Source organism: Rhodospirillum rubrum ATCC 11170 (assembly GCF_000013085.1).
GTDB lineage: Bacteria > Pseudomonadota > Alphaproteobacteria > Rhodospirillales > Rhodospirillaceae > Rhodospirillum > Rhodospirillum rubrum.
In genome coordinates this window covers 2908250-3022247 of record NC_007643.1, presented here as the reverse complement: position 1 = coordinate 3022247, position 113998 = coordinate 2908250, and the positions used below count along the sequence as shown (strand labels likewise).

Genomic DNA, 113998 nt, shown 5'->3' with positions numbered 1-113998 from the left:
TGGCCTGCTGGGCGAAAGCGCCGTTGGCAAGAACGAGGGCCAGCGCCGTGGCGCCGAAAAGCCTGGGAAAACGCATTCTATCGGTCTCCTTGTCGGGGAAGGCTTGAGGGCGGCGTGCGGGAGATCTGCTTCCAGCGCGCCGCTCTCAAGCTTTTGATATCGAAGAAAATAGTTGTGGCGATCCGTTGCAGATCGCTCGGTGACCGCTCTTTACGGCGAAACGCCGCGCGCGGCGGCGACAAGCGTGCTGCCGACATAGTCGGAAGCCTCAATGATGCCGGGAAGGGTGTAGAAATACCCGCCACCGATCGGCTTGATGTATTCTTCAAGCGGTTCGTTGTTGAGCTTGTTCTGGACCGCGATAAATCCACGATCGAGATTGGCCTGATAGGCGATGAACAAAAGCCCCTGGTCGAGCTGTCCGGACTTGGTCACGCCGTTTGAGTAGTTGAACGGCCGCCGCAAAATAAGGTTTTCCTGGGCCGCGGCATCGCGGGCATTGGCAAGGCGGATGTGAGAGTCAAGGGGCGTCTTTCGGCCATCCCGATCGGCGGCGTAATCGGGACCGTCGGTCTCGTGGCCGTCGGGCTTGTCGAGCGGCGCGCCGGTGATCTTGGTCCGGCCGAAGATGCGTTCTTGTTCGCCAAAGGGCGTACGGTCCCAGCGTTCGACGAAATTGCGGATGAGGCGGACCGCCTGATAACTGCCGCCCACGGCCCAGGCCGGCTCGCCGTCTTGCCGCCCCACCCAGACGACACGGTCCATCGTCGGCGCGTCCGAGGAATCGGGATTGGCCGAACCGTCGCGGAAGCCCAGGAAGTTGCGCGCGCTTTCGGGCCGGTCGTCCGGCCGGGGGGCGATCACCGGCACGGTGCCCTCCTGCTTCCAGCGCAGTACTAACTGGCGCGAGGTCGCCTTGATCAGGTCGCGCAGGGCATGGATCGTCGTGTCCTGGGTATTGGCGCAGATCTGGATGGAAAGATCGCCGTGGCAGAGGTCGGCGTCGAGCGCGTCATTGGGAAAACGCGTCATCCGCGACAGATGCCTGGGTTTATGCGGGGCGAGCCACGGCCGCTCGTCAAACAGCGAGGCGCCCACCGAGAGGGTGATCGTCAGGGCGTCGGGCCGGATGACCGGTCCCAGCAATCCCGAGTCGGCGGGGGGCAGCTTGGGATCAAGTTGGGGCACCGCGCCGCCGACGGTGAGGAAGGCGATGCGCGCCGTCAGCGTTTTGAACAGGGTTTCCAGGGCGTCGGGGGTATCGGCGAGCACGGCGAAGCTCGCCACCATGCCATTGGCCGGTCGCGGAGTGACGATGCCGGCCTGATGGACACCGAGATAGGCCACGGTGTCGTTGGGCGAGGCGACGCCGTCGACCGGCGCGTCGGTGGCGTGAGGGGCGCTTTGGGTCTGCCGATCGTCGGCCCGGGCGCTGGCGGCGAGGCCGGCGAGCGATCCGCCGAGCGCGGTGAGGCCAAAACCGGTGAGGAGATGGCGACGGCCGAGGGGGAGGGCCGGGGCGGGGAACAGACCGGGATCGACAGGCTTAGACATCGTCTTACTCCAGGCCAAGGGTCGGATTGACCTTGGCGATCGCTTCGGCAAGGGCGGTGAAGGAGGCGGCCAACGCCTTGCGCTCCCCGGCCGCGACGGAAGGATAAGAGGGGGGCGCGCTGGGACCGGCGAGGCGGGCGATCGCCGCCCGGGTGTCGGCGAAGGCCCGGGTGATCGCTTCGGCCGTCTCGGGCGAGGCTTCCCCGACCAGGGGCATCAACAGGGAAACCGGCTTTTCCAGGCCGTCGACGGCGGCGGCGAATTCGACCAGATCATCGCCGGCATAAAGGCTGTCGCCAGAGGGCACGGGCCCTTCGGCCAGCCGTCGCGCCTCGCGGACCGCTCCGTCGGCAAGGTCGCTCGGTTCGAGCTTGAGGCCGCGAAGCCGGTCTTTGAGGGCCAGGACGGCGGTGGCGAGGGCGTCGGCGACCGGCTTCAACCCCTCGGTGGAGCGGGCGGTCCATAGGCCCTGTTCGATGCGGTGGAAGCCGATAAAGCCCGGATCGTTTTCCTGGCCGGCCAAATAGGCGGCCAGCGGATCGATGGCGTTTTCCAGATCGGCGATGCGGCCGCTTACCGTTTCGATATGCCGATAGGCCAGCCGCGCCTCGGCATAGGCGCCTTTGGCCGTATCCAGGTCGCCCGCGCCGATGGCCGCGGCCAGGGCTTCGGTCCGGGTGACCAGGGCGGCCGATTGAAGGCTGAGGTAAACCTTGTATTCGGAAAGCGGACCGATGAAAGCCTTGAGCGGCGGCTTCGCCTTCTCGGCCTCGGAATGGGCCGAGGCGGTCACCGTCAGGGTGCCGCGCGGGTTGGACAACAAACCGCAGGTTATGTCGTAGACGCCCGGTTTGAGGCGGGCGGCGAGCTGCGACTTGAAGCCGGGGGCGATGTTCTCGCGTTCCTCGACCACCATGACGCCGTCAAGGATCTCCCATTCGATCGGCCGGTTCGACGCGTTGGTGATCATGAAGACCGAGCGCCCCGCCGGGACCGTTATATCCATCGGCGTGCAGGCCTTGTCACCGACGCTGACGGCGATCGCTCCCGCCTCGGTCGGCCGCTTGGCGGTCTGCGAGGCGTAATAGAAGGCGACGCCACCGGCCACGGCGAGCGCTCCGGCGGCGATGACGGCATAGATCATCAGCCGGGGCGGCGGCCCGCCGTCGCCGTGCTGTTGGGGCGAGGACATCGTCATCCTTTCAACGAGTCGGGCGCGGCGCGGCGCAGGGGCGCCGGCCGAGGGGGCTTGAGGAACACGATCAGCGTGGTCAGGAGAAAGAGGCCATAGACGATCGCTTCGCCGATCGCCGGGGCGTCCTGGTAATTGAAGACGCCCGAAAGCACGGTGCCAAGCACGCTCGAGACCGGTAGCGTGTCGGATAGATCGTAAGCCCGCGCCTGGAGGTGGTTCCATAAACCGGCTTCGTGCAGGCTGCGCAGGCTGGCCGAGGCGAGGCCGGCGGCGACGATCAGGATGAACACGCCCGTCCAGCGGAAGAAGCGGCGCAGATCAAGGCGAATGCCGCCCCGATAAAGGGCCACGCCAAGCCCCACGGCGACCACCAGCCCAAGCAGCGCCCCGATCGGTGCCAGCGGGCCGGGGCTCTGCTGAAAAATCGCCAACAGGAAAAACACCGATTCCAGGCCTTCGCGACCGACGGCGAAAAAGGTCATGCCGATCAACGGCCACGCGGCGCTTACCGGCGCGGTTGTCCCGGGTTCGCCCGCCGGCTCCTTCAAGGCGGCGTCGATCGCGCCCCGCAGGTCGGTCTGGATCGAGCGCGCGGCCTTGCGCATCCAGAAGACCATCGAGACCAGAACGGTCACGGCGACAAGGCCGACGATCGCTTCGAACAGCTCCTGGGCCTTCTGGGGAAATTCGGCCGCCATCATCTGCAAGAGGGTTCCGGCGAACAGCGACAGGGCGACGGCGAGCAAGACGCCGACCCAGACCGCCGGTAACCACGCCCCCCGTCCGGTCTGCTTGAGATAGCCGGCGATGATGCTCGTCAGCAGGGCCGCTTCGATGCCCTCGCGCAACATGATAAGAAAAGGCGCCAGCACCACGGGTCCCCGGATTGTTATGAATGAGATTAATTATCAATATGAAATTGACGCCTGTCAATCCGGTAACCCGGTGTTTTCCCGTTCCCGCTCGGGCCGTGTTAAACAATTCTCATTTGGTGCGGTATGATCTAGCTTGGCCGCGACCCGCGGGCCGGGTTCCCCCCCCTTTTTTTTGATGGCAAGCTCCTTCCCCATGGCGTCCCCCCATCCCCCTGCCGCCGGGTCCCCGCGGGACCCCACCGTTCTTGCCCACCGCAGCCTTGAAAGCATCGGTCTGATCGCGCTTCGCGTCGGCGGGCTGTTGATGGAATGCGGCGCGCGCACGGCGATCGTCGATGTCAATGTCACCGCCCTGGCCCGGGCGCTGGGGGCGGAGGATACGGAAACCCGCGCCGGCTATGCCTCGCTGGAAATGACCGTTCGTCATGGGGTGAATTCGATTACCCGCATGGTCACGGTCGGCCCCCATGGCGTCAACCATCGCCTGGAGCACGCGCTGCGCCTGCTGGTCAAGCGGGTGACCATCGAGGGCGGCACCCCGGAGTCGGTGCGGCGCGAGGTCGACGGCCTGGTCGGGGCGATTGGCCGCCATCCGCGCTGGCTGGTTTCCCTGGCCGTCGGCGTGGCTTGCGCCGCCTTCGGTCGCCTGCTTGGCGCCGACTGGCTGGCCTGCGGCCCGATCCTGGTGGCGGCGGCCGTGGGTCAATTGCTGCGCGGTGCCCTCCATCACCGGGGAGTCAACCTGTTCATCCTTATCTCCTGCGTCGCCTTCCTTGCCGCCCTGCTGGGCGGTCTGGGGGCGCGGTTGATCGGCAGCGGCACCGTTGATACGGCGCTGATGGCCTCGACCCTGCTGCTGGTGCCGGGGGTTCCGGCGCTCAACGCCCAGAGCGACATCCTTGAAGGCCGTCCGACCCTGGGAGCGGCCCGTCTAGTGATCGTCATCACCGCCCTGGTCTTCATCGCCATGGGCATCTGGGGCGCGGCCGCCCTGCTGGGTATCGGAGTGGTCTGGTCATGATCGATGTGCTTTATCTGGCCCATCAAACCGTGTTCGGCGGGTTGGCGGCGGCCGGTTTCGGCGTTTTGTTCAATATCCGGCTCAAGGCGCTGCCCTGGTGCGCGTTGGCCGGCGGCTTGGCCTTATGCGTGCGCACCTTGGCCATGGAGCAGGGGCTCAGCCTGGAGGCCGGATCGTTCCTGGCGGCGGTGGCCGTCGGCCTTGGCGTTCAACTCGCCCATGTGCGCAGCGGTCTGGCGCGCAGCGCCCTGGCGGCGGCCGGTTGCATTCCGATGATTCCGGGCAGCATCGCCGCCAAGGCGATCCTTGGCCTGTTCGCCTTGACCGATCATCAGACCGATGCCGAGGCGATGGCCCAGACGATGCAGTATGTGCTGCGGGTGATCTTCACCTTCGCCGCCATCGGTGTCGGCGTGGCTTTTCCCATGCAGATCTTCCGTCGCCGCGGCCTTGACGTCTAAGCGAACGTTCCGCTGATGGCGGCTTACGCGCTTTGAAAGAAAGGGGTAGTCTCCCCACGACCGGAACGGTATTTCCGGTTAAGCGCTGGGGATGGCACCCCTCTGGCGCGTTTGACGGGGTCTGGTCTTACTAGGCGCCGTGTAAGCCCGTGATCTTGGTGTACTCCCCCGTTTTTGTCTTTGCGAGGCGGATCCCATGGACCGATCGTCCCGGTTTGGCGCGGCCACAGGCCGGCGCGCACCCTTATCCCACCGTCCCTTCTAAGCCGGGTCGCGATGCTCGCCTTGACGCGCCTACTGCTTTTGGTCCTCGTGGTGGCCTGCGCCACGCCCGCTTTCGCCGAGGAGAGGGGGGCAGATCACATCCTCGCCCGGGCTTTCCTCGAAGACCCGGCCGGTGTTCTGACGATCGACGAGGTCGCCCGGGGCGACTTCACCCCCTTCGGGCCGAACTTCTCGAAAGGCTATACCCAATCGGTTTATTGGGTGCGCCTGCTTGTCCGCGCCTCCGCCGCGCCCGAGAAGACGGTGCTGTTCATCCGCCCAAGTTTTCTCAACGAGGTCCGCTTGTTCTACCGGGATCGCGCGTCTCCCGATGGATGGGCGACGCGGGTGAGCGGAAACCGCTATCCCTTTTCCGAGCGTGATCGCAAGAGCGTCGCATTGGGCTTCGTCGTCGATGTGACGCATCCGCAAGAGGAATTCTATCTGCGGATAAAAACGAATACCCAAATGCAAATCGATGTTCAGGCGGTTTCTCCCGACGTTGCGGCGGATACGGATTCGCGGCGCGACATGGTGATGGTGTTTTTCGTCACATCGATGATTCTTATGATATTTTGGGGGGTCAACGAATATAGTTTTGATAGATATAGAATTTTTGCTCTTTTTTGCATTCATCAATTGGCGTTTACGCTGTTTGGAATATCGGCGGTCGGCTATTTTTCTCCGTTTTGGGTTATGATTTTCCCTGGAATAGTTGATCGTGCTTTCTATTTTCTATATATGTCAATATCTTTTACATTGATTTTATTCTGCCGAGAGCTTTTTAAGCCTTATCAACCCCACCCTGTGCTGGCAAAGGGGCTTGATTTGGCCCGCTGGGCCTTTCCGCTGCAAATCATAGCGCTGATCGCCGGCTATGATGCCCTGGCCGTGATCAGCAATGCGCTTCTGATCAAGGGAGCGCTGTTCTATTTCGTGTTTGTCGCCTTTTCTTTGAAGGTCGATCTCGATCCGACGCGGAGGACCTTGAGGATTTTCTTCATCGGGATCGCCCTGATCAATCTGATCTTCTGGATGACGCCACGGGTTGGCGGCGAGTTGAAATGGTTGGGGTTGAGCGCGGTTCAGGCCTTGGTGATCGACGGGTTCGTCATGGGGATTCTGTTCGCCTGGCTGGCCCATGGGCGGGGCCGGCAAGTCCGCGAGGACGCCCAGCGCAAGATCCGGCTTGTCAAGGAAAGCTATCTTGCGGAACGCGATCTGAAGGCCCGGGCCGAGCGGGAAGCCAGGGTCGATTATCTGACGGGCGTGTTAAACCGCCGCTCCTTTTTCGAGTTGGCCGAGGGGGAATTGGCGCGATCAATCCGCTTTGGGCGGCCTTTGGCTGTTTTGATGATCGATATCGACTATTTCAAAGCGGTCAATGACACCTGGGGGCACGGCGTCGGCGATGAGGTGTTGCAAAACGTCGCCGGGCTGATCGGCCAGACCCTGCGCGGCGCCGATATTTTCGGCCGCACCGGCGGCGAGGAATTCACCGCCGTGATCGTCGAGGCCAGCGGATCGGAGGCCCTGGAGGTCGCCCAACGGCTTTGCGCCGTGGTGGCCCAAGGCAAGATTGTTGGCCCCGGGGGGGAGGCGATCGGCGTCACCCTGTCGATCGGCGTCAGTCTGTTGCGCGGGCGCGACATGGCCTTCGAGATCCTCTCAAGGGAGGCCGACCAAGCCATGTATGGCGCCAAACGGGCGGGACGCAACCGGGTCGTGGTTCATCGGGACGCCTGGGGCGCGCTCGGCTAGGCCTTGATGGGGTGTTTGTCCTGTCCCGGCGATCGGGAATGGAATGGATCTAAGATCTGGGGTATCGTGGAGCGTGTGCGGGGAGGGATGTCTCCGAGGAGGGATGTCGGATCAACACGGGTCCGGGCTGCGAGGCGGAATCAATGGGACGATTTTTCTGGCTTGAAAAGGATCGCGGCGTGGTCGCCGCCCGTCCCGGCGTTCGATCCTGAGCCGCTTGCCCCTGGCTGTCCTGGCGGGCCTTTGGGGTCTGCTGGCGATGGTGTGTCTCGCCACCCCGGCCACCGCGCAGGGGCGGGGCGAGGATCTGGTCGTCTCGCGCGCTTATATCGAGGATCCCGGCGGTGTCCTGAGCATCGACGATGTCGTGTCGCGCGCGGCCGTTCCCTTTGACGCGGTCTTGTCGAAGGGCTTCAGCGCGTCGGTCTATTGGGTTCGCCTAAGGGTGCGGGCGCCTGAAGCGGGCGCTCGGACGGTCTTGCTGATCAGTCCGAGTTTTCTCAACGATGTGCGCCTTTTTCGGCGTGATCCCAAGGCCGCCCAGGGATGGGAAGTCCGGGTGACGGGAAACCTACATCCTTTCGCCGAGCGGGAGCGCAAGGCCGTCTCCCTCAGCTTTGTCGTTGGCGTCTCTCCGCCGCAAGAGGATTTTTATTTCCGTATAAAAACCAGAAGCCCAATGACTTTCGAGGTGCAGGCTCTCTCAGTGGAGGATGCCAATGAGCAAGATTATTGGCGGGACATTATCGAAGTTTTCTTTGTAACATCCATGGTCTTATTATTGATTTGGGGCGTTCATCAATATTTTATAGATAAGCAGAAAATTTTAATTTTATTTTGTATTTATCAGATAGTTTATACATTGTATGGTATCGCTTTGACGGGGTATTTCGCTTCCTTATCGACGCGGTTTTTTCCAGAGTTGATCGACCTGATTAACGCCATAATATATATATCTGCCGTGCTAACATCTGTTTTGTTTTGTCGTGAAATTTTCAGACCCTATAAGCCTCATCCGCTTCTTATGAAGGGATTTTTGGTTTTTATTTTGGCCTTTCCTTTTCAGATGATCGCCATGGTGGCGGGATATTCTGATTTGGCGATCATCAGTGCCGCTTTGTTGATGAAGCTGGCCGTTTTCTATTACGTCATCGTCGCTTTTTCCCTTAAGAAAGATCTGTTCCCGACGAGAAACATGCTGAGGCTGTTTTTCCTGTCGATGGCGGTGGCCAATGGGGCGTTCTGGGCCGGCGCGCGGTTGGTTGACGATGTGCGGGCGATGAGCCTGATCGGGGTTCAGTCGTTGATCGTCGACGGTTTTGTCGTCGGCGTCTTCTTCGCGTGGCTGGTGCATGGTCGGAGCCAGTACGGCCGCCGGGAAACCGAACGGCAATTGCACATGATCCGGCAAGCCTATGAGGTCGAGCAGGAGCGCAAGAGGCAGGCCGAGTGGGAGGCGCGAACCGATTTCCTGACCGGGCTTTTGAATCGGCGCTCTTTTGTCGATCTGGCCGAGAGGGAACTGGCCCGCTCGCTGCGCTATCAGCGACCGTTCACCTTGCTGATGATCGACGTCGATCATTTCAAGGCGGTCAACGACACCCGGGGTCATCTTGTCGGCGATGTGGTTTTGCAAAACGTCGCGCGGCGGATCAAGGAGACCTTGCGCCTGATCGATATCTTTGGCCGCACCGGGGGCGAGGAATTCGCCGCCGTGATCGTCGAGACGGGCGGGCCCGAGGCCCTGGAGATCGCGCGGCGGCTTTGCGCCGTGGTGGCCCGGGACGAGATCGTTCAGCCAGAGGGCGAGCCGATCGGCGTGACCATCTCGATCGGCCTTACCCGGTCGAATGGTCGATCCATCTCCTTTAGCGCCCTGATGAACGAGGCCGATCAGGCCCTGTATGCGGCCAAACGGGCCGGGCGCAATCAGGTGGTGATCAGTCAGCAGGCCTTGGGCGCGCCCTGAGGCGGGGCGACCAGGAGCGGCCCGAGGAAGGTTTGATCGTCGACCTCGCGGAGCGCCCGGGTCGGGCGGCCTTCGGGGCTTAGGAAGCCATGGGCGGCGAGGGCTTCGACGATCTTGAGGAAATGGGCGCGGTTGGCGGCCGTTGCGCCGCCGGCCAGCCAGTTCTGTTCCAGAAAGGCGAGGATCGCCGGTTGGCCGACCTCGGCCTCCCATAAAATTCCCAAAAGCGAGGCGAAGGCCTCTTCCAGATCGCCGGCGACGCCGCCCAGGCTGGCGACCGCTTCGGCCTCGCCGCGCAAGCCGGTTTCTGGTCCGGCGCCCAGGCCGAAGTCGATGACGTGGCGGCGCTCCGGGGCGCAGGCCTGGAAGTGGCCGATCTCGTGGATCAGCACGCTGGGTTCCATATCGGCGGCCACCGCCTGACCATCCCAGGTGAAGCCCTTGGCCGGCGGCCCGTCGATCACCCCCATGCCGAAGCTGCGGACCAGGGCGAGGGCGGCGGCGTGGTGGTCGCTATCGGTTGAAAGAGCGATGGTGTCGCCGCGCACGAACGCCGTGGTGGCGGCGATCCGGGCGAAAACCGCCAAGGCCAGGGGATGATCGGCCAGGGCTTGGGCGAAGGCGTCGCTCAGCCCGGGAAGCTCGGCGAGCGGGATCGGCGTGAGGATCATCGGCGGTCTTCTTTGGACGGAGGCCGGGAAAGGCCCCAGCCCCTACACCGGCGCGTCGCGGCTGGCAAGGGGCGCGGGGGCGGGCGGGCCGGGGGCGGAGAGATTTTTTCTTCGATGACGTAAGGGATGACGTAAGGTCATTGATTTCCTTGACTGCGGGGATACCCTGAGATAATGTCTTTTCATCATTAAATCTTCGTCGCGCGCTTCGGACGATGAACGTCCGGGCATCCTCCCTTGCGAAGGGCGCTATGGCCCAGTCCCCCAATGATGTCGATCCGCGCTTGCCCGCCCTGTCGCCCGCCGAGCGGCGCTTCGTCGCGTGTTATCTGGCCAATGGCCGCAAGGGCGCCAAGGCGTGGCGCGAGGCGGTCGAGGCCGGGGCCGCGCCGCGCGTCGCCTCGCGAAAAGCGGCGGCGTGGCTGGCCCGCGACCCGGTGCGGGCGGCCTTGGCCCGGGCCGAGCGGCGGGCGCGGGCGCGCACCGGGGCGGTGATCGAACGCTATGCCATCACCGAGGAACGGGTGCTGTCGGAACTGGCCTCGCTGGCCTTTTCGCGGCCGATGGATCTGATGCGGGTCACCGCCGACGGCGGGGCGGTGGTCGATCTTTCGGCCCTTGACGAGCGGCAGGCGGCGGCGATCGCCGAGCTGACGGTTGATGAATATGTGGCGGGCAAGGGCGAGGAGGCGCGGCCGGTCAAGCGCACGCGGGTGAAGCTGGCCGACAAACTGCGCGCCCTTACCTTGCTTGGTTTGCGTCTGGGGTTGTGGAAGCGCCCGGCCGAGGGCGCCCGCTCCCCGGGCTTGGGGGGCGGCTTTGCGGGGGGCGGCCTGTCGGCCCTGCTCGCCGAGGCGACCCGTCTCGCCCAGGAAGGGGCGGTGAACCAAGAAGCCCGGGAAGGGGCGCAAGAAACCCGGGAGGGGGCGGTGGAGAACCTGGGGGAGTGCGATGGCGACGCTTCGTGAGGATAGCCGCCTAGCGCCCGTCGATCTGGCCGCTTACGGCCGGTTGCGGGGCCTGTGGCGGGCCGATCCGGTGCTTTATGCCCGCCAGCGCCTGGGGATGGTGCCCACGGCCCAGCAAGCCGGCCTGCTGAGCGCCATCGCCCCCGCCGGGGCCAAGGTCACGGTGCGCGCTGGCCATGGGGTGGGCAAGACCACGGCAACGGCGGCGGCGATCTGGTGGCATTTGGAGTGCTTCGATTATTCGAAAACTCCCTGCACGGCGCCAACCGCCAGCCAGCTTGAACAAATCCTGTGGTCCGAACTGGCCAGGCTGCGCCGGCGCGCCGATGCGCGGGCGCAAGGCACCGGCCTGCCGGCGGCCCTGCGGCTGGAGGCCTTGTTCGCGGTGTCGGGCCGGGCGATCGCCGATCGCGGCACGCCCCGCGAATGGTTCGTCGTCGCCCGCACCGCCCGGCGCGATCAGCCCGACGCCCTGCAGGGCTTCCACGCCTCGGATATCGATCTGGAGGCCGGCGCCGGGCCGCGACTTTCGGCCAAAAGCGGCGGGGCGGCCTTGATGTTCGTTATCGAGGAGGCCTCGGGCGTGCCTGACGCCGTGTTCGAGGTCGCCGAGGGCGCCTTGTCGAGCCCGGGCGCCCGCTTGCTGATGGTCGGCAATCCAACCCGCAACACCGGCTTCTTCGCCCGCTCGCACAAGCGCGACCGCGCCTCGTTCACCGCCTTGCGCTTGCGCTGCGCCGACAGTCCGCTGGTCGATCCCGGCTACCGCGCCGGTTTGGTGCGCAAATACGGCGCCGAGTCGAACGTGGTGCGGGTGCGCGCCGATGGCGCCTTTCCCCGCCAGGATGACGACGTGCTGATCGCCCTGGAAACCGCCGAGGCGGCACTGGCCCGCCCCTTGCCCGCCCGCATGGCCACCGAGGACGAGCGCCGGCTGGGGGTGGATGTGGCGCGCTTTGGCGATGACCGCACGGTGTTTCTGCTGCGGATCGGGCCGGTTGTCGGCGCGATCGAGGTGACGGCGGGGCGCGACACCATGGCGGTTGCCGGGCGGGCGCGGCGGCTGGCCGAGATCTGGCGGGCCGGGCGCATCTATGTCGATGAGATCGGCGTCGGCGCCGGGGTTGTCGATCGGTTGCGCGAGGACGGCGCGCCGGTGGTGGCGGTCAATGTCGCCGCCAGCGCCCCGGAGCGGGCGGCGGGCGAGGAGCGCGGCCGGCTGCTGCGCGATCACCTGTGGCTGATGGTGCGCGGCTGGCTGCGCGACGAGGCCCCGGTCTTCGCCGGGCCCGGCGGCGGTCCCGCTTCCGGGTCAGCCGCCGGCCTTCTCTCCGGGATGGGCAGTTGTCTCGTCCCCGGCGTGGACGCCGATCTGGCCCAGGATCTCGCCGGCGAACTGGCCACCCCGCGCTACGCCTTCGATGGCTCGGGGCGGGTGGTGGTGGAAAGCAAGGATGCGATGAAGCGCCGGGGCTTGCGCAGTCCCGATCTGGCCGACGCCCTGGCCCTGACCTTTCACGAAGCCGCCGCCGCTGGGCGGGTGGCCAAGCTGAGGTGGTAGATCCGATGCCCGATCCCGTGCCCGACCTTGTGACCGCGCCGGCCGATCCGGCCCGCCCCACCGCCGATTATCTGGCCTGCGCCCCCCATTGGGCGATGGTGCGGGCCCTGATGGGCGGCACCCCGGCGATGCGGGCGGCGGGCGAGGGGTTCTTGCCGCGTTACGAGGCCGAGGACCGGGACGCCTATCGCACCCGTCTGGCCCGCGCCGTGCTGCTGCCGGCCTTCGCCGGCGCCGTGCGCGACATCGTCGGCCGGGTTTTCGCCCGGCCGCTGCTGCTGGGCGAGGATGTGCCGCCCCGCCTGCGCGGTTGGCTTGAGGACGCCGATCTGATGGGCAACGCCCTGCACCGGGTGGCCGAGCGCTGGTTTACCGAGGCGGTGACGACGGGCATCGGCTGGCTGCAGGTGGAAATGCCCGGCCGCGACCAACCCGAGGCCCTGCGCCGGCCCTATCTGATCGTGCTGTCGGCCGAGGAGGTGATCGCCGCCCATGCCGCCCGCCGCGCGGGCCGCTGGCGCCTGGACCATGCCCGGCTGCGCTTCACCGCCCGCGAACGCCAGGGCTTTACCGAGCGCGGCGTCGATCACGTGCAAGTGCTCGAACCGGGGTCTTTTGAAAGCTGGCGGCGCGGCGGCACCGGCTGGGTGCGGACCGACAAGGGGGAAACCGGCCTGGGCGAGCTGCCGCTGGTGCCGCTGCGCCTGGGGCCGGCCGAAGGCGCGCTGTTCGCCCGGCCGCCGCTGGAAGGGCTGGCCCATCTCAATGTCGCCCACTGGCAATCGGCCAGCGATCAGCGAAACATCCTGACCCTGGGGCGCTTCGCCATGCTCGCCCTGTCGGGACCGGCGCCCGAGGGCGGCAAGGAGGGCGGGCTGGCGGTTGGTCCCAAGACCTTTCTGCACAGCCCCGACGCGGCGGCGCGCTGGTATTACGTGGAGCCCGCCGGCACCGCCATCCAGGCCGGCGAGCGCGATCTGGCGCGGCTGGAAGCCCAGATGGAGCGCCTGGCCCTTGATCCGCTGGTCGAGCGCTCGGGCAGCCAGACCGCCACCGCCGCCGCCATCGCCGCCAGTCAGGCCCATTCGGTGGTCAAGGCCTGGGCCTTGGCCCTGAAAGACGCCCTGGAACAGGCCCTGGCCCTGATGGCCGCCTGGAGCGGCGAGGCGCCGCTGGCCGAGGGCGGCGGGCGGGTGGACGTGTCCACCGATTTCGCCGAGGTCCGCGACGGCGGCGACCTTGACGCCCTGTTCAAGGCGCGCGCCGCCGGCGATCTCAGCCGTGGCGCCTATCTGGCCGAATTGCAGCGCCGGGGCGTGCTGTCGCTGGCCTTCGATGCCCAGGCCGACGCCCTTGCGCCGTGACCTTTCCCGATCCACCACCCCGGAGAGTGAAGCGATGACCGATGGTCCCGCCGTCGATACCCCGCCGCCGCCCGATGAAACGCCCGACCTGCGCGCCGCCCTGGCCGAGCGCGAGGCCGAGGTGGCGGCCCTGAACGCCCGGCTGGCCGCCAGTCAGGCCCGCCTTGCCCAAGCCTCGGAGGCGCGGTTGCGCGCCGCCGTGCTGGAGGCCTGCGCCCGCGCCGGGGTGCGCGATCTGAGCCGCACCGATGTCTGCCGCGCCGCCCGCGAGGTCTTCACCCTATCGGACGGCCTGGAGGTCGTCGCCCTGCCGGGCGTCGAGGCGCCGGGCGGGCTGGACGGCTGGCTGGCCGGATTGCGGCGGACCGGAGCGGCGGCATGGTGGGAGGTGGCGGCGGGGGCGGGGGCGCCGCCGGCCCGCGTCCCGGCCGATCCGCCCAATCCCTTCGCCCGCGACACCCTGGATCTGACCGAACAGGGCCGGCTGTTGCGCAGCCAGCCCGACCTGGCCGCCCGCCTGCGCGAGCGCGCCCGCTGATCGGCTTTTTCAAGCCCCGTCCCCTCGCTAAGGAGAGCACCCATGCCGACGACCAGCACCCGTTTGTCCGATGTCATCGTCGCCGAGGTCTTTCAGCCCTATGTCATCGCCCGCGCCCTGGAGCTTGACGCCCTGATCCAGTCCGGGGTGGTGGTGCGCGATCCGCAGTTCGACGCCCTGGCCGGCGGTCCCGGGGCCAGCTTCAATTTGCCGTTCTTCAATGATCTCGATGGCGAGTCCAATGTGGGGTCGGACGATCCCGAAAGCTTCGCCGCCCCGGCCAAGCTGATCGCCGGGCGCGACGGCGCGGTCAAGCATGTGCGCAACAAATCGTGGTCGAGCATGGATCTGACCGCCGCCCTGCTGGCAAGCGATCCGGTGCGCGCCGTGGCCGATCTGGTGGCGCCGTTTTGGGTGCGCGATCGCCAGAAGGTGCTGGTCGCCAGTTTGGCCGGGGTGGTCGCCGACAATCTGGCCCATGATAACGGCGACATGGTCCATGACGTGTCGAGCGATGCCGCCGCCCCGGCGACCGCCGCCGAGTTGATCAGCGACGAGGCGGTGCTGGTCGCCGCCCAGACCCTGGGCGACATGAAAAGCCGCCTGAGCGCCATCGCCCTGCATTCGGTGGTTCACACCCGTTTGCAGCGGCTGGGCGCGCTGTTGCCCGTTCACGATCCGCAAACCGGCGATCTGCGCTACCACACCTATCTCGGCTACCGGGTGATCGTCGATGACGGCCTGCCGGTCAGCCGGGGGGCCAACCGGGTGGTCTATACCTCGTATCTGTTCGCCGATGGCGCCGTGGCCTATGGCGAGGGAACGCCCAAGCTGCCGGTGGAGACCGAGCGCGTTCCCGGGGCCGGCGATGGCGAGGGCATGGAGATCTTGCATACCCGCCGCCATTTCCTGCTCCATCCGCGCGGTATCCGCTGGATCGGCGCGGCGATGGCCAAAACCGCGCCCAGCAACGCCGAATTGGCCAATCCCGCCAATTGGGACCGGGTCTACGCCCGCAAGGCGATCCGCTTCGCCGCGCTGCGCACCAACGGTTAAGCGGCGATGACCGCCTCCTCCTCCCCCTGGCCCCGGCGGATGCTTGCCGGGGCCTCTCCCCGGGTGCGCTTCGCCGAGCTCGACCAGGATCTGGCCGATCTGGGGCCGCTGAGCGAGGCCCGCTTCGAGCGCGGACTGACGACGCTGACCCGGTGGCAGGCGCGGTCCGATGGCTCTTTGGCGCCAATCCGCGAGGATGTGCTGGGCGATCGCCTGGATCTGCTGTTCACCGCCCGGGCCTGGACCCCCTTGATCGTGCGTCTGGCCTCCCTCGGCCCTGTGCTGCGTGGCCGGGCCGAGGTGCGGGTGGCGCCCGGCGGCGGGCCGGAGCTGGTTTGGGCCGCCCAAGCCCTGCTCGCCCCCCGGGCCGGCCCTTGCGCTTTGGCAGCGGGGAGTTGGCTGGGGGTGGCCCTGCGCCTAACCCTGCTCGCCCCGCCGCTGTCCCTGGTCTTGTCCCCTGCGCCCGAGGAGACCGCGCCATGAGCCTGATCGTTGAAGACGGCGGCGGCCGGCCCGATGCCGATAGTTTCATCGCCCTGATCGAAGCGGACGCCTATTGGGCCGCCCGGCCCCATGCCGCTCTGGCGACCGCCTGGGCGGGGGCGGAAGCCGGCGACCGCGAAGGCGCCCTGCGCGAGGCCGCCGGCTATGTGGACAGGGTTTACGGGGCGCGCTTCGCCGGCCGGCGGCTTAAAGGCCGGACCCAGGGGCTGTGCTGGCCACGCCGGGAGGCTTTCGATCGCTCGGGCGCGCCGATCGAGAGCGACCGGGTGCCGCGCGAGGTGGCGATGGCCGCCTGCGAACTGGCCGCCCGCGCCCTGGCCGGACCGCTCGCCCCCGATCCGCCGACGGCGGGGCGCATCGCCGAGGAACTGGTGCGGGTCGATACCCTGACCACGCGCACCGCCTATGCCGTGAATAGCCCGGCGCCGACGACCCCGCCGGTGGTCGAGGCCCTGCTCGCGCCGCTGCTGCGCGACGGCACGGCCCGGGTGGCCCGGGGATGAGCACCATGCTTGCCGCCCAGGCCCGTTTCGCCGCGATGGTCGACAAGGTGCTGGTCAGCGCCGGATCGGCGGTGATCCCGGCGGTTCTGACCGCCAGCCCCGCCTTTCCCGATGACGAGGGCGACGGCGGCGCCCGGTGGTCGGTGCGCGTCGTGCTGCTGTCGATCGGCGGCGCGGCTTCGGCATCGGCTTCGGCCAACGATCCGCTGCGGTTGCCCGGCGATCGCCCGGCGCTGATCGCCCCCGGGCAGGCGCCGCCGCCGCGCGCCAATGATCACCTGGAGGTGGCCGGTGAACGCTATCGGCTGATCACCGCCGAGGATCGCTCGGTCGGGCTGGGGCTGGTGTTTCGCGCGGACCTGCGCCCCGAAGGGCCGGAGGAAAGCCCATGACCGTCCTTCGCGCCCTGCTGGAAGCGCGCCTGCGGGCGGTCTCGCCGCTGCCGGTGGTCTTTGAGAACCGCGAGGCCCGGCCGCCGCCGGGGCGGCCCTTCGTCCTGGCGCGCTTCGCCCCGATGACGGCGGCGGGGGACGCCACCACCCGCGAAGAGACGGGAACCCTGCGGCTTTGCCTGCATCTGCCGCTGGGCCAGGGGGCCACGGCGGCCGAGGCGGCGACCGAGGCGTTTGATGCCGGGCTGTCGGGGCGGCAGATGGGCGCCGCTACCGCCGTGGTGGCGACCGGCGTTCTGCTGCGCGGCGGCGGCCAGGGCGCGGGCGCCTTTTGGACGGTGAGCCTGGATCTGCCCTATCACGCTTTGGCCTGGAGGTGAGAATGCCCGCCGATGATGAGTCGAGCGCCGATCCGGTCGGCGCGCTTGTCCAAATGACTGTCCGCTCGGCTTCTGCCCCTGCGGCCGGGTCGGCGGTGGTTCGGCCGGGGGGCGCAAGCTGGAGCGCCAACTGGAGCGAAAACCTGGACGAGGCCGGGCGGTTCCTGCTGGCGCCGCCGCAAAGGGGGGTGCGATGACCCCTTCGCCCCCGCCGCCCGACAGCGGCCTGGAAATCGACGGTCCGGCGCTGTTGCAGAAATGGAGCGCGCGCGGCACCCATCATGTGCTGACGCCGCTGCCGCGCGGCGAATTCTGGCGCGATCAAGAGGGAACGGCCCGCTTCGCCGCCCTGCCCGGAACGAAATACGCGCTTGCCCTTTCGGCAAGCGACGTTCGCCCGCCCGCCTTCGCCAGCCTGTGGCCGGGGATCGAACTGAGGGTGACCTGCGCCGCCCGCCTGGGGGCGGTGCTGGCGCCGGGGATCGACGCCTGGACCGCCGAACGCCCCTTTGTCGCCGGCGATGTCGCCGCCTTTGACGGCGAGGGCGCCGATTACCGTGTGGTCGAAAGCGACGGGATGAGCCTGCGCCTCGCCCCCCATGCCGGCGCGGTCTGCGTGATGGTCCGCCCGATCCTGACGATGATGGTGCGCGACTGGTCGCTGGGCCTGCTGGAATGGGAGGGGCGCCACCCCTGGCGCCTGTTGCTCGAGGAGGTTTGAACGATGGCGCCGCGCCTGTATTTCGCCTGGGTCGCCGCCGACGAGGGCTTCGATCCCCTGGTCCATGCCCGCGCCGACGAGGCGATCTTGGCTTTGGAAATCCGCGCCGTTGAAGGCGAGGCGCCGCGCGCCCGGGTCAGCGTGGCGCGCGGTCGGCGGCGGCTGGGCGGACCGCAAGGCCAGCGCCATGCGGTGATGTCCGCCAGACTGGACGGCGGTGCCGTCGTCGGGCTGTTCCGCGGCGTTTTGGCCGAGGTGCCCGATGGTGCCGCCGGAGCGTTTTTGACCCTGTTGTTCGACGCGCGGACCGGCGACGCCACCGCCCGCATCGCCGCCGCCCTCGCCCCTTACAAACGCGCCCCGGGCTATGACGCCCTGTTCATCAATGAGGGCCGCGAGGACGAACCCGAGGAGATCCTCGATGGCTGGTTCGCCCGGCTGATCGTTGACCGCCTTGATGGCGCGGTCGGCGTTTCCCACGGCCTATGGGGCGGCAAAAGCCTGAGCTTCGGCCCGGGCGACATCGCCGAGGGCTCGCTTGACCTGCGCCGGCCCCAGCGGTCGCCGCCGGCCTGGGTGGAGGGGGTGGTCGATGCGCGCTGGCTGCAGCGCGGCGGCGGCACGGTCGATCTCGGCGCCCTGATCGCCCGCGAGGCCGGCGGTCCTTTGGTCACCTTGTCGCGGCCCGAGGATTTCGCCGATGGCTGGCCCAAGCCCGGCGCCGGCCTGGGCGGGGCCAGCGGCTATAAGGCGGTGACCTCGGCCCTGGTGGCCTGTGAGTTGCCGGCGATGGAAGACTCGCTCGGCGACGAGGAGCGCGTGCTGCTGTCCGATGAGGGCACCACCGTGGTGGTCGGGGCGGGGACCGGACTGGCCGGGGGGCAGGGCGTGGGCTTCGGCCCAACGGCGGCACGCTCGAGCCTGTTTCCGATGGGCGCGGGCGCGGGCTGGATCTGCTTTGCCAAGCGCGCCTATTGGCCGGTGCTGACGGCGCGCTGGGAGATCCGCCAAAGCCGTCGGCAAAGCCTGAGCTGTCGGCTGGAAAGCCATCTGGCGGTTGACTGGCCGGGCGCTGGCGAGGGCGAGCGCCTGAGCTTTGGCCTGCGCGATGTCGGCGCCGAAACGCAGGTGCCGGCCGCCGACCCCGCGCCTTGCGATTGCGCGAGCCTGCTCGCCCTGTCGCGGCCCAAGGGTGGCGGCCCAAGCGCCGAGATCCCGCCGACCGGCTTGTCGGCGGGCGGGGCGGAAACGGCCATCGGCGATCCGCTCCATGCCAGCTTTTTCCATACGCCGCGCGGCCGGCGGGCGGTCGCCCATATGCTGCGGGTGATGGCGGTGCGGCTGGCCTTCGCCCAACGCTGCGTCAGCTTGCGCGCCCGCTTGCCTGGCTGGTCGGCGCGCGCGCTGGCCATCGATCTCGATACGACGCTGAGCCTGGTCGCGGCGACGCTGCCCGGCGGCCGGGCGAGTGGCAAGGTGGTTGACTACCGGTTTGTTTGGCAGGGGCGCGGCTGCTGGGTCGAGGTCGAGATCGCCTGTTCGGTCGGTGGCGGCGGGTCGATGGCCCCCGCCGATCCGGGGCGGGCGACCTATGCCGAGGATTACGCCGAAGATTTCACGCTGACCACCGGAGGGGTGGTGCGCGGCGACGAGGGGGATGGCCTGGACGTGGCGATTTTCGATTACGCCGCCGACCAGCCGACCGACCGTCTGGCCGGGGCTTTCGCCTGGGGGGCGGCCGATCTGGTCAGCGGCCTGTGCCTGCGCAATCTGGCTGGCGAGCAGGACGCCTATCTGTGGACCCATCGCCAGGGGGCGATCAGCCCCAAGCGCCTGCTGTTTGACGTTCCCACCGATGTCTGTCTGGCCCTGCGGCCGCTGGCCGCCGACGATCAGATTCACCAGACGATCACCGTGCAGGCCGCCGGGCGCTTCGGCTTGCCGCCGACCATCGATCTGCGGGACGGCGGTCATGGGTAAGCCCCTGTGCCTTGATCCCTTTTCGATCCTGCGCGACATGTCCTTCGGCCGGCCACCCGGGCTGCTGGTCTTTCGCCACCGGGTTTTGGAAGGCGGGCGCGACCGGGTTCAGCTTCATCTGTTCGATCGCCGGGGGGCGCCGCTGGCCGTTCTGGAGGGTCTGGCCGATCTGACCGCCGACGGGGAGGGGGTGGTTGGTTTGCTTCTCGGCGAGGACGGGGGGAGCATGGCGCTGTTTGGCCAGCCCGCCGGTCTTGCCCAACTGTCGCCGGCGTGGCGCAGCGCCAATCTGCCCGTTCCGCTGATGGCCCGCCTGCATCGGCTTGGCGGCGACCTGTGGCTGATCACCGGTGCCCGGGGTGCCCTGCCTGAACAGTATCTGGTCGCCGCGCGCCAGGGCGCCCAGCCGGTCGCGCTGTCCGTGGTCGGGCAGGTCGATGATCCACAAAGCGCCATCGCCCTGGCGACGATGACCGCCCTGGCCGGCACCGCCGTTCTTGACGGACGCATCCTGGTCGGCTGCCAAAGCGCCGGCTTGCCCGATCACCTGGGGCGGGCGCCGCTGGCGGTGGAAACCGCCGATCTGTGGCAAAGCCGGCGGCTGGTCGAGGGCGGGGCGCCGGTTGGCGATGGCCCGGTCTTTTGGAGGACGACGGCGGTCTGCGCCTGGGGCGGCGCCTTCTGGATCGCCGCCAGCCGCGCCACGGCCCAGGGCGAGAGCCATCGGCTGTTCCGCATGGTCCCCGGCGAGGCCGCCGTCGAGGTGGCCGAGACCGGGTCGGTGGCGATGGTCGATGGCCTTGGGCAGCCGCGAGGGGTGATGATCCGCGCCGGCGGCGAGGCCGCGCCCACCGATCCGACCACCGGTTTGGGCGGCTTGTGGCCGGGCGACCGGCTGGTGATGACGGCGCGGCGCTGCCGGGGCGGCACGCCCCAGGCGCCGCTGCTCGCCCCAGGCGCCGACGGCGTGTTGGTTATCGGCGCGCAGACCGCGCCGGCGCCCGCCTTTTTCGCCGCCCCGGCCGGCCATGCCGTGCTTGCCGCCTATTGCCTGGGCGCCCCGGACCAGTCCGACACCCCGGCCGAGTGGCTGCTGACGCTGAGCGATGGCGCCGGCGGTCTGAAGGGGGCGATCAGCCGCGATTTCGTGGACTGGCGGTTTGATGGTCCAGCCGGCGCCGCCCCGCCGCCGGCCAGCGAGGCGACGCTTGCCCGCTTCGAGCCCTGCGCCCTTCGGGAGGCCTGATCGCCATGTCCGATACCCTGACCCGTCTGCTCCGCGCCCTTCAGGAGCCGCCGCGCCCGCCGGCGGCCGAGCCCGAACGCACCGCCGCCGTCAATGCCGATGCCGGCGGCTTTTGCGCCGGCGCCCTGGTGCCGGTGAAGCGGGTCTTGCGCGATCCATCGACGCCCGCCGCCAGCCCGGAAAAGATCTGGACCGAGGTGGCGCGGGAAACCCGCATGGAACGCGTCACCGCCAGCGATGGCTCGGGCGCCTGGGTCGATGTCGAGCGCGCCGTGCGCGTGTCGTTCCGCGACGGCGCCGGCCGCCGCATGAGCCTTGTCTTCACCAGATGAGTTCGGGCGATCCGTCCGGACCGACGAGTTCGGGCGATTCGCCCGGACCGCAAGGAGCCACCGATGGTCAGCATCACCTATCGCACCCCGGATGCCCAATGGGGCGCGGGCAAGGGCGCGCCCCTGACCGCCGCCGAGGTCGACCGCAATTTCCACAACCTGCGCTTGGCGGTGGAAAGCGCCGGCGGCGCCCCCGGGCGTGGCATCGCCAGCCTGTCGCAACAGGGCTATCGCCTGACCCTGACCTATAGCGACGGCACCAGCGACGGCTTCGATCTGCCCGCCCCCGACACCGAGCCGCGCGGCGCCTGGGCGACGGGGGCGGCCTATGCGCGCGGCGATGTGGTCGCGCGGATGGGGGGCAGTTTTTTCTGCGTGGTCGGCCATGTGGCGGCGACGTGGTGGGGCGATCTGCGCGCCGGCCGCTGGATGGCCCTGGCCGGGACCATGACCGACAGCCCCTCGACCCCGATCTTAAGCTTGGGCGGGGTGGCGGTTTTCGAGGTGTCGGGCGGGCTGGCCTTCACCCCGGGGATGCGGGTCAAGGCCTTCAGCCAGGGCGACGGCGGGCGCTGGCTGGCCGGGACCATCCGCGCCTATGGCGCCGGCGCCGGCCTATGGACGCTTGAGGTAATTCAGGAAGCGCTGGCCGGCGAGGGGGTGCTGGCCGATCCGGTGATCGTGCCGGCCGGCGAAGCCGGAGCGGCGGGGGTGCCGGGGCCGGCGGCCGGCGGGGCGTGGCGGGCCCAGGTGGCGATCTCGGGAACCCGCACGCTGACCCCGGCCGATCTTGGCTGCCTGCTCAAGGCCCAGGCCGGCACGGTGCTGCGCCTGCCGGCCAGCGGCTTCGTCGCCGGCGAGTCCCTGTGGCTGGAGGCGCCGGCCACCGGCAGCGTGACCGCCAAGGCGGTGGCCGGCGCCATCGAGCCGCCCTATACCCAGATCGAGTTCACCAACGAGCGGGCTTGGTTGGTCCATCAGGGGGCGGGGGTGTGGCTGATCGCCAGTCGGCAGCCGCTGGCCGGCACCCCCGTCCGCATCCGTCCGTGGCGGACGGCGCTGGCGCTTTCAGGGGCGATCGCCGTCATCGCCGCCGATATGGGAACGCTGATCGTCGCCGCCAACGGCGCCCAGGTCACGCTGCCTCCGGCGGCCGCCGCCATTCCCGCCGGCGATGGCCTGTGGATCGCCGCCGGGCCGTCCGTCGGCGCGCGGGTAAGCGTTAGCGCCGCCGGTGGCCTGGATTACGCCGGATCGACCCGGATGATCCTCGAGGGGCGCATCGCCCAGTTCGTCAGCCTGGGCGGCGGTAAATGGATCGTCGCCCAGGTCAGACGCATCGATGTTCCGGCGCCTTTGGCCGCCCTGGAGACCAGCGGCCTGGGGCAGACGGCGACGGGGGTGTTGCGCGACGCCCCTTTCAGCCTGTCCACCGGCGATCACTATTCGGACGCGGCGGTTGGCGCCGCCCTGGGGACCGCCCTGGCCGCCCATGACCGCAACATCAAGGAACTGGCGACCCGCCTGGAAACCCTGCGCTTGCTGCTCCAGGGCCATGGGCTGATCGGCGAGCCTTTTTAACTGGTGAGGGCGACCAGCGACATTTCCGGCACCACCAGACTGGACCCGGCGGCGGCGGGCGCGTCGTCGCCGGCGCTGCGCAGGGCGATCGTCCAGGCCGGACCGGGGGGCAGGCGGAAGGATTGCTCGTGGGGCTGGCCATTGATCAGCACCAGCAGGTCGGAAGCCTTCTCGGCGCCGGTCAGCCGCATGGCCAGCAAGCGGGGCAGGGCGTCCCAATCGGCGGGGCTCATTTCGCCGCCATCGGGGCGCAGCCAGACCACGTCGCGTTTCCCCTTGGCGTCGGGGAAGCCGTTGAGAAAACTCGCCCGGCCCAATTGGGGCAGTCTTGCCCGCAGGGCGCCGGCGCGGGCGGCGAAGGCGGCGAAATTCGCATCGGCGCCGCCCCAATCAAGCCAATTGAGCGGGTTATCCTGACAATAGACGTTGTTGTTGCCCTGCTGGGTTTGGCCCAGTTCATCGCCGCCGCGGATCATCGGCACGCCCAGCGACAACAGCAGGCAGGCCAGCAGATTGCGCCGTTGGCGATCGCGTAACGAGCGGATGGCCAAATCGTTGGTCGGGCCTTCGACCCCGTGATTGGCCGAAAGCTCGATCGCCGATCCGTCGCGGTTGCTCTCGCCATTGGCGTTGTTGTGGCGATGGCCATAGCTGACCATATCGGCCAGGGTGAAGCCGTCGTGGGCGCTGATATAGGAAACCCCGGCCCTTGGACCGCGACCCGAGGGGGCATAGCGCGCGGCGCAGCCGGCCAGCACCGCGGCCAGATCCCCCGATCGGCCATTGGCCAGCCAGAAGCGGCGCAAGCCGTCGCGGGCCAGATCGTTCCATTCCATCCAGGACTTGGGGAAACGGCCGGCCTGATAGCCACCGGGGCCGACATCCCAGGGCTCGGCGATCACCAGGGCGCGCGAGAGCAGCGGATCCTGGGCGATGGCGCTGAGGAAGGGACCGCTGGGATCGAAAGCCCCCTTGTGGCGGGCCGGAGTGACGGCGAGATCGAAGCGGAAGCCATCCACCCCCATCACCCCCACCCAATAGCGCAAGGCGTCCATCGCCAGCCGCAAGACCTGGGGATGCTCCATGCGCAGGGTGTTGCCGCAGGCGCTGTCGTTGAGGTAGCGCCGGGGATCGGTGGGATCGAGGCGGTAATAGGCGGCGTTGTCGAGACCACGGAAGCTGAGCGTCGGTCCGTATTCGTCGCCCTCGCCCGAATGGTTGAGAACGACATCGAGGATCACGGCGATATCGGCGCCATGGAGGCAATCGATCATGCGCCGGAAGGAGTCGGGCGGGCCATAGGCGGCGTGGGGGGCGGTCAGGCAGACCGGGTTATAGCCCCAATAGTTGGTCAGCCCGAGCGGCGGCAGGTGGGGTTCGTCGGCGAAGGCCCAGACCGGCAGCAGTTCCAGGGCGGTGACGCCCATGTGCTTGAGATGGGCGATCACCGCCGATCCGGCGACGCCATCAAAGGTGCCGCGCGCCTCCGGGGCGACCTGGGGATGGGTGCGGGTCAGGCCTTTGACATGGGCCTCATAGATCAGCAGGCGGCCGGGATCGGGGGGGGACCGCAAGGCGCGCGTGGCGGGGTCGGCCTCGACCACCGCCTTGGGCACGAAGGCCGCGCTGTCGCGGATGGAAAACGACAGATCGCGTTCCGGATGGTCGGGATCGAAGCCAAAAAGCGCCTTGTCCCAGACCACCGGTCCGTCCAGGCGGCGGGCGGCGGGATCGATCAGCAGCTTGTGGGGATTGAAGCGCTGACCCCGGCCCGGATCATAGGGGCCGTGGGCGCGCAGGCCATAGCGCAAGCCCGGCCCGCCACCGGGCAGGAAGCCATGCCAGATGTCGCCGGTGCGCGCGGGCAAAGGCAGGCGGGTTTCCTGGTCGCCGTCGAACAGGCAAAGATCGATTTGCGTCGCCGCCTCGGAAAAGACGGCGATATTGACGCCGCCCTCGCGAGCCATGGCGCCCAGGGGCCATGGCTCGCCGGCGTCCAGCCGGGCGCGGATACTCATCGTCGGGTCAGGCGATGCGGGTGATGGGACCATCGGGGCGAAGCACGATGGTCGCCAGCGGCGGCAGGGTTAGCACCACCGACTGGGCGTGACCGTGGCTTTTGGTCTCCTCGGTCTCCACCACCGAATTTCCCATATTGGAGCCGCCGTAATGGGCGCTGTCGGTATTGAAGATCTCGCGCCAGCGGCCGGCGATCGGCGCGCCCAGGCGATAGCCATGGCGCGGGTTGGGGGTGAAATTGCAAACCACCATCACCACGTCCTCGGCCGTTTCGCCAAAGCGCAGGAAGGCCAGAACCGATTGATCGGCATCGGTGCAGTCGATCCAGGAGAACCCGTAGCCTTCGGTATCGCGGTCGTGGAGGGCGGGCACCCCGGCATACAGCCCGTTGAGATCGCGCACCAGCGCCTGAACGCCCTTATGCCAGTCGATATCGAGCAGATGCCAATCGAGACTGGCGTTGTGGTTCCACTCGCGCCCCTGGGCGAATTCGCAGCCCATGAACAGCAGTTTCTTGCCCGGATGGGTCCACATGAAGCCGTAATAGGCCCGCAGATTGGCGAACTGTTGCCACGCGTCGCCGGGCATCCGTCCGAGGATCGAGCGCTTGCCGTGGACGACCTCGTCGTGGGAAAGCGGCAGAACGAAGTTCTCGGTGAAGGCGTAGAGCAGGCCGAAGCTCAGATCATGCTGATGGAAACGGCGATAGATCGGATCTTGCGACATGTAGCTGAGCGTGTCGTTCATCCAGCCCATGTTCCACTTATAGCCAAAGCCCAGACCGCCCAGATGAACGGGACGGCTGACCATCGGCCAAGCGGTGCTTTCCTCGGCGATGGTGACGGCGCCGGGGAAGCGGCCATAGACCAGCTCGTTCATTCGGCGCAGGAAATCGATGGCTTCCAGGTTTTCGCGGCCGCCGAACTTATTGGGGACCCATTCGCCGGCCTTGCGCGAATAATCAAGATAGAGCATCGAGGCGACGGCATCGACGCGCAGGCCGTCGATGTGGAATTGCTCAAGCCAGAACAGGGCGTTGGCCAGCAGGAAGTTGCGAACCTCGTTGCGGCCGTAATTGAAGATATAGGTGCCCCAATCCATATGCCGGCCCTGGCGCGGGTCGGAATGCTCATAAAGATGGGTGCCATCGAACCACGACAGGCCGTGGGCGTCTTCGGGGAAGTGGCCGGCCACCCAATCCAGGATGACGCCGACGCCTTCCTGATGGCAGCGGTCGACGAAATGGCGGAAATCATCGGGTTCGCCAAAGCGGCTGGTCGGCGCGAACAGGCCGATCGGCTGATAGCCCCAGGAGCCATCGAAGGGGAACTCGCTGACCGGCAGCAGTTCGATATGGGTGAACCCCATCTCCTTGACATAGGGGATCAGCTGCTCGGCCATTTCCCGGTAGCTCAGCGACCGGTCGCCGCCGCCATGGCGCCACGAGCCGAGGTGAACTTCGTAGATCGACACCGGCGCGCTCGTGGCGACGCGGTCGGCCCGCTCGCTCATCCAGCGACCGTCGTTCCACGCATAGGTTCCCAGGCCGCGCACCACCGAAGCGGTATGGGGCGGCTTTTCCGCCTGGAAGGCGTAAGGATCGGCCTTGGCCGGCAGCAAGGAGCCGTCGGGGCCCAGCAATTCGTACTTATAGAGATGGCCTTCGACCACGCCGGGCAGAAAGATATCCCACACCCCGCTGCCCGGATGGGCGCGCATCGGGTGAAGCCGGCCATCCCAGCCGTTGAAATCGCCGATGACGCTGACCCGGGTGGCATTGGGCGCCCAGAGCGCGAAGCCGGTGCCGCGAACGCCGTCGCGGGTCATCGGATGGGCGCCCATCTTGCGATAGATGTCGAGGTGGGTGCCCTCGCCCAGAAGATGGCGGTCGAGTTCGCCAAGAACCGGTCCGAAGCGATAGGGATCTTCGATATCGCGATCCTCGTCGCCTTCGCTGACGCGCAGACGATAGGCCAGAGCTCCGGGAGCCTCCGGCAGGTCGATGCCGAACAGTCCGTCGGGATGAAGGCGCTTCATCCGTCCAAGAACCGTGTCATCAGCGGCCGAGATCAACGAGACCGCCGTCGCCTTGGGGCGGAAACAGCGGATGCAGAAGCCGCCGCGTCCCCCTTCGGCCCGGCCCTCATGGGGGCCGAGGAAGGCGAAGGGATTGCTGTGGCGGGCCCCGACAAGGGCGGCCACGGCTTCGGAATAAGCTTTCGGGTCCATTGGGACTCCCGCTTGGGGTATCAGGATGTGTCCACGGTGTATCGACCCAACGCGCGGAAGGGGGGACAGGTTCCCCATCGTTCCCGAACCCGCGCCGCCATCACCGGGGCGCGGGGGGAAAGGATGCCGCTACTTCTCCGGCTTGGGCGCCGCCTTGGTCTTGGAGGAGGTCTTGCGCGGCGGCTTGGGCGCCGCCGGATCTTTCGCAGAGGTGGTCTTTGCGGCCCTGGATGCCTTGGCGGGCTTCACGGCCGTCGGCTTGTCTTCGACCGCGGCCGGACTCCCGGGCGGCTCGGCAACGCTGGCTCCGGGGATGACCTCGACGGGAATCGAGGTCTCCGGAGCGGAAACGAGGGGGGTGGGGGTCGTCGGCGCAAGGGGCGCGGCCGGCTCTTCGTTGTCGCCGCCCGCCAGTTCGGCCAAAATCTGAGCCTCGGCCCGCAGCCAGTATTCCTGAGCCTTGCCATGGGGTTGGCCGTCGTCGCGCCATAGATCGTAGGCGCGCTCCTGAATGCGCTTTTGCAACTCTTCCTTCATGCTTGCATGCTCCCGCCGCAAATATCCTTATAGTCGGCTGGGGCCATGATGCCGATGGAAGGGGGGGCGCGGCAAGGGCGAACCAAGCTTTTCTCGCGCTTTTCGCGATTTCGTCGCTTTGGCGGATTCCGGCAAGGGGAAAAGCGCCGCGCCATGACCGCGACACGCGATCCGTGCCCCCAGATGGGAAATCTCCCGTTGCCGGAGTCGTCCTTCCGCCACCGCCCCGGCCCGCCGATCGGCCCGGGAAAGAAAAATTTTGGGCGCGAGAGGCGACATTGGGGGCGGATCCGCCATTAAATGCTTGAAATCCCGGCGCGGGGATCTTATCCAAAGAGTACCAATTTAGTCCTGATAGCCGAGGGGTCCGCCCGGGCATGTTCCGCATTAACAAGCTCACCGATTACGCCGTCGTCCTTTTGGTCGACATGGCCCGGACCGACAAGGTCAGGGCGGCCCAGCAAATCGCTTGCGATACCGGCGTGCCGTTGCCGACGGTCGCCAAGGTGATGAAGGCCTTGGTGCGCGGCAATCTGGTGATCTCCCAGCGCGGGGCGACGGGGGGCTATGGCCTTGCCCGCCCGGCCTGCGAGATCACGGTGGCCGACATGATCCAGGCGCTGGAGGGGCCGGTAGCTTTGACGGCCTGCGTCGAAACCACCGATGACGCCTGCGGATTGGAAACCCTCTGCCCGATGCATGGTCACTGGAATCGGGTCAACAAGCGGGTTGAAGAGGCCTTGCGCACGGTCAGTCTGGCGGAAATGGCCAGCGGACCGATCGAGGCCTTCGGTCTTCCCTTGGCCGAGCGCCGGGCGGCGCTGGCCCGCAGCCTGTCCTGACGGTCCCCGGACCCGCTCCCTTTGACGTCCGATCTGTGAAAGAAACAGCCATGGTAGCCACACAGAATACGGTTGATACGGTCCGCGAGGCCACCGAGGCCTATAAATACGGCTTCGTCACCGACATCGCGGTCGATATCGCGCCCAAGGGGCTGAACGAGGATATCGTCCGGCTGATTTCGGCCAAGAAAGGCGAACCGGAGTGGATGCTGGAGTGGCGGCTGAAGGCCTTTCGCCATTGGCTGACCCTGACCGAACCCGATTGGGCCAAGGTCAGCTATCCGCCGATCGATTACCAGGATGTCCATTACTACGCCGCCCCCAAGCTGAGCGAGGGGCCCAAAAGCCTCGACGAGGTCGATCCCGAACTGCTTGAAACCTATGCCAAGCTGGGCATTCCGCTGAAGGAGCAGGAGCTGCTGGCCGGGGTGGTGGCGGTTGACGCGGTGTTCGACAGCGTTTCCGTGGCCACCACCTATAAGAAGAAGCTCGGGCAGATGGGGGTGATCTTCTGCTCGATTTCGGAAGCCATCCGCGAGCACCCCGAATTGGTGCGCAAATACCTTGGCTCGGTGGTGCCCTATTCGGACAATTATTTCGCCACCCTGAACTGCGCGGTCTTCACCGATGGCTCGTTCGTCTATGTTCCCAAGGGCCTGCGCTGCCCGATGGAGCTGTCGACCTACTTCCGCATCAACGAGCGCAATACCGGACAGTTCGAGCGCACGCTGATCGTTTGCGACGACGGGGCCTATGTGTCCTATCTGGAAGGCTGCACCGCCCCGCAGCGCGATGAGAACCAGCTTCATGCCGCCGTCGTCGAACTGGTCGCCCTCGATGACGCCCAGATCAAATATTCGACGGTGCAGAACTGGTATCCCGGCGATAAGAACGGCAAGGGCGGCATCTTCAATTTCGTCACCAAGCGCGGCGCCTGCCGGGGCAAGAATTCGAAGATCTCGTGGACCCAGGTGGAGACCGGTTCGGCGGTGACCTGGAAATATCCAAGCTGCATCCTGCAGGGCGATAATTCGATGGGCGAGTTCTATTCGGTCGCCATCACCAACAATGCCCAGCAGGCCGATACCGGCACCAAGATGATCCATATCGGCCGCAACACCCGCTCGCGGATCATCTCCAAAGGCATCGCCGCCGGCCGTTCCGACCAGACCTATCGCGGGTTGGTGCGTATGCTGCCCAAGGCGGAAGGGGCGCGCAATTTCACCCAATGCGACAGCCTGCTGATCGGCGATCGCTGCGGCGCCCATACGGTGCCCTATATCGAAAGCCGCAATCCGACGGCCAAGGTCGAGCACGAGGCGACGACCAGCCGCATCGGCGACGACCAGCTTTTCTATTGTCTGCAGCGCGGCATCGCCGAGGAAGACGCCGTGGCGCTGATCGTCAACGGCTTCTGCAAGGAGGTGCTGCAGACCCTGCCGATGGAATTCGCCGTCGAGGCCCAGAAGCTGGTGAGCATCAGCCTTGAAGGCAGCGTCGGCTAAGCGCCGCCGCGCCGATCGCCCACCCCGATGATGACACTGTCGAAGACCGAAAAGGACCGCGCCATGGCGCTGCTGGAAATCAAGGACCTTCATGCCCGGGTCGAGGACGAAGCCTCCGGTCGGGGCGAGGGCGCCTATCGGGAGATCCTGAAGGGGCTGTCGCTGACCATCAATCCCGGCGAGGTTCATGCCATCATGGGCCCCAATGGCGCGGGCAAGAGCACGCTTTCCAGCGTCATCACTGGCAAGCCCGGGTATGAGATGACGGCGGGCAGCCTGATTTATCAGGGCCGCGATCTTTGCGCCCTGGAACCCCATGAGCGCGCCTGCGAAGGGATCTTCCTGGCCTTCCAATATCCGGTGGAGATCCCCGGGGTCGGCTTCACCACCTTCCTCAAGACCGCGATCAACGCCCGACGCAAGTATTTCGGCCAGGAGGACATCGATGCGATGGACTTCCTCAAGCTGATGAAATCCAAGACCAAGCTGCTGGGCATCGCCGACGACATGATGAAGCGTCCGGTCAATGTCGGTTTCTCGGGCGGCGAGAAGAAGCGGGCCGAGATTTTGCAAATGGCGATGCTCGAACCGACGTTGATGATCCTGGACGAGATGGATTCAGGGCTCGACATCGACGCCCTGCGCATCGCCGCCCAGGGGGTGAACGACATGCGCTCGCCCGATCGCGCCATCTTGTGCATCACCCATTACCAGCGGCTTCTTGATTACATCGTGCCCGATTTCGTCCACGTCCTGGCCGATGGCAAGATCGTCAAGTCCGGGGGCAAGGACCTCGCCCTGGAACTTGAGGAAAAGGGTTACGCCGAATTCGTCGCCCGGGCCGCCTGAGGGGGACCGTGCTCCCGCCCCAGACCGCCAAGACCCAAGGACGCGCACCGATGACATTGCCCCAAACCCAGCCCTTCCTCGATACCCTGGCGCCCGCGTCTTACGCGGACGGGGGGGATGGCGACGGGAAACCCGGCTGGCTTGACGATCTGCGTCAGGCCGGTCTGGACATCTACCGGCGCCAGGGGCTGCCCACGCCGCGGGTGGAGGCCTGGAAGTACACCAATCTGGGTGGGCTGACCAAGATCGCCTTCAAGCCCGAGCCGGCGCCGGTGACCCTGGATCCCGGGCGTCTGCCGCTTGATCGCGTTCTGGCGCTTGACGCCCACAAGCTGGTCTTCGTCAACGGCCGGCTTGATCGGACGCTCTCGGACGCGGGGGATCTTCCGGCCGGGCTGCGGGTCAGCGGCCTTGCCGCGCTGCTGGCCGAGGATCCGGCGCGGATCGAACCGCTGCTGGGCAAGGGCGCGGCCCTTGACGATCTGCCGCTGGCCGCGCTCAACACTGGCATGATCGCCGATGGCATGGTGATCGAGGTCGCCGAGGATGCGGTGATCGAGCGGCCGCTGCATGTGATCGCCGTTTCGGCGGCGCTTGACGGCCCAATGGTGTTCTATCCGCGCCTGCTGGTGGTGGTCGGCGCCCGCGCCCGTCTGGTTCTGGCCGAAAGCCATGTCGGCCTGCCCGATCATCCGGCCTTTTCCAATGGGGTCAGCGAGATCTCGTTGGGCGAGGGCGCCCAGTTGTCCCATTACCGCCTGATCGACGGCGCCGCCGATGGCTATCTGGTTGGCACCACCCTGGTCGAGGTCGGGGTGCGGGCCGGTTATGAAAGTTTCACCCTGGAACTGGGCGGCCGGCTGACCCGCAATGAAATCCGCGTCACCCTGGCCGGCGAAGAGGGGCAGGCTCGGGTCAGCGGCGGTTATGCGGTGCGCGCCGGCCAGCATCTCGACAATACGGTGCTGATTGACCATGCCCAACCGGGCGCCACCTCGCGCCAGTTGTTCAAGGGCGTGCTCGACGAGACCGGCAAGGCGGTGTTCCAGGGCAAGATCCTGGTGCGGCGCGGCGCCCAGAAGACCGATGGCCAGCAATTGCACAAGGCCTTGTTGCTGTCGCGCGGCGCCGAGGTCGATACCAAGCCCGAGCTTGAGATCTATGCCGACGACGTGGTCTGTGGCCACGGCGCCACCGCCGGCGAAATGGACGCCGACCAGCTTTTCTATCTTCAGGCGCGAGGCCTGGACGAGGCGACCGCCCGCGCCCTGCTGGTGGAAGCCTTTCTGGAAGACGTCGTCGGCGAAGTCGGCGATCTGCCGGTGCGCGCGGCGATGATCGCCAAGGTGCGCGATTGGCAGCGCGCCCGTGACGGCGCGGTGTGGAGCGAGTAGGGGGAACGCGATGATGGCGAGCAGCACGGCGGCGCGCGAGCCGCACCCAGGCGACGACAGCCCTTATGACGTGGAGGCGATCCGCGCCGATTTTCCAATCTTCGGCACCCAGGTCCATGGGCAGCCGCTGATCTATCTCGATAGCGGCGCCTCGGCCCAGAAGCCGCGCGCCGTGATCGATGCCATGCGTTTGATGTATGAGGGCGAATACGCCAACGTCCATCGCGGCGCCTATTGGCTGTCGGAGCGGTCGACCACGCGCTACGAGGAAGCCCGCCAGACCGTGCGCGGCTTCATCAACGCCGCCCGGTCGGAGGAGGTGGTCTTCACCATGGGGGCGACCGACGCCATCAATCTGGTCGCCTATAGCTTCGGCCGGGGTCTGCTCCAGGCCGGCGATGAGATCATCATCAGCGCCCTTGAGCACCATTCCAACATCGTGCCCTGGCAGATCCTGCGCGACGAGCGCGGCATCGTGTTGAAGGTCTGCCCGATCACCGATGCCGGCGACCTTGATCTTGGCGCCCTGGAAACGCTGCTTGGCCCGCGCACCAAGCTGGTGGCGATGGCCCATACCTCGAATGTTCTGGGCACCATCTTGCCGGTCGAGACCATCATCAAGATGGCCCATGGCGTTGGCGCCCGGGTGCTGCTTGACGGCTGTCAGGCCGTCGTTCACACCGCCGTCGACGTTCAGGCGCTCGATGTCGATTTCTATGCCTTTTCCGGCCACAAGCTGTATGGCCCGACCGGCATCGGCGTGCTCTACGCCAAGCACGAGTTGCTCGAGGCCATGCCGCCCTTCCGCGGCGGCGGCGACATGATCGCCAGCGTGAGCTTTGAGCACTCGGTCTGGGCCGAGCCGCCGGCCAAATTCGAGGCGGGAACGCCGCCGATCGTCCAGGCGGTCGGGCTGGCCAGCGCCATCGACTATGTCTCGGCCATCGGCCTTGCGCGCATCGCCCGCCACGAGGCCGATCTGCTGAACTATGCCACCCAGAAGATGACGGTCCTTCCCGGGCTGACCATCCATGGCACCTCGACCCGCAAGGCAGCGGTGATCTCGTTCACCATGGATTGCGCCCATCCCCACGATATGGCGACCCTGCTCGATCGCTCGGGCGTGTGCATCCGGGTCGGCCATCATTGCGCCCAGCCGCTGATGGCGCGTCTGGGCGTCAGCGCGACGGCGCGGGCCTCTTTCGCCCTGTACAACACCCGCGCCGATGTCGACGCCTTCGTCAAGGCGCTGGAGAAGGTTCGCGCCTTCTTCGCCTGACCGGGCGCGTGGTTTGGTTTTCGTCTATCCGACCTTAGGAAAAGAGCCCTGACATGATGCCTCCCTATGCCATGCCGGCCGCCATGATGGATCCCCCCGAGGAGGGGGCCATCGCGCATGCCGGATCCCCCCTGGTCGAGGGGATGACCCCGGCGAGCCGTGATGCCGTGATCGACTCACTCCAAGAGATCTATGATCCCGAGATCCCGGTGAATATCTACGACCTCGGTCTTATCTATGAGATCGAGATCGATGACCACGGCGACTGCAAGATCCTGATGACCCTGACCGCCCCGGCCTGTCCGGTGGCGGGGACCCTTCCCGGAGAAACCGCGGAAAAGGTCGCCACCCTTGAAGGGATCGGCCGGGTCGAGGTCAATTTGACCTGGGAACCGCCGTGGACGCCCGAGCGTATGTCCGAGGTCGCCCGCGTCGCCCTCGATATGTTTTAATCCAAGGCTTAGCCGCCAGGAGGTCCCCCATGGCTCTTCCCCCGCCGATCACCTTGACCGAGGCCGCCGTGGCCCGCATCAAGGCCCTGATGGCGCGCGCCGACAAGCCGGTCGCCGGTCTGCGGGTCGGAGTCTCGACCAAGGGTTGTTCGGGGCTTTCCTATAAGATCGACTACGCCGAGGATGGACCGCGCCCCTTCGAAGAGGTGGTCAGCCAGGATGGGGCGACGGTCTTTCTGGAGTCCAACGCCGTGATGTTCCTGATCGGCAGCCAGATGGACTTTAAACAAGACAAGCTGAGCGCCACCTTCTCGTTTGCCAATCCCAACGAGAAGGCGCGCTGCGGCTGCGGCGAGAGCTTTTCCGTTTGACGGGCGCGGGGGCGGCCGTTTGAAGAAGGATAAAGCGCTAGCATAAGGGGCCCGGCGTGATCGATACGACGACGATGATGCTGGTGCTTGGACTGGGCAATCTGCTGTTTGGTCTGACCATGGCCGCCTACCGCCAGCCCGCCGCCGATCATCGGGTGATGCGGCTGTGGATCGCCGCCCAGGTTTTGAAGGGGATCGGCACCCTTCTTGTCACGCTGCGCGGCGAGGTCGGACTGAGTTTGAGCATCTTCGGCGGCAACTCGCTGATCTTCATCGGCTATGGCCTGGAGGTCGCCGCCTATCGCGCCTATGCCAAGCGCCCCAATGCCGATGCCTTGCTGCCCTTGCTGATCGTCGGCTATCTGGTGCTGTTCAATGGCGCGGCGGGGATCACCCCGCCCGATGCGCCCCGCAATCATCTGTTTTTCCTGTCCTCGGCGATGCTCGCCAGTCTGGGCTTTCTAAACTGCTGGTTCTTGCTGCGGGCCAAGCGCCCGCCCTCGCCGGTCAAGACCTTGTTGATCTCCAGCAATGCCCTTCTGGGCTTGGCGGCCGTGGGGCGGGCGGTGGGCAGCCTGCTCGCCGGGCCGCTGTCGCCCTTCGCCAATTCGCCGACCCATCTGGTGGTCTATGGTTTGGCCTATGCCTTCATGATCACCAACGGCTTTGGCTTTCTTCTGTTGGTCAAGGAGGATACCGACGCCGCCTTGCGACGGCTGGCCGATACGGACCAGATGACCGGTCTGGCCAACCGCCGGCACTTCCTGACGGCAAGCCAGGAGGCCTGGAAACTGGCCGGGCGGCTGGGGCGGCCGACGGCGCTGATGATGTTCGATGTCGATCATTTCAAGCAGGTCAACGATAGTCAGGGTCATGCCGCCGGCGATGCGGCGCTGGTCGATCTGGCGCGGAACGTTCGCGAGGTCCTGCGCGATATCGATATTTTCGGGCGCATGGGCGGCGAGGAATTCGCCATCACCCTGCCGGGCTGCGATCTGGTGGCGGCGGCCGTGATCGCCGAGCGCGTCCGCCGCGCCGTGGCCGAGAGCCGGGGCGAGGGGCCAGCGATCACCATCAGCCTGGGACTGACGATTCTGGTCGCCGGAGAGCCTTTTGACACGGCGCTGAAGCGCGCCGACCACGGCCTGTACCAAGCCAAGGCGGCTGGCCGCAACCGGGTATGCTGCGTTCCCGCTCCCCAGGGCTTGGCCAGCGTGGAGGCCGAAGCACCGATTTCCCTGGCGGGGTAGAGGTTGGCCATCAAAAACCCAAAAGTGTTTTTCTTGGGAGAATTGAAGCCCCCCCCGAAACCTGGGACGGAGAAGGAAAACGTAAGACCCCAAAAAATCATCCCTGTCGCCACCCAAGAGATGATCGCCCCGCTGGATCTCACCGGACGGCTGTTCACCCTGGACGCCCTGCACTGTCAAAAAACCTTCGAGATCGCACGGCAGGCGGGCAATCATCTGCTGGTCCAGGCGAAGATCAACCAATTCCCCCCTGTTTGACGCGGCCTCGGCTATTGCGGCCACTGCGCCCACCGTCGACACGACATTCTCGCGCGGAAACGGCCGATCCCGTCAGAAGGATCGCACCGTCGAGGTCTTCCCCGCCGCCGACCTTCCGGCCTCCACCTGGGCCATCGCCATCCACGAGCATTGGGGGATCGAGAACCGCAACCATTGGGTCCGCGATGTCACCTGCGGCGAGGGTGCAAGCCGCATCCGCGACGACCTGGGCATCATGGCCCGTGCCCGTAGTTTCGCCCTCAACTTCCTTCGCAAAAACGGCATTACCAACGTTGCGCAGGCCCTCTGGGCGGGGAGCCTCAACCTCGATTATATCCTGGCATATGACGCATCTGACCAACGTTGAATAGCCCTGGGTAAACCTCCTGGCTGCCATGTTAGCGCTCGTAGTTAATCCGTGATCTCCTCTTCTTTCAGATTTAGACGGAAAGTGTCGCTAGCGGTTCTTCCAACATAAGTAGTCAGCGCGTAATTAGCCGTTCCTCCAATGATAGCCCCGATTCCGAACGGAATCACTTTGGCCGCAGCTTTCTGAGTGAACGAAATGCCGATCTTCGCGAACAATTCCTTGATGATCTGAAGCGTAGGGCCCTTCAAATACTGCTGCAACATGCGCACACCGGCCTTGCTGGCGATTTTAGTGGCGCCGGCAGACCCCATCTGCTCCAGAGAGCCGTATAGCGCGATGATGTAGGACATGTGCTTGGCATCTTCGTTGGACATCTTACCGTTAATAGCTACCGCTAGGCACATGGTCATGTCGATCTGCAGCTTCATGCACACCGAGATATCCGCCAGTCCTCCACCCACAACGCTCACCACAGTGCCGATACCGGGAATTACCCCCGGAAGGGCAGTGGCTGCGCCAGACGTCGCAGCCAACTTTGAATAGCGGCTAATGACTTTATCGACGACTGCGTCCTTGATCTTTTCTTCCGTTGCGGACGGGGCGGAGTCCCGTGCCTGCCGTTCGTACTGGGCGACCAGTTCACGGGCATCTTGCGGGCTGATGGCGATGGCCTCCACCATCTTCATCAATGAAGAGCTACTTTCGTCTTTTCCTGTGGTCATGCTAGATTCCATTCAAGGGATGAATTATCCGCAGCCTGTTAGGGCCGAGCACTGATGCGAAGAGTGATATAGTTGACATCAAAATAATATTGCACCAATTGTCTTGCGTTGTGAGGTGATCTGAGGTTTTTGATTGTGTCCCGTTGCGTGGTTGCCGTTTGATCTCCGGGAAGTTTGTCCGGAGTAATCAAGCCACCGCGACGGGCGGCAGGCTTAAGAGGGGATCATCGCCCAAAGAGGCGACGGATTCCAGGGGCATGTAACGAGCGCGCTGTACCGCCCACTCGTCGTTTTGCTCCAGCAAGATCGCTCCGATCAGGCGGGTGATGGCGGCTTCGTTGGGGAAGATGCCGACGACGTCCGTGCGGCGCTTGATCTCGGCGTTGAGGCGTTCGATGGGATTGGTTCTGTGCATCTTGGTCCGATGCTCCTTGGGAAAGGCCCTGTCGCCAAGACATCAGTTCTCTGCCTCATCGAGCAAAGCGGCAAGCTTTGGGGTCTTGGGAGGCAGTTGGTCAGCGACCTGCCGCTATTGCGCCCGAGCCAAGGCCTCGTCGTTTTGGGCGAAAGCGGTCCCGATAAAGGCGGCAACGATGCGCCGACCGCTTTTCCCAGCGTGAGAGAGGGCTGTGCGCATGAAATGCACACGGCAGCGCTGCCATGTGGCGCAAAAGACCTTGGAAATGGCGGCCTTGATGCCTTCGTGGGCGTCCGAGATCACTAATTTGACGTTTTTCAGGCCTCTTCAGTTCAGTTTGCGCAGGAAATCCGTCCAAAAAAGTTCCGCTTCCGAGAGGCCGATATCCATGCCCAAGACTTCGCGCCGCCTCTCAGCGTTGACCGCGATGGCGATGGTCACGGCAACAGAGACGGTCCGATTGTCCTGACGGACCTTCACGTACGTGGCGTGGCTCCAGAGCGTGGGCCAGTCTCCCTAGATCGGGGGTCGGCCAAGGAAGGCCTTCACGCGCTCGTCGATGGCGGTGCACAGGCGGCTGATCTGGCTTTTAGCCCCCCTGCCACGTGATGAGATACGATCGTTTTTCGTCCTGGTCTGAGAGACTGGCTGCTCTTGAGACCGCCATTGAGATTGACCTCGGCTTCGTGAAGTTTCCAATCCTCGGCGAGGGGTCGTTTACGCGCCGCATCGGCGGCACGGTTGCCCGGGCACTTCGATCAACATCGACCGATCTAGTCCGACCAAAATCCGCAGCGTGCGAATGGCTCGTCCCTTCCCCAAACAGCCAGCCGAAACCGCCCGATCCCCGCGATCAACGGGGAAACGGCGGCTTTGACAGCGCGATCGGAAAGGCGGGCCGCGACAGGCCCGATGGCTTAATTGGTTCCGAAGGTCAGGAAGGTATCGACGTCAAGGACGACCAGAAGTTCGCCGTCAAGGCGGACGACGCCGCGCGAGATGGCGCGCCAGCGCGGATCAAGTGTGGTCGGATTGGCTTCGATGCGGGCGACGGGCAGGGTTTGCACATTGCCCACCGAATCGACCATCAGGCTGTAAAGCTCGTTGCCCAGTTCGACGGTGACGCACATCACCGGGCCGCCGGTCTTCTTGGCCTTGAGGCCCAGGCGCTTGCGCACCTCGATGACGGTGACGATACGGCCGCGCAGGTTGATCGCCCCGGCAACTTCCGGGGGCGCCAGCGGAATGCGGGCGATCTTCTCGGGGATCAGGATGTCCTGGACCCGTTCGACGGGAATGCCGAAAAGCTGCTTTTCGACGTAGATGGTGACGAATACCTGTTCATCCACGGTCGACAGGGCGTTGGCCCCCTTGACGGTGGTCAGGGATCGGCTATCGCCGGCCGCTGTGAGCTGATTCATGTCGGTCCCTCGACTCGGTTAACCCGCACCGTTGTCCTGCCGGAAGCCGGGCAAACCCCGCTTGTTGATTTATAGGCCTAGCCCCCCGGCGCGGCAAGTGCTGCTTGCGTGTTCGGCCTCAGGCAAAGGGCCTATGCCATAAGTCTGGTCAGGGCGATGACGTAGAGCGATAGGGCCAAGGCGCAGACCACGGTGAAGCCGCCGTTGTCGCGCGCCCCGAAAGCCGCCGCCCCCACCGGCCGGCCCGGCGCGGTGGCGACCCGCGCCGAAAGCGCCACCGCCGCGGTAAACGGCGACGAGGCGGCCATCAGCGCCCACGACCCGCTATAAGTGACGGCCATCACCGGAGCGGGCAGGCCAAGACTCTCGGGCGAGGGGATGGCGGCGGCCAGCAGCGAGATCGCCAGCACCGGGCTCATGCCGATCTGACCAAAGGCGATGGCCAGCCAGGGCACAATGGCCATCAGCGCCCAAGACGGCAGGCCGATGCCGGCCAGCAGGCCCGGCACGGCGTCGGCATGGAGCAGCCCGGTCACCACCCCGCCGATGAAGCTGGCCGAACCGACGATCGCCAGTTCGCCGTTATAGGCGGGCAGGGTGTCGCGCACGTAATGACCCAGGCGGGTGGCCGTATCGCTCAGCGCCAGACCGAAGCCAAGAACGGCGCTGTCTTGCAGAACGATCCAGGCGGCGGCGAGCAGCGGCACGAACAGCATGACGCCGATGACCAGCCGGATACCAAAAACTTCCTCCATCAGCCAGCCCACCCCCAGAATGGCGCCGACCAGGGCGAGCACCGGCAGCACCAGCGCCCAGGATCCCTGTTCCTCTTCCGGGCTGGCCGGCGGCGGGGCGACGCGCAGGCGGGCGCGCGAGAAGCGGTCCATCACCCAACCGATGGCGACGAAGCCAGCGGCGGCGGCGAGCATGGCCGGCGCCGCCGCGCTCCACGATAGCGAGGGTAGCGCGGTCAGGATCACCGCCAGACTGACGGTCAGCGGCGACCAGGTCAGGGTCGCGGCGAAGCCCCGGTGGATGGCCTGGGTCATGCGCAACCGCCTGACCGTGGCGCGCCGCGCCTGATCGGCATCCTCTTCGGGATGGTCGGCCGCCCGCGTGCCCTCGGTCACCATGGTGCCGAGCAGCGGGATCACCCCGAAGTTCAAGATCATGCCGAACAGATGGCCGCCCAGGGTCAGCGCCAGATAGCGCCAGCCCGGCGGCCGGTGGGCCAGAAAACGTCCGCAGCGTCGCACCAGCGGCGAGGTCAAGGCCGCCTCGCGCAGCACGCCAAAGGACACGAACAGCGTGGCGACGAAGCCCATCGCCGCGATGGCCCGGCGCAACGCCTCGGGGTCAAGCTTGCCGACGGCGGCGGCCAGGGCGGAGGCGGCGATGGCGGCCAGGATGTAGAAGCGGGCCGCCCTGCGCATGCGGCCCCAGACGCTCAGGATATAAAGGGCGAGGGCGAGGCCCGTCCCCCAGGTCAGGGACGCGGGCGCCCCCAGGGAAACCGCCAGGGTAAGAACCGTGGCGGTCAAAAGGCTTACGCCGGCGACGGGGATCACGCCGGGCTTTCCGTCCGCGCCCGCGGGCCGTTGGTCCTGGGGCGCAGCGTCACCGCCACGCTGACGGTCTGGGCGCCACCGCCGAGCATCACGCCCTTGATCGGACTGACATCCTCGAAGTCGCGGCCCCAGGCGACGGTGACATGCTCGCGGGTGATCAACTTATCGTTGGTCGGATCAAGATCGATCCAGCCGCCGTTGGGCGCGGCGGCGCAGGGCACATACAACGAGACCCAGGCATGGCTGGCGTCGCCGCCTTCCAGGCGCTCGCCGCTTTCGGTCGAGCAGGTCAGCACATAGCCGCTGACATAGCGCGCCGCCAGCCCCATCGAGCGCAGGCAGGCGATCTGGAGATGGGCGAAGTCCTGGCAGACGCCCCGGCGCTTGGCCAGCACCTCGGCCAAAGGCGTCGCCACCGTCGTCGCCGTCGGGTCATAGGTAAAATCGGCGTGGATGCGGCCGGTCAGGTCGATGGCGGCTTCCAGGATCGGCCGGTCGGGCGGAAAGGAGGGCAGGGCATAGGCCCGCACCTCGGGCAGGGTTTTCACATGGCCGCTGGGGTAGAGCATCTGGCAGGCGTCAAGGGTATCGGCGCCAAAGCCCAGGCGCAGGCGCTCGGCCACCTCTTCCCAGCGCGGGGTGTCCGCCGCCGCCGGCAGGGTTGGCGGCAGGATGCGCACCTGACTTTGGGCGACCACCGTCAGGCTCTCGTGGGGTTCGGACAACGAGAAGCTGGTCACCGTATTGCCGAAATAATCGATCCGCTCCGAGCGGATCTCGGGCAGCGGGGTGGCTCCCAACTGGGTCGAAAGCACCTGCTGGGTGGCGAAGGAGCGGGGCTTGAGGTGGGCGCATTGGTGGGAGACGGTGACCGGCAGGGCGTAGCGATAGGAGGTCACATGCTCCACGTCGTAAAGAACCGGCGGACCCGGATCGACGATCGGCAAGGGAGTCACGCCTTGGCCTCCGGCTGTGGGCCGGGAACGGCGAGGGAAGGGGCTGGCGGCGAGGGGGGGGCGGCGCGCTGGGGGGACACGGGCGCGGACTCCGGTTTGGGGGGGATGGGGTGGATCGGCGGGCGCAAGGTGGCGGCATGGTCCGCCTGGGCCGATTCGAGGTCCGGGTGGCCGGCGATATCGGCGCGGGTTTCCACGGCATGGGCGAAGTAATGCAAGGTCAGGGCGTGCCCCAGGCCCGACAAGCCGTCGCGCAGGTCGCTCAGCAGGGACGACAGCGCGATCTGTCCGGCCTCGGGCTTGGGATCAAGGGTGATGGCGCGCGGATCGGTCGCCCGCACGCTGGCCAGCAGGCGGATCATCAGCCTTTGTTCCTCGGTGCGCAGACCGAAGGCCTGATCGGGGGCCAGAACCTCCATATGCTCGGCCAGCAAGGCGACCTGATAGCCAAGCGAGCGCGGGTTGCTTTCATCGCTGAGCAAAATGTCGAGAACGGGGGCCGGCGAGGGCAGGGACAGGTAACGCGAGCGATAGGTCATCGCCGAATCATTGATATCGAGGATGACGTCGAGCGCCGGGCCGATGTCGGCGGTATCGGCGATCAACGGCGCGCTCAACAGGTCAAGAACATGATGGGCCCGCTCCAGCCGCCGGCCGATATCGAGGAAGCGCCAGCCCAGGCCGCGCGTCATGTTTTCCAAGGCCAGCCCGTCGAGGGCGAGCAGGGTCATGATCAGCCCGTCAAGCTGGCTTTGTGGGGTTTCCAGATCAAGCGGTCCGCGCGTTCCCGGGGCGTCGAAGGGCGCTTCGCACAGCCGGGTGACCACCCGCCAGGTGTCGACCGACAGGCGATCGCGCACGGCATTGGCGGCGCGGCGCAGATTGGCGAGATTGGCCACCAGACCCAGCGGTTCCTCGGGGTCGGCGTTGATCGACAGCAAGATGCGCAGGGCGGCCTCCTGCACGGTCGGCTCGCTGTAATCCTCTTCGACCGGCAGATGGCCAAGCCCGGCCATCACCGAGAGAACCACCGCCAATTCGGGTTCTCCAAAGCCGTTTTCGGCCGCCAGCATGCAGGCCTTGCGCAACAGCCGGGCGGTATCCTCGCAGCGCTCGGCATAGCGGCCCAGCCAGAAAGTGTTGTCGGTCACCCGCGAGGGCAGGTCGCGCGAGCCCCGGCGCGGCGGCTCGGCGTTGTCGCGCAACAAGGTGATCGGCGCCACCGGCTCGTCGGACAGCACCCAGGTATCCTTGGCGCCGCCGTCGCGATCGGCGTTGATCCGCCAGGGCTGGTCATCGACCCCGGGCGGGGCGACGCGGGTCAGGCCGCCCGGCATCACCACATAGCTGTCGCCATAGGCGGCGAGGTGAACGCGCATGATCATCGGCCGCGGGGTGAGCCGCCCGCCTTCCCAGACCGGGGTGGTCGACACCATCGCCGCCTCCTGTCCGACATAGGCCCAGGGACGGGCGGCGAGATCGGCCAGCAAGGTGGCGCGGGCCTTGGCGTCCAGGCGGTTGACGGCGATCGGCGGGGCGTGGACGTTGAAGGCCGGGCGCACCACCAGATCATCAAGATGGTCGCGCACATAGCGCGATTCCCGCTCCTGGCCGCACCACCAAGTCGCCAGCGATGGCATCACCAGTTCCTGGCCGAGCAGCCGCCGGCACAAGGCCGGCAGGAAGGGCATGAAGGCCGGGGCCTCGACCAGCCGCGAGCCGATGGCATTGGCCACCGTCACCGTGCCGGCATGGACGGCTTCCACCAGTCCCGGCACCCCGAGGGTGCTTTCGCCACGCAATTCCAGCGGATCGCAAAATCCCCCGCCGTTATGGCGGATGATGACATCGACCTGCTTCAACCCCTCCAGGGTTTTCAGATAAACCCGGCGGTCGCGGGTGGTCATGTCCTCGCCCTCGACCAGGGTCAGCCCCAGATAGCGGGCGAGATAGGCGTGTTCGGGGTGGGTGGCGTTATAGGGACCCGGCGTCCAGACAACGATGCGCGGATTGTCGATCGGTCGCGGCGCCAGCCGGGTCAGGTTCTCGCGCAGCTTCATGAAATAGGGGGCGAGGCGCTGAACCTCGGTCGCCCGATAGAAATCGGGCAGGATGCGGCTGATGATCAGGCGGTTTTCCAGGGCGTAGCCGGCCCCCGAGGGGGTCTCGGTGCGATCATTGACCACCCACCAGCGGCCATCGGGGGCCCGGGCCAGATCGGCGGCGTAGAAGTGCAAGAAGGTGCCGTCCTTGGGCTTGACCCCGTGGAGCGGACGCAGGAACCCGGGATTGGCATGGACCAGGGCGGGGGGCACCTGGGCCTCGTTGAGCAGGGCGCGGTTGCCGTAAAGATCGGCGAGAACGGCGTTGAACAAGGTGGCGCGCTGGGTCAGGGCGTATTCGATATAGCCCCATTCCCGGGCATCGAGCAGCAGCGGCACCGGATCGAGCGTCCACGGCCGGGCCGGCGTGCCGTCGGTTGGGCCGCCGGGCGCCGTGTGGGTCATCCCGGCGTCGCGGATCAGCCGCAGGCCGCGATCCCAGCGCCGGGCCATTTCCCCGGGCGGTTGGGCGGCCAGCAATTCCATGAACGGGCGCCAGCGCGGTCGCAAGGATCCATCGGCTTCGACCATCTCGTCGAAGCCCGAAGGGGCCTGATAGGCGGGCAGGTCCATTCCGGGAAGAAAGGCCTGCAGCGCGGCCGTCTGATTGGCGGTCATGGGAGTCTCCGTCGGATACCTCCTTATGGGCCGGGACGGCGGCGCAGGTCCAGCGTCATCGGGAAGTCGTCATTGCGCTCGTCCTCGGGCACCGCCATCGGTCCGGGGGTATGGCCAAAGGGAAAGAAGCGGGCGAGGCGCCGGCTTTCCGCCTCATTGGCGTTGACCGGGAAGGTTTCATAGTTGCGCCCCCCCGGATGGGCAACGTGATAGGTACAGCCGCCGAGCGAGCGTTCGTTCCACAGATCGACCAGATCGAACACCAGCGGCGCTTGCGACGGGATGGTCGGATGCAGGCAACTCGCCGGCATCCACGCCCGGTAGCGCACCCCGGCCACCGCCTCGCCCGGGGTTTGCGTCGGGGTCAGCGGCAGGCGCCGTCCATTGCATGTAACCACATGGCGCCCGGGTACAAGGCCACGGACCTTGATCTGCAGGCGTTCGACCGAACTGTCGACGAAGCGCACCGTGCCGCCGGCGCTGGGCTCCTCGCCCATCACATGCCAGGGCTCCAGGGCATGGCGGATTTCGATCTCGACTCCGGCCGGGCGCACGGCGCCATAGCGCGGGAAGCGAAACTCCAGATGGGGGGCGAACCAGGAGGTTTCGAAGGCATAGCCGGCCCGGGTCATGTCGTCGATCATGTCGCGCAGATCGGCCTCGATGAAATGGGGCAGCATGAAGCGGTCGCGCAGCGCATGGCCCCAGCGCACCAGCGGCGCCTGATAGGGGGTTTCCCAGAAGCGGGCGATCAGGGCGCGCAACAGCAGCTGTTGGGCAAGGCTCATCCGCGCGTGCGGCGGCATCTCGAAGGCGCGGAACTCCACCAGACCCAGGCGGCCGGTGGCGCTATCGGGCGAGTACAGCTTGTCGATGCAGATTTCCGTGCGGTGGGTATTGCCCGTCAGATCGGTCAAAAGATTGCGCAGCACCCGGTCGACCAGCCAGGGTGGCGCCTCGCCGGCCGCGGAGTCGGCCTTGTCGGGCAATTGGTCAAGCGCGATCGCCAATTCATACAGCGCGTCGTCGCGGCCCTCGTCGACGCGCGGCGCCTGACTGGTCGGGCCGATGAACAGGCCGCTGAACAGATAGCTCAGCGCCGGATGGTTCTGCCAATAGCGGATCAGGCTGCCCAGCAGATCGGGACGGCGCAGAAAGGGGCTGTCGGCCGGGGTGGCGCCGCCGACCACCAGATGGTTGCCGCCGCCCGTTCCGACATGGCGGCCATCGATCATGAACTTCTCGGTGCCCAGGCGCTCGGCCCGCGCCCCGGCATAGAGGGTCTCGGTGGTATGGACCAGGGCCTCCCACGTGGTGCTGGGGTGGACATTGACCTCGATCACCCCGGGGTCGGGGGTGATCTTGATCATGCGCAGCCGCTCGTCCTGGGGCGGAGAATAGCCTTCCAGGGTGATCGGCAGGTCCAGATCGCTGGCCGTTCCCTCGACCTCATGGAGCAGGGCCAGATAATTCTCCAAGGTCTCGGCCGGTGGCATGAAAACATGAAGGCGTCCGCCCCGGGCCTCGACGCACAACGCCGTGCGCACCACGGCGTCCGAGCGCGAGTCCTTGGGGGGGGCGGCGGCCAGGGGCGGCGGATCGGCCAAAGGTGGGCGCGGGGCGAAGGGGTCTTCCTCGACCAGGAAGGGGTATTCTTCGGGGGCGAGCCAGGGCAGGCTGGCCAGCGGCAGGCGCAGCCCCAGGGCCGAATCCCCGGGGATCAGGTAACAGTGCTCCTGGCGGAATCTCCAGACCTCGGACTTCCAGGCCGCCGCGCCCTTGGGCGGGGTCTGGCGCTGCACGGGCAGCACATAGCCCACCAGTTTGTCGAGCCCGCGCTCGAACACCCGGGCCAGCCGGTCGCGGCTTTGCCGGTCTTCAAGGTGGTTGTCCAAGGCGTCGACATTGGCGGGCAACTGGCGTTCCTGGGCCAGGAAATGCCAGGGATCCTCATAGGCTTCGAGGATGACCTTGTTATCGAGCCCCAGGCGGGTGGTCAGCCGCTCGACGAAGGCGCGGGCGGACCGGGTATCGTGGCCGTGATCGCTGAGGCCGTCGCTGAGCAGCCGGGGGGTGCGCCACAGCGCCTTGCCATCGGTGCGCCAGAAAAGATGATGGGCCCAGCGCGGCAGTTGCTCGCCCGGATACCATTTGCCCTGACCAAACAGCAAAAGCCCGGCGGGCGCGTAGCTTTGGCGCAGGCGGTGAAGAAGATTGGTGGCGAGGCGTTCCTTGTCGGGGCCGACGGCGGTGGTGTTCCATTCCGGCCCGTCCATGTCGTCGATCGACACGAAGGTCGGCTCGCCGCCCATGGTCAAGCGCACATCGGCCTTGCCAAGAACCGTGTCGATGCGCCGGCCGAGGGCGTCGATCGCCCGCCATTGCTCGTCGCTATAGGGCTTGGTCACCCGGGGCGTTTCATGGACGCGGGTGATCGACATGGCGAAATCGAAGGCGGTTTCGCACGGTTCGACCAGACCGGACACCGGGGCGGCCGACGGCGTGTCGGGGGTGGCGGCCAGCGGGATGTGGCCTTCCCCGGCGAACAGGCCGCTGGTCGGATCAAGCCCGACCCAGCCGGCGCCGGGCAGATAAACCTCGGCCCAGGCGTGCAGATCGGTGAAATCGTGCTCGGGGCCGCTCGGGCCATCAAGCGACTTCTGATCGGCGGTCAACTGAAGCAGATAACCCGAGACGAAGCGCGCGGCCAGACCCAGGTGGCGCAGAAGCTGGACGAGCAGCCAAGCGGTGTCGCGGCACGATCCCTTGGCCAGACCCAGGGTTTCCTCGGGCGTCTGCACCCCGGGTTCCAGGCGCACCACATAGCCGATCCGCTGCTGCAAACGGCTGTTGAGGGCGACCAGGAAATCGACGGTCGGCGTCGGCGTCAGGTCAACCGAGTCGATAAGGGCGCTGAGCAACGGGCCGGCGTCGGCCTTGCGGCGAAAGGGGGCGAGTTCCTCGGCCAGATCCTCGGGATAAGCGAAGGGAAAGCGCTCGGCCTCGGGTTCCAGGAAAAAATCGAAGGGATTGAATACCGCCATATCGGCGATGAGATCGACCTCGACCGAGAAATGGTCGACCGGTTCGGGGAAGACGACGCGGGCCAGCCAGTTGGAATGGGGATCTTGCTGCCAGTTGAGGAAATGGGGCTGGGGCTCGATCTTGAGGCTGTAGGACAGCACCGGAGTTCGGCTGTGGGGCGCTGGGCGCAGGCGGATCACCTGGGGCGAGAGCGTCACCCGCCGGTCATAGCGATAGACCGTGCGGTGGTTCAAGGCGACATGAATGCTCATCAGAACTCCCCAGTGGGCGGGCGGACGGGTTTCCTACTTATCGGGCCCGGGGGGCGTTTGTGCAAGCAGGGTGCAATGGTGAAAGTTTGCCTAGAATTTCGCCATACCCTCCGCACCCCCCGGGCCCCCTTGATGAATTCTCCCTGCGGAAACCCTTTGCGATCGCCGAATGCGGAGGCTACCGTCCCTGTGAAACCGTCCGATCGGCCTTCGCCGACGGGCATTCTCTCCTGTCGTTCTCCCTTGAAGAGGTCTCCGATGGCCCTGCGCACCCCCTACTTGCTGTTTCTCGGCGATGCCGCCGATCAACTGGCGGCCAAGACCGCCAACGGCATTCGCCAATGGCGGCCTGACTGGTGCCTCGGCCAGCTCCGCCTGGAGGGCTGCAAGGCCGATCTCGGCCTGCCCGACCTGACCTTGGAAGAGGCCAAGGCCGTGGGCGTTCAGACCTTGGTTCTGGGCGTCGCCAACCGGGGTGGCGTGATCGGCGAAAGCTGGCAGGCCGTTTTGTTCCGCGCCATCGACTTGGGCATGGACATCGCCGCCGGCCTGCATCAGCGCCTGACCGAGGTGCCGGGGCTGGCCGAAGCCGCCGCCAAGGCCGGAGTCGCCCTCCATGACGTGCGCCACCCGACCGGGACGCTCAAGGTCGCCTCGGGCCTGCGGCGTCCGGGCAAGCGGGTGCTGGCCGTCGGCACCGATTGCTCGGTCGGCAAGATGTACACCATGCTGGCGATGGAGCGCGAGATGAAGGCCCGGGGCTGGGCCGCCGATTTCCGCGCCACCGGCCAGACCGGCATCCTGATCGCCGGCGGCGGCATCTCGGTCGACGCCGTGGTCGCCGATTTCATCAGCGGCGCGGCCGAAGCCCTGGCACCGGCCGCCGAGGCCGATCATTGGGATCTGGTCGAAGGCCAAGGCTCGCTGTTCCATGCCTCCTATGCCGGCGTCAGCCTGGGCCTGCTCCATGGCGCCCAGCCCGATTGGCTGGTGATCTGCCACGAGCCCGACCGCCCGCATATGCGTGGCCTGCCCGGCAAGGCGCTGCCCGATCTGGAAAGCTGCATGGCGCTCAATCTCGAATGCGCCAAGCTGACCAACCCCGGCGTTCAGGTTCTGGGCTTCGCCTTCAACACCTCGGCGCTCGATGACGCCGCCGCCAAGGCCTTGCTGGCCGAGACTTCGGCGCGCTTCGCTCTGCCCTGCGTCGATCCGGTGCGCGGGGGTGTCGCCGCCCTGGTCGATCGTCTGGCCGAGAAGGGCTGATCCCATGACAAAGCCCCGGCTGATCATCCGCGACGAGGTTTGGCCCATCGCCGGCTCCTTCGTGATTTCCCGCGGTGCCAAGACCGCCGCCCATGTGGTTCTCGCCGAGATCCACGAGACCCAGGCGGACGGACGGACGCTGATCGGCCGGGGCGAATGCGTGCCCTATGCCCGCTATGACGAAACAGTCGAGGGAGTGAAGGCCGATCTGGCCGCCATGACCGAAGCCGTGGCCGAGGGGCTGACTCCGACCGGCCTGCTGTCGGCGATGGCCGCCGGGGCGGCGCGCAATGCCCTTGATTGCGCCCTGCTCGATCTGGCGGCCAAGCGCAGCGGCCGGCCGGTCTGGTCCACCCTGGGGCTGGCCGAGCCCCAGCCGATGGTGACGGCCGAGACCATCAGCATCGGCACTCCGGCCGAGATGGAGGCCAAGGCGAAGACCCTGGCCGATCGCCCCTTGCTCAAGATCAAGGTCGGCGCCGATGATCCGCTGGGGCGGGTCGCCGCCGTGCGGCGCGGCGCGCCGGACTCGCGGCTGATCGTCGATGCCAACGAGGCTTGGACTCCGCGCGATCTGACCGATCTGTTGACGGCGATGGCCGGGCTCAAGGTCGATCTGATCGAACAGCCGCTGCCCGCCGGGGCCGATGACGCCCTGGCCGATATTCTGAGCCCGGTTCCGCTTTGCGCCGACGAGTCGGCCCATGTCGCCGGCGATGTGCCGCGCTTGGCCCGGCTTTACAGCCATATCAACATCAAGCTCGATAAGACCGGCGGGCTGACCGGGGCCATCGAACTGGCCGATCGCGCCGAGACCGCCGGCCTGGGCCTGATGGTCGGCTGCATGCTGGCCACCTCGCTGGCGATGGCGCCCGCCCTGTTGCTGGGCGGCCGCGCCGCCTTTGTCGATCTGGATGGCCCGGTGCTGCTGGCCCGCGACCGCGAGCCGGGGCTGCGCTTCACCGCCGGCGTCATCCATCCCCCTGGCAGCGAGCTCTGGGGATAGGGACGGTCCTCCCCCGGGGGGGAAGGGGGACTTCGTGGAGGATTTATTTTACTTCCTATAAACTACCCCCTATCCTTCCAAAAAATGGTTCTTTAGGGAGGGCCGACTGGCATCAGCCAATGATCGAGGGGATGAAGGCGATCCGCGCTGCGCTGGCGCGGATCACAAACGGACTGACGCCAGACTTGATAAGCGATCTTATCTTGCCGATATCCCATTCGCCTTTGGTTCGGCGGAGACGCGCTCTTCTGATCATTTCGCGGGTGCGGTGGGTGGCGATGGTTTTCGCTTTTCTCACGCCCCTGTGGATCGTCGTCGATCTGATGATCCTGCCCTGGCCGCTTTCGGGGGTGCTGACCGGCCTCCGGCTGACGGCGACGGCGGCCTTCGCCGGTCTGGCCTGCGGCTTTCGCAATACCGAACGGGTGGCGACGGCGCTGGTCGCCCTGGCTTTGCTGCTGAGCATCCCCTGTCTGTTCTTTGCCATCAGCGTGCCCAGTCTGTCGGGAATCGCCCTGGAGCCGACCCAACAGGTGTTGGCTTCGGGCTATGCCTTCCTGCCCTATGTGATGGTCGCCGGCCTCGCCGTCTTTCCAATCACCGCCGTTGAGGGAGTTCTGCTGGCCTTCCCGCTGATCGCCTCGCAGATGACCGTCGCCTTGCTCGGGTTTCCCCTCGAGCCCTTCAGCTATTACCTGGGCGCCTTGTGGCTGCTGACCCTTTTGGCGGTGGTGGCGACCCTGGCGGGGATGAGCCAACTGCATTTCATGACCCAATTGGTCAATCAGGCCTCCCATGACGGCCTGACGAAAAGCTATACCCGCCGGGTTGGCGAGGAATTGCTTGATGTGCAGTTCAACGCCGCCCTGCGCGCCGGACTGACCCTGTCGATCGCCTTTTGCGACCTTGATCACTTCAAATCGGTCAACGACCGCTTCGGCCATGAGGAAGGCGACCGCGCCCTGAAACGCGCCGCCGAGGCTTTCCGCAGCGTGCTGCGGCGGGGCGATATCATCGTGCGCTGGGGGGGCGAGGAATTCATCATCCTGATGCCCAATACCAGCGCCGAAGGGGCCCTGCAGGCCATGCTGCGGCTGCGCGAGGTCGGCTTGGGGCTGCTGCCCGACGGCACGGTTCAGACCGCCAGCGTCGGCGTCGCCGAACTGACCGCCGATCATAGCCGCAACTGGTCCGATCTGGTGGAAACCGCCGATAAGCGCATGTACAAGGCCAAGAAAACCGGCCGCGACCGGGTGGTGACCATGGGGGGGGATATCGTCGTCGCCCGCTTCCCGCGCGAAGCCAACGCCGCCTGAGGCGATGGGGCCTTTCCTCCAGGAATAATATATCTGTAGGGTTGTATACTTTTTTGATGGCTTTGCTAGGATGTCTTCATCCTTGGAGGGCAACAATGAAGATATCCACCCGCATCGCTTTGATTGGCGGTGTCGCGATCAGCGGGCTGATCCTGGTCAGCGTTCTTTCATGGTTGGGAGCCAACCACCTCGAGCGGCTTGACGCGACGAAAAGCTTGGCGTTGGAGCAAGAACGGCTGACCCGGGTGATTCGCTATGACTTCCTCAATTCCCGTCGTCACGAGAAGGATTTCCAGATTCGTCGCGACGAAGCTTTCGCCCGGGCCCTGATCGACGAGACCGCGCCCAAGGTGCGCGAGGGGTTGGCCCGCCTGCGCGGCCTGTCGGAAGAGCCCGACATCGGTCGGATCGAAGGCGGTTATCAGCGCTATGTCGAGCAGTTCTCCGCGGTGGTCTCCCTTTACCGCAAGCTCGGTCTGGACGAGACGGCGGGGCTGCAAGGTGCCCTGCGCCAGGCTGTTCATCGCATCGAGGAGAAGATCGGACAAGCCGATGATCCGCGCCTGATGGTTTCGATGCTCAGTCTGCGCCGCCATGAAAAGGACTACCTGCTGCGTCTCGACCCGGCCTATGGCGCCAAGTTCACCAAGGAAGCGGACAATTTCCTTAGCCTTCTCGAGGGCGCTCCGCTCAATTCGGCCGATAAGGCGGAATTCACCCAGCGTCTTGCCGATTATCGCCAGAGCTTCCTGAGCTATGTCACCACCCGTCAAGAGCTGACGGCCGCGGTGAAGACCCTGAGCGAGGTTTTCGCCGAGGTCGAACCGATCATCGAGGCGGTCACCGTCAAGACGCAGGCGGTTTTCGCCGAGGCGGCGCAAGAGGCGACCCGGCAGGGGGAGCGTACGCATACGATGATGCTGGCGGCCCTGATCGCCATCGGTCTGGCGATGATCGGGCTGATCGCGGCGATCTCGCGCTCGATCACCCGGCCGATCACGGCGATGACCGGGGCGATGGGCGATCTGGCCAAGGGGAACCTGGACGTCGCCGTGCCGGCGCTCGAGCGCCGCGACGAGATCGGCGCCATGGCCAAGGCCGTCGAGGTCTTCAAGCGCAATTCCCAGGAACGCCAGCGCCTGGAAGAGCGCGAAAAGGCCGATGCCGCCCGCGCCGAAGCCCGCCAGCGCAAGATCGCCGACTCGACCCGGCGCTTCGACGCGACGATCCTGACCATGATCGCCAAGATCAAGGCGGCGGTCGAACAGTTGCATAGCGCCTCGAACGCGCTGTCGGCCAATGCCGAGGAGACCGGGCGCCAGAGCGGCGCCGTGGCCATCGCCACCGCCAACGCGACGGCCAATGTCGAGACCGTGGCCTCGGCGGGCGCCGAACTGGCCGCCTCGATCGATGAAATATCCTCGCAGGTCCAGCAAACGGCGGCGATTACCCGGGCCGCCACCGACGAGATGGCCGAGGCGACCCACAAGATCGGCGGTCTGAGCGAGGCGGCGCAGAAGATCGGCGACGTGGTCGGCGTCATCAATGCCCTGGCCTCGCAGACCAATATGCTGGCCTTGAACGCCACCATTGAAAGCGCCCGGGCCGGTGAGGCCGGGAAAGGCTTCGCCGTCGTCGCCAATGAGGTCAAGGTCCTGGCCGGGCAGACGGCGCGGGCGACCCGGGATATCGCCTCCCATATCGCCGCCGTTCAGGGGGAGGCCGGCGCGGCGGTGAGTTCGATCGCCTTGATCTCGGGGACGATGACCCGCATCAACGAGTTCACCGCAGCGATCGCCGGCGCCGTCGAGGAGCAAGGGGCGGCGACCGCCGAAATCGCCCGCAATGTCGATCAGGCCTCGCAGGGCACCCGCGAGGTGGCGATCAATGTGGCCGGAGTCGCCGAGGCGGCCTCGGAAACCGGCCGCATGGCCCAGGGGGTGTTCCAGTCGGCCGACGACCTGCAAAGTGAAAGCGCCACCCTTGAGCGCGAGGTCGAGCGGTTCCTCAAGGAAGTGCGCGAGGCGTGAGAAGGGGCGTCAGGGGCGGGTGAACAGCGCCGCGCGCATCGGCTGGTCAAAGACGCGGCCGCCCGTGCCGTCCTCGACGCCCAGGCGCTCGAAGGACAAGCGCAGCGCCGGTTCCACGGCGGCGAAGGCCTGATCGCGGTCTGAATGGATGGCGGTGAAGCGCAGGCGGATCTCGTCGAACGAGGCGCGGCGGATCCGTGTGCGATAGGCGAAGCTCCGCAGCCGGCGCAGGCCAAGATCCTCGGCCCCGTCAAGGCAGGCCTGGGCCTGGGCGCGGACCTGGGTTTCATCGTCGAGCGGGCGGAGCATCTCGAAGTTGGGGCCTTCGGCGATCGGTTCGGCGACATAGATCAGGCCGCCTGGACGGATGACCCGGGCGGCTTCCCCCAGGGCCCGGGCCATCAGCGGCTGGGGAATGTGGTGGAGGCTGTTGAAGAAGATCACGCCGTCGACGCTGGCTTCGGCCAAGGGCATCGCCTGGGCGCCGGCCTTGACATAGGCCACGCCCGCGACCGTCGGCGCCGCCAGGGCCAGGGCCAACTGGCGGTCGGCGACATCAAACCCAAGCACCGAGCGCGCCCCCTTGGCGGCCAGCACCCGGGCCAGGGCGCCATCGCCGCAACCGACATCGACCAGCGCCCGCCCCGCCGGGGGCAGGGCTTCCAGAAGCACCTCGGTATTGCCGCGCGGTTTCGTCATCCGATGAGCTGCGGGCGTTCGGGCCGGTACTGCACCTTGTTGGCGCGCTCGAAGGCGGCGACGAATTCGGCGCAATGCTTGCGGCGTTCGATGGTGGCGTCGATCTGGTCAAGGGGGATCGGCGAGGCCACGGGCCCGGCCTCTTCGCCGGCGCCGGCCGGACGGGCGCGTTCCATCAATTCCTTCAGCGTGATCGCCTCGACCAGATCGGCCAGGAAATTGATGAAGGCGCTAAGACGGATCTTGCGATCGGTTTGGTGAAAGGCCGAGACGGAAAAGGAACCGGTGCGCCCGCCCCGGCGTTCGAGCACCGCCGCCCGCAGATGGGTGGGAAAGGGCGAGAAGACGACGGCGGTCTGGCTTTCGTGGCGGACAACGATATCTTCGGCCTTGCCCAGCAAATTCCAGGTGGCGGTCTTGATCAGATCATTGGTCAGATCCTGGCCCTTGGCCACCTCTTCGATCATGTCGATGGCTTCCGAACCGCGGGTGACAAAGGCGGCCCGGCCGTCGGCATGAATGGAAACCCAGGATTCCGGGTGATGGCGCCGCTCGAAATCGCTTTGCTTGCGCGCCCACAGATCGGCCCAGTCGATCGGCACGGATCGCTGGAAAACCTGGGAATCGCGCAGGAAGTGATCGATCACCAGGGCGCTGAGGCGCAGCGTCGCGGCGATGGTTTGACCGCGCACGACCACTTGGCTTTTGCGGTGCGAAGCGGCCAACTCCAGGACAACCCGATTGGAGCGGATCGTGAAAGAGGTGTCCTGATCGGGAAGCTCCGGCTCATCGTCGAAGGTGTGAACCGAGGTTTTTTCCCGGAAGAGGGTGATTGGCCCTATGGATGCCATCGATGCTCTTGCTATCGTTGCGGATTGGGCGCGGCGGCGGTGCCGGGCGCGGGATGGCCTTAATAATCCAGATATTTGGAGCGATTGTCTACCGTGAGACCTCGCCGAAATACGCTATGTCATGTCGCTGAAGAAACGGATCGGGCTTTCCCGCCTGCCGGACGGGCGGGCGAGGGCTGCGCCGTCGTCGTACTCGGCGCGCGGGTGCTTGGTGACGGACGCCCGTCCCCGGCGCTGGAACGGCGGGTTCTTCATGGGGTGGCCCTGGCGCGCCGCCATCCCGCCGCCCGTTTGTTGCTCAGCGGCGGCGCCACCGGCGGCCCCTTGGACGAGGCCTGGGTGATGGCGACCCTGGCTTTGGGCGCGGGCATCGCCGCCGAGCGCCTGATCCTGGAGGACCGGGCGCTTGATACCCTGGGCAACGCCCGCCATAGCCTGCCGCTGCTGCGCGCCGCCAGAATCGGCCGGGTGCTGCTGGTGACCGATCCCAGCCATATGCCCCGGGCGTTGTTGAGCTTTCGCGCCGTGGCGGGCGATCATCTGCGGTTGCGCGCCGCGCCCACCCCGTGCCCGGCCGGCGGCTGGCGGAACCGGCGGGCGATTTTCGGCGTCTTGCGCGAAATGGCGGCCCTGGGACTTGTCCTGCCGCGCCTGCTGATCGCCCGCCGCCGCGCCGCTTCGCCCCTTGACTTGCCACCGGATGCCCCGTCATGACCGTTTCCCCTCCGCCGCCGCCCGCCGCCCCGGTCCGGCCGCTTGCCGGTTTGCGCGTGCTTGACGCCGCCACCTTCATCGCCGCCCCCTTCGCCGCCGGCTTGCTTGGCGAATTCGGCGCCGAGGTCATCAAGATCGAACACCCCGCGGGCGGCGATCCCTTTCGCCGCTTCGGCACGATGACCGAGCGCGGCGACAGCCTGGCTTGGCTGTCGGAGGGGCGCAACAAGGCCTCTCTCACCTTGGATCTGCGCAAGCCGCAAGGTGCCGAGGTGTTCCGCAAGCTGGTCGCCGGCGCCGATGTGCTGTGCGAGAACTTTCGCCCGGGAACGCTGGAGAAATGGGGGCTGGGCTGGGAGGTTTTATCGGCGATCAACCCCGGCTTGGTGATGCTGCGGGTGTCGGGCTATGGCCAGGACGGCCCCTATCGCGACTATCCGGGGTTCGCCCGCATCGCCCACGCCTTCGGCGGGCTGACCCATCTGGCGGGCCTGCCCGGCGGGCCGCCGGTGACGCCGGGATCAACCTCGCTGGGCGACTATATGAGCGGCCTGTTTGGCGCCTTTGGCGTGTTGAGCGCCCTGCGTCACCGCGACGCGACCGGGCGCGGCCAGCAGGTCGATATCGCGCTGTATGAAAGCGTGTTCCGCGTGCTTGATGAACTGGCCCCGGCCTATGCCTATACGGGCGCGGTGCGCGGACCCGAGGGGGCGGGAACGCTCAACGCCTGCCCGCACGGCCATTTCCCCTGCGCCAGCGGCGGCTGGGTGGCCATCGCCTGCACCAATGACAAGATGTTCGAGCGGCTGGCCCGGGTGATGGGGCGCCCGGCCCTGGCCTCGCCCGAGGTCTGGGGGACGACGGCCCGACGGCTGGCCGAGCGGGCCGCCGTCGATGCCCTGGTGAGCGCCTGGACGGGGGCTTTGGCGCGGACCGAGGTTCTGGCGTTGTGCCATGCCGGCGAGGTGCCCTGCGGCCCGATCAACGCCATCGACGATATCTTCGCCGATCCCCATTTCCAGGCGCGCCAGACGATGGTCACGCTGATCGAGGCGCAGCTTGGCGCCATCGTCGTTCCCAATGTTCTGCCCAAGCTTTCCGAAACCCCCGGCCGCATCGACCACCTGGGGCCGCGCCTGGGCGCCGATAGCGGGCGGATTCTGGGTGAGCTGGGGCTGAGCGAGGCCGAAATCGCCGATCTGCGCGCCCAAGGGGTGGTGTGAGGGGGGGAAGGCCGGCGTCAGGCCACCATGTCGTTGAGCAGGCGGCAAACCCCATCGGGATCGGCGACGCGGAAGAAGGCGTGGCTGGTTCTGCCCCGGCCGTCCTCGTCGGCGCCGGCGACCAGAACGCCGATGCCATCGATCTCGGGCAGAACGCGGAAGGCGTCCTCGTCGGTCAGGTCGTCGCCGAAGAACACCGCGACATAACCCTCCCCATCCACCCCCAGGGCGCGGCGCAGGTGAAGCACCGCCTTGCCCTTGTCCCAATCGATATCGGGCAGGAATTCGACCAGCCGCTTGCCGGCCTTCTCGCGCAGTCCGCGCAGATCGCGGCGCGCCGCCTCCAGGGCGGCGGCGAAGGCCGGGCGGTCGGCCGGGGCGACCATGCGGTCATGGGCGGCGACCGAGAAGCGCTTGCGTTCGATCAAGGCCCCGGCGATGCCGTCGAGCCCGGCGTGAAGGGCGGCCTCCATGGCGTCAAGGCGTTCGACCAGCCCGGCCAACCCACCATCCAACTCGGCCGCCAGCGGATCGGCATCGTCGGGCGCAACCTCGCTGGCACTGCCCGACGGGGCGAGGCGAATATCGAAGCCGTGACCGCCGGCATAGGTCAGACCGGGCAGGCCGACCTGCTTTTCGACATCGGCGCGGTCGCGGCCGCTGACGATGGCGACGGGCAGTTTGCCCGCCAGCTTGCGCACCGCCTCGCGGCGCGCGGCCGAGAAGACCACCGCCTCGGGGCGTTCGGCGATCGGCGCCAGGGTGCCGTCGAAATCAAGGAAGACCACCGGCGTGCGCCCCTTGAGCGCCGCCAGGAACGAGGCGGTCTCGTCGAGGATGGGGATAAGCTGCTCGATCGGCTTGGCCTGATTTTTCGGCGCCTGGGGCGAGCGAAGCGACGAGGCGGTCATGGACAATCCCTTTCTGCGCGGAAGAAGCATCCGAAGGCCCGGGCTGCGGCAAGGCAACGCGCGGACTCAGCGTTCGCTGCGCCAGGGGGGAGACAACCGGTATTTTATGGGGAAGGGCGGCCTTACGACGGCGACTCGCCGTTGCGTTGGGCCTGCCACGCCTTCAGTTTCTTTTCGCGCCAGCCCTCGGCGAAGGAGCGGCCGGCCTCTTCTTTGGCGGCCTGTTCGGCCTGGGCCTTGGCCCGGCGCTGCTGGTAGATCACATCGGCGGCGCGGGCGCGGGCCATCGATTCCTCGGCCCGGCGCTGGGCCTCGGCCTGGAAATGGGCCAGACGTTCGGGCGCCGAGGTGGCGTAATAATACCCCTCATAGGGGCGGGCCATGGAAAACAGGCTGGCCGAGGGGGCGGCACCGGCGGCGGGGCCGGTGGCGGGACCGGCCTGCGAGGCCAACTGGACGCGGCCCTGGGCGCTGGCCCGGGCTTCCAGCCACGCCTCGTTGATCTTGGCCGCATAGCGTTGGGCATAGACCTCGGTTTTCGAATGATAGGCGGTGACCGCCTCGGCCCAGTCGTTGGTGTCGTCGAACAGCCGGCGCAGGAAGCTTGCCGCATAGGCGACATTGGCGGCGGGATCGATCGCCTCCTCCAGGCTGTCGAAGGCGCCGCCGTGATAACGCAGGTTCACCTGCATGCAGCCGACATCGATATTGGCGACGCCTTTGGCCTGAAGCAGGCGGACTTCGGCCAGGGCCTCGGCCTTGGTCTGGAAAAATCTGCCCCGTCCCTCGGCCATAACCGTCCACGGCCAGGCAATTCTTGCCCGCAGATCGCGGTCCCAACGCCCGGATTCGACCAGCGAGATGGCGGTGAGCATGTGTTCGGGGAAGCCGGCATTGCGGTTTTGCGCCAGGGTCTGCGCCGCGCACAGCGCCGATGGCGGCGTCTGGGCGCGCGCGGCAAGCGGCAGGGCCGCCAGCAAAAGGCCGGCGGCGCAGGCGAGAGCGCGACGAAGAGAAGGGACAGGGCGCATGACCGGCGATCCTAGCTCAGACCCTCGTCCAGCCGAGGGAGGCTTTGTTCGGCCCCTCGCCAAAGCAAGGGGGCGGCGTTTGGTTGCCTTATTCCACGCAAATCCCGTGCCATTGGTTGGCTTGTCGGAGTCGCCCCTCCGCCGGGCGCGGGAGCCAAGTCTCGCCAAGGGGTAAAGAAAAAATCGCTGCGATACTGAAACCACATTGTCGGCAAGGATATGGTGGAGACGGAATGTTTCCTGACCAACCGGTGAACAAGCAATAAAGCATGCCGGCTGTGTCTATTTTGCCGCGGTAACCGAGAAAGCCGCGGCCAATCGGCATCAGTTTCTTTTCTTCCTTGCCAAGAGCGGGGGCGCTCCCTAAATTTTGCGATGCAGCACGAGGCGCATCTGTGCCAAGAGCTGCTTCTTGGACGTTTCCTCCCTAAACTCGGGCCGTGGTTTTTCCACGGCCCCTTTTTCTGTCCGCCGCGCGCCGAGCCGGCTCAGCAGGAGGGGTGGGGCTGGAGCAAGGCGGCGGGCAGGCTGCCCAAAGCCAGGATCAGGCCGGCCAGCTTGTCGCGCAGGTCGTCAAAGGCGGGGAACCGCTCGCGGGTGATCTCGTCCATGTAAAGCCGCCGCGACACTTCGATCTGCAGGGTGTGGGTGCCGGCCGCCGGACGGCCATAGTGGCTGGTGGTGAAGCCCCCCGCATAGGGCATGTTGCGCGACACCCGATAGCCGGCGCCGCGCAAAGTCGCCTCGGCGGTTTCCATGACCGCCGGCGCGCAGGTCAGGCCGTGGCGGTCGCCAAGCACGATCTGCGCGGCAAGATCGGGATTGCCCTGCAAGGGCGCGGGCATCGAGTGACAATCAAGCAAGAGGGCATAGCCAAAGCGCAGGCGCGTCGCCTCGACCAGGGCGGCGAGGGCGGCGTGATAGGGGTGGTAAAGCGCCTCGATCCGCGTCTGGGCCTCGGCGAAGGTCAGCTTGCCGCGATAGATGTTGCTGCCCGTGCCGACCACCTTGGCGATGGTGCCCAGGCCGGCGGCCACCCGGGGGCTGGTGGTGTTGACGTAATCGGGCAAGGGATCTTCGAACATCTCGGGGTCGAGCTCATAGGGCTCGCGGTTGAGATCGAGATAGGCCCTTGGATAGGTGGCGCGCACCAGCGGTGCCCCGAGGTCGGGGGCGAGGGCGAACAACTCGTCGACGAAGGTATCCTCCGACCGCCGCAGCGCCTGGGCGTCAAGCGCCGAGAGATCGCGGAAGGGCCCGGGGTAAAGCGTTCCCGAATGGGGCGAGGCGAGCACGAGCGGCAGGGTTTGCCGTTGCGGGGCAAGCACCTCGTAGGGCGGGCGATCGTGATAGCCGGCGGGCATGATGTCCATGCGACAGATTATAGGATGCGTTCGCGGCCCGTGCCACTGGCGAAGCACCCCCCGATCACCGGCCTTTTTGGCGCAAGCGACCGTTTCATGAAAAAAACTCGAAAAAGGGGCTTGCAATGCCCCCGCAGCGAGGCTAAAAGCTCCTCCTCCGGCCAGCAAGGCTGGTGAATAGGGCGGTTAGCTCAGCGGGAGAGCACTACGTTGACATCGTAGGGGTCACTGGTTCAATCCCAGTACCGCCCACCATCGAAACCCCAAGGGAAACCTTGGGGTTTCGTCATTTCCGGGGCTGATGTTTCTTTTCCGGCCCGGGATTTGACTTGCGCTTGCCTTCCGCGCAGGCGCTTTTCCCCTTTTTTCAGCTTTGATGGTGCGGGATCTGTGCGTGAGGGGTGTTTTCCCGCGTCCATTCAATCCATGCCTTCCCGATCCATAAAAACATAAAATGTTCACTGCATAGTTTTTGAGGTCTTTCTTATAAAGAACAAAGGTTTCGAATAGGCTTTGGGTGGGTGCAATCAAGGCGTGATCTTCTAATACAACAGCTTCTCTGGTTGATCAAACGATCTGCCAAGGCCCTTCTCTATAAATAGGCGTGATATGGGCATTCTGTTTGGGACCATTCGGAAGCAAATCCTGATCCCGCTGGTTGGGGTTATTACGATCGGCATGGTGGCGATCACCTTTTACGCTTCGATTGTCCAATTCGATGCCGCCCGGGAGGCTGGCTATCAAGTCATGCTCGAGCAATCGCGGGCCGAGGCCAATACGGTCAGCCATCTTTTGGATGAGGCCTTGACCACCGTTCGGACCAATGCCGATTGGGCGCGATCTTTCGCTTTGGGCGACTCCTTTGATCGCCAGGGGTTCGCCCAGGCGCTGCTCCAGGTCTTGCGCAGTTCTCCGGCCTTGACCGGTGTCTACGCGGGGTTCGAGCCGAACTTCGATGGTCGGGATGCCGATCATGCCAAAACGGCCCTCGGCGATGACACGGGCCGGTTCCTGATCTATGCCTATCGCGCCAACGACACGGAAACCCTGGCCATCACGCCGCTGACCGGCGATCCGGCGGAAGAGAACTGGTATTATCGGCCGTTGCGCGACAAGCGCGAGTCCATCACCCCTCCCTATGAGTTCGAGGTCGATGGGCATCGCTTCCTGATGTCGACGGTGGTCGTTCCCATCCTCAAGGACGGCAAGGCCCTGGGCGTGGCCACGGCCGATGTCGGGCTTGATCGCATCGCCCAGGAGGTGTCCCGTCTCAAGCCGATGGGCGTGGGTTATGCGGTGGTGGTGTCGGCCGATGGTCAATGGGTGGCCGCCCCGCGGCCGGAGCTTTTGGGAAAGCCGGTCGACGACCCGGCGTTTCGCGAGGCTTTGGACAAGATCAAAGACGCCGAGGTCCAAAAGACGGTTTTCACCGATTCCCTGACCGGGGAGAAATCGGTGATGGTGATGGTGCCCATTCGCATCGGCCGCGCCGCCGAGACCTGGGGCATCGCCATGGTCGTGCCCGAGGCCGCCCTTCTCGCCGAGGCCTCGGCCGCGCGGATCCGCCTGATCCTGGTGGGGCTGGGGATTTTGCTGGCGGCGGCGCTGACGGCGGTTCTGGTTGGCAACGCCATCGTCCGACCGGTGCGCGATATGACCCAGGCCATGACGCGGCTGGCCGAGGGGGCCCTGGGGGTGAGCGTGCCCGGAACCGATCGCCGCGACGAGATCGGCGCCATGTCCAAGGCGGTGAGGATCTTCAAGGATAACGCCGCCGCCATGCTGGAGATGAGCCGCAAGTCGGAAAGCCTTGAGCGCGAGGCCCAGGAAAGCCGGCGGCAGGCGCAAGCGCGTTTGGCCGACCGCTTCGAAGGCGAGGTCGCCGCGATGATCCATGTTCTTGGCGAGGCCGCTTCCGGCTTGCGCGAGCAGGCCCAGATCATGACCGATACCGCCCAGACGGTGGCGACCCATGCCGCCACCGTCGACGCCGCCGCCGGCCAGACTTCGGCCAATGTTCAGACCGTCGCCTCGGCCAGCGAGGAATTGGCCTCTTCCATCGGCGAAATCAGCCGTCAGGTCGGTCAATCAAGCAGCGTCGCCGCCGATGCGGTTCGTCAGGTCGAACAGAGCCAGCAGACCATCGTGGCGCTGGAGCGATCCGCCCTGCGGATCGGCGAGGTGGTGACCTTGATCAATACCATCGCCAGCCAGACCAATCTTCTGGCGCTGAATGCGACGATCGAGGCGGCGCGGGCCGGCGATGCCGGCAAGGGCTTCGCCGTGGTCGCCGGCGAGGTCAAGGCCCTGGCCAATCAAACGGCGCGGGCCACCGAGGAAATCGTCGGTCAGATCGGATCTGTTCAGGCGGGCACCCGCGATGTCGTCGCCGCGATCTCGATGATCTCGACGACGATCGAATCCATGAGCCAGATTTCGACCCAGATCGCCGGAGCCGTCGAGGAACAGGCCGCCGCCACCCAGGAAATCACCCGCTCGGTGCAGCAGGTCGCCCAAGGCACGCAAACGGTGACCGAGGCCATCTCGGATGTTTACTCGGGCACCGTGAAGAATGGCGACCACGCCCGGGTGGTCCATCGCACCGCCGAACAAGTGGCCGAGGACGCCAAGGGGCTTGCCCACAAGGTGAACGACTTTCTGGCCGATATCCGGGGCGGGTGACGGCGGGAGAGAAGAGTCGCCCCGCCGCGTCCTGTTTGCTCGCCCGTCACTTCAGAAGAACATATACCCCATAAAGCGCCAGCAGCGCCGCGGCGCCCACGCTGGTGATCAGGCCCAAGCGTTTTTCGATGAAGTGGCGGACGCTGTCGCCGTAGTGTCGCAACAGGCCGGCAAGGATGAAGAAACGGGCGCCCCGGGCGACGATGGCCGAGGCGACGAACAGGCCGAGATCGATGTTGGCGGCGCCCGACAGGATGGTCACCACCTTGATCGGCGGCAGGTGGGCCAGCCCCGAGGTGATCAGCAGCACGACGATGGTTTCATAATCGACGGCGGCTTTCAGGGCGTTGAAGCTGTCGAGCTTGCCATAGAACGCCAGGACCGGTTGGGCGATGGCCTCGAAGGCGAAATGGCCGAGAAGCCAGCCGGCGATGCCGCCCAGCACCGAAGCCGTGGTGGCGATAAAGGCGTAAAGCCAGGCCCGTCGCGGTCGGGCCAGAACCATCGGCAGGAACAAAACATCGGCCGGAACCAGGAAAACCGAGCTTTCCACGAAGGCGATCACCGCCAGCCAGACGGCGCTGGATTTCCGGGCGGCCAGAGCCATCGTCCAGTCATAGAGTCTGCGAAGCATGGGAGGGGGTCCGATAAAAGGGGCGGGGCCTGGATCAAGCCGCGTTAAAGGGCCCCCCTTTACCGCGGAAACGGTGACCTGTCAGGGAATGTCTTCCATCGGAATCCGCAAGGCGCAGATCACGCCTTCGGGCGGGAAGCTCAGATCGGTCCCGCCCTTGCTGGAATAGGCGAGGCTGTGGGAGATCACGGTGTGACCAAAGCCCTTGCGCTGGGGCGGAGACACCATCGGCCCCCCGGATTCAACCCAGTCCACCCGCATGGCCGCGCCATCGGCGGTGGGGCCCCTGACCGCGACGAGAACATGCCCGCCCTCGCGCGACAGGGCGCCGTATTTCACGGCGTTCGTCGCCAATTCATGGAAGATCAGGCCAAGGGCGATCGCCGCGCGGGGGATAAGCGCCACCTCCCCGCCCTCCAGACGCAGCCGCGTTCCGTCGGTTTCCACGTAAGGGGCCAGTTCGGCGCGGACGATGTCGTGCAGCGACAGCTTGGTCCAGCCCTGCTTGGCCAGCAGGCTATGGGTGGCGGCCAAGCCGTGAATGCGTTGGGTAAAGGCCTGATGGAACCCCTGCAGGGTATCCTCGTTGGAAAGGGTGCGATTGCTGATCGACAGAACCAGGGCCAGGGTATTCCTGACGCGGTGGTCAAGCTCGCGCATCAGCAGAAGTTGCTGGTGTTCGGCCGCCTTGCGTTGGGACAGATCGACCATGGTCAGAACGCAGCCGCTGATCTGGTCCTCGGTCACCTGAAGGGGGGCGGCGCTGATCAGATAGTCCTTGACCTTCGGCGCCCGGGTGGCGATCGCCTCGATGCCCTGGCGCGCTTGGCCGTTCAAGGCCAGATCGATCAGGGCGCCGCCGCTCATCAGATCGGGGGCGTCGGTGAAGGTCAAAGGAATGGCGTCTTCGAACATCTTGCCGATGAGATCGCCGTCATAGATGGCGCTGGCGGCCGAATTGGCATGGGTGATCATGCCGACGCGGTCACAGACGACGACGATTTCATTGGCCGAGGCGATGATCGCCGCGGCGATGCGTTCGGCCCGTTCCGCGGTCTCCGACCTGACGCGTTCGGTCAAATCGGTAAAGGTCACGGCGTGTCCCTGGACCAGCCCCAGACGCACCGGCTTGGCCGAGACCAGAAAGACCTGCGCCATCTTTGTCGCCGCGTCTTTCAAGGAAATCTCGACCTTTTCGCGCTGGTTCGCGGTTTTCCCCACCATCTGGCCGATCTCGGCCGCCGCGCGGGCGTCGAAGAAGGAAACCAGCGGTTTGCCCTGAAGGGTCGGCAGCGGGTGATCGATCAAGCGACAGAGCGCGCTATTGGCATAAAGCACCCGCCCGTCCTCATCGACGGCGGCGGCGCCGGTATCCATGGCCTCCATGAAGGTGCGATAGGATTCCGTATCGCCGCCGATGGCGAAAACCTCGTCGACACCGCCTTCGCCGATCACCAGGGCGTCCACCTCGCCCTCGCGGATGGCGTTCAAGGTTTCCTCGGCTTCGGCAAGGCGTCGGCGAAGCTCGGAGAGGACCACGGGATCGTTCATGTCGTCCAAGGTCTTTAATCCATTTCGACCTGAAGGTTGACCAGAACTTTATAGGTATCGGATAGATCGCCGATGATCTTGCGCAGGGGAATGGGTAATTCCCTGACCAGGGTCGGGATGGCGACGATGCTATGTTCGCGGGCCAGTTGCGGGTTCTTCTTGAGGTCGATCACCTCGACGGTGTATTTTCCCGGCAGATGTTCCGCGCAAATCCGTTCGAGATTTGAAATCGCCGCCAAGGATTTGGGCGTCTGCCCGGCAACATAGAGCGTTAGTTTCCGTGGGCTATTCATCGTCATGTCCATATCCCAAGCCTCCCTCCACCCCACCTCGAACCGCGTTGACCGGGGCTCGTCGAACGCGATTCCATCAAGCCAGATCTAGGAGACGCGTCGACTTTTCTCCAAATCGCGTTTGTCTTGTTCGATCTGTCTCAGGTAGTCCTCTTCGCGCTTTTTAAGGGTATCGAGTTCGATCTGATCGGCGGCGGATTCGGCCTGAAGCAGGTCGATCTGGGCGCGATTGCGCCGATGTCGTTGCTCGATCTCGCGCTTGAGCCGCGCCGCCTCGATCCGCCGCTCGGTTTCCAGCCGCGCCTGACGGGCCTCCTCGATCTTGCGGGCCGAGCCGGTCAGCGCCCCGCCTTCCCCAATATAGGGGGGCAGCAACGAGATACCCGATCGGCTCATCACGAATTCGCGGACCTGATTGGAATGCTCCATGCCGCGCGCCTTGAGAAGATAAAGCTCTCGATTGAATTCGCCGTTCACTTCCCGATTCAGCAAAAGGATCCAGGCGTCCATCAACGATGAAAGCCCGGCATCGGTTTTTATAAGGTTGTCGCCGCTTTGCATCAAATGGGTGAAAACCCCGGTCACGCCGCGCGACTTCAGGAAGTCGACGATCCGCAGCAGCATGCCCTGGACCTCCAGGCGCTCGCCGCTTTCGGTGAAGGCGGAAATCGGATCGAGAATGACCAAGCTTGGCTTCAGTTTGATCACCTCGCGCAAGACGATCGCCAGATGCATTTCCAGGCTATAGAAGGTCGGTCGCGTCGCGATGTACTTCAGTTGCCCGCTCGCCATCCATTGGCCAAGATCGATACCGATCGATTTCATGTTGCGGGTCGCTTGCTCGTGCGATTCCTCGAAGGAGAAATAGATCACGCTTTCGCCGGCCCGGCAGGTCGCATCGACAAAACTGGCGGCGAGCGATGATTTGCCCGATCCGGCGACACCCGAGACCAGGATGCTTGATCCCCGGTGGAAGCCGCCGCCGCTCAGCATCGCGTCGAGATCGGCCACGCCCGTGGAGATCCGCTCGTCATAGATCTTATGGCTTAAGCCCAGGGCGGAGACGGGAAGAACGCTGAACCCATCCTCGTCGATGAGGAAGGGATATTCATTGGTGCCGTGATTGGTGCCGCGATATTTGACGATGCGCAGGCGGCGGGTTGAAATCTGGTTCTCGACCCGGTGATCGAGCAGCAAGACGCAATCGGACACATATTCTTCCAGGCCCTGGCGGGTTAGCGAGCCTTCGCCGCGCTCGCCGGTGATGACGGTGGTCATCCCCTTTTCCTTGAGCCAGTCGAACAGGCGGCGGATCTCGGCGCGCAGGATGGCCGGATTGGAAAAGGCCGAGAACAGGCTTTCGATGGTATCAAGAACCACCCGTTTGGCGCCGATGGTGTCGATGGCCAATTCCAGGCGGAGAAACAGGCCCTCGAGATCGTAATCGCCGATTTCGGCGACTTCCGAAGGGTCGACGGCGATATGTTCGATAACCACCCGGCCCTCCTCGATCAAATCGTCAAGGTGGAAGCCCAGCGATGCGACATTGTCGATGATATCGACCGGGCGCTCTTCGAAGCTGACGAAGACGCCCGGTTCGTCGAAATCCTTGACCCCATGGACAAGGAAGGTGGCGGCAAACAGCGTTTTGCCGCATCCCGCCGAGCCGCAGACTAGGGTTGGCCGGCCGGTTGGCAAACCGCCAAGCGTGAGTTCATCGAAGCCGGCAATGCCGGTGCGTGATTTTCTAATGCCAGCGGGTCCAGACATTGCTTATCCGTTACCTTATCCGTCTGTGCGCGAATGGGGGGGGTCTAAACCAACAAAAAAAACGGAACAAGAGATCAGTTTGGTTGATGAGGTAAAGGGGTAAAATCTTTCCGGTATTGCCGAAAAGAAAAACCTCCTGCCAAATTTTACGGCCGATAACGGTTTGTCAGGTCGCGATCGGATACCGCGCAACGTGTTTTTGACACGTCCTTTATTGATAGGGCGGGCGGCGTCTTCGCCGCCTCGCGGGAAAGGGATCTCGGCGAAAGGGGCGCTCGCCGCCCAGGGGTTTTGGGGTGCTGAAATGCCTCCATCGGGAAACGCCAAGGGCATCGAATAGTTGCGTAACCAAGAGTGGGGGATTATGCCCGCAGCCTCAAGGGGCGACGGCATCGGGGGGCGTAGATGGACGGGCGGGTTCTGACGGTGGGCTATGCCAGCCACGATATCGCGGCCTTTCTCGCCCTTGTGCGCGGGGCAGGGGTGACGGCGATCGCCGATGTGCGCTCGCAGCCGTTCTCGCGCTTTCGTCCCGCCTTCAATCGCCCGGCCTTGAAGGCCAGTCTGCGCGCCTGCGGTCTGGCCTATGTGTTCCTGGGGGCCGAATTGGGCGCCCGACCCGAGATGGGCACCCCGCCCGGGAATCCGCCGGTGAGGGGCGGGGGGCGGGTTGATTTCGATCGGCTTGCCGAAAGCGCCGCCTTTGGTCGGGGGATCGATCGGGTGATCGCCGGCCGGGCCCGCTATCGCATCGCCCTGATGTGCGCGGAACGCGATCCGATCGACTGTCACCGCGCCTTGCTGGTCGGCCGGGTGTTGAGCCAGGGGCATGGGGTGGCGGTCGCCCATCTTCACGATGACGGCCGCATCGAAACCCAGGCGGACTTCGAGGCGCGTCTGCTGGCCCTGGTTGGCGCCGAGCCGGCCGATCTGTTCGCCCCTACCCCTGTCGGCGACCCGCTGACCCGGGCTTATGCCCGGCGATTGGGGTAACTAGCTTTGGGCCGGCACCACCAAGGCCCGGCGATCGGCCCCCTTGAGCACGACGATGATCAGGCAGGCGAAGGCGGCGACAAGGGTGCTGGCGAAGGGCAGAGCGTCAAGGGTGACGCCGGCGTTGAGCAGCAGGCCGCCAACCCAGGCGCCGATGGCGTTGCCCAGGTTGAAGGCGCTTTGATTGAAGGTCGAGGCGAGGTTGGGGGCGCCCTTGGCGTGATCGATCACCAGGGTTTGAAGCATCGGACAGATGGCGAAGGTCAGCACGCTCCACAGGAACAGGCTGGCCACCGCATAGACCGGTAGGCCCAGGGTGAACGGCAAGGTGGCCAGAATGGCGGTCAGTCCGATCATCAACCAGCCGAGCGCGCCCATCAGGCTGCGATCGCCCAGGCGGCCGCCGATGACGCTGCCGATCGACAGGCCAACCCCATAGAGCAACAGAATATAGGTCACCCCCTGGGGCGACACCCCGGTCACGGCGCGCAGGATCGGCGTGATATAGGTGAAGACGATGAACAGGCTGACCGAACTGAGCATCGACAGCAGCAGCGACAGCGCCACCCGACGATCGATCAGGCTGCGGAACTCGGCCCCCAGGCTTGAGGGGCGGGTGGGCAGGGCCTTGGGGATCCACAAGACCTGGGCGAGGATGGCCACGAGATTGATGGCGCAAATGCCCAGGAAGGTCGCCCGCCAGCCCAGGGCCTGACCAACGGCGGTGCCGAAGGGCACGCCCAGCATATTGGCCAAGGTGACGCCCATGAAGACCAGGGCGATCGCCCGCGCCCGGCGCTCGGGGGCGACCAATCCACTCGCCACCACCGAGGCGATGCCGAAATAGGTGCCGTGGCACAGCGCGGTGATCACCCGGGCGATCATCAGCAGCCCATAGGTCGGGGCGATGGCGCAGAGAAGATTGCCGATCAGAAAAACCAGCGACAAGCCGATCAGCGTTTTGCGCCTGGGCCAGGATGTGGTGAGCACCGCCAGAACCGGGGCGCCGACGACGACGCCAAGCGCATAAAGCGAAACCAGAAGCCCGGCCTGGGGAATGCTGATCGCCAGATCGCCGGCGATTTCGGGCAACAGGCCCATGATGACATATTCGCTGGTACAGATACCAAAAGTGGCAAAGGTCAGCGCAACCACGGCTATGGGCATCGAGACGATCTTTTTGGCAACAAGCACTGAAAAAAGCGATCAGGCGGGGGAGGGACGGGCGGGGGACTCAGGAGCCGGAGTGCGGAGGCGGCGACGGCGGGCCGTGGTCGATCTCCCGGCGCAGGGCGTCGATCAGGCGGCGGCGCGCCGGCTGGTCCAGGGTGGAGGTTAGATCAAGAAACACCCCGGAGATAAAGCGCAACTGGGCGCCGCCGATGGTCTGGCGGGTGGCGATCCAGTCCTCGACCGCCCGCTGGTCAAGGGTGCCCTCGATGAACTGGCGCGACACCTTGTCGCGGCCGGGCGTGGCCATCAGGTCGTCTTCGCCGATCTCGGCGACCGCGTCTTTCATGTCAAGCGCCCGCTGGTCGATCACCTCAAGGGCGTCGCGCCGGGTCGGCTCGTCGAATTCATCGACGATCACCTTGCGCATCAGGGCGCTGATCATATCGGCTCGTCCGAGCGGCGGGGGAGGCGGCGCCCGGTAATGGAGAATGCCATCCGACATCAGCAACCCGAGCAGGATGCCGCCAAGGACCAGATTGGCCGCGATGGAAACGGTAAACCAGCGAGTCATGGGGGCTCGATCCGTGGCGGCGCGGACGCCGACCCAAAGGGGAAGGATGGACAAGGTTTACGCCGTTTATGATGGAAGAGCCATGGCTGATCCGCAAGTTAGCGCAACCAAAGGTCGATACCGCCATAAATCGCCGGCATGAAAGACAGCGTCCCTCCGGCCGCCATCTGTCCAAGGCCGACGCCGATCAGCAAACCGGCCATGGCGCAGCCCGCCATCAGTCCCGGCATCGGCAAGAAAAGCCGATCCAAGCCAAAGGCCCAAGACTCGCGCAAAACCGGCGCGGGCTTCCTTGGCGCGGTGGCCGAGGGGGCGGAGACGACAAGCCGGGGCAGGGGCGGCGGCTTGCTGGCGGGCTCCGTCGGCGGATCCAGGCGATCCATGATCGAATCGACCAGAGCGGCGCGCCGGGCATTGGCCAGCGGTGGCGCCGGCTGGCGCAACAGTTCCTCGAAGGCGCAGGCTTCGGCGAAGATATCAATGGTGCTGTCGGAGGTTTTCAACAGCCGTTCGGCGGCCAAGCGGCGGCCGGCGGGCCATTTCGTCAGATCCGACCCGTAGATATCAAGAAACGCCCTGAATTCTTCTGGCGTCATATAAAGTCCCTCCCAGGGGGCTTCGGTGGTCTTCAAGCCTTCGTTTCCCGAAATCGCCGTCGATTCTGAGGCGAGGAGCCGGGGAACGGTTAGATGTCACATAATCCTTGTGCTGACCAAATCAATAAGAAGACCGGAGCGGTCGTTCTCGGAATGCGTCGGGCTCTTAAAGCCTAAGGCCCCGGGTTTTCGGCAAGCAACTCACGCAGCTTGTGCCGTCCGCGTTTCAGCAGGGATTCCACGGCGTTCAAGCTCAGGTCCATCACGGTCGCGACTTCGGCGGCGGTCAGGTCCTCGTTGTAATACAAGGTAATGGCCATTCTCTGGGGCTCGGAGAGAAAGCGCAATGCTTGCCTGACGCGATCTGCCGTTTCGGAAGCGTGACAATTCTCCAAGGGCCCCCGAGCATCGTCGGGAATTTCGGGGGCGTCGTCAATCGGAATTGCTGTACGCTTGCGGGTATGGTCGATACAGCGGTTGGTCACTACCCGGTATAGCCACGTGCGAAAGCTGCCGGCGCCGGGCTGCCATTGATCGCGGTTGGTCCACAGCTTGAGGAAAACATCCTGGGCGATGTCCTCGGCCTCGGTCGGGCCGACGACGCGGCGGGCGACGCCGACGACGCGGTCGATATGGCGGGTGACCAGGGTGCGGAAGGCCTCGCGGTCATTGTCGCGGACCAGGGCCATCAGTTCTTCGTCCGCCGAATCCTCGGGGCGGGGAAGGGAGGCCTTGCCCTCGGGACGCTCGCTCATCAAGGAGCTTTTCTCCGGGAGTCCCGTCACGCTTGCGGGATTGAGCCGTGCCGTCATACGAAATACCACGTCGCAGGGGAGGAGTGGGGGGAGGTCTTCCAATCCCTATTAGATACTGGGCTCAGGCCGAATGGTAGAAAAAAGATAAGGCTATTTACGGTCCTGGGTTCGCGTAAAGTATAGGTGGCCGACTATAGGGCGGAAAGACTGTATTTCTTCGGTGTGCTCGTTTCGATATCAAAAGGGGGCGGCCAAGCGAACCACCCCCCTTTCTTTACGCTCTTATGCTCCGCCGGTCATCCGGCGACCGAGCGGGCGACCAGCGACGGCGCCCCGGCGATTTCCGCCCAGGCCTCGCGCATGGTCATGATCTGGCTGTGAACGCTGGCATAGGTACCGATCGCCTCGTCTCCGCCCCGCGCCTGCTTGGCGGCGTGAAGCTGGGTGATCGTCCGCTTATAGAACTGGCGCAGGGTTTTGCTCATCGATTGGGCGCGCGGGTCTTCGGTGTTCAGGCAGCGCTCAAGCTCGCTGAGGATCAGGGTCGCCTTGCTCATCGCCTCGAACTCGGCCTCGAAGGTTTCCGTCATCCGCGCCGCTTTGGCCCGGGAAACCGAGGTCAAGGCCAGATCATAGAGATCGACAACGATTTTCAGGGGGGTCTGGGCGCGCCGGGCGGTTCCATAGGCCGCCATCGCCTGGCTCATAGTGCTCATCTTTAGTCTCTCCAGGGTCCGGGGTTAGTCGTTGTTTTTCGAGAAGAACAGGGCTTCGATTTTTTGGAGCGTAGTCTTTGAAGCCTGGATCTGGGCTTCAAGGCGGGCGTAATACTTGACGAGCTGGTCTTCGTAACTTGCGGCCGAGGTGGCGATTTCGTCACGGCGGCTCTGCTTGGTGGCGATCGTTTGATTGAGATTGGCCACCTTGTTGGCGATCAATCCCGTCGAGGAATTCGTATAGGTCTCCAGGCTCGACAGCATGGTGTCGGCCAAACCTCGGCTAATCGATAAGGTCGCGGTATGGGTGCCCGCTTCCTTGCCGGTATAGACCAGGGTTACCCCCTCATAAGCGCTTCCCGTGGTTCCTGTCAGGGTTGTGCCATTGACGGCCAGGGCCACGCCATTGATCGTGGCGCCGGTCACCGCGCCGGATCCGTCGACCGTGACGTTCACCGTGTAATCGCCCGTGGCGACCTTTCCCCCGGCCTGATAGACGCCGAGATCGGGTGACGTCGAGGTGCTGGACGTCTGAAAAAACGCCTGGATGGCTTTGGGATCCTGGAGCAAGGCCTTTTGCAGAGCGGCGTCGTCGATCTCGAGCATATTGCCCGTACCCATGGTGATACCGAAATTGGCCAGGGTGACGCCGCCAACCTTGGTATTGGCGTTGATGGCGTCGAAGATCGCGGAATTGGCGCTGCGCAGCAGCCCGTCGCCGAACAGAATGGCCGTATCGGCGGCGCCGTTCTCGTCGGTCGCCTGTTGGGTCAGGGCAAAGGTGCGATAGGCATTGAAGGCCTTGACGAAGGTCTCGACCTGTTTCTTCAGCGCGCTCAGATCCTGACCGATTTCCAAGGTGATGGAGCCGGTGCCGGTGGCGGCGTAAAGGTTGAGGGAGACGCCGGGAACAAGGTCCTTGATGTCATTGGTGCTGCTGGTGACCGTCACGCCGTCGATGGTCAGTTTGGCTTTCAGGCTTTCGCCATCGACGGTGAAATCGCCGCTGTCAAGACCGAGTCCCGCCAGCAGGCCATCGGTATCGGTGGCGGTGATCGCCACGCCGGTTGTCGTGGCCGAGAGTACCAGGGTCGATTGGTTGTCGCTGGTTTTCACCAAAGTGGCGCTGACGCCCGAGGTGGCGCTTTGGGCGTTGATCGCCTTGGCCAGATCGCTCAGCGAGGTGGCCTTGTCCAGGGTGATCGTCGCCCCTTCGGCCGTGCCCGCCTTTAAGGTAAAGCTGCCCGGCCCCACGGTGGTCGCGGTCGCCACCGCATTGGCCGCGACCTTATGGGTGGTGGCCAGTCGCTCGATCTTCACATCGTAGATGCCGGCGGCGGCGCCATCGGTGACGGTGGCGGCCACATAGCTGCTTGGCGTGGTCAGCGTCGATGAATTGAGATAAGCGGTAAAGGTTGAATACACCGCGCCCTTGGCGCTTGAGAGCGGCTTCAGGGAGTCAGAAATCGCCGTGAGATCGGTCAGCATCTCCTGCCACGACGTAACCTTGGTGCCGGCATCCTTGATCGCCGCATCCAGGGTATAGGCCGGCTGCATACGGGCGTTAACGGCGGCTTTGATCAGCGCCGAGCTATCAAATCCCGAAGTGCCCGAAATATAGGTCGTGCCGCTGCCGCTGGTGGCGGTGGTGACCGTGCTGCTTGAAACCGAAGTGCTCATCGACCGCCTCCCCGACATAAAAAAAGGCTGAGGGGGGTGGGTGGTTGGTCGTGGGCTCCACCCCCCTCATCCCCTTAAGGCTAACCGTTAGCGCAGCAGCTGGAGAAGCTGCTGGGGCATCTGGTTGGCCTGGGAGAGCGCGGCGATGGCCGCATTGGTCTTCACCTGAGCCGAGGAGAAGTTCGACTGCTCCTTGGCGACGTCGGCATCGGTGATCGCCGACTGGGCGGCATCGAGGTTTTCGGTCGAACTGGCGATCTGCGCCGCCTGGAACTGGAAGCGCGACATCTGCGCACCGACATCGGCACGGGCACCGGCTACGGCGCTGATGGCCTTGTCGATCGCGGTGGCGGCGAGCTGCGCGGCGTCGATGTCTTCCTTATTCGTCGTGGCGCCGGATTTATACAGCGTGGTTTCCAGGTCCAAACCAGCGACAGCGTTGAACGTGCCATCGCCCAGCGTGGTGCCCGAGGTGATTTTGATATCGATAATGTCGCTATTGGCGGTGCTGCCGGAGGTGCCGGCGTTGGTTCCCACCAAGAAGGACCCCGAATAGCCAGCGCCAGTGCCTTTAAGCAGCTGATCGCCATTGAACGTGGTGCTGGCGACGATCGAATCGATTTCCTTAACCAACTGATCGTATTCCGCGTTGATGTAGGCGCGTTCGGTGTTGGTCACGGCGCCCGAGATCGACTGGGCGGTCAGGGTCTTCATACGCTGCAGAATGTCGCTGATCTGCGACAGGCCGCCATCGGCGGTCTGCAGGATCGACGTGGCATGCGAGGCGTTGGTGGCGGCTTGGTTCAGCGTGCTGACGTTGGTCTGCAGCTTGGTGGCCACGGCCAGACCCGAGGCGTCGTCCGACGCACGGTTGATTTTCGAACCGCTGGCGATGCGGTTTAAGGAGTTGGTCTGTTCGGCGGCGTTCATGTTGAGGTAGCGCAGCGCCGAGTTGGCCGAGGTATTCGTCGTGATGACGGGCATCTGTTTGATCCTTCTGGTGGAGTACCCGTGAAAGGGACTGTCGCGGGAGCCTTCTGATCCCGGGCGAGTACCGGCTGGGGTGAACCTGTCACCTGCCGCTCTGTGGGGTGGAACGGCGCGGCGGGCGGGTTACTGGCGCGGTTTTTTATAAAAAACGTCGCCAGCCCGAAAATTTCACCGATCCCTAAAATCCCGCATTTTTTCGCGCCAGTTTTCCCGGCGCTCTTCCGTTTGCCTTTCGACAGGCGGTGTCCCGTCCCCCAAGGGCCAGTCCCCCAAGGGTATGTGGCCGCTCCCCCGAAAAGGACGGATGACGATGAGCACGATTACTTCCACGTCTTCAACGGAAACGAGCGGTAAGGCCACCTCGACCTCGGCAGAGTCGCTCAGCAAACTCGACGAGAATTACAAGTTGTTTCTTACGGTGTTGACCACGCAGCTGAAAAACCAGAATCCGCTTAATCCCACAGATCCCAACGAGATGACCCAGCAGCTCATCTCGTATTCGCAGGTCGAGCAGCAGATTTTGGGCAATCAGTACCTGGAGAATTTGGTGCTTTCGACCAACAACCAGACGGCCGAAACGGCCCTGGCCTTTGTTGGCAAGGAAGTGGTTTACACCAGCGATAATCGGGAATTTTCGGGCGAAAAAATCGACTGGAAGATGACCGTCCCCGAGAGCGCCAAGTCGGTTTCCTTCGTGGTCACCAACGCCAAGGGCGACGTTATCTATTCTAAGACCGAAACGCCTGAAAGCGGCGCTTACACCTTCACTTGGGATGGCGCGACCACCGCCGGCAGCAAAGCCGTTGATGGGTCCTACACCCTTACCGCCAAGGCCACTCTGGCCGACGACAAGACCAAAACCATCGATCTGCAAAGCACCAGCACCGTCGCCGAGGTCGATTGGTCCTCGGGCGCGGCCCAGCTCAAGCTGGCCAATGGGTCGTTGATTTCACTCTCCAACATTGTCACGGCGCGTGTCGCCGCGGCCAAAGCCGCCTAACGGGGGAAAACCACCATGAGCAGCCTGAGCAGTTCCCTCAATGTCACCACCATGAGCAGCCTGAGCAGTTCCCTCAATGTCGCGGTTTCCGCGATGAACGCCCAATCGTCGTCGGTGTCGGCGATTTCCAACAACTTGGCCAACAGCAGCACCATTGGCTATAAAACATCGAACGCCAGCTTCTATTCCCTGGTGACGGGAACCGGGTCGACCAGCAATTTCACCGGCGCCGGCGTCGTCGCCAGCGCCACCCAGAACGTGATCAATCAAGGGGTGATCGTTGGCACCCAGAACGTCACCGATCTGGCGGTCGACGGCAAGGGCATGTTCATCGTCACCGATCGCTCGGGCAGCAACGAGCTGTATTACACCCGCGCCGGCGACTTCTATCCCAACGCCGACGGCGATCTGGTCAATTCCAACAACTATTATCTTCAGGGGTATCCCACCGATCGAAACGGGGTGCCGCTGACCAATACGGGCAATTCCGGCGCTTCTCTTGAGACGATTAATTTGGCGGGCGCCACGGGCGCCGCCAAGGCCACCTCGGAGATGAGCATCCAAGCGGTCCTGCCGGCCCAGGCGACGGCGGGGGATTCGACGGCCGTGCCACCTGTCGCTGCCTATACTTCGTCTTCGGATGTCGAAATCTATGATAGTTTGGGTGTCGCTCATACCATGACTGTGAAATGGACGAAAATGAGCGATACAAAATGGACAATGACTTTGTATGACCCGAAACTATCAAGCGATATGACGGGTGATGCTACTGGTGCGATTAGTTCAACGACTACTGGGGTTACAGACGTTCCTGCGAATGCTGGGCCGCCGGCTACTTCTCATGGTATTGCGGTGGATGTGGAGTTCACGGATCAGGGATTGCTGAAGACTCCATCGGTCTTGGCTTTGAAGATAACTCCCGATGCCTCCAACGGCACGGGAGCGGCTATCAGCGAAATCGCCCTTAATCTCGGCACGGCTGGCAAAGCCAACGGCCTCTCGACCTATTCTAACGAAGATAGTGATGGCAAGCCGGCGGTCGATTTGAAGAAGGTCGTGCAGGACGGCGTGACCTACGGCACCTATTACAGCAACACGATTTCCAAGGCCGGGTTGGTTTATGCCAATTTCACCAATGGCATCAGCTATCCGATCTATCAGGTTCCCTTGGCGATGTTCTCCAATGTGAACGGTCTGGAGGCGGTCTCGGGCACGGCCTATTCGGCCACGGTGAAATCGGGCACGCCGACCTATGTGACGGCGGGCACCGGCGGTTCGGGCGGGGTGTCGTCGGGATCGGTTGAATCCTCCACCGTCGATACCGCCGCCGAGTTCAGCAAGCTGATCGTCTCGCAGCAGGCCTATTCGGCCGCCACCCAGATCATCAGCTCGAACCAGGAAATGTTCCAGAACCTGATCTCGGCCAAGCGCTAAGGCCGCCCGTCATGCCCCATTCCCCGCAGCCGGGTTCCCCGGCCAGGCCCCTGCCTGATGAACAGATCCTGGATCGCTCCAGCGCTTTACTTCGCCGCTGTGGCGAGGGCTTGGCGCGGGCGACGCCCGAGGATCTGTTGGCGATGATCGTCGATCTGCGCCAGGACCTCGCCGGGTTGCAGGGGCTGCGCGACGAGCTTGCCGGTCGGCTGGATGCGGTCCAGCGCCACAAGGCCCCCGGACGGGCCTATGCCCGGGCGGCGACGCTTGGCACCGCCAAGCCAGGAGAAAGCCGATGACGACCTCCGATCCGTCCCCGTTTCCCGCCGATGTCACGGCCCTGGCCGCCGATCGCGCCCTGCTGGCCGAGTATACGTCGGTGTTGGGGGAATTGACGCGCATCGCCGAATCCGAGCGGATGATCCTGCGCAGCCGCGACGGGGAGATCTCGCCGCCGATGGCGGCGCGCCAGGAGCGCCTGGGCGAGCGTTATGCGGCGCTGACCATTGGCTTGAAGGCCCGCGCCCGCGCCCTTTATGGCGCCAGCCTGCTCGACCCGGCGCAGATGGAACGCAAGATCGTTTATCTGGTGACCCTGATGAAGGAGAACCAGCGGCTGATGAACGCCCGCAAGGCGGCCACCGCCCTGCGGGTGGAGGTGGTGATGCGGGCGATCGCCGAGCGCGAGGCGGCCAGCGCCCTGGGCGCCCCCGCCAATGAGGATGGCGCCGAAGATCTTGGCGAGGAAGACGCGACGCCCGGCGACCGGCCGGCGCGCGGCGCCTCGTCGACGCTTCAGCGCCTGTAAGGTCAAGGAGACGCGCCCATGTCCATCGCTTCGATCATTGCCACCGGCCGCAGCGGCATTCTGGGCGCCCAAGCGCAGATCGCCGTCACCTCGACCAATCTGACCAATGCCGGGGCGACCGGCTACACGGCCAAATCGGCCTCGACCTCTACCCAGGTCTATGGCGGCAAGGCGGTTGGCGTTAATGTCGTCGGCTACGGTAATTCGGTCGATCAGATCCTGGCCGCCGATGTGGTCAAATCCGCCTCGACCGCCGCCTATGACGACACCATCGCCAGCTATTTGTCCTCGGTCCTCAACAGCTATGGCACCACCGCCAAGGGATCGCCCTTGGAAAGCGCCACCACCGCCTTGCAGACCGCCGTCAGCAACGCGGTGACGGCCGGGGCGGACAGTGACTCGGTTGACAAGGTGGTCGCGACGCTGGAGACCTGGACGAAAAGCCTCAATACCCTGTCCTCGGCGATCCAGTCGTCGCGCACCGCCGCTGACCAGCATGTGGCCGAGGAAGTTGAAACCATCAACGGCCTTCTTGGCGATCTCGACAAGCTCAACAGCGAGTTTTCCAAGGCCAAGGCGGCGGGCAACCCGACCGCCGATATCGAAGACCAGCAACGCACCCTGCTGACCTCGCTCGCCACCCATGTCGATATCAACTACTACACCACCGCGACGGGCGAGTTGAACGTCTTCACCAAGGGTGGAAAATCGCTTCTGACGTCAAGCGTGCATAAGTTGGCAGCCGAGCCGACGGGGATCCTTAAGGCGGGTAACCCAGGTGCGAAGATCACTCTTGATGGACAGACGGTGGTCGATCCTACAGTTGATCCGCCGATCAAAGAACTGACCGGGGGAACCCTTGGCGCGCTGCTGACCATGCGCGATACCACGCTGCCGGCGCTGCAGAAGGATCTGGATGCCTTCGCGACGGATCTGACCACCATCATAAATACGGTTTACCCGGGGCTGATTTCGACGACACCAGCGGGCGCTTCCGAAATCAAAGTCGCCGATCCTACCGCGATCACCTCGGGGGATACGGACAAGATGAAGGGTTTGTGGACCGCGCTGAGCGAGCCAATCACCTTCTCGGCCTCCACCGATGGCACTATGGGCGCCTCCAAAACCACCCTTATCTCGCGGGTCTCGGCCATTGTGGATAATGTCGCCGATCTTTCGACGGCGGCCAATTCCAAAGCCTCGCTTAGCGCCAAGACGGCGACGGCGCTCAGCGACAAATTCGACAACACCTATGGCGTCAATGTCGAAGAGGAAACGGCGAAAATGCTGGTTTTCCAGCAGTCGTTCCAGATGACCTCGCAGGTCATCACCACGGCGCGCGAGATGTTCAATACTTTAATGTCGATGATGAAATAAGGGGGGCTTCCGATGCGTGTCGCCACGTCAACCATGAGTTCCTCGCTGATCACCCAGGCCCTGCGCAATCAGGGGGACTATAACAGCGCCTTGAACCAGCAAAGCTCGGGTCTGAAAGATCCCAGCCTGAACGGCCTGGGCGGCCTAGCCGGCACCACCGTTAGTCTGGCCAGCGACCTGAAACGATCCGATCATCTGGTCACCCAGGCGACCACCGCCCAGTCGGAAGTGGAAGTCGCCTATGGCAAGGTCTCCAAAATCGCCGACCTCGTGAAAACCGCCCAGGTGGCGATCACCGCGGCGATCAGCGGCGATGTTTCCAAGGCCACCGGCTTGCAAGCCTCGGCCGAAGGCTGGTTGACCGATATCGCCGCGATGCTTAATACCCAAGTGGGCGGGACCTATGTGTTCGCCGGGGCGGGAAGCGTCGGAGCGCCGGTCGATCTTTCGGCATACGGCGGCGCCTCCAGCACCGACACCAGCTATTATAGCGGAACGACAACACCTACGCAGATGATGGTCGATGCTGAAGGCGGCATCGAATACGGCACCCTCGCCAACGATCCGGCTTTCGCCAATACGCTGAAAGCTCTTTACGATATTGCCAATACCAATCCGCCCACTCTGGCGACTTTGCAGTCGGCTTCCACAGCGCTTAGCGCCGCCACCACCGATCTTGGCAAAACCCTGGAAACCCTCTCGGCGCAATCGGATCGGCTGACCGCTTTGGTCGATACCCAGACCGAGTTCCAGCTTTTCGCCGAAAGCGCCCTGGAGAGCCTGACCAAGGTCGATGTCGCCGAGGCCACCGCCAAGGCCTCCGAGCGGAGCGTGGTGCTCAAGGCCTCGTTCTCGGCCCTGTCGTCGATGATCAGCCTGTCGTTGCTTGATTACCTGCGCTGATCCCGGCGCTGGGCGGCCCCGCCGGGACGCGGGGCCGGTATGGGCCGAGGCTTAGCCCTCGGCCTTCCGCCCCAGGGGGGCGCGGCCGTGGGCGATCAGCCAGCCCAGCGTCGTCACCACCGCCAGGGCGGCCATCGACAGGCCGAGCATCACCCAGTCGTGGGTCACGAAAGTCTCATAGGTGCGGGTCTGGGCCAGGGCTCCGACCAGATCGTGGCGCTTTTCGAAGATGCCGAGGACGATCGCCACCGCCAAGGCCGGGGCGCCGCCCACCAGCATCCAGCCACATAGCGGCGCCCTCACCCACAGGCCGGCCAAGGTGACCAGCAGCAGCAGCACGGGCGAGAAGAGTTCGACGCCGGCTTGCGGGGTGATGGCGAAAATCGGCAGGTGAAGGGCGGCGAACACCGCCGTCCAGGCGCCTAGCAGCGGCAAGGGCGGGCGCGGCCGGGCGTTTTCGTGCACGCGGGCGCGGACCCAGGCGCAGGCCGCGTCAAACGTCTCCGGGGTGCAAAAGATCACCCCCAGGGTCCGCCGCCCGCCGCGCAGCACCAAGGTGCGGTTGGCGGGGTCGACGGCCAAACCGTCCACCCGCTTCCACGGCAGGGTTTGGTGCGGCTGGTCGGCGACCAGCAGGCCGGGGCCGGCGCTGGCCGGGCGTCCCGACATCTGGGTCAGCCAGCGCAACAGCCGCCCGGTTGCCGGGGGGGCTTGGTCTAGGGTTTCGCGCATCAGGCCGCGCTCGGTCAGGGTGAAGCGCAGGCGCAGCCGATCGCCGCGCGGCAAAAGCGCCGCGACCAGCCCGGCCACCACCGGCGCGCAGACCACGGCCGCCAAAGCGGCGAGCAGCGGCGGCAGGCCGGCCCATTTGCCCTGAACGCCAAGCGCCATGGTGGTGACGAAAGCCAGCACCAGCCAGACCAGGATGGCGACACGCGATAATCCGCCAATCAGACTCCGCCGGCCGAGAAAGGCGATATCGACATCCCAACGCAACGCGGGAAGAGTGGTGCCCATAGTATGAAACCTTCATGCCGAAGCGATGGAAAAGCGACCTTGCGCCGTTTCTTGCCATCACGCCTTGATGCAGTTCAAGAAATCAAGGTGATCGCGCCCTCGGCGCCTCTCGCCGCCCGATAAAACCGGCGGGGCGGCGAAAGTGGACCGACCGGTTCAGACGCCTGCGCGCCAGCCTTGACGCTGGCCGTCGGGAGTGGTCATGTCTGAGCGTAACCTGAATCAATGACGGGCGATTTTCCGTTGGCTAAAGTCCGCCGGACCATCGAGCCGAGAAGGAGTCTTTGATGACCGAAATGACCGGTCTCACCCCGCTGATGATCGCTGGGCAATTAACGCGGCCGCTGCCGTTTTCCGTGGTGCAGGCGCTGACCGCCCCGGTGTTCCGTCACTGGACCCAGGTTTGGGGACCGGCGCTCGGCAACCGGCTGTCGGGTCAAACCGGCTGTTTGTCGATCCGCCCGGTTGGCTGGCCGGTCTGCGTCGAGATCAGCCTTTTTCCGGCGGACGCGGCCGATCCCAAGGGTCGGGTCGAGATGTCCCTCGCTACCCCGGAAACCAGTCTGGCCACGGCGATCATCAGTGCCGCGCCCGAGGTTCTGCTTGACCTGATGGCGGCCAAGGACGGCCCCGATGGCGACGGCGCCTTTTTCTCGCGCGCCTTGCGCATGGAAGGCGATACCGGGCTGGTCATGGCCTTCCGCTATGCCATGGAAGACGCCGGGTTGAACCTGGAAACCCTGGCGCGCGACGTTCCCGCGCCCTTGGCCAAGGTGATCGCCCTGTTGTCGGGGCGGCTCGCCCCCCTGCACCAACGGGCGATGAAGGATCTGGAGCGGGCGCAGACCCTGCTGTTCGCCCCCTTGCGCGGCGATCTGGCGCGGTTGACGGCCCGGGTGCAGCGCTTGGAGGCGGCGGGCCCGGCCCGGCGCCCGCGCGTCGTCTCGAAGGGGGATATCGCCCATGGTTGAAACGCTGTGTCGTCCGGTTCGAGACGACTCCATCGAACTCGAATGCCCGGCGGGCACCCCCGCCGCCCTGGCGGCGGCGATCGAGGCTGGGGCTGATTCCATTTACTTTGGCTTCCGCGACCGCACCAACGCCCGCAATTTCCCCGGCCTTAACTTCACCTTCGACGAAGCCGCCGAAGCGGTGGACGCCTGCCGCAAGGCCAACGTGAAGCCGTTGATCGCGCTCAACACCTATGCCGATGCCGGCGACGAGGCGCTGTGGCGGCGCAATATCGATTTCGTCGCCACCCTCGATGTCGAGGCGGTGATCATCTGCGATATCGGCTTAATGGATTACGCGGCGAAGAAGCATCCCGATCTCGCCCTGCATCTGTCGGTCCAGGCCTCTGCCTCCAACCCGGAAGCGGTGGCTTTTTATCGCGAGGCTTTCAATATCCGCCGCGTCGTGCTGCCGCGCGTGCTGTCGGTGGCCGAGATCGCCAGCCTGACCGCCGAGATCGCCCCGGTCGAGGCCGAGGTTTTCGTCTTCGGCGGCCTGTGCGTGATGGCCGAGGGCCGCTGCGCCCTGTCGTCCTATGCCACCGGCCTATCGCCCAACAAGGACGGCGTGTGTTCGCCGGCCAGCCATGTGCGCTATGAGCAGGAAGGCGACGTGATGGTGTCGCGTCTGGGCGATTTCACCATCAACCGCTTCGAAGCCGGCGAGTCCGCGGGCTATCCCACCCTGTGCAAGGGGCGGTTCTGTTCGCCGGCGCGCACCGGTCATCTGTTCGAGGATCCGACCAGCCTTGACGCCTCGGCCATCCTGCCCGATCTGCGGGCGGCGGGGGTCAAGGCCCTGAAGGTGGAAGGCCGCCAGCGCGGCAAGGCCTATGTCGCCCAGGTCATCCGCGCCTTGCGTCAGGCCCTTGACGGCGTCGATGCCGGGCTTGCCAAGAACAAGCTGATGGAAGGTGGCGGCGCCACCGAAGGTGCCTACCGGCGCGACTGGCGATAAGAAGGGTGGAAAGAATGACTCGCGTTGATATCGCGCTCGGGCCTTTGACCTATAACTGGCCCGCCGACAAGCGCCGCGCCTTCTATGAAGACATCGCCAAGCAGCCGGTCTTCGACATGGTTTATATGGGCGAAACCATTTGCGCCAAACGGTCGGCGATCGTTGGCGAAGCGATGGCCGACAGCGTGCTGGCTTTGGAGGCGGCGGGCCGCACGGTGGTCTATTCCACCTTGTCGCTGGCGATCACCGATCCCGAGCGTCAGGCGATCACCGATGTGGCCGCCGATCGGGATCTGCTGGTTGAGGGCAATGACGCGGGTGCCCTGCGCGCCTGCGCCGGCCGCCCCCACCATGTCGGCCCCCATGTGAACGTCTATAACGAAGGCACGCTTGATGTTCTGGCTGCCCGGGGCGCCACCTCGATCTGCCTGCCCTGGGAATTGGAGCGGGCCTCGATCGAGCGGCTGGCGGCGCGGGCCCGTCACCACGGCATGGTCGCCGAGGTCGAGGTTTTCGGCAAGGCGCCGCTGGCTATTTCGGCGCGCTGCCACCATGCCCGGGCCTATGGTCTGGCCAAGGACGGTTGCCAATATGTTTGCGGCAAGGATCTGGAGGGCATGCCCGTCGATACCCTTGATGGCGAGGCCTTTCTCACCCTCAACGGTTTGCAGACCCAGGCCGATGCCGTGACCCTGCTGGTCTCGGAAATCGCCTCGCTGGTCGAGGCCGGGGTGGGGCGGTTGCGCCTGTCGCCGTTGAACATGGACATGGGGGCGGTCGCCGGCATCTACCGCGCCTTGCTTGATGGCGCGCTCGAGGCCGATGTCGCCCAGGAGCGGTTGATCACCCTGCTTGGCGATCGGGCGGTGGCCAACGGTTTCTATTACGGCATCGAAGGCTCCAGCTTCGCGGCTTGACGCACCTGACGGTAAGGGCCGGAGGGCGTTCCCAACGGAGCGCCGTCCGGTCCTTTTTCATGGCCGCCTTGCCGTCAGGGCGGCGGTGGTGGCGTCAAAACGGCTTTGGGCGACGGTGATCTGGGCGAAATTGGCGGTGATCCAGGCAAACAGCGGATCAAGGGCGGCGGCCAGGGTGTGGCCAAGCGGCGTGATGGCGTAATCGACGCTGACCGGCGTCGTCGGGATCACCGTGCGCAGAACCAGCCCGTCGCGTTCCAGCCGGCGCAGGGTTTGCGACAGCATCTTTTGGGAAATGCCGTCGATGGCCCGGCGCATCTCGTTGAAGCGATAGGGCCGCTCCACCAGCAAGCCAAGGATCAGCACCGTCCATTTATCGGCGATGCGATCAAGAACCTGTCGGGTCGGGCATTGGGCGACATAGGGATCGGCCTGCTGGGCAAGGGCGGCTACGAGCGCGTTCATCGCGGCGATTTTCCTTTGCAAGGGACCTTCGAGGACGCCCCTTGCGGTTTCCCTGCGGTGACCTGCGCGGGGGAAAGTGCCTTCTTGCGGGATTTGTGAAACAGGGGCATCTGGTATCCGACAGTAACCTGCTTCATCGGAGAAATCATCATGCCTATCGCCCTAATCGGCGCCTCGGGCAATGCCGGGTCGCGCATCCTTGCCGAATTGTCGCGTCGCGGTCACCGCGTCACCGCCCTGGTCCGCCATCCCGAAGCCATTCCCGCCTTGCCCGGCGTCACCGCCCAGGCCGCCGATGTCGGCGACGGCGAAACCCTGGCCAAGCTGCTGGAAGGTCACGACGCGGTGATTTCGTCGGTGCATTTCACCGCCAGCGATGCCCCAACCCTGATCGCGGCGGTGCGCACCTCCGGCGTCGGGCGCTATCTGGTGGTTGGCGGGGCCGGCAGTCTGGCCGTGGCGCCGGGCAAGCGGCTGATCGACGATCCGGGCTTCCCCGCCGTTTATCGGGAAGAAGCGGGCAAGGGCGCCGCCTTCCTTGATCTGCTGCGCGGCACCGAGGACCTTGATTGGACCTTCCTGTCGCCCTCGGCCGAATTCATCGCCGGCGAGCGCACCGGGGTTTTCCGCTTGGGCAGCGATGATCTGCTGGTCGACGCCAACGGCCGTAGCTGGATTTCCTTTGAGGATTACGCCATCGCCCTGGTCGACGAGGTGGAAACGCCGCGCCACCCCAAGGCGCGGTTCACCGTCGGCTATTAAATCAAAGACCCTGGGAGCAGGGGGCGGGCGATCCTATCCGTCGATGCCTTCGAGCATCGGTTCCGCCGCCTCCTCGCCGGCTTTTGCGCGCTTGGCGCGGCTTTTGACCCCCTTGCGGATGTCGGCGATAGCCACCAGCGTCGCCTCGCGGCGAACGAACCAATGGGCCCAGGCGTTCAGAACGCGCGGCTCGCCGGTGGTCGGATTGAGGTCGTTGGCCGCTTTCTGGACCACAACCAGGGCGGCCTGAAGCCAAGCCCCCCGCCTTTGCGGGGTAAGGGGGGCATCGTTCATGTGCAGGGCGCCGCCCCGGGCCACGGCCACGCCGTTTGCGGGCCGGGTTCCGGCGTCCTTTTTGTGCAGGAAGCAGAAAATCTCCTCGCCCTCCGCCAGAACGGCGCCATCCCCCAGATCCAGACCGATGCCCGGGGTCGGCAGGGGGGCCTCGGTCGGCGTGGGGGGCGCCTCGACAAGGTCTGCGGGCGGCGGTTCGCTTGCGATCGCCGGCCGGGCCACCTCGATGTGCAGGGTATGGACATCCCCGGCGCCGGCCATGCCCAGCGGCTCGATCCCCAAGCGGGTCATTGTCGCCTTCAGATCGTCCAGGCAGCCCTGGCGGTCGGAGATCCACGACGATCCCCAGCATCGCCAAAAGATCCAGCCCAGACGTTCGAGCGCTTTCTGGCGGCGGAGGTCGTGGGCCCACCGGTCCGGGCCGTGATACTTGTCGCCGTCCAGTTCGATGGCAAGGCGGCGGTCATCGGCGCCTTCGACCACGAAGTCGATGCGGTAGCCGCCGACGGGAACCTGCGGCTTGAGGCGGTAGCCGAGATCGAGCAGGCATCTGCCAAAGTCGCGCTCGAAGCCGGAATCGCAGAGATCGAGCACCTCGGTGGGCTCGATGACCTTGCCCGCCGCCATCGGATTGCGGAAATGCTCGATCAACCTCGCCTTCAGGTCGCCCGGCTTGAGGTGGCTGGCGGCGACCGAGCGCACCAGCACGAGGCGGTCGCGGGCGCGCGAGGTGGCGACGTTGAAGCGCTGCTCCCATTTGCGCTCGGCCTGCATGATCGCCGTTTCCGGACACGCGACCATGGACAAAAACATGATATCGCGCTCCTGGCCCTGGAAGGTGGCGGAACTGCCGCAGAGGATGCGGTGCTTTTCGATCACCTCGGTGCCAAGGTCTCTGACCAGCCGCTCGTAGATCAACCTGGCCTGGGCCGATCCGATCAACGAGATCACGCCGATGGAGCGCCTCTGGAAAGCCGGGTCCTGGGTCAGTTTGGTGATTTCATCAACGATGACATCGCTCTCGGCCCGGTTGATCTCTCCGGTCTTGCGGCCGTGGGGCACATAGATGTCGATGAGTGGCGGATCGAGGCGTTCGGACGCCTTGGGCAGGCGCAAGGGGATCAGCGGCGTGGGATAGAAGCCGCTGCTGAAGCGGATGATCGGCTCGACGCAGCGGAAATGCTCGCGCAGCATCACCGCCTTGCCGGGGAAGACCATGCCGCCCAGCTCATAAAGCGAGGTCGCCGGGTCCATCTGATCGGCGAAGGGCAAGCCGCTGAGAAAGGTGGTGCGCAGCTGGATGATCTTGCGGTCGTTGAGCCCGATGATCGTCGGGCTGACTTGCTTGTCGTCGCCGACGATCAGTACCTTCTTGCCGCGCAGGATGGCGGGCAGGGCGGTGATATCGGACTGCGAGGCCTCGTCGATGATGACAAGGTCGAAGGCGGCAAGGTCGGGCGGCAGTTGTTCGGCGACCCGCCATTCCGGAAGAATCCAACACGGCACCGCCTGGGCCGTTTCCATGGCGGCCTCGCGGATGATGCGGCGCTGCCGTCCGGCCGATTTGCCCGTACCCTTGCCCAGGCGGGCGATGGCCGCGCCGAATTTGGCCAGGGCCGCCTCCACCTTATTGGACATGCCAAGCTTGAGGCCAAGGAAGGTGCGCAGGCGCACGAGCTCGGCGAAGAGCTTCCTTTGCTCGGCCTCGGCCCTGGCGCGGTCTTCGGAAAGCGCGCGGACGGTTTCCCTGTCGCCGAGCGAGCGCAAATGGCCCTTCGCCCGCGCCCAATCCCAGGATTTGCGCCAGTCATCGGGAGTCCAGGGATCGTCGCCGCCCCGGGGGGGCTCCGTGCGCAGCTTGGCCGCCCACAGCGGGGCGCCGGAGGCGGAAACCTTGCCGACCAGGGCATCTAAGCGGGCGATATCGTCGGCGATGGCCTCAAGCCGGACCGCCTCCGATAGAATGCTGCGCCACGCCTCGGCGATGGCGGTTTGTGGGATATCGGTCAGGCCGAGGGAGTGGCAAATCGCCCGCAGGGCCGCATGGAACGGCAAAGGCAGATCTTGGGCGATCGCCAGCCCCTCGGCCTTCACCGTTTCGGCGTCGGCCAGATCGGCCTTTTCCAGATTGACCGCCAAGGCCTCGGCCAGCCGCGCGGTACGGCCATGGTAGAGCGCCTCATCGATGTCGAGGTCATAGGGGAACAACAGGCGCAGCGCGTCGCGGCAAGGCTCGACCTCTTCGTGGAGCCTCCACACCCGCTCGACCAAGCCGCCAAGTCTCAGGACCGCGCTTTCGGCGCCACGCCCTTCGGCGGGAAGGGGCGGCAGGTCCAGGGCCTGGGCGATGGCGTTCCACCGCCCCAGGAACAGGCCAAGCTGCTGGCGCCAGACCCGATAGGCCTGGATGGTCGCCCAGTCTTCCCGGGTGGCCGGCGGATGACCCTCGAGACGCACCGCCTCGATCCGCGATTTGAGGCCGCCCTTGAACAGCGAGAACACCCCGAAGGGGTTCCGACCGGCGGCCAGATCCTCCAGGGCCTTGTCGAAAGCCGGGTCCTCGGCGCCGCCCTCGAGGATCACGCCCTTGAGGGCAAATCCGCGGCCCCGTTCACACAGCGCGATCCAGTTCGAGAGGACCACCTTGAGGGACGCCAGGGCCCTCTCGTCCATGCGCCGGAGACCAAGCAGACCGTGATAGACGTCAAACAGCCAGCCCTCGCTTTCGAGGTCGTTCAGGGTTTCGCCGAGATCCTGGAGCCATTCGGCCAGGGTCTGCGCCCCATCGAGGCCGATGGCGTTGTCCAAGGACAGGGCGGGGATCTCCCCGGCGTTGGCGTAGGCCTCGATCTCATTGATGCGGGCAAGGCCGCGATGGGCGGCCAGCACCCGGGCGAGTTCGGGCAGGTCGGCCGGCTTGGGCAGCGCCTCGTGGGGATAGGCGAGGTCGCCGGCATGGCGGTGGCGAAGGGCGCGGATTTCGGCGATGTCGGCTTCGCTGAATCGTGGCTGGTGACGGGCCTGCGTCGTCAGGCGGTCTTCGAACCACAGGTGGCGCGGGCTTTCCTCGACCACCGCCTTGGCCACCTCCATGGGCAAGGCGGTGTCGTCGCCATAGGCCATCGGGGCGAGGTTATGGTTGGCGAAGGCCAAAAGCTGGCGGTCGACCGTGGCGATGGTCTCGCGCAGGCTGGCGATGCGGGCCTGTTTTTCCCGGATCTCCTCGTTGACGATCCGTGGATTGATCGATTTGGCCTCGTCGGCCAGGATGCGGACGGCGTTCTCCAACTGGCGCGCGCCCTCGCGATCATTGTGGATGACGGCGATGGCCAGGTCGCGGATGCCTTCGGGGATCTTCTCCTGCAGCGCGGTCAGGGCCTCGGGGGTTTTCGCCGTGACCAGCACCCGCCGCTTCGTCGCCAGATAATGGCAGATGATATTGGCGATGGTGTGCGTCTTGCCCGTGCCGGGCGGCCCCTGGACCAGCACCCCCACGGTGTCGTCGTCTTGCAGGCGGCGGATGATCTCTTGCTGGTCGTCGTTATAGGGCAGCGGGAAGAAGTGGATCTCCTCGGCCGGCCGGACGCCCTGAAAGGCCTCGCCCGCCCCGGGGGCGAGGCTGCGGCTGAGGGCCCGGTCGGGCAGGTCGAAGTCGGCCCCGCTGAGGTCGATCAGGCTGTCCTCGCCGGCGAAGGGCAAGGTGTCGGAGGGGGCCTCGACGAAGCCCCGGGCCGGCCTTGGCAGGTCGCTTTCGTCGGTGACGGCGTCAAGCTTCTTGATCAGGCGGCTGATGTCATCCTTGCGGATGTCTTCCCCGCGCGGGCGGACGTAAAGAACCCAGGTGTCGGTGATGCGCAAAAAACCGTCGACGGCCGGCAAGGTGCGGTCGCCCGGGTCGCCCAGCGTGTCGGGATGATAGATGCCGGTGGCCGAGAGCCGGGCGGCGCAGACCCGCAGGACGCTTTCGAAGCTCGAGGTGTCAAAGGGGGTGAACCCCCGGTCCGGGTCGTCGACAAGGGCGTCGAACTGCGCGCCGATATCGCGTTCGATCGCTTTGCAGCCCTCGATCTCCAGGGCGTGAAAAGGGCGTAGGGCCAAATGGGGCAGGGTCCGCCGCGGCCGGATCAGCAGAGTTCCGTCCTCTTCCAGCTCGGTCTCGACCAATTGTTCGATCAGCGGGGCGCTGACGCGCTCGGTCTTGGTCGCCCAACGCGCCATGCCGGCGCCGAAAACCAATTCGATCGGGGTGTCGTCCCCCATCGACAATAAGCTCAGGTGGATTGCGTAGATCTTGTTGTAGAAGTCGATGGCTTGGCGCCGGGGGCGTTCGACCTGGGCCCAGGCGGTCCAGGGGCCGTCGATGTAGTCCTGCCAGAGCCTGCGAAAATCGACCATATTGGCCGTGCGCAAGATGACATCCATACGCTCGGGCAAAGCCGTGTCGGCTTTGACGGGGACCATGACGTCCTCGAGGTCGGGCAGCAGGCCCGCCTCCGCCAGATCGGAGATCTCCTCGATCGGCAAGGTGAGCATGCGCTCGGCCACGAGCTTGGGCGGTGTGTTCGGCGACGGATGGGAGGCGACGTCGACCCAGCCGTCGAACATCGCATCGCAAGGCGGCGGCGGGGTTTCGCGCAGCCGTCGCGCCCGCACCCAGGTTTCGGCGTCGACGGCGATGTCGACCCCCTCCAGGCCAACGACGACGTGCTCGGGAAACCGCGGATATTTTTCGCGCGTGAGGTCGAAAACCACCTTGTCGTTAAAGGACAGCAATTCCTCGGTATATCGAAGGAGATTGCCAAGATCCTTCTTGGTTTTCGCGAGAGCGTCCATCCACCTCGTCCCTTACGCCAAGCCAACCGCTAGAGCGGGATGGCGAAAAGTGTGCGCGGTTTTCGCCTAAGATCCCGCTCTAACATTTAGATTTAGATCAGGATTCAGATTTCAGGTCGATCAGACCTGAAATCATCCTGATCTAGCAAATCGTCGTCGCGCCCTGTTCCACAGCGCTCGGGATTTGCTCCAAGTATTCCAATGATGTAGCGCAGGCCAAGGGGGCAGGAAAGCGCGATGTCGGGAAAAGGGCGTGATCGTGGACGCCAAGGACCCGCCGGCGGGAGGGGGGCGGGGGTCAGCGCCCCCAGACACCCCGGCCGGCTTGGCGGGCCTTGCGTTCGGCGGCGACCAGATCGGCCGGCGCGTCGGCGGTGGCGCGGGCGCCGCCGTTGAACAAGGCCACTTCCGACAGATCCCAGCCTTCGACATCGCAGCGCCAGCGCTCGCGTCCCGCCGGGCGGCAGGTGACGGAGCGATCGCCGATATAGCCCGCCATATCGCGGGCCGGACGGCCGGTGAGGCCCTTCACCCCTTCAAGGCGAACCACCCGCCCGCCCAGGCGCAAGGTTCCGGTATCGACCACCGCCTCGGGCACGGCCGAGAACGGTTGGCGCGACGGGACGGCCGGCGCCGGGGTGGGGGCGGGCGGAGCGGCGGCGGGGAGGGTGGCGGTGGTGGCGGCGGCGATCGGCGCGGCCGGGGCGCTGCCCGCGACCCCGCCGGCCAGGGCGCGGGCGGCGAAGCTTTGCCACAGCTTGGCCGGCAGGCCGCCGCCGCTGATGCCGGTCATCGGCGTTTCGTCGTCATTGCCGACCCAGACGCCGATCACCAGATTGCCGGCGAAGCCGATGAACCAGGCGTCGCGGTTGTCCTGGGTGGTGCCGGTCTTGCCGTAGGTCGGCACCCCCAGGGCGGCGGCCCGTCCGGTCCCTTGGGTGACAACGGCGTTGAGCAGATCAAGGGCGCTGGCGCGCGGCCAGGGCGCCCGGCCCGACTGGCGCACCGGCGGGCGGATCTCGCCACTGCCCGGGGTGCGCAGAACCTCGATCACCCGGGGCTGGACGGTGGCACGGTCGGCGGCGACGGCGGCGAAGGCGCTGGTCAGATCAAGCAAGGTGGCGGGGAAGGTGCCAAGGGCCAGACTGGGCAAAGGTTGGAGATCGTCCTTCAATCCCATCGATCGCGCCGTGGCGATCACCGCCTCGCGGCCCACCGCCTCTTGCAGGCGGACGGCGGCCAGATTGTAGGAATGGGCGAAGGCGACGCGCAGCGGCACGCTGCCATGGCCGGCACCGCCGCCATAATTCTCGGGGCTCCAGCCGTCGATCGTCAGCGGCGTGTCGTCGATCGGGTCATCGGGGCGCCAGTTGTTCGACAGCGCCGTAAGATAGACAAACAGCTTGAAGATCGAACCGGGCTGGCGGCGGGCCTGGACGGCGCGATTGAACTGGCTTTCCTGATAGTCGCGACCGCCGACCATGGCCAGGACCCGGCCATCGGGGGCCATCGCCACCAGGGCGGCCTGGGTGGCGCGCAGGCCTGCGCCCTCGGCGGCCATTCCCTCCTGGATCGTCTGCTGGGCCAGCACCTGCAGCCGGCGATCAAGGGTGCTGACCACCAGGAAGTCGCCCGACAGCGGCCCCAGGGCCTTGCGCGCCTCATCGGCGATCCAGTCCGACACCGCGCCATAGGCCGGCAGTTCGACCGGCGGAACGGCGAGCGAGGCGGGATGGGCCTTGGCCCAGGTCGCCTCGTCGGCGCCGATCAGTCCCTGGTCGCGCATCACGTCCAGAACCAGTTCGGCGCGCTGGCGGGCGACATCAAGGGCCGTGGTCGGGCCGGTGCGGGCCGGGGCCTGGATCAATCCGGCGATCATCGCCGATTCCGCCAGCGACAGATCGGTCACCGGCTTGTTGAAATAACGCCGGGCGGCGGCATCGACGCCATAGGAGCCGGCGCCGAGATACAGCGAATTGAGGTAGCGTTCTAGAATCTCGTCCTTGGTCAGCTTGCGCTCGATCCACAGGGCGAGCATGGCCTCCTGGATCTTGCGGGTGAAGGTCTTTTCCGGGGTGAGCAGGGTGTTCTTGACCAGTTGCTGGGTCAGGGTGCTGGCCCCTTGCGTCCGTCCGCCCGAGCGCAGATTGACCCAGATCGCCCGCGCGATGCCCCTCGGATCGACGCCCCAATGGTCGCGGAAGCGGCGGTCTTCGAAGGCGATCACCGCGTTGACCAGCGAAGCGGGCATCTCGGCCAGGGCGACTGGCCGGCCGGCGGTGACCCCCCGCGTCGCCACCACCGTGCCTTCCGCGTCGGCGATCAGAAACCCCGAACGCTCGGGCTCCTGGAAGCTGGGCGACAGCGGCATGGTGTAGAGGTTGATCGCCAGCACAAGGACGCCAAGCGCCAGAACCACGCCGGCGATCGCCAGGGCGATCCGTCCCGGGTGCCGCAAAGCCGGTCGGCGAGGGGGGCGGGGGGCTTCGGGCGGGTCGATGTCTTCGGGACGGCGGTTGCCCGACAGGCGATCAGAAGGCGAGGGAATCATGGGCGGGCCTTGCGTGTGGCCGCTTTCGGGCCGGGAAGAGGAGACGGCGGGCTTGGGTGGCGGTCAAGCCTAAGTCAAAGACCATGGCCGTCCTAGGGCAACCTTTCCGGGCGGTCTGGGTTTCTAGGCGACGGAAATACCTCATCTGGAGACGTCGCCATGGATATCGTCCGCATCATTATCGCCATCCTCCTTCCGCCGCTTGGCGTGTTTTTGCAAGTCGGATTGGGAAAGCAGTTCTGGATCAACGTTCTGTTGACCTTGCTGGGCTATATCCCCGGTATCGTGCATGCCATCTGGGTGATTGCCAAGTACTGATGACGGCGGCCGGAGGCCCGGCCGGGGGGGTTACAGGGCGCCCAGGGCCTCCTTGGCGCCGCTGATGATGAACTGGACGGCCAAGGCGCCCAGGATAATGCCGAGCAGGCGGTCGAGCGTATGGGTCAGGGTTTCGCCCAGCATGCGCTGGACCGCCCCGGCGGTCAGCAGAAGGGCGAGCGTGGGCAAGGTCACGGCCAGAATGGCGACGATCACCCACATCAGGCCAATGGCGGTGCCATCGCTTTCGCGCGAGAACAGCAACACGGCGGTGATCGCCCCGGGACCGGCGATCAGCGGGATGGCCAAGGGAAAGACGCTGGGATCGGAGGTTTCGCCGCCCATCTCCTTGTCCATGGCCTTGGCGCTTTCGTTGCGGCGGATGGTGCGCTTGGCGAAGATCATCTCATGGGCCAGCACCAGCAGCATCAGGCCGCCGGCGATACGGAAGGCCGAGATGTCGATCCCCAGCAAATGCAGGAATTTACCGCCGGCCACGGCGAAGGCGACGAGCACGAAGGTGGCGAGCAAGGTACCCTTGATCGCCACCTGACGGCGATAGGCCGCCGGTCGCCCGGCGGTCAGCCCGACGAAAATCGCCAGCAGACCCAGCGGATCGACAAGAACGAGCAAGGTGGTGATCTGCGATAACAAGGAATCGATCATGGGGGAATCCGAAGCGGGAGTGACGCTCTCCCCGCAAGTGGGGGGAGGGGAGGGCCGAGGCAAGCCGGGGGTTGAAAGCCTGCCAGTGCATGGCCGATAAAGAGCCCCATGACAAGCCCTAGCAAGACCCCCAATCTGTTCGCCCCCCTTGCCGAGATCGACGCCGAACGACCGGCGCTGATCAGTGAAGAGGGACTCCTGACCCATGGCGCCCTGCGGCGCCGGGTGGGCGCCGTCCAGCGTTGGCTGGCCGATCAACCCGCCGAACGGCCGTTGCTGCTGAGCGCCACCGCCGCGTCCGACCTGCTGCCCGCCTTCATCGCCGCCGGCGCCCTGGGGCGAACGGCGGCGGTGGGCGATCGCCGGTGGTCCGAGGCGGTGCGGGCGCGGGTGGTCGCCGCCCTTGGTCAGCCGTTGATCGGCGAGTCCCTTCCGGCTTTCCCAACCGGAGAGGCGGCCGACGACCCGCCGCGCTTCGCGCCCAATCCCTCCCGGCCCTTCTATGTCGGCTTCACCTCGGGCACCACCGGCCTGCCCAAGGCCTATGCGCGCAGCCATCGCTCGTGGATCGAAACGATGGTGGCCGGGCGCGATGGCTTCGCCCTGGACGCCGCGGATCGCATTCTGGTGTTGGGGCCGCTCGTCCATTCCCTGGCGCTCTATGGCGCGCTTCAGGCCCTTTGGCTGGGCGGGGCGGCGATCGTCGACGGGATGGGGGGATGGGGCGTCGATCAGGGGGCGACGGTGGTGATCGGGGTGCCGCCGCTGCTGGCCGCCCTGGCCCGCACCGGCCCCCATTCGGCGATCCGCACGGTTCTTTCGTCGGGCCAAGCCCTTGATCCCACCACCGAGGCGGTGCTGCGTCGCGGCTTTCCCAAGGCCGTCCTCGTTGATTTCTATGGAACCTCCGAACAGAGCTTCATCGCTTGGCGCGCCGTGGGCGAGGAGGCGACCCGGGGCACGGTCGGCCGCCCCTTCGCCGGGGTCGAGGCCGAAATCCGCGATGCCGAGGGTCGGCCCGTCGCCCCAGGGGTCCAGGGCCGCTTGCATGTGAAAAGCCCGATGGTCTTCGACGGCTATCTTGAAGGCCTTGATCGGGGAGGCTTTTCCAGCAAGGACGGCTGGTCGAGCGTTGGCGATCTCGGCTGGCTGGGCGAGGATGGAACCCTGACCCTGGCCGGGCGCGAGGGCGGCATGGTGGTGGTTCGCGGGGTCAATGTCTTTCCCCAGGAGGTCGAGGCGGCGCTTAAGGCCCTGCCCGGGATCCTCGATGCCGGGGTCGTCGGTCTGCCCGACGCCGGACGCGGCGCCTTGCTGGTCGCCCTGGTGGAGGGCGAAGGCGTGGTCGATCCCGCCGCCCTGGGGGCCTTGCGCCCGGAGAAACGGCCGCGGCGGATTATCGGCGTTAGCGCCCTGCCTCGCACCCTGACGGGGAAAATCGACCGCCGGGCCCTGGCCGAGCTGGCGGCCGGCTTGATCGCCCGATAAGGCGGTCAGGCCGTCGCCGCTCCGCTGTCCTTGATCGGCTGGGGAGACGGGACGGCTTGAACGCCCCGGGGGGCCTTGATCGGGAAAACCACGGTGAAGGTGGTGCCGGTGCCGGGGTGGCTGCTCAGCGTCATCGTTCCGCCTAGCGACTGGGTGACCAGATTATAGACGATGTTGAGGCCGAGGCCGGTGCCGCCCTGGCCCCGGCGGGTGGTGAAGAAGGGATCGAAGACCCGGCCCTGGATCTCGTGGGGGATGCCTTTGCCCGTATCGAAATAGACCAGCTCGACGCGCCCGGGGGCGCTGTCGGGCAGCAGTCTGGCTTCGACGCGGATGGTGCCGGTCTCGTGGGGCTCGAAGCCATGCATCAGGGTGTTCATGACGAGATTGGACAGAATGCGAAACAGCACCCCGGGATAACCATCAACCATCAACCCCGGTTCGATGGCGCGTTCGACGGTCAGGCGGGTTTGGCGCAGCCGGGGATTGAGGCTTTGGAAGATCTCGTCGATGTAGGTATCAAGCGCGAAGGTGCGGCGGTCATCGCTCACCTGATCGACCGCGACTTGTTTGAAGCTCTGCACCAGATCGCCGGCGCGGCTGAGATTGGTGAAGATCAGACGGGCGGTTTCCTCGGCCCGCTCCATGTAATCGGCCAATTCCGAGCGCCGCAGCGTGCCCGAGCGGAAGCGCCCGGCGATTTGGCGGGTCTCCTGATCGAGGAAGGTCGCCCCCGTGATGCCCGTTCCCAGGGGCGTGTTGATCTCATGGGCGATGCCCGCCACCAACTGGCCGAGAGAGGCCAGCTTCTCGGCCTGGACCAGGGTGTCCTGGGTCGAGCGCAGATCGCTTAACGCCTGTTCGGCCTGCTGGCGCGCGGCCCTCAAATCGCGTTCGTTGTCCTTGAGGGCGGTGATGTCGATCAGCACGCCATTGAGGATGATGGTGTCGGGTTCTTCCCCCGGGGTGGGGGCGGCGACCACCCGCCACCAGCGTTCGCCGCCATTGGCCAGGGCGATCCGTCCTTCCTGGATCCAGTCCCGGGAGTCGCGGGCGGCTTGGGCGGCGCGGACCACCCAGGCCCGCTGGTCTTCCAGGCTGAACCCCAGCTTGCGCCAATCGGCCAGGACCAGGGCCGGTGAAACGCCGAACAGATCCTGACAGCGCGGGCTGACATAGAGGAAACGGGGTTCGCCAAGCGGGCGCCAGAACCACTGGAACAGCACGCCGGGGACATTGGTGGCCATGGCGCGGAAGCGGCCCTCGCTTTGACGCAAGGCGTGTTCGCGGTCGGCGATGGCCTGGGCGTAACCTTTGAGGGCGCGGGCCATATCGCCGATCTCGTCGGCGTCGTCGCTGCCCTCCAATACCAGCGGCCGGGTCGAGAGCGGGGCGGTCATCGCCGCCCGCAGGGTGGCCAGACGGCGCAGCACGGTGCGCTGGAGGTGAAGAAGGACGATGCCGGCGCCGAACACGCCGAAAAGCGACAGGACGATCATCATGGCGCCCCGGTTGTGCAGTTCCGCGCGCAAGACAAGGGCGCTTTTGACCGCCTCTTCGGCGATGCGGTCGGCCAATTGGGACGAGGCACCCGATAGCAGATCGCCGCTCAGGCGGTTGCGCGTCAGTGTTCCCTGAATGCCGCGGGTGATGTCCATATGGGCTTGGCGCCGGTTGAAGATCCCAGCCTCGCCAAGCCCAAGGTGGCGCAATTCGGCGGTCGAGCGGCGCATGTCTTGCGACAAGGGGTCGCTCAGTCTGGCGCTCTCGGTTTCGGCCGTCTCGAGCAGGTCGCCAAAGGCCTCGCCCAGGTTGCGCAAGATCGCGGCGTCGGTGGTGGCCAGGGCGGCGATCAGCACGGTGTTGGCATCCTGGGCGCCGGCCGCCCAGCGCCGGGCGATGGCGGCGTCTTCCGGCGGGCCCTCGGTCTCGCGTTGGTCCCTTATGCCGGTGATCGTTCTGCCCAGGACAAGCAGCCGCCCCAGGGTCTGGCGATCAAGGGCCTCCATGCTCAGCCGGCGTTCGACCTGGGTGGCCAGATCGACGAAGCGGCGTTCCAGTTCGCGGGCGAGGTCGTCGACCCGGGCCATGGCGATGGCTTCGCCATCGGTCTTGCGGACCCTCTCGATGAGTTCGGCAAGCCAGCTCAGCTGATCACGGATGCGGAAATCGATGGTATGAAGCTCGGTGGGGCTGCTCGCCGCCACCAGGGCCGGAGCCTGGGCGACGATGCTTTCGGCCTGTTGACTCAGCTTGGTCGCCGCCGCCATCGCCGGAAGGCGTGTCGTCGTCAGCTCGATGAAGCGCGCTTCGACTTCGCTAAAGGACAAGATGGCGACGGCGCTGGTGACCAGGGTCATTGCCGCCATCGCCGAAAAGGCGAGGACCAGACGGGAGCGGACGCCAAACCTCAGTCCTGCCAAAGGTCCCTCATCGTGTCTGGCCGCGGCTATTGCAGCGGCGGTGAAATCATCAACCCGCCTTCGGACCACAACGCGTTCACGCCCCGGTCAAGGCCGATCTCCGAGCCTTTTCCCAAATTGCGGTCGAACACCTCACCATAATTGCCGACCGCGGCGATAACCCGTCTTGCCCATCCCGGTTCCAGGCCAAGGGCGGCGGCATTGTCCTCCGGGCCCCCGACAAAAACGCGATCCTCGGAAGACAAGTCGGCGGTGGGGGACGGATCGACAAGGGTTGTCGAGGATATTCCGGCTTCTTCGGCCGCGATCAGCACGTTAAGAACCCATCTGTTGATTTCTAACCACTGATGATCATCGCCGCGGACCACCGGACCGAGCGGCTCCTTGGAAATCGCTTCGGTCATCAGGTGGTTGACGCGCGGTGGCGTCATATGCAGGGCGTTGCGCAGGGCGAGGCCGATGCCGTCATTGACGAACAGCTCGCAGCGGCCTTTCAGGAAGGAGGTCCAGGCGCCCTCGTCGGATTCGGTGGCGATCACCGTCATCTCAAGATCGTTTTTCTTAAGGAAATCGCGCAGGTTCACTTCCGCCGTCGTGCCCATGATGATGCACACGCGCAAACCGGCCGCCGCCTTCACCGATCCCTCCGGCACCGAGGGCTTGGCCAGAAACCGTTGGCCATCGTAGATCAGCACCCCTGGGAAATCGAAGCCGAGCGCCGTATCGCGGCTCAGCGTCCAGGTCGAGCCATCGACGTTCACATCGGTGGTATGGCTGTTGAGGGCCTCCCAGCGGCTGTTTGACTCGACGGGAACGACCTCGAAGGCGGTCGGGTCGCCAAGGGTCGCCGCCGCCAGGGCCCGGCAAAAATCGATGAAAAAGCCCCGCCAATTGCCGTCTGAGTCGGGAAAGCCGAACCCGGGAATGGGATTGGTGCCACAGGTCACGCTGCCCCGGTCGCGGATGGAGGTCAACGTGTCGCCATTGGCGGCCAGCGCCGGCGCGGCCAGGGTCAGGGCGGCGACAAGGCCAAAGGCGAAGGCCAGACCAGGGCGGGGCGATCGGCCTTGAAACCAAAAGGGGGGCCGGCTTGCCGGCGGGACCGGCCAAGGCGCGGGGTCTTGGCCCAAGGGACGCGAAAGGCTCATAGGCTCCCCCCCATAGCAAGCGATCCTGGTCATCTACGCACAAATCAGGATAGGGGCAAAATCTTCTTTCGTCGCGATCGGCCTTGCTGCGAAGGATGGGACATCGGCTGAAAAAACGCCGCAATCGGGGACGAGGACTCCGTCGCCTCCGGGGTGGTGAAAGGGACAAGATCGCCCTCAAGACGGCTGAAATAACCCGGAAAAACCCATCCTGGGGGTGAATTACGACCGGGATTTTTCCGTTTTGGGTGGAGATTTTGGATTGCACCGCCTTAGGGCGGACGTGTAGAAACCTTGCCAACACGCCGATGTGACAAGACCAAGAAACGTGACGCGCTCTCGTGTGATGAGGAGATCGGATCCGTGCCGATGAAGGGACTCGCCTGTCCATCCGTTACCCGTCGGAGTTTTATCGGGCTTTGCACCGGGGCCGTCGCGGCTCTTCACGCTCCGGCCGCCTTCGCCAGCCGGCGGAGCACCATCGAACGCTCGCTTTCCCTGGAAAACCTCCACACGGGGGAGAGGATCAAGCGGGTCTATTGGGCCAATGGGCGCTATGTGCCCGATTCCTTGCGTGAAATCGACCACGTCTTGCGGGACTTCCGCACCGGCGACGTTCTGCCGATCGATCGCGGATTGCTCGATCTGCTGTATGAACTTCACGCCACCATGGAAACCAGGGCGCCCTTCCGGGTGATCAGCGGCTATCGCTCGCCGCGGACCAACGCCCTGCTGCGCGAGACCGGCGGTGGTGGCGTGGCCAAACAAAGCCTGCACATGCGCGGCATGGCGATTGATATCGCCCTCAAGGACCGCACGATCTCCCAATTGCGCCGGGGAGCCCTGGGGTTGCGCCGGGGTGGGGTGGGCTATTACCCCGAAAGCGGCTTCGTTCACGTCGATGTGGGCAAAGTGCGCTCCTGGTAGCCGCCAAGACGGGTCCCGCGATCCGAGGACGCGCCGGCGACGGGGCCGGCGTCCTCGGATGGCGACGGACGACAAGGGGCCCTTGGGCCCTTTTTTTATTTTGCGGCTTTTCTCCGCCGGGACGGTGGGGGTTTCCCTTTGCGGGCCGGGCGGTTTCGACCATACTGCTTTGCGGAATCGACTGACATACCAGATGTGTATCGTCTGGATCCAAGTGTCGGCGCCACCAGCTCCCATCCTGGAGAGGAGGTCCGCCCCGTGTCTTTTTACGACGATGATTACCGGCGCAAGCTGGTTACCCCGGCCGAGGCGGTTTCGCCCATTCGCTCGGGCTGCAATGTCATCTTGTCGATGGGGGTCTCCCAGCCCCCGGCCCTGATGCGGGCGGTCGCCGACCGGGCGCGGTCCGGATCGCTCGAGAACATCAAGCTCTACTACATGCACGCCAATGAGGCGGCGCTCCAGACCCTGCTGGTGCCCGAACTGATGGAGGTGGTGCGCCCCTGTCCGCTGTTCATGAGCGCCCACGACCGCAGTCTGGCCCAAAAAGGCTATGCCGTCGGCCAGCATTGGGTTCATTACGTGCCCTCGCTGTTCCATCAGGCGGCCCGGCTGCTGACCGAACACATCACCCCCGATGTTTTCATGCTGACCGTCTCGCCCATGGACAAGGCGGGATTCTTCAGCTTGGGCACCAATTCCGATTACGGCGCGACGGTGGTTCGCCATGCCCGGCGGGTGATCGTCGAGGTCAATCCGCAGATGCCCCGGGTGTTCGGGGAAAGCCTGCTCCACATCTCGGATGTGGATGCGGTGGTCGAGCACGACGCGCCGTTGATGGAGGTCCACCAGAAGGAGGGGACCGAAGAGGACGTCATCATCGCCCGCATCATCGCCGAGCAGATCCCCGATGGCGCGACCTTGCAAATGGGCATTGGCGGCGTGCCCAATACGGTGATGGAATACCTGTCCAACCATTCCGATCTTGGCCTGCATTCCGAGCTGTTCAGCCCGGCGATGGTCACCCTGATCAAGAAAGGCGTGTTGAACGGCCGGCGGAAATCCGTGCTGCCCTATAAGCATGTCTTCACCTTGGCCTTGGGCAACAAGGAAATGTACGAATTCATGGACAACAACCCCAGCATCGTCGGCTATCCGGTGGGCTGGGTGAACAATCCCTCGGTGATTCGCAAGAACGACGGCATGATCAGCGTCAATTCGGCCATCGAAGTCGATCTGACCGGACAGATCAATTCGGAAAGCCTGGGCGGACGGGAGTTCTCCGGCCCCGGCGGCCAGCTTGATTTCATTCGCGGCGCCTATGCGTCCAAGGGCGGCAAATCCTTCGTCGCCCTGCATTCCACCGCCAAGGGCGGGGCGATCTCGCGCATCGTCTGCCAGCTTAACGGCCCGGTCACCGATCCGCGCATGGACAGCCATCATGTGGTCACCGAATTCGGCTGCGTTTGCCTGAAGGGCATGACCATCGGCGAGCGGGTGCGCGGCCTGGTCAAGCTTGCCCATCCCCGCTTCCGCGATTCGCTTCTCGAGGAAGCCCGGGCGACCGGATTGCTGTGAGGATCGCTCGCTCCAGACCCCGAGAGGGCCAGCGGGGCTTTTTTCGGAAAAGCGGTAATTCCTTTTCCGCTCGCAGCTCTAGATGGAAAATGATAGGGGGAAAGGGTCCGCTTCGCGCATCGATCCTCCAATAGGAAACGCTCGCCATGAATACCGTGATCATCACCGGCGCGAGCCGGGGCATAGGCCATGCGACCGCCGTTCGTTTTCTGAACGAAGGATGGCGGGTGATTACCTGCGCCCGCGCCGATGTGCCCCCGGAATGCAAGCGCGACAAGAACTGGACGGCGCATTTCCCCGTCGATCTGTCCGATCCGGCGGCGATCGACGTCTTTGCCCGCCAGATCGTCGAGCATCTGAACGGCGATCCCCTTCACGCCCTGGTCAATAACGCCGGCGTGTCGCCCAAGACGACCTTCAAGGAGCGGCTGGGCGTGCTGAACGGCTCGATCGACCGCTGGCGCGAGGTGTTCGAGCTGAACTTTTTCGCCCCCCTGCGGCTGGCCCGGGCCTTCGCCACGCCCCTGCGCAAAAGCCGGGGCGCCATCGTCAATATCACCTCGATCGCCGGCCATTACGTTCATCCCTTCGCCGGCTCGGCCTATTCCACCTCGAAGGCGGCGCTGTCGGGGCTGACCCGCGAGATGGCGGTGGAATTCGCCCAATTGGGGGTGCGGGTGAACGCCGTGGCGCCCGGCGAGATCAAGACCGAGATGATCGCCCCGGAATACGAAGCCTTGATCCCGCGTATTCCGCTTGATCGCATGGGCTCGACCGAGGACGTGGCGTCTTGCGTCTATCGCCTGTGCACCGAGGAATTTGGCTATGTCACCGGCACGGAGATCTATGTGACCGGCGGCCAGCACCTGCTGTAAGCCTGTCGGCCGGCATCGCCTTCACAGCGGAATGACCGTCGCCGTCGTCGGTGGGCCATCGGCGGTTTCCAGGCGGTTGCGGCCGTTGGCCTTGGCTAGGTGGAGGGCCTGATCGGCCCGGCCGAGCAGGCTGTCGGGGGTATCGCCGATCTGGCGGCTGGCAAGGCCGATGCTGACCGAAAGGGCCACCGATCGGCCTTGCCAAGACAGCGGCTTATCCTGGACGGCGGCGCGCAGGCGCTCGCCGATCAGCTTGGCTGCGCCCAAGGCCGCGCCGGGCAACAGCACGATGAACTCTTCGCCACCCGAGCGGCCAAGCAGGTCGTTGGTGCGCAGGGTCGCCAGGGCGGAGGCGGCGAAATGGCGCAACGCCTCGTCGCCGCAGACGTGACCATGGCGGTCGTTGAGCACCTTGAAGCGATCAAGGTCCAGCATCATCACCGATAAGGCCCCGCCATAGCGGGTGACGCGGTCGAATTCAGAGCGCAGCGCGTCCATCACCCGCAGGCGGTTGGCCAGACCGGTCAGCGAGTCGCGCTCGGCGAGGGCGCGTAATTCCCGTTCAAGCGCCTTGGTCTGGGAAATATCGTTGAAGCTGGCGAAGACGGCGGGCGAGCGGTCGAGATCGATCACCGCGGCGGAGAGCTCCGCCCAGAAGTCATTGTCGGTGGCGGTGCGCAACAGGGCGACGAAATTGGCGATGCTTCCGGTCTTGTTCAAGGTGTCAAGCAGGCGTCGGTGATCGGCGGGATCGACGAAAAGATCGGCAAAGGGTTTGTCGATCACCCAGTGGCGCATGGCCTGTAGCTGATCCTCGGCCCGGGCGTTGATCTGCACGATGTGATCGGTGCTCAGCGAACTGATGAGCACGCCAAAGGGCGCGGCCTCGATCATCATCCGATAGCGGGTTTCGCTTTGGCGCAGGTGGCTTTCCACGATGCGCCGCTCGCCGATCTCCCGGGTCAGGGCCCGTTTGATCTTGCGATAGCGCAACAGGCCGAACACCGCGACCAGACCGAAGGCGCCGATAAGGCCCGAGGCCGGAAGCAGGCCCGGGGGGATCCTTGGCGTTCTGTCGGTCTCGGCAAGGCCATAGAGGAAGGGACCCAGGTCGAGATCGCGGCCGATCATGCCAAAGCCGGCGTAAAGATCGGCGATCGCCTGCCAGCGTCCCCGGGTCATATAACCCGGCTCGATCAGATCGGCGGCGATAAGCTGGCGCATGGCCGCCGCCTCGAACAGAAGATGATCGATGGTCCGCTGGCCGGGGTAGCGATCGGCGATAAGCCGGGCGATTTCCTGGGGGTGGGCCAGGGCGTATTCCCAGCCCCGAAGGCTCGCCCGGCGGAAGGCCCGCACCCGGTCGGGATGGCTGCGCAGCTCGGCGGCCGTGGTGAACAAGATATCCCCGTAGAGATCGATGCCGGCCGAACGCGGCGAGAACATCAGGAAATCGATGCCCTGGCGGCGCAGCGAATACGGTTCGTCGCTGGAATAGGCGCCGATGGCGTCGACCTCGCCCTGGAGCAGGGGATCGGGCGAAAACGGGTTCCTGACGATCGTCATCTGGTTGGCGCCGATACCCTCGGCGGCAAGATAGGCCAGCAGGGACAGCGACGCGGGCGGCAGGGAGATCCGCCGGCCGATCAGATCGTGAAGCAAGGTTATTCCCGAGTCGGTTCGCGCCAGCAGCACCTCGGGCGAATGTTGGAAGAGGGCGGCCAGGGCGACAACCGGCTCGCCCCGGCCATAGGCGACCAGAAGCTCGGTCGAATCGATGCCATACTGGGCCTTGCCGGCGAGCACCGCCGTTACCGCGTCCTCGCTGTCGGAGGCTTCTTCAAGAACGACGCTCAGCCCTTCGCCGGCATAGAAACCTTTTTCAAGGGCGGCGTAATAGCCGGCGAATTGGAACTGGTGCTTCCATTTCAGTCGCAGGTGGAGGGGCTCATCCTGGGGAGGAGGAGCGCCTTGGGCCAGGGCGAGTGCCCCGTTCACGCAGGCAAGCAGGCCGATGACGCCGAGAAGGAAAAGCCGCCTTCGCCATTTTCGACGGGAAGGATATGCCGGAAAGGCTTGCATGAAGACAACCTCTACACTCAAAAAGGCGTAGAGAGCATGACATCCCCGCTATCACCAAGACAAGGGCGGCGAAGGGCCGGACTCTCTGGTCGGCGGCGGGGCGACAAAAAAAAGCGGCCGGGGAGGGGAGCCGCCGGCCGCATTCACCAAAAGACGAAGGGGGAAAAGGTCAGGCCGCCTCGCCCGTCGCCATACGCGAGGCGAGGCTTTCTAGCCATTGCAGGCGCTGTTCGGCCTGGACGATTTCCTGGTTGAGCCATTCTTCCATCAACGGACCTTCCTCGCGGCAGGCCGCCCGCAGATCCACCAAACGCGCCAATTCGGTTTCGGCGGTTTCAAGGATCAATTCGGCCTGCATGGTCCGCTGGGCTTCGGGCAGCAGGTCGAGGAAGCGGAATTTCAGCGAGGTGACCAGCCGCGACAGATCGGACGACGCCCGCAGATTGGCGGTCATCAAGCGGATGAATTCCTGGCTACCGCCCTCGGTGATGGCAAGCAGGGCATCGTCTTCCATCCCTTCGCCGTCCATCGGTTCCACCAGACCCTCATGGCGCAGCAGCTCCATCGAGCTGCCCAACAGGTCGAGCGACGGGCCGGTGATGCGGGTGACGAAATGGCGGACCGAAGCGGCCAGATCGCTATAACGCCGGGGGCCGCGGGCGATGGTGCCAAGCGCGCAGAGACGAACGGCTTCCCTAGGTGTCAATGTGTTATCAGCGAACATCGGTCAGTCCTCCCCTAGCGGTCTATTGGAATGATATCGCATTGCGCAACTGCGGTAAATAAGAATACCTCTCATACGGCGTGAGGATACGAAACTCAGGGTTTCTTTTTGTAAATGTCGATCAAATCTCTCAGCAGGTCCAGGGCTTCGTCGCGCGGGCGTTGAAAGGTGTTGCGCCCGATGATCGATCCGTTGCCGCCGCCATCGCGAATGGCCCGGGCGTCGTCCAACAGCCCCGACACTCCTTTGTGACCGCCGCCCGAGAACACCACAAGGCGGCGTCCGGCAAAGCAGCTTTGCACGATATGGGCGACCCTTTGGGCCAGGGTCTCGCGGACGATTCCCTCGGACTGGTAAACGGCCATCGCCTCGGGAAGTTCCAGGGCCTCGGTGGGCAGCTTGACCTTGACGATATGGGCGCCCGCCAGGCAGGCGATATGGGCGGCGTAGGCGCAGATATCAAGCGCCGTTTCGCCGTCCTTGGACAGCGTGCCGCCGCGCGGATAGGACCACACCACCACGGCCAGCCCGACCTCCTTGGCCTCGATCACCAGTTCGCGCAGGGTTTCGATCATGTCATAGGCGTTGTCCGAACCGGGATAAAGCGTGTAGCCGATGGCCGAGCAGCCCAGGCGCAGGGCATCGGCGACACCGGCGGTCAGAGCCTGGGTCGGCGCCTGTTTGTCGACGGTCAGCGAATTAGCGCTGTTGACCTTGAGAATGGTCGGGATCGCCCCGGCGAAGCTGTCGGCCCCGGCTTCGATCAGGCCGAGCGGCGCGGCGAAGGCGTTGAGCCCGGCGTCGACGGCCAGTTGGAAATGGTAATGGGGATCATAGGCCGGCGGGTTGACGGCGAAACTGCGCGCCGGCCCATGCTCGAACCCCTGATCGACGGGCAAGATGACCATCTTGCCGGTGCCACCCAAGGCTCCGTGCATCAGAATGCGGGCCAGATTGGCCTTGGTGCCGGGATTGTCGCTTTCGTAAGCATCCAAGATGCGCTTGACGGTCGGGGTAATGGTGGGCATGGGGCCTCTCCTGCTTGCCGCTCTTGGGCGATATGGGGCAAGGGAATGGCCGGCGAAAGGGCCGGTGGGGCGATGGGGACCCCGTTTTTGCTCGGACCGGTCCGTCCAGGCAAAGAAAAACCCCTCCTCCCACAAGGGGAGGAGGGGGTGCTTGGCAAGCGGGATGATCGGGGAGAGTAGGGTGTCGGGCGCGATCAGGCGGCCTGACGACCAATCCCCAGGCGACGCCACACGTCGGACAGGGCATGGACCAGATGGTCGAGATGCTCGTCGGTGTGCAGCGGCGTGGCGGTCAGGCGCAGCCGTTCGGTGCCGCGCGGAACGGTCGGGAAGTTGATCGGCTGCACATAGATGTCATGCAGGCTGAGCAGCATGTCCGAAGCCTGCTTGCACAGCGAGGCGTCGCCGACGGCGAGCGGGATGATATGGCTGACCGAGGGCATCACCGGCAGCCCGGCCTCGCGCAGGCGCCACTTGGTGGTGGCGGCCCGCTCCTGGTGGCGGACGCGAAGCTCGTTGTGCTCTTTGAGGTAGCGCACGCTGGCCAGGGCGCCAGCGGCGATGGTCGGCGGCAGCGAGGTGGTGAAGATGAAGCCGGCCCCGAAGCTGCGGACGAAATCGATCAGCGAGGCGGAGGCGCAGATGAAGCCGCCGACGCAGCCGATGGCCTTGCCCATGGTCGCCTGGATGATGGTCAGGCGCTCGCGCACGCCATCGCGCTCGGCCACGCCCGATCCGGTCTCGCCATACATGCCAACGGCATGGACTTCATCAAGGAAGGTCATGGCGCCGTATTTATCGGCGAGATCGCAAATCTCGGCGATCGGGGCGATATCGCCATCCATCGAATAGACGGATTCGAAGGCGATCAGCTTGGCGCGATCCTTGGGATACTTGCGCAGCAGCTCTTCGAGATGGGCGAGATCGTTGTGGCGGAAGATCTCCTTGGGCGCGCGCGAGTGGCGGATCCCCTCGATCATCGAATTGTGATTATCGGAATCCGAGAAGATCACCAGATCGGGGATCTGGGCGCCCAGGGTCATCAGCGTGGTGATATTGGCGACATAGCCGCTGGTGAACAGCAGGGCTTCGTCCTTCTTGTACCAATCGGCCAGTTCGCGCTCGAGCAGCACGTGGTAGTGATTGGTGCCGCTGATGTTGCGCGTGCCCCCGGCGCCGGCGCCGCAGGTGTACAAAGCTTCGTTCGTGGCTTCGAGGACGACGGGATGGATGCCCATTCCCAGGTAATCGTTCGAACACCAGATGGTGACTTCGTGAACCTCTCCGTCGCGGTAATTGCGCGCCAAGGGGAACCGGCCCACCTGTCGTTCGAGATCGGCGAAGACGCGATAGCGCCCTTCCCGCTTCAGACTGTGAAGTCGCTCGGCGAAATAGCCCTCATAATCCATTGATCGGTCTCTCCTGATCACAGTTCCCCTGCCGGCGCCAAGCCGTCGGCGAATTTCTTTGGGCAGAAGGGACTAGGGCGCCCTCAAACCCGCAGGTTGGGAGTCTCGTAGACCCCCTCGGGAGCCGTTCTCCTGGCTCCGCCCCCCTCGAGCGCCGCCCCCGTCTTGAGTGCCACGGGGTTCGGTAGTGTCGCTTTTGATCGCCTTGCCGGGCATGGTTTGCCAAAAGGCACGATCAGCGCGACCGCTCGCTGAACATCTCAGGACTGTGAGGATAATCCTCCAAACCGGGATGTCCAGTCTGGAAGGGGGCGAACAGGGCGTTTTTTGTCAAAACCAATTTACGCACCCCCCTGTCTCGCCAAGTTGACGCTTTTCGCGACCCTCGGCACCCGCCCGGGTCGCCTTCAAGGCGCATAAAACGGCTAGCGCGAGGGGCGGCGGCGACTCGGCCGCCGCCGAGTCGCCCGGTTTGCGGAGCGGATTATTTTACCTCACCCCTTTTAGCTCGGGCGCCTTTGCCGCATCATGAGGTCAGGCGCCTTTGCCGCCATGGGCGGCCGACCAGCCGACGGGGTCGGCAAGGAAGGCGCGCACGCCCTCGATGCTGTCTTCGGGGAAGGCGGCGGTGCGTTCGGCGACGGCCAGCACGTCGTGCCAGGTGGCCAGCCAATGCAGGGTGATGCCCTCGGCGGCCAGGGCGTCGGTGGCGCCGGGGAAGGCGCCATAGAAGAACACGACGAAGGTGTCGTTCACCTGGGCCCCGGCCCGGCGCAGGGCGTCGACGAAGGCCAGCTTGGAGCCGCCGTCGCTGGCGAGGTCTTCGACCAGCAACACCCGCTGGCCTTCGCTGAGATCGCCTTCGATCTGGCCCATGCGGCCAAAGCCCTTGGGCTTCTTGCGCACGTATTGCATGGGCAGACCCAGGGAATCGGCCAGCCACGCCGCGTAAGGGATGCCCGCCGTCTCGCCGCCGGCCACGGAGTCGAGGCTTTCAAAGCCGATGGCGCGTTCGATCTTGCGGGTGGCGAGATCGATGATCCGCCGCCGCGCCCGCGGATAGCTGATGATCTTGCGGCAGTCGATATAGACCGGGCTCGCCCATCCGGCGGTCAAGGTATAGGGCTGCTGGGGGCGGAAATTGACGGCGCCGATTTCCAACAGGATGCTGGCGACGGTGCGGCCGGCCTCGGCGTTGGCCAGGGTATCAAGGTCCATTGCGCATGGCCTTCTTTCCGTTGACGGGGAACGGGCAGGGGTGGCGACGGACAGAGGATGCGCCCCAGCTTCCGATGACCGCTTTTTAACGGTAAAACCAACGCTCCACAACTGTCCCCGGCCGCTCTTTTCAAGAGCGCCGCCGCCGGGAAAGCAAGGAGAGCCGATCGATGACCGCCAGCCAGTCGGGTCCTGTCGGGGCCGCGCCGTCCGCAAGCGTGCTCGTCACCATCGAAGGCGCCGTCGCCACTTTGGTTCTTAATCGGCCCGATCGCCTGAACGCCCTGGATCTGCCCCTGTGGCGGGCGCTTGGCGAGGCGGTGGCGGTCTTGGCCGGGCGCTTGGCCGAGGGCGAGGATCTGCGCTGTCTGGTGCTGCGCGGCGCCGGGGGGCGGGCCTTCGCCGCCGGCGCCGATATCGGCGAATTCGCCACCCTGCGCGCCACCGCCGCCCAGGCGCAAGACTATGATCGGGTGATGCGCCGGGCCCTGGACGGCGTGCGCGCCTTCCCCGTGCCGGTGATCGCGGCGATCGAGGGGGCTTGCGTCGGCGCCGGTCTGGAACTGGCCTGCATGGCCGATCTCCGCCTGTCCAACGCCTCGGGGCGCTTCGGCGTGCCGATCAACCGCATCGGCGTGGTGATGGCCTATCCCGAGATCGGCGGATTGCTACGGCTGGCCGGTCCGGCAAACACCCTGGAGATCCTGCTGGAAGGCCGGGTTTTCGGCGCCGACGAGGCGCTGCGCATGGGGTTGGTCAATCGGGTCGTCGCCGATGGGGCGTTCGCCGCCCACCTCGACGAGACCGTCAGCCGTCTGGTCCGCGCCGCCCCCGGGGTCAACGCCAGCCACAAGGCCTTCGTCACCCGCCTGCTGGCCGAGGGGCCGCCGCCGGGCGAGGCCGAGATGGCCGAATGCTATCGCTTCTTGGAAACCGAAGACTACCGAGAAGGGGTGGCGGCCTTCCTGGCCAAGCGGCCGCCGGTCTTCAAGGGGCGCTAACGGCTTAGGCTGGCGGCCTGCCGGCGCAGCAAGGTGGCGTTGCGGTCGGGGTGGACGGGCAGCAGGTAGCGGCCGACCTCGTGGAAGGGCAAAGGGGCGAGCAGGTGGCGCTCCAAGCGGGCGCGCAGGGCGTCCTGGCTGATCGGCTTTTTCATAAGATCATGGATGCCGGCATCGAGCGCCCGGTTGATCAGCCCCTGGGACACCTCGGCCCCGGTCATCAGGATGATCAGGGCGCGGGGATTGGGGCTGTCGGCGATGTTGCGCATCAAATGGGTAAACTCCACCCCGTCCATCGGCGCCATGTAAAGATCGACGAGCAGGGCGTCGATCTTGTGGTTGGGGAGCTGTTTCAGCGCCTCGACGCCGTCGCGGGCCTCGATCACCGTCGCCACGCCCAAGGCGACCAGCATGTCGCGCGCCGTGCGGCGGAAGGCGAACTGACCGTCGACGACCATGACCGACAAACGGTCCCATTGAACCGAGCCAAGCAGCCGTCGCCCCCCCGTCGCGGCGAAGGGATCGATCGCCGCCTCGAGAACATGGCGGGCCAGCGGCCGGTCGTGGGCGTCGATATGGCCGCGGATCCAGGTCTCGACGGCGGCCAGCACCGAAGCAGCGGTCTCGATCGGGCCGCTGGTCCGCGTCATCAGGCCAACCAGCAACTGTCTGTGCGCGTCTTGATGGGCGCCACGCTCGGGATGGTTGGTATTGGCCATCAGCCGATCCTCACGCTCGAACATGCGCGGGATGTAATCCTGAAGAAACCGCGCGCCCGCCGCCATCGCCGCGCCGTCGCCGCGGTCGACGCCCGCGGCAAGCAGGCCGGCTTGATGGCACACCACTTGATGATCGCGGTCCATCAGGCGAACGCCCAGGCGCCGCTCTTCCGACCAGTTAAATAGGCTGAGGTCGCCCTGTCCCGGAGTGGCGGGTTCCTCTGTCATCGCATCATCCCCTGCGGCCTTCTGTCGCGGACGGACAGTTAAGAATGAGTATCGTTATAGGGTGGAGGCCGGGCAAAGGGTTATCTCTTACCCAGGCTATTGTAGCCTAAGGTCTAAAATTAAAAAAAGGTATATATCGAAAGAAATAGATCGCGGCTCCCTCGGCCCGGTTTCCCGGGCCGAGGGGCATCAGGGATCAGACGGCGCGGGAATGGCGCTGCTCGCCCATTTTCAGGTAGCGGTCGAATTTGGCGCAGACGGCGCGCACCAGCGGCCGGCCCAGTTCGGTGATGTGAACGACCCCGCCCTCGCGCACCAGCACGCCGTCGCCTTCCAGCGAGTCCATGGCGGCGAGTTCCGTGGCGAAGGTGTCGTCGGGCAGGCCGTATTCGCGGGCGACGGCGCCAAGATCGACGGCCAGATCACACATCAGCCGTTCGATGACCGAGCGGCGGACCATATCGTCGGTGCTGACGGCGATGCCGCGCTTGGTGGCGAAGGATCCACCGCGGATCAGCTCCTTATAGGCGCCGATTTCGCCCTCATTGGCGACATAGCCCTGGGGCAGATAGCCGATGCCCGAGGCGCCCAGGCCGATCAGCGCCGGGGCGGTATCGGTGGTGTAGCCTTGGAAATTGCGGTGCAGGATGCCTTCGCTGAGCGCGCGGGCCATCTCGTCATCGGGGGCGGCGAAGTGATCCAGGCCGACGGCGACATAGCCCAAGGCCTGGAAGTGGGCGGTGGCCGCCAGATACTGGCTCCAACGCTCGGGCACATCGGGCAGGCTGGCCTCGTCGATCAGCCGCATGTGCTTCTTCATCCACGGCACATGGGCATAGCCAAACAGCGATACCCGGCGCGGCGCCATGGCGATCGCCTGATCGATGGTATGCAGGACGCTCGACGTGGTCTGATGGGGCAGGCCATAGACCAGATCCATGTTGATATCGCTGATGCCGTTGTCGCGCAGCCAGTCGATCACCTGGGCGACCAGTTCGATGGGCTGGATGCGGTTGATCGCCTTCTGAACGTCATCCTTGAAGTCCTGAACGCCGATGCTGGCGCGGGTGACGCCGGCGCGTGCCATCGCCTTGACGTAATCAAGGGTCGCGGTGCGCGGATCCATTTCCACGGCGATCTCGGCGACATCGGCCAGACCGAAATCGGCGCGCAGTGTATCGATGGTGCGGACGAAATCATCGGCCGTCAAGATGGTGGGCGTGCCGCCGCCGAAATGCACATGGGTGACCTTCAGCGGCCCGGACAGGCGCTTGGCCACCATGGCGCTTTCGCTCAGCAGGGCGTCGAGGTAATCGGCGACCGGATCATAGCGCTTGGTCACCCGGGTATGGCAGCCGCAGAACCAGCACATCTCGGCGCAATAGGCGACATGGAGATACAGCGAGGCCGGCGAACCCGGCTCCAGGGCTTCCAGCCATTGACCATAGGTCTCGGCCCCGACGCCGCCATGGAAATGGGGGGCGGTCGGATAGGAGGTGTAGCGGGGCAGACGCAGATCGTATTTCGACGCCAGGGCCTGGGTCTTGGCGCTGATCGCACTGGCCTGGGACGCCTCGGGATGCAGGGTGTTCGTCTCGCCGTCCATGGGGCCGCTCTCTCCTGGTCGGGGCGTCTCGCGCGCCCTCGTCAACGGTTTAGCCAACCGCTAGAGTCTTTCGCGTTCGCTAGAATCCGGCGGCAAAGCTCTAGTTTGTGATTGCCAGCAAAATCCTTGGCGCCGATTGGTTCTGTCGGCGCCGAACTTGCTTTAGAATGGCGGGCGACATAACGCAAACGACCTTCGCTCGCCATGATATAGCGCAAGGCGAGAATCGTGCATACTCCCGCCACCCCCCCTTTGTCCAGGACAAGCACCCAATGCCACGCTTCGCGGCCAATCTTTCCACGCTCTTTACCGACCGCCCGCTCGAGGAGCGGTTCGCCGCCGCCGCGGCCTGCGGCTTTCGGGGGGTGGAGCTGCAGTTTCCCTATACCTTGGCCCCGGAACGGCTGGGCGATCTGGCGGCGATGAACCGGCTTGATGTCGTGCTCTTCAACGCCCCGCCGGGCGATTGGGCGGCCGGCGAGCGCGGCCTTGCCGCCCTGCCGGGCCGCCAGAGCGAGTTCCGCGACAGCCTGGAGGTCGTGCTGCCCTATGTGGAACTGGCCGGCTGCGAGCGCGTCCACGTGATGGCCGGGGTGGTCGCCGAGGACGACTGGCCCGTCGCCCTGGAAACCTATGTCGAAAATCTGGCCTATGCCGCCGATCTGTTCGCCGAGCGCGGTGTGAAGGTGCTGATCGAGGCGGTCAATACCGAGGACATGCCGGGCTATTTCCTGTCGCGTCCCGATGACGCCTTGCAGGTCATCGAAGAGGTCGGCCACAAGAACCTGCATGTGCTTTACGATTTTTATCACGCCCAGATCGTTCAGGGCGGGCTGACGGATTTTCTGGAATCCAACATCGAGCGCATCGCCCATGTCCAGGTCGCCGGGGTTCCCGGACGGCGCGAACCCGATGCCAATGGCGAGATCAACTGGCCCTATCTGTTCAATCTGCTCGATGCCCACGGCTTCCCCGGTTGGGTCGGCTGCGAGTACACCCCGCGCGCCGGCACCGAGGCCGGCCTGCGCTGGGCGCGGGATTTCGGGATCAGCGCTCCGGCGGCGTGATCAGTGGGGAAGCGGCCGGGGAGGCTGGCGGAGGCTTGGTCATCATGCTTTCGGCGGGCGGGTGTTCGGCGGGCGGGTGTTCGGGGCGGCTGGCGATGAAGGCCGCCACCAGCACCAGCACCCCGGCCTGGATCGCCACAACGGTCATAGTGCCGATCAGCCACGCCGTGATGCCGACCGAACAGGCCATCGCCCCGATCGAGAGCACCTTGGCCCGCCGGCTGATCAGCCCGTGCTCATGCCAGCCGCGAATGGCCTTGCCATAGCGCGGATGGGTCCATAGCCAAGCGCGCAGGCGCGGGCTTGATTGTCCATAGGCCCAGGTGGCGAGCAGAAGAAACGGCGTGGTCGGCACCACGGGGAGAAAGGCGCCGATCACCCCCAAACCCACGCAGGCATGGCCCAATGCCAGCAGGGCGATCCGCTTGCCGTTGGTCACGCTTGCTCATCCCTTGTTCGCGGCCGCAGTGGGGTTTCACCAGCGGCGAGGGATAAATAATCGGATCGCGGCCAGAGCCCGACAAGGGGGGACGTTGGATCGTCCGTGTTTTCTTGTCGCATTCTCGCCAAGCGGCGGGGCCCGGTTCAGGCCAGGGCGTCGATCTCGGCATCGCTCAGGCCACCGGGCACCAGGGTCACGGGAACCCGCAGCTTGCCGGCCTGACGGCCGGTCAGTTCGCGGACCAGCGGGCCGGGATTATTGGGATCGGCGCCGACGCCAAGCACCAGCACCGAAATCGACGGCTCTTCGTTGACCAGCTTGAACACTTCGCGGATGCGGTCGCCTTCGCGCACGAACAGCGACGGCCTTTCGCCGCTTACGGCGCCGACGGCGGCGGCATGGCGTTGCAAGCTTTGCTCGGCGCCCTCGCGGGCCTCTTCGCGCATCAGATTGCCAACGAACATCCATTGCTCGAATTCGGTCTGTTCGATGGCGATCATCAGCGCCACCCGGCCGCCGGTGTTCTGCGCCCGGCGGCTGGCGTAGCGTAACGC

General features: G+C 65.5%; 98 protein-coding genes, 1 tRNA gene and 1 pseudogene (2 of these 100 cut by a window edge). 53 read left to right on the top strand and 47 right to left on the bottom strand.

Translation table 11 applies throughout. From position 1 onward, the window contains the following. The 4 genes from efeO (RRU_RS13430) to efeU all read right to left on the bottom strand — a co-directional run. Positions 1-76: the 5' portion of an iron uptake system protein EfeO gene (gene efeO / locus RRU_RS13430; protein ID WP_011390350.1), read on the bottom strand. The gene continues 743 nt to the left of window position 1, outside the view; 76 of the gene's 819 nt are visible here — the first part of the coding sequence; its start codon is at positions 74-76; its stop codon lies beyond the left edge, outside the window. A gap of 134 nt (positions 77-210) precedes the next feature. Then, positions 211-1554 (bottom strand): iron uptake transporter deferrochelatase/peroxidase subunit, encoded by a 1344-nt coding sequence (gene efeB / locus RRU_RS13425; RefSeq protein ID WP_011390349.1) that lies wholly within the window; start codon positions 1552-1554, stop codon positions 211-213. 4 nt (positions 1555-1558) lie between these two features. Next, positions 1559-2746 carry an iron uptake system protein EfeO gene (gene efeO / locus RRU_RS13420; protein ID WP_011390348.1) on the bottom strand — a complete coding sequence of 396 codons (1188 nt, stop codon included), beginning with the start codon at positions 2744-2746 and terminating at the stop codon, positions 1559-1561. Positions 2747-2748: 2 nt separating this feature from the next. After that, positions 2749-3621, bottom strand: a complete 873-nt coding sequence (gene efeU / locus RRU_RS13415; protein WP_011390347.1) for an iron uptake transporter permease EfeU — start codon at positions 3619-3621, stop codon at positions 2749-2751. Between the two features lie 196 nt (positions 3622-3817). Between efeU and RRU_RS13410 the strand changes: the two genes are divergently transcribed. The 4 genes from RRU_RS13410 to RRU_RS13395 all read left to right on the top strand — a co-directional run bounded on the left by RRU_RS13410 (position 3818) and on the right by RRU_RS13395 (position 9100). After that, positions 3818-4645 carry a threonine/serine exporter family protein gene (locus tag RRU_RS13410; RefSeq protein WP_162470624.1) on the top strand — a complete coding sequence of 276 codons (828 nt, stop codon included), beginning with the start codon at positions 3818-3820 and terminating at the stop codon, positions 4643-4645. Beyond that, positions 4642-5106: a threonine/serine exporter family protein gene (locus RRU_RS13405; protein ID WP_011390345.1), complete on the top strand. Its 465-nt coding sequence runs from the start codon at positions 4642-4644 to the stop codon at positions 5104-5106. The genes RRU_RS13410 and RRU_RS13405 overlap by 4 nt, the downstream gene beginning before the upstream one ends. Positions 5107-5382: 276 nt before the next feature. Next, positions 5383-7131, top strand: coding sequence for a sensor domain-containing diguanylate cyclase (locus RRU_RS13400; RefSeq protein WP_011390344.1), 1749 nt, complete (start codon positions 5383-5385; stop codon positions 7129-7131). 259 nt (positions 7132-7390) lie between these two features. Continuing rightward, positions 7391-9100, top strand: a complete 1710-nt coding sequence (locus RRU_RS13395; protein ID WP_011390343.1) for a sensor domain-containing diguanylate cyclase — start codon at positions 7391-7393, stop codon at positions 9098-9100. On the opposite strand, the gene RRU_RS13390 is transcribed toward RRU_RS13395, so the two are convergent. Beyond that, positions 9076-9771 (bottom strand): hypothetical protein, encoded by a 696-nt coding sequence (locus tag RRU_RS13390; protein WP_011390342.1) that lies wholly within the window; start codon positions 9769-9771, stop codon positions 9076-9078. The genes RRU_RS13395 and RRU_RS13390 overlap by 25 nt on opposite strands. A gap of 251 nt (positions 9772-10022) precedes the next feature. Here RRU_RS13390 and RRU_RS13385 point away from each other — a divergent pair, with 251 nt between their 5' ends. From RRU_RS13385 to RRU_RS13320, 14 genes are all read left to right on the top strand, one after another. Further along, on the top strand, positions 10023-10739 hold the full coding sequence (locus RRU_RS13385; RefSeq protein ID WP_011390341.1) for a terminase small subunit: 717 nt from the start codon (positions 10023-10025) through the stop codon (positions 10737-10739). Beyond that, positions 10723-12300 (top strand): DEAD/DEAH box helicase family protein, encoded by a 1578-nt coding sequence (locus RRU_RS13380; protein ID WP_014626412.1) that lies wholly within the window; start codon positions 10723-10725, stop codon positions 12298-12300. Before RRU_RS13385 ends, RRU_RS13380 begins: the two co-directional genes overlap by 17 nt. Positions 12301-12305: 5 nt before the next feature. Continuing rightward, positions 12306-13664, top strand: coding sequence for a DUF4055 domain-containing protein (locus tag RRU_RS13375; RefSeq protein ID WP_011390339.1), 1359 nt, complete (start codon positions 12306-12308; stop codon positions 13662-13664). A gap of 34 nt (positions 13665-13698) precedes the next feature. Further along, positions 13699-14202 carry a hypothetical protein gene (locus RRU_RS13370; RefSeq protein WP_011390338.1) on the top strand — a complete coding sequence of 168 codons (504 nt, stop codon included), beginning with the start codon at positions 13699-13701 and terminating at the stop codon, positions 14200-14202. A 42-nt stretch (positions 14203-14244) separates the two neighbouring features. After that, positions 14245-15258, top strand: a complete 1014-nt coding sequence (locus RRU_RS13365; RefSeq protein WP_011390337.1) for a hypothetical protein — start codon at positions 14245-14247, stop codon at positions 15256-15258. 6 nt (positions 15259-15264) lie between these two features. Then, positions 15265-15741: a hypothetical protein gene (locus RRU_RS13360; protein ID WP_011390336.1), complete on the top strand. Its 477-nt coding sequence runs from the start codon at positions 15265-15267 to the stop codon at positions 15739-15741. Next, positions 15738-16265, top strand: a complete 528-nt coding sequence (locus tag RRU_RS13355) for a DnaT-like ssDNA-binding protein (protein WP_011390335.1) — start codon at positions 15738-15740, stop codon at positions 16263-16265. Before RRU_RS13360 ends, RRU_RS13355 begins: the two co-directional genes overlap by 4 nt. Beyond that, positions 16262-16657 carry a hypothetical protein gene (locus tag RRU_RS13350; RefSeq protein ID WP_011390334.1) on the top strand — a complete coding sequence of 132 codons (396 nt, stop codon included), beginning with the start codon at positions 16262-16264 and terminating at the stop codon, positions 16655-16657. The genes RRU_RS13355 and RRU_RS13350 overlap by 4 nt, the downstream gene beginning before the upstream one ends. Further along, positions 16654-17037 carry a phage tail terminator-like protein gene (locus RRU_RS13345; protein WP_011390333.1) on the top strand — a complete coding sequence of 128 codons (384 nt, stop codon included), beginning with the start codon at positions 16654-16656 and terminating at the stop codon, positions 17035-17037. The genes RRU_RS13350 and RRU_RS13345 overlap by 4 nt, the downstream gene beginning before the upstream one ends. Positions 17038-17230: 193 nt before the next feature. Further along, a complete protein-coding gene (locus RRU_RS13340; RefSeq protein ID WP_011390332.1) occupies positions 17231-17758 on the top strand; it encodes a hypothetical protein in 528 nt (175 codons plus the stop codon). A gap of 3 nt (positions 17759-17761) precedes the next feature. Beyond that, positions 17762-19738, top strand: coding sequence for a hypothetical protein (locus RRU_RS13335; RefSeq protein WP_011390331.1), 1977 nt, complete (start codon positions 17762-17764; stop codon positions 19736-19738). Then, positions 19731-20984 carry a hypothetical protein gene (locus RRU_RS13330; protein WP_011390330.1) on the top strand — a complete coding sequence of 418 codons (1254 nt, stop codon included), beginning with the start codon at positions 19731-19733 and terminating at the stop codon, positions 20982-20984. Before RRU_RS13335 ends, RRU_RS13330 begins: the two co-directional genes overlap by 8 nt. Positions 20985-20989: 5 nt before the next feature. Then, complete coding sequence (locus RRU_RS13325) at positions 20990-21316, top strand: hypothetical protein (RefSeq protein ID WP_011390329.1); 327 nt, start codon at positions 20990-20992, stop codon at positions 21314-21316. Positions 21317-21379: 63 nt separating this feature from the next. Next, positions 21380-22897 carry a hypothetical protein gene (locus RRU_RS13320; protein ID WP_011390328.1) on the top strand — a complete coding sequence of 506 codons (1518 nt, stop codon included), beginning with the start codon at positions 21380-21382 and terminating at the stop codon, positions 22895-22897. Here RRU_RS13320 and glgX read toward each other — a convergent pair. From glgX to RRU_RS13305, 3 genes are all read right to left on the bottom strand, one after another. Next, positions 22894-24915 carry a glycogen debranching protein GlgX gene (gene glgX, locus RRU_RS13315; RefSeq protein WP_011390327.1) on the bottom strand — a complete coding sequence of 674 codons (2022 nt, stop codon included), beginning with the start codon at positions 24913-24915 and terminating at the stop codon, positions 22894-22896. The two genes, RRU_RS13320 and glgX, sit on opposite strands and share 4 nt — an antisense overlap. A 7-nt stretch (positions 24916-24922) precedes the next feature. After that, positions 24923-27145, bottom strand: coding sequence for a 1,4-alpha-glucan branching protein GlgB (glgB, locus tag RRU_RS13310; RefSeq protein WP_011390326.1), 2223 nt, complete (start codon positions 27143-27145; stop codon positions 24923-24925). Between the two features lie 129 nt (positions 27146-27274). Next, entirely contained in the window at positions 27275-27682 is a 408-nt protein-coding gene (locus RRU_RS13305; protein WP_011390325.1) for a DUF2934 domain-containing protein, read from the bottom strand. A gap of 377 nt (positions 27683-28059) precedes the next feature. Between RRU_RS13305 and RRU_RS13300 the strand changes: the two genes are divergently transcribed. From RRU_RS13300 to RRU_RS13260, 9 genes are read left to right on the top strand one after another with little or no spacing between them, the layout of a single operon-like run. Beyond that, complete coding sequence (locus tag RRU_RS13300) at positions 28060-28524, top strand: SUF system Fe-S cluster assembly regulator (protein ID WP_011390324.1); 465 nt, start codon at positions 28060-28062, stop codon at positions 28522-28524. A gap of 50 nt (positions 28525-28574) precedes the next feature. After that, positions 28575-30029: a Fe-S cluster assembly protein SufB gene (gene sufB, locus RRU_RS13295; protein ID WP_011390323.1), complete on the top strand. Its 1455-nt coding sequence runs from the start codon at positions 28575-28577 to the stop codon at positions 30027-30029. A 27-nt stretch (positions 30030-30056) separates the two neighbouring features. Continuing rightward, a complete protein-coding gene (gene sufC / locus RRU_RS13290; RefSeq protein WP_011390322.1) occupies positions 30057-30878 on the top strand; it encodes a Fe-S cluster assembly ATPase SufC in 822 nt (273 codons plus the stop codon). Positions 30879-30928: 50 nt separating this feature from the next. Beyond that, a complete protein-coding gene (gene sufD, locus RRU_RS13285; RefSeq protein ID WP_011390321.1) occupies positions 30929-32272 on the top strand; it encodes a Fe-S cluster assembly protein SufD in 1344 nt (447 codons plus the stop codon). A 10-nt stretch (positions 32273-32282) separates the two neighbouring features. After that, positions 32283-33551 carry an aminotransferase class V-fold PLP-dependent enzyme gene (locus tag RRU_RS13280; RefSeq protein ID WP_011390320.1) on the top strand — a complete coding sequence of 423 codons (1269 nt, stop codon included), beginning with the start codon at positions 32283-32285 and terminating at the stop codon, positions 33549-33551. A gap of 53 nt (positions 33552-33604) precedes the next feature. After that, entirely contained in the window at positions 33605-34003 is a 399-nt protein-coding gene (locus tag RRU_RS13275) for an SUF system Fe-S cluster assembly protein (RefSeq protein ID WP_011390319.1), read from the top strand. Positions 34004-34032: 29 nt separating this feature from the next. Beyond that, positions 34033-34374 (top strand): HesB/IscA family protein, encoded by a 342-nt coding sequence (locus RRU_RS13270; protein ID WP_011390318.1) that lies wholly within the window; start codon positions 34033-34035, stop codon positions 34372-34374. Between the two features lie 56 nt (positions 34375-34430). After that, the gene (locus RRU_RS13265; RefSeq protein ID WP_011390317.1) at positions 34431-35624 is read left to right on the top strand and encodes a GGDEF domain-containing protein; all 1194 of its coding nucleotides are present in this window, start codon (positions 34431-34433) and stop codon (positions 35622-35624) included. A gap of 3 nt (positions 35625-35627) precedes the next feature. Next, on the top strand, positions 35628-35882 hold the full coding sequence (locus RRU_RS13260; RefSeq protein WP_011390316.1) for a hypothetical protein: 255 nt from the start codon (positions 35628-35630) through the stop codon (positions 35880-35882). 411 nt (positions 35883-36293) lie between these two features. Here the strand turns inward: RRU_RS13260 and RRU_RS13255 are convergent, their stop codons facing one another. From RRU_RS13255 to RRU_RS13225, 7 genes and pseudogenes are all read right to left on the bottom strand, one after another. After that, entirely contained in the window at positions 36294-36974 is a 681-nt protein-coding gene (locus RRU_RS13255; protein ID WP_042440164.1) for an EcsC family protein, read from the bottom strand. Between the two features lie 187 nt (positions 36975-37161). Next, positions 37162-38028, bottom strand: a pseudogene (locus RRU_RS13250) (IS256 family transposase); the annotation flags it as partial. Positions 38029-38309: 281 nt separating this feature from the next. After that, entirely contained in the window at positions 38310-38813 is a 504-nt protein-coding gene (locus tag RRU_RS13245) for a chemotaxis protein CheW (protein WP_011390315.1), read from the bottom strand. Between the two features lie 131 nt (positions 38814-38944). Further along, the gene (locus tag RRU_RS13240; RefSeq protein ID WP_011390314.1) at positions 38945-40381 is read right to left on the bottom strand and encodes a hypothetical protein; all 1437 of its coding nucleotides are present in this window, start codon (positions 40379-40381) and stop codon (positions 38945-38947) included. Continuing rightward, positions 40378-41337, bottom strand: a complete 960-nt coding sequence (locus RRU_RS13235; RefSeq protein WP_011390313.1) for a transglutaminase family protein — start codon at positions 41335-41337, stop codon at positions 40378-40380. The genes RRU_RS13240 and RRU_RS13235 overlap by 4 nt, the downstream gene beginning before the upstream one ends. Beyond that, positions 41334-44057, bottom strand: coding sequence for a circularly permuted type 2 ATP-grasp protein (locus RRU_RS13230; protein WP_011390312.1), 2724 nt, complete (start codon positions 44055-44057; stop codon positions 41334-41336). The genes RRU_RS13235 and RRU_RS13230 overlap by 4 nt, the downstream gene beginning before the upstream one ends. A gap of 23 nt (positions 44058-44080) precedes the next feature. Next, positions 44081-47353: a DUF2126 domain-containing protein gene (locus RRU_RS13225; protein ID WP_011390311.1), complete on the bottom strand. Its 3273-nt coding sequence runs from the start codon at positions 47351-47353 to the stop codon at positions 44081-44083. Positions 47354-47611: 258 nt separating this feature from the next. On the opposite strand from RRU_RS13225, the gene dgcN reads away from it, so the two are divergent. From dgcN to RRU_RS13205, 4 genes are all read left to right on the top strand, one after another. Next, positions 47612-48619, top strand: coding sequence for an N-acetyltransferase DgcN (gene dgcN / locus RRU_RS13220; RefSeq protein ID WP_011390310.1), 1008 nt, complete (start codon positions 47612-47614; stop codon positions 48617-48619). 4 nt (positions 48620-48623) lie between these two features. Beyond that, complete coding sequence (dgcA, locus tag RRU_RS13215) at positions 48624-49625, top strand: N-acetyl-D-Glu racemase DgcA (RefSeq protein ID WP_011390309.1); 1002 nt, start codon at positions 48624-48626, stop codon at positions 49623-49625. Between the two features lie 278 nt (positions 49626-49903). Continuing rightward, positions 49904-50941: a GGDEF domain-containing protein gene (locus RRU_RS13210; RefSeq protein ID WP_011390308.1), complete on the top strand. Its 1038-nt coding sequence runs from the start codon at positions 49904-49906 to the stop codon at positions 50939-50941. 95 nt (positions 50942-51036) lie between these two features. Beyond that, positions 51037-52971, top strand: a complete 1935-nt coding sequence (locus RRU_RS13205; protein ID WP_011390307.1) for a methyl-accepting chemotaxis protein — start codon at positions 51037-51039, stop codon at positions 52969-52971. Positions 52972-52980: 9 nt separating this feature from the next. Here the strand turns inward: RRU_RS13205 and RRU_RS13200 are convergent, their stop codons facing one another. Both RRU_RS13200 and RRU_RS13195 read right to left on the bottom strand, forming a co-directional pair. Continuing rightward, on the bottom strand, positions 52981-53670 hold the full coding sequence (locus RRU_RS13200; RefSeq protein WP_011390306.1) for a class I SAM-dependent methyltransferase: 690 nt from the start codon (positions 53668-53670) through the stop codon (positions 52981-52983). Then, the gene (locus tag RRU_RS13195; protein ID WP_011390305.1) at positions 53667-54521 is read right to left on the bottom strand and encodes a hypothetical protein; all 855 of its coding nucleotides are present in this window, start codon (positions 54519-54521) and stop codon (positions 53667-53669) included. The genes RRU_RS13200 and RRU_RS13195 overlap by 4 nt, the downstream gene beginning before the upstream one ends. A 93-nt stretch (positions 54522-54614) precedes the next feature. On the opposite strand from RRU_RS13195, the gene RRU_RS13190 reads away from it, so the two are divergent. Continuing rightward, positions 54615-55235, top strand: a complete 621-nt coding sequence (locus RRU_RS13190) for a YdcF family protein (protein WP_011390304.1) — start codon at positions 54615-54617, stop codon at positions 55233-55235. Next, the gene (locus RRU_RS13185) at positions 55232-56458 is read left to right on the top strand and encodes a CaiB/BaiF CoA transferase family protein (RefSeq protein WP_011390303.1); all 1227 of its coding nucleotides are present in this window, start codon (positions 55232-55234) and stop codon (positions 56456-56458) included. The genes RRU_RS13190 and RRU_RS13185 overlap by 4 nt, the downstream gene beginning before the upstream one ends. Positions 56459-56475: 17 nt before the next feature. Here the strand turns inward: RRU_RS13185 and otsB are convergent, their stop codons facing one another. From otsB to RRU_RS13170, 3 genes are all read right to left on the bottom strand, one after another. After that, complete coding sequence (gene otsB, locus RRU_RS13180; protein WP_011390302.1) at positions 56476-57369, bottom strand: trehalose-phosphatase; 894 nt, start codon at positions 57367-57369, stop codon at positions 56476-56478. A gap of 122 nt (positions 57370-57491) precedes the next feature. Further along, entirely contained in the window at positions 57492-58400 is a 909-nt protein-coding gene (locus tag RRU_RS13175; RefSeq protein WP_011390301.1) for a transglycosylase SLT domain-containing protein, read from the bottom strand. Positions 58401-58888: 488 nt separating this feature from the next. Then, positions 58889-59773 carry an N-formylglutamate amidohydrolase gene (locus tag RRU_RS13170; RefSeq protein WP_014626403.1) on the bottom strand — a complete coding sequence of 295 codons (885 nt, stop codon included), beginning with the start codon at positions 59771-59773 and terminating at the stop codon, positions 58889-58891. Between the two features lie 171 nt (positions 59774-59944). Here RRU_RS13170 and RRU_RS13165 point away from each other — a divergent pair. Both RRU_RS13165 and RRU_RS13160 read left to right on the top strand, forming a co-directional pair. Then, positions 59945-60019: transfer RNA gene (locus tag RRU_RS13165), tRNA-Val, on the top strand. A gap of 354 nt (positions 60020-60373) precedes the next feature. Next, the gene (locus RRU_RS13160; protein WP_011390299.1) at positions 60374-62446 is read left to right on the top strand and encodes a methyl-accepting chemotaxis protein; all 2073 of its coding nucleotides are present in this window, start codon (positions 60374-60376) and stop codon (positions 62444-62446) included. A gap of 46 nt (positions 62447-62492) precedes the next feature. On the opposite strand, the gene RRU_RS13155 is transcribed toward RRU_RS13160, so the two are convergent. From RRU_RS13155 to kaiC, 4 genes are all read right to left on the bottom strand, one after another. Then, positions 62493-63080: a YqaA family protein gene (locus RRU_RS13155; RefSeq protein ID WP_011390298.1), complete on the bottom strand. Its 588-nt coding sequence runs from the start codon at positions 63078-63080 to the stop codon at positions 62493-62495. Positions 63081-63161: 81 nt separating this feature from the next. Beyond that, on the bottom strand, positions 63162-64631 hold the full coding sequence (locus RRU_RS13150; RefSeq protein ID WP_011390297.1) for a sensor histidine kinase: 1470 nt from the start codon (positions 64629-64631) through the stop codon (positions 63162-63164). 14 nt (positions 64632-64645) lie between these two features. Beyond that, on the bottom strand, positions 64646-64930 hold the full coding sequence (locus RRU_RS13145) for a circadian clock KaiB family protein (RefSeq protein ID WP_242601291.1): 285 nt from the start codon (positions 64928-64930) through the stop codon (positions 64646-64648). Positions 64931-65011: 81 nt separating this feature from the next. Continuing rightward, the gene (kaiC, locus tag RRU_RS13140; RefSeq protein WP_011390295.1) at positions 65012-66694 is read right to left on the bottom strand and encodes a circadian clock protein KaiC; all 1683 of its coding nucleotides are present in this window, start codon (positions 66692-66694) and stop codon (positions 65012-65014) included. A 405-nt stretch (positions 66695-67099) separates the two neighbouring features. On the opposite strand from kaiC, the gene RRU_RS13135 reads away from it, so the two are divergent. Further along, positions 67100-67687 carry a DUF488 domain-containing protein gene (locus tag RRU_RS13135; protein WP_011390294.1) on the top strand — a complete coding sequence of 196 codons (588 nt, stop codon included), beginning with the start codon at positions 67100-67102 and terminating at the stop codon, positions 67685-67687. Here RRU_RS13135 and RRU_RS13130 read toward each other — a convergent pair whose 3' ends face one another. The 7 genes from RRU_RS13130 to RRU_RS13100 form a co-directional block, all read right to left on the bottom strand. After that, the gene (locus RRU_RS13130; protein ID WP_011390293.1) at positions 67688-68854 is read right to left on the bottom strand and encodes an MFS transporter; all 1167 of its coding nucleotides are present in this window, start codon (positions 68852-68854) and stop codon (positions 67688-67690) included. 67 nt (positions 68855-68921) lie between these two features. Further along, positions 68922-69431, bottom strand: a complete 510-nt coding sequence (locus RRU_RS13125; protein WP_011390292.1) for a hypothetical protein — start codon at positions 69429-69431, stop codon at positions 68922-68924. Positions 69432-69529: 98 nt separating this feature from the next. Further along, a complete protein-coding gene (locus tag RRU_RS13120) occupies positions 69530-70027 on the bottom strand; it encodes a hypothetical protein (protein WP_011390291.1) in 498 nt (165 codons plus the stop codon). 173 nt (positions 70028-70200) lie between these two features. Further along, a complete protein-coding gene (locus RRU_RS13115; RefSeq protein ID WP_011390290.1) occupies positions 70201-70782 on the bottom strand; it encodes an RNA polymerase sigma factor in 582 nt (193 codons plus the stop codon). Between the two features lie 296 nt (positions 70783-71078). Beyond that, positions 71079-71498, bottom strand: coding sequence for a flagellar export chaperone FliS (gene fliS, locus RRU_RS13110; RefSeq protein WP_011390289.1), 420 nt, complete (start codon positions 71496-71498; stop codon positions 71079-71081). Between the two features lie 24 nt (positions 71499-71522). Beyond that, entirely contained in the window at positions 71523-73178 is a 1656-nt protein-coding gene (gene fliD / locus RRU_RS13105; RefSeq protein WP_011390288.1) for a flagellar filament capping protein FliD, read from the bottom strand. Between the two features lie 87 nt (positions 73179-73265). Then, entirely contained in the window at positions 73266-74162 is an 897-nt protein-coding gene (locus tag RRU_RS13100; protein ID WP_011390287.1) for a flagellin, read from the bottom strand. Positions 74163-74478: 316 nt separating this feature from the next. Here RRU_RS13100 and RRU_RS13095 point away from each other — a divergent pair, with 316 nt between their 5' ends. Genes RRU_RS13095 through RRU_RS13070 form a run of 6 tightly spaced genes read left to right on the top strand, consistent with a single transcriptional unit; the run spans position 74479 to position 79690 of the window. Further along, positions 74479-75168 carry a flagellar hook assembly protein FlgD gene (locus RRU_RS13095; RefSeq protein WP_011390286.1) on the top strand — a complete coding sequence of 230 codons (690 nt, stop codon included), beginning with the start codon at positions 74479-74481 and terminating at the stop codon, positions 75166-75168. A 15-nt stretch (positions 75169-75183) separates the two neighbouring features. Further along, positions 75184-76602: a flagellar hook protein FlgE gene (gene flgE, locus RRU_RS13090; protein ID WP_014626400.1), complete on the top strand. Its 1419-nt coding sequence runs from the start codon at positions 75184-75186 to the stop codon at positions 76600-76602. Between the two features lie 11 nt (positions 76603-76613). After that, a complete protein-coding gene (locus RRU_RS13085; RefSeq protein WP_011390284.1) occupies positions 76614-76901 on the top strand; it encodes a hypothetical protein in 288 nt (95 codons plus the stop codon). Further along, positions 76898-77410 (top strand): hypothetical protein, encoded by a 513-nt coding sequence (locus tag RRU_RS13080; protein WP_011390283.1) that lies wholly within the window; start codon positions 76898-76900, stop codon positions 77408-77410. The genes RRU_RS13085 and RRU_RS13080 overlap by 4 nt, the downstream gene beginning before the upstream one ends. 18 nt (positions 77411-77428) lie before the next feature. Further along, on the top strand, positions 77429-78787 hold the full coding sequence (gene flgK, locus RRU_RS13075) for a flagellar hook-associated protein FlgK (protein WP_011390282.1): 1359 nt from the start codon (positions 77429-77431) through the stop codon (positions 78785-78787). 12 nt (positions 78788-78799) lie between these two features. Beyond that, positions 78800-79690 carry a flagellin gene (locus RRU_RS13070; RefSeq protein WP_011390281.1) on the top strand — a complete coding sequence of 297 codons (891 nt, stop codon included), beginning with the start codon at positions 78800-78802 and terminating at the stop codon, positions 79688-79690. 51 nt (positions 79691-79741) lie between these two features. Here RRU_RS13070 and RRU_RS13065 read toward each other — a convergent pair whose 3' ends face one another. Continuing rightward, entirely contained in the window at positions 79742-80707 is a 966-nt protein-coding gene (locus RRU_RS13065; protein WP_011390280.1) for a hypothetical protein, read from the bottom strand. 287 nt (positions 80708-80994) lie between these two features. On the opposite strand from RRU_RS13065, the gene RRU_RS13060 reads away from it, so the two are divergent. From RRU_RS13060 to ubiV, 3 genes are read left to right on the top strand one after another with little or no spacing between them, the layout of a single operon-like run. After that, positions 80995-81678: an SCP2 domain-containing protein gene (locus RRU_RS13060; RefSeq protein ID WP_011390279.1), complete on the top strand. Its 684-nt coding sequence runs from the start codon at positions 80995-80997 to the stop codon at positions 81676-81678. Further along, the gene (gene ubiU / locus RRU_RS13055; RefSeq protein WP_011390278.1) at positions 81671-82675 is read left to right on the top strand and encodes a ubiquinone anaerobic biosynthesis protein UbiU; all 1005 of its coding nucleotides are present in this window, start codon (positions 81671-81673) and stop codon (positions 82673-82675) included. The genes RRU_RS13060 and ubiU overlap by 8 nt, the downstream gene beginning before the upstream one ends. Before the next feature lie 14 nt (positions 82676-82689). Beyond that, positions 82690-83592 carry a ubiquinone anaerobic biosynthesis protein UbiV gene (gene ubiV / locus RRU_RS13050; protein WP_011390277.1) on the top strand — a complete coding sequence of 301 codons (903 nt, stop codon included), beginning with the start codon at positions 82690-82692 and terminating at the stop codon, positions 83590-83592. Between the two features lie 57 nt (positions 83593-83649). Here the strand turns inward: ubiV and RRU_RS13045 are convergent, their stop codons facing one another. Beyond that, a complete protein-coding gene (locus RRU_RS13045; RefSeq protein ID WP_011390276.1) occupies positions 83650-84057 on the bottom strand; it encodes a winged helix-turn-helix transcriptional regulator in 408 nt (135 codons plus the stop codon). Positions 84058-84207: 150 nt separating this feature from the next. On the opposite strand from RRU_RS13045, the gene RRU_RS13040 reads away from it, so the two are divergent. Further along, entirely contained in the window at positions 84208-84819 is a 612-nt protein-coding gene (locus RRU_RS13040) for an NAD(P)-dependent oxidoreductase (RefSeq protein ID WP_011390275.1), read from the top strand. Positions 84820-84852: 33 nt separating this feature from the next. Here the strand turns inward: RRU_RS13040 and RRU_RS13035 are convergent, their stop codons facing one another. Together RRU_RS13035 and RRU_RS13030 are read right to left on the bottom strand one after the other, a co-directional pair. Further along, entirely contained in the window at positions 84853-89946 is a 5094-nt protein-coding gene (locus tag RRU_RS13035; protein WP_011390274.1) for an AAA domain-containing protein, read from the bottom strand. A gap of 298 nt (positions 89947-90244) precedes the next feature. Continuing rightward, positions 90245-92497, bottom strand: coding sequence for a PBP1A family penicillin-binding protein (locus tag RRU_RS13030; RefSeq protein WP_011390273.1), 2253 nt, complete (start codon positions 92495-92497; stop codon positions 90245-90247). A 159-nt stretch (positions 92498-92656) separates the two neighbouring features. On the opposite strand from RRU_RS13030, the gene RRU_RS13025 reads away from it, so the two are divergent. Continuing rightward, entirely contained in the window at positions 92657-92815 is a 159-nt protein-coding gene (locus tag RRU_RS13025) for a YqaE/Pmp3 family membrane protein (protein ID WP_011390272.1), read from the top strand. 30 nt (positions 92816-92845) lie between these two features. On the opposite strand, the gene RRU_RS13020 is transcribed toward RRU_RS13025, so the two are convergent. Further along, positions 92846-93481: a MarC family protein gene (locus tag RRU_RS13020; RefSeq protein WP_011390271.1), complete on the bottom strand. Its 636-nt coding sequence runs from the start codon at positions 93479-93481 to the stop codon at positions 92846-92848. 108 nt (positions 93482-93589) lie between these two features. Between RRU_RS13020 and RRU_RS13015 the strand changes: the two genes are divergently transcribed. Beyond that, the gene (locus tag RRU_RS13015; protein WP_011390270.1) at positions 93590-94969 is read left to right on the top strand and encodes a long-chain fatty acid--CoA ligase; all 1380 of its coding nucleotides are present in this window, start codon (positions 93590-93592) and stop codon (positions 94967-94969) included. A 5-nt stretch (positions 94970-94974) separates the two neighbouring features. Here RRU_RS13015 and RRU_RS13010 read toward each other — a convergent pair whose 3' ends face one another. Beyond that, on the bottom strand, positions 94975-97392 hold the full coding sequence (locus RRU_RS13010; protein WP_011390269.1) for a sensor histidine kinase: 2418 nt from the start codon (positions 97390-97392) through the stop codon (positions 94975-94977). A gap of 26 nt (positions 97393-97418) precedes the next feature. Then, entirely contained in the window at positions 97419-98540 is a 1122-nt protein-coding gene (locus RRU_RS13005; RefSeq protein ID WP_011390268.1) for an amino acid ABC transporter substrate-binding protein, read from the bottom strand. A gap of 369 nt (positions 98541-98909) precedes the next feature. Between RRU_RS13005 and RRU_RS13000 the strand changes: the two genes are divergently transcribed. From RRU_RS13000 to RRU_RS12990, 3 genes are all read left to right on the top strand, one after another. Then, on the top strand, positions 98910-99467 hold the full coding sequence (locus RRU_RS13000) for a DUF882 domain-containing protein (protein ID WP_014626398.1): 558 nt from the start codon (positions 98910-98912) through the stop codon (positions 99465-99467). Between the two features lie 258 nt (positions 99468-99725). Continuing rightward, entirely contained in the window at positions 99726-101045 is a 1320-nt protein-coding gene (locus tag RRU_RS12995) for an acetyl-CoA hydrolase/transferase family protein (protein WP_014626397.1), read from the top strand. 146 nt (positions 101046-101191) lie between these two features. Continuing rightward, positions 101192-101920 carry an SDR family NAD(P)-dependent oxidoreductase gene (locus tag RRU_RS12990; protein WP_011390265.1) on the top strand — a complete coding sequence of 243 codons (729 nt, stop codon included), beginning with the start codon at positions 101192-101194 and terminating at the stop codon, positions 101918-101920. Between the two features lie 21 nt (positions 101921-101941). Here RRU_RS12990 and RRU_RS12985 read toward each other — a convergent pair whose 3' ends face one another. The 5 genes from RRU_RS12985 to RRU_RS12965 form a co-directional block, all read right to left on the bottom strand. After that, on the bottom strand, positions 101942-103918 hold the full coding sequence (locus RRU_RS12985; RefSeq protein WP_237703768.1) for an ABC transporter substrate-binding protein: 1977 nt from the start codon (positions 103916-103918) through the stop codon (positions 101942-101944). A gap of 253 nt (positions 103919-104171) precedes the next feature. Further along, entirely contained in the window at positions 104172-104726 is a 555-nt protein-coding gene (locus tag RRU_RS12980) for a hypothetical protein (protein WP_011390263.1), read from the bottom strand. 95 nt (positions 104727-104821) lie between these two features. Further along, complete coding sequence (locus tag RRU_RS12975; RefSeq protein WP_011390262.1) at positions 104822-105754, bottom strand: class I fructose-bisphosphate aldolase; 933 nt, start codon at positions 105752-105754, stop codon at positions 104822-104824. 194 nt (positions 105755-105948) lie between these two features. Next, positions 105949-107163 carry a 5-aminolevulinate synthase gene (gene hemA / locus RRU_RS12970; protein WP_011390261.1) on the bottom strand — a complete coding sequence of 405 codons (1215 nt, stop codon included), beginning with the start codon at positions 107161-107163 and terminating at the stop codon, positions 105949-105951. A gap of 534 nt (positions 107164-107697) precedes the next feature. After that, a complete protein-coding gene (locus RRU_RS12965) occupies positions 107698-108381 on the bottom strand; it encodes an orotate phosphoribosyltransferase (protein WP_011390260.1) in 684 nt (227 codons plus the stop codon). 170 nt (positions 108382-108551) lie between these two features. On the opposite strand from RRU_RS12965, the gene RRU_RS12960 reads away from it, so the two are divergent. Beyond that, positions 108552-109382 carry an enoyl-CoA hydratase/isomerase family protein gene (locus RRU_RS12960; RefSeq protein WP_014626396.1) on the top strand — a complete coding sequence of 277 codons (831 nt, stop codon included), beginning with the start codon at positions 108552-108554 and terminating at the stop codon, positions 109380-109382. Here the strand turns inward: RRU_RS12960 and RRU_RS12955 are convergent. Further along, a complete protein-coding gene (locus tag RRU_RS12955; RefSeq protein WP_011390258.1) occupies positions 109379-110329 on the bottom strand; it encodes a response regulator in 951 nt (316 codons plus the stop codon). The two genes, RRU_RS12960 and RRU_RS12955, sit on opposite strands and share 4 nt — an antisense overlap. A gap of 196 nt (positions 110330-110525) precedes the next feature. Continuing rightward, positions 110526-111935, bottom strand: coding sequence for an oxygen-independent coproporphyrinogen III oxidase (hemN, locus tag RRU_RS12950; protein WP_011390257.1), 1410 nt, complete (start codon positions 111933-111935; stop codon positions 110526-110528). A 272-nt stretch (positions 111936-112207) separates the two neighbouring features. Here hemN and otnI point away from each other — a divergent pair, with 272 nt between their 5' ends. Then, positions 112208-113002 (top strand): 2-oxo-tetronate isomerase, encoded by a 795-nt coding sequence (gene otnI, locus RRU_RS12945; RefSeq protein WP_011390256.1) that lies wholly within the window; start codon positions 112208-112210, stop codon positions 113000-113002. Here the strand turns inward: otnI and RRU_RS12940 are convergent. Further along, positions 112983-113441 (bottom strand): YbaN family protein, encoded by a 459-nt coding sequence (locus tag RRU_RS12940; RefSeq protein WP_011390255.1) that lies wholly within the window; start codon positions 113439-113441, stop codon positions 112983-112985. The two genes, otnI and RRU_RS12940, sit on opposite strands and share 20 nt — an antisense overlap. Before the next feature lie 146 nt (positions 113442-113587). After that, a protein-coding gene (locus tag RRU_RS12935) for a universal stress protein (RefSeq protein ID WP_011390254.1) crosses the window boundary here: on the bottom strand, positions 113588-113998 show its 3' portion. The gene runs 111 nt beyond the window's last position; 411 of the gene's 522 nt are visible here — the last part of the coding sequence; its start codon lies beyond the right edge, outside the window; the stop codon is at positions 113588-113590.

Bases quoted from the DNA above. Each gene is read 5' to 3' on its own strand.
- efeB (WP_011390349.1), bottom strand. From the start codon at position 1,554: ATGTCTAAGCCTGTCGATCCCGGTCTGTTCCCCGCCCCGGCCCTCCCC.
- efeO (WP_011390348.1), bottom strand. From the start codon at position 2,746: ATGTCCTCGCCCCAACAGCACGGCGACGGCGGGCCGCCGCCCCGGCTG.
- RRU_RS13410 (WP_162470624.1), top strand. From the start codon at position 3,818: ATGGCGTCCCCCCATCCCCCTGCCGCCGGGTCCCCGCGGGACCCCACC.
- RRU_RS13405 (WP_011390345.1), top strand. From the start codon at position 4,642: ATGATCGATGTGCTTTATCTGGCCCATCAAACCGTGTTCGGCGGGTTG.
- RRU_RS13400 (WP_011390344.1), top strand. From the start codon at position 5,383: ATGCTCGCCTTGACGCGCCTACTGCTTTTGGTCCTCGTGGTGGCCTGC.
- RRU_RS13395 (WP_011390343.1), top strand. From the start codon at position 7,391: ATGGTGTGTCTCGCCACCCCGGCCACCGCGCAGGGGCGGGGCGAGGAT.
- RRU_RS13390 (WP_011390342.1), bottom strand. From the start codon at position 9,771: ATGATCCTCACGCCGATCCCGCTCGCCGAGCTTCCCGGGCTGAGCGAC.
- RRU_RS13385 (WP_011390341.1), top strand. From the start codon at position 10,023: ATGGCCCAGTCCCCCAATGATGTCGATCCGCGCTTGCCCGCCCTGTCG.
- RRU_RS13380 (WP_014626412.1), top strand. From the start codon at position 10,723: ATGGCGACGCTTCGTGAGGATAGCCGCCTAGCGCCCGTCGATCTGGCC.
- RRU_RS13375 (WP_011390339.1), top strand. From the start codon at position 12,306: ATGCCCGATCCCGTGCCCGACCTTGTGACCGCGCCGGCCGATCCGGCC.
- RRU_RS13370 (WP_011390338.1), top strand. From the start codon at position 13,699: ATGACCGATGGTCCCGCCGTCGATACCCCGCCGCCGCCCGATGAAACG.
- RRU_RS13365 (WP_011390337.1), top strand. From the start codon at position 14,245: ATGCCGACGACCAGCACCCGTTTGTCCGATGTCATCGTCGCCGAGGTC.
- RRU_RS13360 (WP_011390336.1), top strand. From the start codon at position 15,265: ATGACCGCCTCCTCCTCCCCCTGGCCCCGGCGGATGCTTGCCGGGGCC.
- RRU_RS13355 (WP_011390335.1), top strand. From the start codon at position 15,738: ATGAGCCTGATCGTTGAAGACGGCGGCGGCCGGCCCGATGCCGATAGT.
- RRU_RS13350 (WP_011390334.1), top strand. From the start codon at position 16,262: ATGAGCACCATGCTTGCCGCCCAGGCCCGTTTCGCCGCGATGGTCGAC.
- RRU_RS13345 (WP_011390333.1), top strand. From the start codon at position 16,654: ATGACCGTCCTTCGCGCCCTGCTGGAAGCGCGCCTGCGGGCGGTCTCG.
- RRU_RS13340 (WP_011390332.1), top strand. From the start codon at position 17,231: ATGACCCCTTCGCCCCCGCCGCCCGACAGCGGCCTGGAAATCGACGGT.
- RRU_RS13335 (WP_011390331.1), top strand. From the start codon at position 17,762: ATGGCGCCGCGCCTGTATTTCGCCTGGGTCGCCGCCGACGAGGGCTTC.
- RRU_RS13330 (WP_011390330.1), top strand. From the start codon at position 19,731: ATGGGTAAGCCCCTGTGCCTTGATCCCTTTTCGATCCTGCGCGACATG.
- RRU_RS13325 (WP_011390329.1), top strand. From the start codon at position 20,990: ATGTCCGATACCCTGACCCGTCTGCTCCGCGCCCTTCAGGAGCCGCCG.
- RRU_RS13320 (WP_011390328.1), top strand. From the start codon at position 21,380: ATGGTCAGCATCACCTATCGCACCCCGGATGCCCAATGGGGCGCGGGC.
- glgX (WP_011390327.1), bottom strand. From the start codon at position 24,915: ATGAGTATCCGCGCCCGGCTGGACGCCGGCGAGCCATGGCCCCTGGGC.
- glgB (WP_011390326.1), bottom strand. From the start codon at position 27,145: ATGGACCCGAAAGCTTATTCCGAAGCCGTGGCCGCCCTTGTCGGGGCC.
- RRU_RS13305 (WP_011390325.1), bottom strand. From the start codon at position 27,682: ATGAAGGAAGAGTTGCAAAAGCGCATTCAGGAGCGCGCCTACGATCTA.
- RRU_RS13300 (WP_011390324.1), top strand. From the start codon at position 28,060: ATGTTCCGCATTAACAAGCTCACCGATTACGCCGTCGTCCTTTTGGTC.
- sufB (WP_011390323.1), top strand. From the start codon at position 28,575: ATGGTAGCCACACAGAATACGGTTGATACGGTCCGCGAGGCCACCGAG.
- sufC (WP_011390322.1), top strand. From the start codon at position 30,057: ATGATGACACTGTCGAAGACCGAAAAGGACCGCGCCATGGCGCTGCTG.
- sufD (WP_011390321.1), top strand. From the start codon at position 30,929: ATGACATTGCCCCAAACCCAGCCCTTCCTCGATACCCTGGCGCCCGCG.
- RRU_RS13280 (WP_011390320.1), top strand. From the start codon at position 32,283: ATGATGGCGAGCAGCACGGCGGCGCGCGAGCCGCACCCAGGCGACGAC.
- RRU_RS13275 (WP_011390319.1), top strand. From the start codon at position 33,605: ATGATGCCTCCCTATGCCATGCCGGCCGCCATGATGGATCCCCCCGAG.
- RRU_RS13270 (WP_011390318.1), top strand. From the start codon at position 34,033: ATGGCTCTTCCCCCGCCGATCACCTTGACCGAGGCCGCCGTGGCCCGC.
- RRU_RS13255 (WP_042440164.1), bottom strand. From the start codon at position 36,974: ATGACCACAGGAAAAGACGAAAGTAGCTCTTCATTGATGAAGATGGTG.
- RRU_RS13245 (WP_011390315.1), bottom strand. From the start codon at position 38,813: ATGAATCAGCTCACAGCGGCCGGCGATAGCCGATCCCTGACCACCGTC.
- RRU_RS13230 (WP_011390312.1), bottom strand. From the start codon at position 44,057: ATGACCGCCAATCAGACGGCCGCGCTGCAGGCCTTTCTTCCCGGAATG.
- RRU_RS13225 (WP_011390311.1), bottom strand. From the start codon at position 47,353: ATGAGCATTCATGTCGCCTTGAACCACCGCACGGTCTATCGCTATGAC.
- dgcN (WP_011390310.1), top strand. From the start codon at position 47,612: ATGGCCCTGCGCACCCCCTACTTGCTGTTTCTCGGCGATGCCGCCGAT.
- dgcA (WP_011390309.1), top strand. From the start codon at position 48,624: ATGACAAAGCCCCGGCTGATCATCCGCGACGAGGTTTGGCCCATCGCC.
- RRU_RS13210 (WP_011390308.1), top strand. From the start codon at position 49,904: ATGGTTTTCGCTTTTCTCACGCCCCTGTGGATCGTCGTCGATCTGATG.
- RRU_RS13205 (WP_011390307.1), top strand. From the start codon at position 51,037: ATGAAGATATCCACCCGCATCGCTTTGATTGGCGGTGTCGCGATCAGC.
- RRU_RS13200 (WP_011390306.1), bottom strand. From the start codon at position 53,670: ATGACGAAACCGCGCGGCAATACCGAGGTGCTTCTGGAAGCCCTGCCC.
- RRU_RS13195 (WP_011390305.1), bottom strand. From the start codon at position 54,521: ATGGCATCCATAGGGCCAATCACCCTCTTCCGGGAAAAAACCTCGGTT.
- RRU_RS13185 (WP_011390303.1), top strand. From the start codon at position 55,232: ATGACCGTTTCCCCTCCGCCGCCGCCCGCCGCCCCGGTCCGGCCGCTT.
- otsB (WP_011390302.1), bottom strand. From the start codon at position 57,369: ATGACCGCCTCGTCGCTTCGCTCGCCCCAGGCGCCGAAAAATCAGGCC.
- RRU_RS13175 (WP_011390301.1), bottom strand. From the start codon at position 58,400: ATGCGCCCTGTCCCTTCTCTTCGTCGCGCTCTCGCCTGCGCCGCCGGC.
- RRU_RS13170 (WP_014626403.1), bottom strand. From the start codon at position 59,773: ATGGACATCATGCCCGCCGGCTATCACGATCGCCCGCCCTACGAGGTG.
- RRU_RS13160 (WP_011390299.1), top strand. From the start codon at position 60,374: ATGGGCATTCTGTTTGGGACCATTCGGAAGCAAATCCTGATCCCGCTG.
- RRU_RS13155 (WP_011390298.1), bottom strand. From the start codon at position 63,080: ATGCTTCGCAGACTCTATGACTGGACGATGGCTCTGGCCGCCCGGAAA.
- RRU_RS13150 (WP_011390297.1), bottom strand. From the start codon at position 64,631: ATGAACGATCCCGTGGTCCTCTCCGAGCTTCGCCGACGCCTTGCCGAA.
- RRU_RS13145 (WP_242601291.1), bottom strand. From the start codon at position 64,930: ATGACGATGAATAGCCCACGGAAACTAACGCTCTATGTTGCCGGGCAG.
- kaiC (WP_011390295.1), bottom strand. From the start codon at position 66,694: ATGTCTGGACCCGCTGGCATTAGAAAATCACGCACCGGCATTGCCGGC.
- RRU_RS13135 (WP_011390294.1), top strand. From the start codon at position 67,100: ATGGACGGGCGGGTTCTGACGGTGGGCTATGCCAGCCACGATATCGCG.
- RRU_RS13130 (WP_011390293.1), bottom strand. From the start codon at position 68,854: ATGCCCATAGCCGTGGTTGCGCTGACCTTTGCCACTTTTGGTATCTGT.
- RRU_RS13125 (WP_011390292.1), bottom strand. From the start codon at position 69,431: ATGACTCGCTGGTTTACCGTTTCCATCGCGGCCAATCTGGTCCTTGGC.
- RRU_RS13120 (WP_011390291.1), bottom strand. From the start codon at position 70,027: ATGACGCCAGAAGAATTCAGGGCGTTTCTTGATATCTACGGGTCGGAT.
- RRU_RS13115 (WP_011390290.1), bottom strand. From the start codon at position 70,782: ATGAGCGAGCGTCCCGAGGGCAAGGCCTCCCTTCCCCGCCCCGAGGAT.
- fliS (WP_011390289.1), bottom strand. From the start codon at position 71,498: ATGAGCACTATGAGCCAGGCGATGGCGGCCTATGGAACCGCCCGGCGC.
- fliD (WP_011390288.1), bottom strand. From the start codon at position 73,178: ATGAGCACTTCGGTTTCAAGCAGCACGGTCACCACCGCCACCAGCGGC.
- RRU_RS13100 (WP_011390287.1), bottom strand. From the start codon at position 74,162: ATGCCCGTCATCACGACGAATACCTCGGCCAACTCGGCGCTGCGCTAC.
- RRU_RS13095 (WP_011390286.1), top strand. From the start codon at position 74,479: ATGAGCACGATTACTTCCACGTCTTCAACGGAAACGAGCGGTAAGGCC.
- flgE (WP_014626400.1), top strand. From the start codon at position 75,184: ATGAGCAGCCTGAGCAGTTCCCTCAATGTCACCACCATGAGCAGCCTG.
- RRU_RS13085 (WP_011390284.1), top strand. From the start codon at position 76,614: ATGCCCCATTCCCCGCAGCCGGGTTCCCCGGCCAGGCCCCTGCCTGAT.
- RRU_RS13080 (WP_011390283.1), top strand. From the start codon at position 76,898: ATGACGACCTCCGATCCGTCCCCGTTTCCCGCCGATGTCACGGCCCTG.
- flgK (WP_011390282.1), top strand. From the start codon at position 77,429: ATGTCCATCGCTTCGATCATTGCCACCGGCCGCAGCGGCATTCTGGGC.
- RRU_RS13070 (WP_011390281.1), top strand. From the start codon at position 78,800: ATGCGTGTCGCCACGTCAACCATGAGTTCCTCGCTGATCACCCAGGCC.
- RRU_RS13065 (WP_011390280.1), bottom strand. From the start codon at position 80,707: ATGGGCACCACTCTTCCCGCGTTGCGTTGGGATGTCGATATCGCCTTT.
- RRU_RS13060 (WP_011390279.1), top strand. From the start codon at position 80,995: ATGACCGAAATGACCGGTCTCACCCCGCTGATGATCGCTGGGCAATTA.
- ubiU (WP_011390278.1), top strand. From the start codon at position 81,671: ATGGTTGAAACGCTGTGTCGTCCGGTTCGAGACGACTCCATCGAACTC.
- ubiV (WP_011390277.1), top strand. From the start codon at position 82,690: ATGACTCGCGTTGATATCGCGCTCGGGCCTTTGACCTATAACTGGCCC.
- RRU_RS13045 (WP_011390276.1), bottom strand. From the start codon at position 84,057: ATGAACGCGCTCGTAGCCGCCCTTGCCCAGCAGGCCGATCCCTATGTC.
- RRU_RS13040 (WP_011390275.1), top strand. From the start codon at position 84,208: ATGCCTATCGCCCTAATCGGCGCCTCGGGCAATGCCGGGTCGCGCATC.
- RRU_RS13035 (WP_011390274.1), bottom strand. From the start codon at position 89,946: ATGGACGCTCTCGCGAAAACCAAGAAGGATCTTGGCAATCTCCTTCGA.
- RRU_RS13030 (WP_011390273.1), bottom strand. From the start codon at position 92,497: ATGATTCCCTCGCCTTCTGATCGCCTGTCGGGCAACCGCCGTCCCGAA.
- RRU_RS13025 (WP_011390272.1), top strand. From the start codon at position 92,657: ATGGATATCGTCCGCATCATTATCGCCATCCTCCTTCCGCCGCTTGGC.
- RRU_RS13020 (WP_011390271.1), bottom strand. From the start codon at position 93,481: ATGATCGATTCCTTGTTATCGCAGATCACCACCTTGCTCGTTCTTGTC.
- RRU_RS13015 (WP_011390270.1), top strand. From the start codon at position 93,590: ATGACAAGCCCTAGCAAGACCCCCAATCTGTTCGCCCCCCTTGCCGAG.
- RRU_RS13005 (WP_011390268.1), bottom strand. From the start codon at position 98,540: ATGAGCCTTTCGCGTCCCTTGGGCCAAGACCCCGCGCCTTGGCCGGTC.
- RRU_RS13000 (WP_014626398.1), top strand. From the start codon at position 98,910: ATGAAGGGACTCGCCTGTCCATCCGTTACCCGTCGGAGTTTTATCGGG.
- RRU_RS12990 (WP_011390265.1), top strand. From the start codon at position 101,192: ATGAATACCGTGATCATCACCGGCGCGAGCCGGGGCATAGGCCATGCG.
- RRU_RS12980 (WP_011390263.1), bottom strand. From the start codon at position 104,726: ATGTTCGCTGATAACACATTGACACCTAGGGAAGCCGTTCGTCTCTGC.
- RRU_RS12975 (WP_011390262.1), bottom strand. From the start codon at position 105,754: ATGCCCACCATTACCCCGACCGTCAAGCGCATCTTGGATGCTTACGAA.
- hemA (WP_011390261.1), bottom strand. From the start codon at position 107,163: ATGGATTATGAGGGCTATTTCGCCGAGCGACTTCACAGTCTGAAGCGG.
- RRU_RS12965 (WP_011390260.1), bottom strand. From the start codon at position 108,381: ATGGACCTTGATACCCTGGCCAACGCCGAGGCCGGCCGCACCGTCGCC.
- RRU_RS12960 (WP_014626396.1), top strand. From the start codon at position 108,552: ATGACCGCCAGCCAGTCGGGTCCTGTCGGGGCCGCGCCGTCCGCAAGC.
- RRU_RS12955 (WP_011390258.1), bottom strand. From the start codon at position 110,329: ATGACAGAGGAACCCGCCACTCCGGGACAGGGCGACCTCAGCCTATTT.
- hemN (WP_011390257.1), bottom strand. From the start codon at position 111,935: ATGGACGGCGAGACGAACACCCTGCATCCCGAGGCGTCCCAGGCCAGT.
- otnI (WP_011390256.1), top strand. From the start codon at position 112,208: ATGCCACGCTTCGCGGCCAATCTTTCCACGCTCTTTACCGACCGCCCG.